This window comes from Vannielia litorea, assembly GCF_019801175.1.
Classification (GTDB): Bacteria; Pseudomonadota; Alphaproteobacteria; order Rhodobacterales; family Rhodobacteraceae; genus Vannielia; species Vannielia litorea_B.
In genome coordinates this window covers 299414-410449 of sequence record NZ_JAHVJR010000003.1, presented here as the reverse complement: position 1 = coordinate 410449, position 111036 = coordinate 299414, and the positions used below count along the sequence as shown (strand labels likewise).

General features: G+C 66.6%; 111 protein-coding genes (2 of these 111 only partly in view). 53 read left to right on the top strand and 58 right to left on the bottom strand.

Annotated elements, in window-relative coordinates; genetic code table 11:
* Positions 1-2051, top strand: partial view of a 3-hydroxyacyl-CoA dehydrogenase NAD-binding domain-containing protein gene (locus KUV38_RS20435; RefSeq protein ID WP_222472057.1) — the 3' portion only. It extends 151 nt beyond the left edge of the window; 2051 of the gene's 2202 nt are visible here — the last part of the coding sequence; its start codon lies off the left edge, out of view; its stop codon occupies positions 2049-2051.
* 220 nt (positions 2052-2271) lie between these two features.
* On the opposite strand, the gene KUV38_RS20430 is transcribed toward KUV38_RS20435, so the two are convergent.
* Both KUV38_RS20430 and KUV38_RS20425 read right to left on the bottom strand, forming a co-directional pair.
* On the bottom strand, positions 2272-2967 hold the full coding sequence (locus KUV38_RS20430) for a Hint domain-containing protein (protein ID WP_222472056.1): 696 nt from the start codon (positions 2965-2967) through the stop codon (positions 2272-2274).
* Between the two features lie 200 nt (positions 2968-3167).
* On the bottom strand, positions 3168-3824 hold the full coding sequence (locus tag KUV38_RS20425; RefSeq protein ID WP_222472055.1) for a sulfotransferase family 2 domain-containing protein: 657 nt from the start codon (positions 3822-3824) through the stop codon (positions 3168-3170).
* A gap of 96 nt (positions 3825-3920) precedes the next feature.
* Here KUV38_RS20425 and KUV38_RS20420 point away from each other — a divergent pair, with 96 nt between their 5' ends.
* Positions 3921-5558 carry an AMP-binding protein gene (locus tag KUV38_RS20420; protein ID WP_222472054.1) on the top strand — a complete coding sequence of 546 codons (1638 nt, stop codon included), beginning with the start codon at positions 3921-3923 and terminating at the stop codon, positions 5556-5558.
* A 7-nt stretch (positions 5559-5565) separates the two neighbouring features.
* On the opposite strand, the gene KUV38_RS20415 is transcribed toward KUV38_RS20420, so the two are convergent.
* Genes KUV38_RS20415 through KUV38_RS20405 form a run of 3 tightly spaced genes read right to left on the bottom strand, consistent with a single transcriptional unit; the run spans position 5566 to position 8241 of the window.
* Positions 5566-6588, bottom strand: a complete 1023-nt coding sequence (locus KUV38_RS20415) for a YaaC family protein (protein ID WP_222472053.1) — start codon at positions 6586-6588, stop codon at positions 5566-5568.
* A gap of 32 nt (positions 6589-6620) precedes the next feature.
* Entirely contained in the window at positions 6621-7328 is a 708-nt protein-coding gene (locus KUV38_RS20410; protein ID WP_222472052.1) for an NYN domain-containing protein, read from the bottom strand.
* 10 nt (positions 7329-7338) lie between these two features.
* Positions 7339-8241: a LysR family transcriptional regulator gene (locus KUV38_RS20405; RefSeq protein WP_222472051.1), complete on the bottom strand. Its 903-nt coding sequence runs from the start codon at positions 8239-8241 to the stop codon at positions 7339-7341.
* A 109-nt stretch (positions 8242-8350) separates the two neighbouring features.
* On the opposite strand from KUV38_RS20405, the gene KUV38_RS20400 reads away from it, so the two are divergent.
* A complete protein-coding gene (locus tag KUV38_RS20400; protein WP_222472050.1) occupies positions 8351-8962 on the top strand; it encodes a class I SAM-dependent methyltransferase in 612 nt (203 codons plus the stop codon).
* Here KUV38_RS20400 and KUV38_RS20395 read toward each other — a convergent pair.
* The 3 genes from KUV38_RS20395 to KUV38_RS20385 form a co-directional block, all read right to left on the bottom strand.
* Positions 8959-9288 carry a hypothetical protein gene (locus KUV38_RS20395; protein ID WP_222472049.1) on the bottom strand — a complete coding sequence of 110 codons (330 nt, stop codon included), beginning with the start codon at positions 9286-9288 and terminating at the stop codon, positions 8959-8961. The two genes, KUV38_RS20400 and KUV38_RS20395, sit on opposite strands and share 4 nt — an antisense overlap.
* Positions 9289-9389: 101 nt before the next feature.
* Positions 9390-9764, bottom strand: a complete 375-nt coding sequence (locus KUV38_RS20390) for a hypothetical protein (protein WP_222472048.1) — start codon at positions 9762-9764, stop codon at positions 9390-9392.
* Positions 9761-10888: an S-(hydroxymethyl)glutathione dehydrogenase/class III alcohol dehydrogenase gene (locus KUV38_RS20385; protein ID WP_222472047.1), complete on the bottom strand. Its 1128-nt coding sequence runs from the start codon at positions 10886-10888 to the stop codon at positions 9761-9763. The genes KUV38_RS20390 and KUV38_RS20385 overlap by 4 nt, the downstream gene beginning before the upstream one ends.
* Before the next feature lie 84 nt (positions 10889-10972).
* On the opposite strand from KUV38_RS20385, the gene KUV38_RS20380 reads away from it, so the two are divergent.
* From KUV38_RS20380 to KUV38_RS20365, 4 genes are all read left to right on the top strand, one after another.
* The gene (locus tag KUV38_RS20380) at positions 10973-11293 is read left to right on the top strand and encodes an I78 family peptidase inhibitor (RefSeq protein ID WP_222472046.1); all 321 of its coding nucleotides are present in this window, start codon (positions 10973-10975) and stop codon (positions 11291-11293) included.
* 83 nt (positions 11294-11376) lie between these two features.
* Entirely contained in the window at positions 11377-13050 is a 1674-nt protein-coding gene (locus tag KUV38_RS20375; protein WP_222472045.1) for a Y-family DNA polymerase, read from the top strand.
* A gap of 244 nt (positions 13051-13294) precedes the next feature.
* The gene (locus KUV38_RS20370) at positions 13295-13639 is read left to right on the top strand and encodes a DUF2794 domain-containing protein (protein ID WP_222472044.1); all 345 of its coding nucleotides are present in this window, start codon (positions 13295-13297) and stop codon (positions 13637-13639) included.
* 11 nt (positions 13640-13650) lie between these two features.
* Positions 13651-14466, top strand: coding sequence for a zinc-dependent peptidase (locus KUV38_RS20365; RefSeq protein ID WP_222472043.1), 816 nt, complete (start codon positions 13651-13653; stop codon positions 14464-14466).
* A gap of 45 nt (positions 14467-14511) precedes the next feature.
* Here the strand turns inward: KUV38_RS20365 and KUV38_RS20360 are convergent, their stop codons facing one another.
* From KUV38_RS20360 to KUV38_RS20350, 3 genes are all read right to left on the bottom strand, one after another.
* A complete protein-coding gene (locus tag KUV38_RS20360) occupies positions 14512-15330 on the bottom strand; it encodes a C40 family peptidase (protein ID WP_222472147.1) in 819 nt (272 codons plus the stop codon).
* Positions 15331-15332: 2 nt separating this feature from the next.
* On the bottom strand, positions 15333-16715 hold the full coding sequence (locus tag KUV38_RS20355) for a leucyl aminopeptidase family protein (protein WP_222472042.1): 1383 nt from the start codon (positions 16713-16715) through the stop codon (positions 15333-15335).
* Positions 16716-16823: 108 nt separating this feature from the next.
* Positions 16824-17204 (bottom strand): hypothetical protein, encoded by a 381-nt coding sequence (locus tag KUV38_RS20350; protein ID WP_222472041.1) that lies wholly within the window; start codon positions 17202-17204, stop codon positions 16824-16826.
* 204 nt (positions 17205-17408) lie between these two features.
* Between KUV38_RS20350 and KUV38_RS20345 the strand changes: the two genes are divergently transcribed.
* Together KUV38_RS20345 and KUV38_RS20340 are read left to right on the top strand one after the other, a co-directional pair.
* Positions 17409-18062 (top strand): carbonic anhydrase, encoded by a 654-nt coding sequence (locus KUV38_RS20345; protein ID WP_222472040.1) that lies wholly within the window; start codon positions 17409-17411, stop codon positions 18060-18062.
* A gap of 101 nt (positions 18063-18163) precedes the next feature.
* A complete protein-coding gene (locus tag KUV38_RS20340; RefSeq protein WP_222472039.1) occupies positions 18164-18607 on the top strand; it encodes a hypothetical protein in 444 nt (147 codons plus the stop codon).
* A 108-nt stretch (positions 18608-18715) separates the two neighbouring features.
* Here KUV38_RS20340 and KUV38_RS20335 read toward each other — a convergent pair whose 3' ends face one another.
* Together KUV38_RS20335 and KUV38_RS20330 are read right to left on the bottom strand one after the other, a co-directional pair.
* Positions 18716-19450, bottom strand: a complete 735-nt coding sequence (locus tag KUV38_RS20335; RefSeq protein WP_222472038.1) for an SDR family oxidoreductase — start codon at positions 19448-19450, stop codon at positions 18716-18718.
* A gap of 44 nt (positions 19451-19494) precedes the next feature.
* Positions 19495-21276, bottom strand: a complete 1782-nt coding sequence (locus KUV38_RS20330) for an IlvD/Edd family dehydratase (RefSeq protein WP_222472037.1) — start codon at positions 21274-21276, stop codon at positions 19495-19497.
* A 111-nt stretch (positions 21277-21387) separates the two neighbouring features.
* On the opposite strand from KUV38_RS20330, the gene KUV38_RS20325 reads away from it, so the two are divergent.
* Genes KUV38_RS20325 through KUV38_RS20310 form a run of 4 tightly spaced genes read left to right on the top strand, consistent with a single transcriptional unit; the run spans position 21388 to position 23588 of the window.
* The gene (locus tag KUV38_RS20325; RefSeq protein ID WP_222472036.1) at positions 21388-21873 is read left to right on the top strand and encodes a hypothetical protein; all 486 of its coding nucleotides are present in this window, start codon (positions 21388-21390) and stop codon (positions 21871-21873) included.
* Complete coding sequence (locus KUV38_RS20320) at positions 21870-22574, top strand: AzlC family ABC transporter permease (RefSeq protein ID WP_222472035.1); 705 nt, start codon at positions 21870-21872, stop codon at positions 22572-22574. Before KUV38_RS20325 ends, KUV38_RS20320 begins: the two co-directional genes overlap by 4 nt.
* Complete coding sequence (locus KUV38_RS20315; protein WP_222472034.1) at positions 22571-22897, top strand: AzlD domain-containing protein; 327 nt, start codon at positions 22571-22573, stop codon at positions 22895-22897. Before KUV38_RS20320 ends, KUV38_RS20315 begins: the two co-directional genes overlap by 4 nt.
* Before the next feature lies 1 nt (position 22898).
* Positions 22899-23588, top strand: a complete 690-nt coding sequence (locus tag KUV38_RS20310; protein WP_222472033.1) for an RraA family protein — start codon at positions 22899-22901, stop codon at positions 23586-23588.
* 259 nt (positions 23589-23847) lie between these two features.
* Here KUV38_RS20310 and KUV38_RS20305 read toward each other — a convergent pair whose 3' ends face one another.
* From KUV38_RS20305 to fghA, 3 genes are all read right to left on the bottom strand, one after another.
* The gene (locus tag KUV38_RS20305) at positions 23848-26898 is read right to left on the bottom strand and encodes an error-prone DNA polymerase (RefSeq protein WP_222472032.1); all 3051 of its coding nucleotides are present in this window, start codon (positions 26896-26898) and stop codon (positions 23848-23850) included.
* Positions 26899-27084: 186 nt separating this feature from the next.
* On the bottom strand, positions 27085-27531 hold the full coding sequence (locus KUV38_RS20300) for a YaiI/YqxD family protein (protein ID WP_222472031.1): 447 nt from the start codon (positions 27529-27531) through the stop codon (positions 27085-27087).
* Between the two features lie 7 nt (positions 27532-27538).
* Positions 27539-28372, bottom strand: coding sequence for an S-formylglutathione hydrolase (gene fghA / locus KUV38_RS20295; RefSeq protein ID WP_222472030.1), 834 nt, complete (start codon positions 28370-28372; stop codon positions 27539-27541).
* Between the two features lie 194 nt (positions 28373-28566).
* Between fghA and KUV38_RS20290 the strand changes: the two genes are divergently transcribed.
* Together KUV38_RS20290 and KUV38_RS20285 are read left to right on the top strand one after the other, a co-directional pair.
* Positions 28567-28767 carry a hypothetical protein gene (locus tag KUV38_RS20290; protein WP_222472029.1) on the top strand — a complete coding sequence of 67 codons (201 nt, stop codon included), beginning with the start codon at positions 28567-28569 and terminating at the stop codon, positions 28765-28767.
* Between the two features lie 103 nt (positions 28768-28870).
* A complete protein-coding gene (locus tag KUV38_RS20285) occupies positions 28871-29491 on the top strand; it encodes a TetR/AcrR family transcriptional regulator (RefSeq protein ID WP_222472028.1) in 621 nt (206 codons plus the stop codon).
* 292 nt (positions 29492-29783) lie between these two features.
* Here the strand turns inward: KUV38_RS20285 and idi are convergent, their stop codons facing one another.
* Positions 29784-30329, bottom strand: coding sequence for an isopentenyl-diphosphate Delta-isomerase (gene idi / locus KUV38_RS20280; RefSeq protein WP_261385476.1), 546 nt, complete (start codon positions 30327-30329; stop codon positions 29784-29786).
* A gap of 111 nt (positions 30330-30440) precedes the next feature.
* Between idi and KUV38_RS20275 the strand changes: the two genes are divergently transcribed.
* Both KUV38_RS20275 and KUV38_RS20270 read left to right on the top strand, forming a co-directional pair.
* Positions 30441-30932 carry a c-type cytochrome gene (locus tag KUV38_RS20275; RefSeq protein WP_222472027.1) on the top strand — a complete coding sequence of 164 codons (492 nt, stop codon included), beginning with the start codon at positions 30441-30443 and terminating at the stop codon, positions 30930-30932.
* Between the two features lie 122 nt (positions 30933-31054).
* Entirely contained in the window at positions 31055-32071 is a 1017-nt protein-coding gene (locus KUV38_RS20270) for a hypothetical protein (protein WP_222472026.1), read from the top strand.
* Between the two features lie 15 nt (positions 32072-32086).
* Here KUV38_RS20270 and KUV38_RS20265 read toward each other — a convergent pair whose 3' ends face one another.
* The 7 genes from KUV38_RS20265 to KUV38_RS20235 all read right to left on the bottom strand — a co-directional run bounded on the left by KUV38_RS20265 (position 32087) and on the right by KUV38_RS20235 (position 39612).
* Positions 32087-33508: an amidohydrolase gene (locus KUV38_RS20265; protein WP_222472025.1), complete on the bottom strand. Its 1422-nt coding sequence runs from the start codon at positions 33506-33508 to the stop codon at positions 32087-32089.
* Between the two features lie 207 nt (positions 33509-33715).
* Entirely contained in the window at positions 33716-34828 is a 1113-nt protein-coding gene (locus tag KUV38_RS20260) for an SPOR domain-containing protein (protein ID WP_222472024.1), read from the bottom strand.
* A 260-nt stretch (positions 34829-35088) separates the two neighbouring features.
* On the bottom strand, positions 35089-35721 hold the full coding sequence (upp, locus tag KUV38_RS20255) for a uracil phosphoribosyltransferase (protein ID WP_222472023.1): 633 nt from the start codon (positions 35719-35721) through the stop codon (positions 35089-35091).
* Positions 35718-36704, bottom strand: a complete 987-nt coding sequence (locus tag KUV38_RS20250; RefSeq protein WP_315898564.1) for an adenosine deaminase — start codon at positions 36702-36704, stop codon at positions 35718-35720. The genes upp and KUV38_RS20250 overlap by 4 nt, the downstream gene beginning before the upstream one ends.
* Positions 36701-37894, bottom strand: coding sequence for a phosphopentomutase (locus KUV38_RS20245; protein ID WP_222472022.1), 1194 nt, complete (start codon positions 37892-37894; stop codon positions 36701-36703). Before KUV38_RS20245 ends, KUV38_RS20250 begins: the two co-directional genes overlap by 4 nt.
* Positions 37895-39202, bottom strand: a complete 1308-nt coding sequence (locus KUV38_RS20240; protein ID WP_222472021.1) for a thymidine phosphorylase — start codon at positions 39200-39202, stop codon at positions 37895-37897.
* A 2-nt stretch (positions 39203-39204) separates the two neighbouring features.
* Entirely contained in the window at positions 39205-39612 is a 408-nt protein-coding gene (locus KUV38_RS20235; RefSeq protein ID WP_222472020.1) for a cytidine deaminase, read from the bottom strand.
* 378 nt (positions 39613-39990) lie between these two features.
* Here KUV38_RS20235 and KUV38_RS20230 point away from each other — a divergent pair, with 378 nt between their 5' ends.
* The gene (locus KUV38_RS20230) at positions 39991-42270 is read left to right on the top strand and encodes an NADP-dependent malic enzyme (RefSeq protein ID WP_222472019.1); all 2280 of its coding nucleotides are present in this window, start codon (positions 39991-39993) and stop codon (positions 42268-42270) included.
* A gap of 338 nt (positions 42271-42608) precedes the next feature.
* Here KUV38_RS20230 and KUV38_RS20225 read toward each other — a convergent pair whose 3' ends face one another.
* Positions 42609-43565, bottom strand: a complete 957-nt coding sequence (locus KUV38_RS20225) for a Hint domain-containing protein (protein WP_222472018.1) — start codon at positions 43563-43565, stop codon at positions 42609-42611.
* 822 nt (positions 43566-44387) lie between these two features.
* Here KUV38_RS20225 and prpE point away from each other — a divergent pair.
* The 3 genes from prpE (at position 44388) to KUV38_RS20210 (ending at position 49463) form a co-directional block, all read left to right on the top strand.
* Complete coding sequence (gene prpE / locus KUV38_RS20220) at positions 44388-46286, top strand: propionyl-CoA synthetase (RefSeq protein WP_222472017.1); 1899 nt, start codon at positions 44388-44390, stop codon at positions 46284-46286.
* A 247-nt stretch (positions 46287-46533) separates the two neighbouring features.
* On the top strand, positions 46534-48033 hold the full coding sequence (locus KUV38_RS20215) for an ATP-binding protein (RefSeq protein WP_222472016.1): 1500 nt from the start codon (positions 46534-46536) through the stop codon (positions 48031-48033).
* Positions 48030-49463 carry a sigma-54-dependent transcriptional regulator gene (locus tag KUV38_RS20210; protein WP_222472015.1) on the top strand — a complete coding sequence of 478 codons (1434 nt, stop codon included), beginning with the start codon at positions 48030-48032 and terminating at the stop codon, positions 49461-49463. Before KUV38_RS20215 ends, KUV38_RS20210 begins: the two co-directional genes overlap by 4 nt.
* 94 nt (positions 49464-49557) lie before the next feature.
* Here the strand turns inward: KUV38_RS20210 and KUV38_RS20205 are convergent, their stop codons facing one another.
* Entirely contained in the window at positions 49558-50322 is a 765-nt protein-coding gene (locus KUV38_RS20205) for an NAD kinase (RefSeq protein ID WP_222472014.1), read from the bottom strand.
* Between the two features lie 174 nt (positions 50323-50496).
* Between KUV38_RS20205 and glyA the strand changes: the two genes are divergently transcribed.
* The gene (gene glyA, locus KUV38_RS20200) at positions 50497-51786 is read left to right on the top strand and encodes a serine hydroxymethyltransferase (RefSeq protein WP_222472013.1); all 1290 of its coding nucleotides are present in this window, start codon (positions 50497-50499) and stop codon (positions 51784-51786) included.
* Positions 51787-51992: 206 nt separating this feature from the next.
* On the opposite strand, the gene zapE is transcribed toward glyA, so the two are convergent.
* The gene (zapE, locus tag KUV38_RS20195; RefSeq protein WP_222472012.1) at positions 51993-53084 is read right to left on the bottom strand and encodes a cell division protein ZapE; all 1092 of its coding nucleotides are present in this window, start codon (positions 53082-53084) and stop codon (positions 51993-51995) included.
* Between the two features lie 133 nt (positions 53085-53217).
* Here zapE and KUV38_RS20190 point away from each other — a divergent pair, with 133 nt between their 5' ends.
* Together KUV38_RS20190 and KUV38_RS20185 are read left to right on the top strand one after the other, a co-directional pair.
* Complete coding sequence (locus KUV38_RS20190) at positions 53218-54462, top strand: MFS transporter (protein WP_222472011.1); 1245 nt, start codon at positions 53218-53220, stop codon at positions 54460-54462.
* Positions 54459-55100 carry a hypothetical protein gene (locus tag KUV38_RS20185; protein ID WP_222472010.1) on the top strand — a complete coding sequence of 214 codons (642 nt, stop codon included), beginning with the start codon at positions 54459-54461 and terminating at the stop codon, positions 55098-55100. Before KUV38_RS20190 ends, KUV38_RS20185 begins: the two co-directional genes overlap by 4 nt.
* Here KUV38_RS20185 and KUV38_RS20180 read toward each other — a convergent pair.
* The 3 genes from KUV38_RS20180 to KUV38_RS20170 are packed head-to-tail and all read right to left on the bottom strand — an operon-like array spanning position 55097 to position 57554.
* On the bottom strand, positions 55097-56032 hold the full coding sequence (locus KUV38_RS20180; protein ID WP_222472009.1) for an alpha/beta fold hydrolase: 936 nt from the start codon (positions 56030-56032) through the stop codon (positions 55097-55099). The two genes, KUV38_RS20185 and KUV38_RS20180, sit on opposite strands and share 4 nt — an antisense overlap.
* A complete protein-coding gene (locus KUV38_RS20175; RefSeq protein ID WP_222472008.1) occupies positions 56029-56937 on the bottom strand; it encodes an ornithine cyclodeaminase family protein in 909 nt (302 codons plus the stop codon). Before KUV38_RS20175 ends, KUV38_RS20180 begins: the two co-directional genes overlap by 4 nt.
* The gene (locus KUV38_RS20170; RefSeq protein WP_222472007.1) at positions 56934-57554 is read right to left on the bottom strand and encodes an HAD family hydrolase; all 621 of its coding nucleotides are present in this window, start codon (positions 57552-57554) and stop codon (positions 56934-56936) included. Before KUV38_RS20170 ends, KUV38_RS20175 begins: the two co-directional genes overlap by 4 nt.
* 135 nt (positions 57555-57689) lie before the next feature.
* Here KUV38_RS20170 and KUV38_RS20165 point away from each other — a divergent pair, with 135 nt between their 5' ends.
* Positions 57690-58865 (top strand): acetyl-CoA C-acyltransferase family protein, encoded by a 1176-nt coding sequence (locus KUV38_RS20165; RefSeq protein ID WP_222472006.1) that lies wholly within the window; start codon positions 57690-57692, stop codon positions 58863-58865.
* A 13-nt stretch (positions 58866-58878) separates the two neighbouring features.
* Here KUV38_RS20165 and KUV38_RS20160 read toward each other — a convergent pair whose 3' ends face one another.
* Positions 58879-59535: a hypothetical protein gene (locus KUV38_RS20160; protein WP_222472005.1), complete on the bottom strand. Its 657-nt coding sequence runs from the start codon at positions 59533-59535 to the stop codon at positions 58879-58881.
* A gap of 115 nt (positions 59536-59650) precedes the next feature.
* Positions 59651-60376, bottom strand: a complete 726-nt coding sequence (locus tag KUV38_RS20155; RefSeq protein WP_222472004.1) for a hypothetical protein — start codon at positions 60374-60376, stop codon at positions 59651-59653.
* Between the two features lie 114 nt (positions 60377-60490).
* Here KUV38_RS20155 and KUV38_RS20150 point away from each other — a divergent pair, with 114 nt between their 5' ends.
* The 5 genes from KUV38_RS20150 (at position 60491) to arfB (ending at position 65019) form a co-directional block, all read left to right on the top strand.
* Positions 60491-61828, top strand: coding sequence for an MFS transporter (locus KUV38_RS20150; RefSeq protein ID WP_222472003.1), 1338 nt, complete (start codon positions 60491-60493; stop codon positions 61826-61828).
* Complete coding sequence (mepA, locus tag KUV38_RS20145; protein ID WP_222472144.1) at positions 61828-62745, top strand: penicillin-insensitive murein endopeptidase; 918 nt, start codon at positions 61828-61830, stop codon at positions 62743-62745. Before KUV38_RS20150 ends, mepA begins: the two co-directional genes overlap by 1 nt.
* Positions 62718-63620 carry an esterase-like activity of phytase family protein gene (locus KUV38_RS20140; protein WP_222472002.1) on the top strand — a complete coding sequence of 301 codons (903 nt, stop codon included), beginning with the start codon at positions 62718-62720 and terminating at the stop codon, positions 63618-63620. Before mepA ends, KUV38_RS20140 begins: the two co-directional genes overlap by 28 nt.
* Before the next feature lie 93 nt (positions 63621-63713).
* Positions 63714-64331 carry a queuosine precursor transporter gene (locus tag KUV38_RS20135; RefSeq protein WP_222472001.1) on the top strand — a complete coding sequence of 206 codons (618 nt, stop codon included), beginning with the start codon at positions 63714-63716 and terminating at the stop codon, positions 64329-64331.
* 265 nt (positions 64332-64596) lie between these two features.
* Positions 64597-65019, top strand: coding sequence for an alternative ribosome rescue aminoacyl-tRNA hydrolase ArfB (gene arfB / locus KUV38_RS20130; RefSeq protein WP_222472000.1), 423 nt, complete (start codon positions 64597-64599; stop codon positions 65017-65019).
* Between the two features lie 22 nt (positions 65020-65041).
* Here arfB and KUV38_RS20125 read toward each other — a convergent pair whose 3' ends face one another.
* The 4 genes from KUV38_RS20125 to pncA form a co-directional block, all read right to left on the bottom strand.
* The gene (locus KUV38_RS20125) at positions 65042-65872 is read right to left on the bottom strand and encodes a sulfite exporter TauE/SafE family protein (protein ID WP_222471999.1); all 831 of its coding nucleotides are present in this window, start codon (positions 65870-65872) and stop codon (positions 65042-65044) included.
* A complete protein-coding gene (gene pncB / locus KUV38_RS20120; RefSeq protein ID WP_222471998.1) occupies positions 65869-67161 on the bottom strand; it encodes a nicotinate phosphoribosyltransferase in 1293 nt (430 codons plus the stop codon). The genes KUV38_RS20125 and pncB overlap by 4 nt, the downstream gene beginning before the upstream one ends.
* 62 nt (positions 67162-67223) lie before the next feature.
* Positions 67224-67937, bottom strand: a complete 714-nt coding sequence (gene arsH / locus KUV38_RS20115; RefSeq protein ID WP_222471997.1) for an arsenical resistance protein ArsH — start codon at positions 67935-67937, stop codon at positions 67224-67226.
* A gap of 55 nt (positions 67938-67992) precedes the next feature.
* Positions 67993-68592, bottom strand: a complete 600-nt coding sequence (gene pncA, locus KUV38_RS20110; protein WP_222471996.1) for a bifunctional nicotinamidase/pyrazinamidase — start codon at positions 68590-68592, stop codon at positions 67993-67995.
* Positions 68593-68716: 124 nt separating this feature from the next.
* Here pncA and KUV38_RS20105 point away from each other — a divergent pair, with 124 nt between their 5' ends.
* Genes KUV38_RS20105 through KUV38_RS20095 form a run of 3 tightly spaced genes read left to right on the top strand, consistent with a single transcriptional unit; the run spans position 68717 to position 70758 of the window.
* Positions 68717-69259, top strand: coding sequence for an NADPH-dependent FMN reductase (locus tag KUV38_RS20105; protein ID WP_222471995.1), 543 nt, complete (start codon positions 68717-68719; stop codon positions 69257-69259).
* Between the two features lie 39 nt (positions 69260-69298).
* A complete protein-coding gene (locus KUV38_RS20100; protein WP_222472143.1) occupies positions 69299-70195 on the top strand; it encodes a rhodanese-related sulfurtransferase in 897 nt (298 codons plus the stop codon).
* Entirely contained in the window at positions 70192-70758 is a 567-nt protein-coding gene (locus tag KUV38_RS20095; RefSeq protein WP_222471994.1) for a hemerythrin domain-containing protein, read from the top strand. The genes KUV38_RS20100 and KUV38_RS20095 overlap by 4 nt, the downstream gene beginning before the upstream one ends.
* A 60-nt stretch (positions 70759-70818) precedes the next feature.
* Here the strand turns inward: KUV38_RS20095 and KUV38_RS20090 are convergent, their stop codons facing one another.
* Positions 70819-71583, bottom strand: coding sequence for an HpcH/HpaI aldolase family protein (locus KUV38_RS20090; RefSeq protein ID WP_222471993.1), 765 nt, complete (start codon positions 71581-71583; stop codon positions 70819-70821).
* Between the two features lie 170 nt (positions 71584-71753).
* Here KUV38_RS20090 and KUV38_RS20085 point away from each other — a divergent pair, with 170 nt between their 5' ends.
* The gene (locus tag KUV38_RS20085; protein WP_222471992.1) at positions 71754-72707 is read left to right on the top strand and encodes a hypothetical protein; all 954 of its coding nucleotides are present in this window, start codon (positions 71754-71756) and stop codon (positions 72705-72707) included.
* On the opposite strand, the gene KUV38_RS20080 is transcribed toward KUV38_RS20085, so the two are convergent.
* Positions 72704-73762, bottom strand: a complete 1059-nt coding sequence (locus tag KUV38_RS20080; protein ID WP_222471991.1) for a bifunctional transcriptional activator/DNA repair enzyme AdaA — start codon at positions 73760-73762, stop codon at positions 72704-72706. The genes KUV38_RS20085 and KUV38_RS20080 overlap by 4 nt on opposite strands.
* Before the next feature lie 145 nt (positions 73763-73907).
* On the opposite strand from KUV38_RS20080, the gene KUV38_RS20075 reads away from it, so the two are divergent.
* The 3 genes from KUV38_RS20075 to KUV38_RS20065 all read left to right on the top strand — a co-directional run bounded on the left by KUV38_RS20075 (position 73908) and on the right by KUV38_RS20065 (position 76899).
* On the top strand, positions 73908-75332 hold the full coding sequence (locus tag KUV38_RS20075; RefSeq protein ID WP_222471990.1) for a cytochrome ubiquinol oxidase subunit I: 1425 nt from the start codon (positions 73908-73910) through the stop codon (positions 75330-75332).
* A gap of 3 nt (positions 75333-75335) precedes the next feature.
* Positions 75336-76367, top strand: a complete 1032-nt coding sequence (gene cydB, locus KUV38_RS20070) for a cytochrome d ubiquinol oxidase subunit II (RefSeq protein ID WP_261385475.1) — start codon at positions 75336-75338, stop codon at positions 76365-76367.
* A 103-nt stretch (positions 76368-76470) separates the two neighbouring features.
* Positions 76471-76899: an acyl-CoA thioesterase gene (locus KUV38_RS20065; protein ID WP_222471989.1), complete on the top strand. Its 429-nt coding sequence runs from the start codon at positions 76471-76473 to the stop codon at positions 76897-76899.
* Between the two features lie 20 nt (positions 76900-76919).
* Here KUV38_RS20065 and KUV38_RS20060 read toward each other — a convergent pair whose 3' ends face one another.
* Positions 76920-77507, bottom strand: a complete 588-nt coding sequence (locus tag KUV38_RS20060) for a YdeI/OmpD-associated family protein (protein ID WP_222471988.1) — start codon at positions 77505-77507, stop codon at positions 76920-76922.
* A 97-nt stretch (positions 77508-77604) separates the two neighbouring features.
* Here KUV38_RS20060 and KUV38_RS20055 point away from each other — a divergent pair, with 97 nt between their 5' ends.
* Entirely contained in the window at positions 77605-78780 is a 1176-nt protein-coding gene (locus KUV38_RS20055; RefSeq protein WP_222471987.1) for a winged helix-turn-helix domain-containing protein, read from the top strand.
* Here the strand turns inward: KUV38_RS20055 and KUV38_RS20050 are convergent.
* From KUV38_RS20050 to KUV38_RS19995, 12 genes are all read right to left on the bottom strand, one after another.
* On the bottom strand, positions 78761-79099 hold the full coding sequence (locus KUV38_RS20050) for a hypothetical protein (RefSeq protein WP_222471986.1): 339 nt from the start codon (positions 79097-79099) through the stop codon (positions 78761-78763). The genes KUV38_RS20055 and KUV38_RS20050 overlap by 20 nt on opposite strands.
* 50 nt (positions 79100-79149) lie before the next feature.
* Positions 79150-81567: a DNA topoisomerase (ATP-hydrolyzing) subunit B gene (gyrB, locus tag KUV38_RS20045; protein WP_222471985.1), complete on the bottom strand. Its 2418-nt coding sequence runs from the start codon at positions 81565-81567 to the stop codon at positions 79150-79152.
* A 73-nt stretch (positions 81568-81640) separates the two neighbouring features.
* Positions 81641-84844, bottom strand: a complete 3204-nt coding sequence (locus KUV38_RS20040; RefSeq protein ID WP_222471984.1) for a caspase family protein — start codon at positions 84842-84844, stop codon at positions 81641-81643.
* 48 nt (positions 84845-84892) lie between these two features.
* Positions 84893-85513, bottom strand: coding sequence for a LysE family translocator (locus KUV38_RS20035; protein WP_222471983.1), 621 nt, complete (start codon positions 85511-85513; stop codon positions 84893-84895).
* Complete coding sequence (locus KUV38_RS20030; protein WP_222471982.1) at positions 85510-86019, bottom strand: DUF1697 domain-containing protein; 510 nt, start codon at positions 86017-86019, stop codon at positions 85510-85512. Before KUV38_RS20030 ends, KUV38_RS20035 begins: the two co-directional genes overlap by 4 nt.
* A 5-nt stretch (positions 86020-86024) precedes the next feature.
* Positions 86025-87143 carry a DNA replication/repair protein RecF gene (gene recF / locus KUV38_RS20025; protein ID WP_222471981.1) on the bottom strand — a complete coding sequence of 373 codons (1119 nt, stop codon included), beginning with the start codon at positions 87141-87143 and terminating at the stop codon, positions 86025-86027.
* Positions 87144-87174: 31 nt separating this feature from the next.
* The gene (gene dnaN / locus KUV38_RS20020; RefSeq protein WP_222471980.1) at positions 87175-88293 is read right to left on the bottom strand and encodes a DNA polymerase III subunit beta; all 1119 of its coding nucleotides are present in this window, start codon (positions 88291-88293) and stop codon (positions 87175-87177) included.
* Between the two features lie 183 nt (positions 88294-88476).
* Positions 88477-89892, bottom strand: coding sequence for a chromosomal replication initiator protein DnaA (gene dnaA, locus KUV38_RS20015; protein WP_222471979.1), 1416 nt, complete (start codon positions 89890-89892; stop codon positions 88477-88479).
* A gap of 571 nt (positions 89893-90463) precedes the next feature.
* A complete protein-coding gene (rpsT, locus tag KUV38_RS20010; RefSeq protein WP_222471978.1) occupies positions 90464-90730 on the bottom strand; it encodes a 30S ribosomal protein S20 in 267 nt (88 codons plus the stop codon).
* 219 nt (positions 90731-90949) lie between these two features.
* The gene (locus KUV38_RS20005) at positions 90950-91726 is read right to left on the bottom strand and encodes an enoyl-CoA hydratase (protein ID WP_222471977.1); all 777 of its coding nucleotides are present in this window, start codon (positions 91724-91726) and stop codon (positions 90950-90952) included.
* Positions 91727-91790: 64 nt separating this feature from the next.
* Positions 91791-92654 (bottom strand): bifunctional DNA-formamidopyrimidine glycosylase/DNA-(apurinic or apyrimidinic site) lyase, encoded by an 864-nt coding sequence (gene mutM, locus KUV38_RS20000; protein ID WP_222471976.1) that lies wholly within the window; start codon positions 92652-92654, stop codon positions 91791-91793.
* 61 nt (positions 92655-92715) lie between these two features.
* The gene (locus tag KUV38_RS19995; protein WP_222471975.1) at positions 92716-93417 is read right to left on the bottom strand and encodes a hypothetical protein; all 702 of its coding nucleotides are present in this window, start codon (positions 93415-93417) and stop codon (positions 92716-92718) included.
* An 85-nt stretch (positions 93418-93502) separates the two neighbouring features.
* On the opposite strand from KUV38_RS19995, the gene ubiE reads away from it, so the two are divergent.
* The gene (gene ubiE / locus KUV38_RS19990; RefSeq protein ID WP_222471974.1) at positions 93503-94255 is read left to right on the top strand and encodes a bifunctional demethylmenaquinone methyltransferase/2-methoxy-6-polyprenyl-1,4-benzoquinol methylase UbiE; all 753 of its coding nucleotides are present in this window, start codon (positions 93503-93505) and stop codon (positions 94253-94255) included.
* Between the two features lie 6 nt (positions 94256-94261).
* The gene (gene ubiB / locus KUV38_RS19985) at positions 94262-95794 is read left to right on the top strand and encodes a 2-polyprenylphenol 6-hydroxylase (protein ID WP_222471973.1); all 1533 of its coding nucleotides are present in this window, start codon (positions 94262-94264) and stop codon (positions 95792-95794) included.
* Between the two features lie 249 nt (positions 95795-96043).
* Here ubiB and KUV38_RS19980 read toward each other — a convergent pair whose 3' ends face one another.
* Positions 96044-96790, bottom strand: coding sequence for a flagellar hook capping FlgD N-terminal domain-containing protein (locus KUV38_RS19980; RefSeq protein WP_222471972.1), 747 nt, complete (start codon positions 96788-96790; stop codon positions 96044-96046).
* A 12-nt stretch (positions 96791-96802) separates the two neighbouring features.
* Entirely contained in the window at positions 96803-98380 is a 1578-nt protein-coding gene (locus tag KUV38_RS19975) for a flagellar hook-length control protein FliK (protein ID WP_222471971.1), read from the bottom strand.
* A 118-nt stretch (positions 98381-98498) separates the two neighbouring features.
* On the opposite strand from KUV38_RS19975, the gene KUV38_RS19970 reads away from it, so the two are divergent.
* From KUV38_RS19970 to KUV38_RS19945, 6 genes are all read left to right on the top strand, one after another.
* Positions 98499-98738, top strand: a complete 240-nt coding sequence (locus KUV38_RS19970) for a rod-binding protein (RefSeq protein WP_410000904.1) — start codon at positions 98499-98501, stop codon at positions 98736-98738.
* Complete coding sequence (locus KUV38_RS19965; RefSeq protein ID WP_222471970.1) at positions 98731-99084, top strand: hypothetical protein; 354 nt, start codon at positions 98731-98733, stop codon at positions 99082-99084. The genes KUV38_RS19970 and KUV38_RS19965 overlap by 8 nt, the downstream gene beginning before the upstream one ends.
* A gap of 287 nt (positions 99085-99371) precedes the next feature.
* Positions 99372-100964, top strand: coding sequence for a flagellin (locus KUV38_RS21135; protein ID WP_222471969.1), 1593 nt, complete (start codon positions 99372-99374; stop codon positions 100962-100964).
* Between the two features lie 103 nt (positions 100965-101067).
* Positions 101068-101493, top strand: coding sequence for a flagellar biosynthesis regulator FlaF (gene flaF / locus KUV38_RS19955; RefSeq protein WP_222471968.1), 426 nt, complete (start codon positions 101068-101070; stop codon positions 101491-101493).
* Complete coding sequence (gene flbT / locus KUV38_RS19950; RefSeq protein ID WP_222471967.1) at positions 101490-101942, top strand: flagellar biosynthesis repressor FlbT; 453 nt, start codon at positions 101490-101492, stop codon at positions 101940-101942. Before flaF ends, flbT begins: the two co-directional genes overlap by 4 nt.
* Positions 101942-103105 carry a DUF1217 domain-containing protein gene (locus tag KUV38_RS19945; protein WP_222471966.1) on the top strand — a complete coding sequence of 388 codons (1164 nt, stop codon included), beginning with the start codon at positions 101942-101944 and terminating at the stop codon, positions 103103-103105. Before flbT ends, KUV38_RS19945 begins: the two co-directional genes overlap by 1 nt.
* A gap of 33 nt (positions 103106-103138) precedes the next feature.
* On the opposite strand, the gene KUV38_RS19940 is transcribed toward KUV38_RS19945, so the two are convergent.
* The gene (locus KUV38_RS19940) at positions 103139-103381 is read right to left on the bottom strand and encodes a hypothetical protein (RefSeq protein ID WP_222471965.1); all 243 of its coding nucleotides are present in this window, start codon (positions 103379-103381) and stop codon (positions 103139-103141) included.
* Positions 103382-103531: 150 nt separating this feature from the next.
* Here KUV38_RS19940 and KUV38_RS19935 point away from each other — a divergent pair, with 150 nt between their 5' ends.
* The 5 genes from KUV38_RS19935 to alaE all read left to right on the top strand — a co-directional run bounded on the left by KUV38_RS19935 (position 103532) and on the right by alaE (position 106155).
* Positions 103532-104245, top strand: coding sequence for a M48 family metallopeptidase (locus tag KUV38_RS19935; protein WP_222471964.1), 714 nt, complete (start codon positions 103532-103534; stop codon positions 104243-104245).
* 111 nt (positions 104246-104356) lie between these two features.
* Positions 104357-104719, top strand: coding sequence for a diacylglycerol kinase (locus tag KUV38_RS19930; protein ID WP_222471963.1), 363 nt, complete (start codon positions 104357-104359; stop codon positions 104717-104719).
* A gap of 54 nt (positions 104720-104773) precedes the next feature.
* Positions 104774-105115, top strand: a complete 342-nt coding sequence (locus KUV38_RS19925) for a hypothetical protein (protein ID WP_222471962.1) — start codon at positions 104774-104776, stop codon at positions 105113-105115.
* Positions 105116-105193: 78 nt separating this feature from the next.
* Positions 105194-105556, top strand: coding sequence for a DUF6455 family protein (locus tag KUV38_RS19920; protein ID WP_222471961.1), 363 nt, complete (start codon positions 105194-105196; stop codon positions 105554-105556).
* A gap of 191 nt (positions 105557-105747) precedes the next feature.
* Positions 105748-106155, top strand: a complete 408-nt coding sequence (gene alaE / locus KUV38_RS19915; protein WP_222471960.1) for an L-alanine exporter AlaE — start codon at positions 105748-105750, stop codon at positions 106153-106155.
* Here the strand turns inward: alaE and rimO are convergent.
* Entirely contained in the window at positions 106152-107528 is a 1377-nt protein-coding gene (rimO, locus tag KUV38_RS19910; RefSeq protein ID WP_222471959.1) for a 30S ribosomal protein S12 methylthiotransferase RimO, read from the bottom strand. The two genes, alaE and rimO, sit on opposite strands and share 4 nt — an antisense overlap.
* Before the next feature lie 7 nt (positions 107529-107535).
* The gene (locus tag KUV38_RS19905) at positions 107536-108048 is read right to left on the bottom strand and encodes a GNAT family N-acetyltransferase (RefSeq protein WP_315898669.1); all 513 of its coding nucleotides are present in this window, start codon (positions 108046-108048) and stop codon (positions 107536-107538) included.
* A gap of 109 nt (positions 108049-108157) precedes the next feature.
* On the opposite strand from KUV38_RS19905, the gene KUV38_RS19900 reads away from it, so the two are divergent.
* Both KUV38_RS19900 and KUV38_RS19895 read left to right on the top strand, forming a co-directional pair.
* Entirely contained in the window at positions 108158-108715 is a 558-nt protein-coding gene (locus KUV38_RS19900; protein WP_222471958.1) for a hypothetical protein, read from the top strand.
* 26 nt (positions 108716-108741) lie between these two features.
* Positions 108742-109326 (top strand): hypothetical protein, encoded by a 585-nt coding sequence (locus KUV38_RS19895; protein WP_222471957.1) that lies wholly within the window; start codon positions 108742-108744, stop codon positions 109324-109326.
* 61 nt (positions 109327-109387) lie between these two features.
* Here the strand turns inward: KUV38_RS19895 and KUV38_RS19890 are convergent, their stop codons facing one another.
* Both KUV38_RS19890 and KUV38_RS19885 read right to left on the bottom strand, forming a co-directional pair.
* Positions 109388-110149 (bottom strand): ABC transporter permease, encoded by a 762-nt coding sequence (locus tag KUV38_RS19890; RefSeq protein ID WP_222471956.1) that lies wholly within the window; start codon positions 110147-110149, stop codon positions 109388-109390.
* Positions 110146-111036, bottom strand: partial view of an ABC transporter ATP-binding protein gene (locus KUV38_RS19885; protein WP_222471955.1) — the 3' portion only. The gene runs 48 nt beyond the window's last position; the window shows 891 of its 939 coding nt (coding positions 49-939); its start codon lies beyond the right edge, outside the window; it ends in the stop codon at positions 110146-110148. Before KUV38_RS19885 ends, KUV38_RS19890 begins: the two co-directional genes overlap by 4 nt.

Sequence of the window (111036 nt, the reverse complement as noted above, 5' to 3'; positions counted from 1 at the left end):
GCGTGATCCTCACCTCCGGCAAAGAGGGCAGCTTTGCCGGCGGCATGGACCTGAACATCATCGCCAAGATGAAGGAGAGCGCCGGCGACAACCCTGCCAAGGGCCTCTTCGACGGCATCATGGCCACCCACAAGATCCTGCGCAAACTCGAGCGCGGCGGGATGGACGACAAGAACAAGGGCGGCAAGCCCATCGTCGCCGCCCTCCCCGGCACCGCGCTCGGCATCGGCCTCGAGATCCCGCTCGCCTGCCACTACATCATCGCCGCCGACAACCCGAAGGCCAAGATCGGCCTGCCCGAGATCATGGTCGGCATCTTCCCCGGTATGGGCGGCACCACCCGCCTGTCGTGGAAGCTGGGCGCGATGGGCGCCTCGCCCCTGCTGCTGGAGGGAAAGCTGAACGATCCGAAGAAGGCCAAATCGGCCGGCGTAGTCGATGAGGTCGTCGCCCCCGAAGAGCTTCTGACCCGCGCCAAGGAGTGGGTGCTCTCCGAGCCCAAGATCGTGAAGCCTTGGGACGAAAAGGGCTACAAGATCCCCGGCGGCACCCCCTACCACCCCGCAGGCTTCATGACCTTCGTCGGCGCCTCCGCCATGGTCAACGGCAACACCAAGGGCGTCTACCCGGCTGCCAAGGCGCTGCTGTCGTCGGTCTATGAAGGCATGCAGGTGCCCTTCGACACCGCCCTCAAGATCGAGGCCCGCTGGTTCACCAATGTCCTGATGAACCCCTCCTCCTCCGCCATGATCCGCTCGCTCTTCATCAACAAGGAAGCCTTGGAGAAAGGCGCCAACCGGCCCGACGTGGCCGATGAGAAGGTCAGCAAGGTCGGCGTCATCGGCGCGGGAATGATGGGCGCGGGCATCGCGCTGGTCTCGGCGCAGGCAGGCATCGAGGTGGTCCTGATCGACCAGAAGCAGGAGGCCGCCGACAAGGGCAAGGCCTACTCCGAGAGCTATCTCGACAAGGGCATCGCCCGCAAAAAGACCACGCTCGAGAAGAAGGAAGAGGTGCTGGCCCGGATCACCGCCACCACCGACTACGCCGCGCTCAAAGGCTGTGACCTGATCGTCGAGGCGGTGTTCGAAGACGTGGGCATCAAAGCCGCCGTCACCAAGGAGGTGCTCGCGGCCGTCGGCCCCGATTGCATCTTCGCCACAAACACCTCCACCCTGCCGATCACCGAGCTGGCCAAAGCCTCGGACAACCCCGAGCAGTTCATCGGCATTCACTTCTTCTCGCCGGTCGAAAAGATGATGCTGGTGGAGATCATCAAGGGCCAGCAAACCGGCAGCCGCGCCGTCGCCAAGGCGCTCGACTACGTCCGCCAGATCCGCAAAACGCCGATCGTCGTGAACGATGCCCGCTTCTTCTACGCCAACCGCTGCATCATCCCCTACATCAACGAGGGCATCCGCATGGTGAAGGAGGGCGTGGAACCTGCGCTGGTGGAGAACGCTGCCAAGCTGGTCGGCATGCCGCTCGGCCCGCTCCAACTGGTCGATGAAACCTCCATCGACCTCGGGGTAAAGATCGCCAAGGCCACCAAGGCCGCGATGGGCGATGCCTACCCTGATGGCGCGGTCGACGAGGTGCTGTTCTGGATGGCCGACGAGAGCCGCCTCGGCCGCAAGTCGAACGCGGGCTTCTACAGCTACGACGACAAGCGCAAGCGCGGCCTGCTCTGGGAGGGGCTTGAAGCCAAGTACCCTGTCGCAGACGAGCAGCCAGACCTCAGCGAGGTGCAGCACCGCCTGCTCTTCGCCCAAGTGCTCGAGGCCGTCCGCGCGCTGGAAGAGGGCGTGCTGGAAGACATCCGCGAGGGCGACGTGGGCGCCATTCTCGGCTGGGGCTTCGCCCCGTGGTCCGGCGGCCCGTTCAGCTGGCTCGATATCCTCGGCGCCGAACGTGCCGTGGAACTCACCGAGGCCCTCACCGCCGCCCACGGCGACCGCTTCGCCACCCCGGCCCTGCTGCGCGAGATCGCAGCCTCCGGCGGCACCTTCTACGACCGTTTCGGCACCGGTGCAGACGCAAAGGCCGCCTAAGATCTGGTGGGGGCCAACCCACCGAACCGAACCATAAAAAAAACCCCGGCGGACTTCTGTCTCGCCGGGGTTTTCCGTTCAGAGGCCCATACCCTGGAGGTGGGATGGAAACGCCAGTCGGGGCGGGCCTTGTCTGTCGCGTTCTGTCGGGAGCAAGGCGCGCCCCCGACGTGGCGTGGTCAGTGGCGCGCCGCTTCCGGCCCGCCGTTGTCTCAATCCGTCAGGCGGCCAGCCGCCCGGCCCGTGCCGCCGCGGCGGGCACACCGCGGGCAGCCTGCTCGGCCACCATGCAGCTCGCCAGCAAACGGGCGTCATCGAGTGACAGCACCTGATAGGCGCTGCTCGCCGTGCCGTTGAACTCTTCGCTCAGCAGGGCCGCCATGCCAATCGGCTCGCCGGCCGCGCCGGTCGGGCAGAAGATCAGCGCCGAGCCTTCCACGAAGATCACTTGATCCTCGTCGAAGCTGATCGAGACCACCTCGATCTCGGTCGCCGGGCAAACGCGCTCCACGCCGGGCATGTCGATGAGGGCCATCGCCGGGATGAGGGCGAAGGGGTCGTCATACATGTCTTCGGCGGCATCACTCTCGATCACCACGGTCTCTTCGGGCATCAGCACCAGATCGCGGCGGTTGCCAACCAGCCCCGCGGGCACCCGGATCGGCCACATCGCACGCGGGCACTCGGCCTCGCCGTTCCACAGGCGTGCGCGGCTCAGCCCGGTGATCCGCTGCATGCCGCCATCGAAAGTCATCACCTCGTCGCCCAGCATCAGGGCCTCGACCGGGCGCCAGCCCATTGAGGTCGCCACCAGCGTGCCCGCCACGATCCCGTGGCCCGCGCCGCGCGCATCGCGGCGTCGGTCGCCTGCGGGCCGCACGCCAGCGATACTCAGATCATTCGTTTTCCATCCCATGAACATTTTGCACCATCCCCTCATTGCGGAACCAAATCGGCAGCTGCGGCTCCGGTAGCAGCAAAGACAGTCAGAGTGATTCCCTAGCCCTCATTCAGTCCGTAAACGGGCCAGAATGCGGCAGTGTTTCGGCACGGGCGACAATTCGGCAGGCGTCTAAAAATTGAATCGGATGCACGAGGCAATTTACCAAAACCCGGTCAATCGCCCTCGAACCGGTAGCCGAAACGGGCAATGTCGCGGGCGGCGATGCGGGCCACATCGGCCTTGCTTTGTTTACTAAAAACGCCGCGCCAGTCCGCCTCGCGGGCGCTCCGGTTCACATGCGGCAGCGGCGTGAGAGCAAGCCCAAGATGCGCCTCAAGCGGGGCGATATCCTGCTCCAGATGTTCCAGCCGGATGAACAATTGGCAGTGCTCCGCGCCGGAAGGCAGGCGCACATAGCTGCCATAATCTGCCGCGCTCAGGCTGGCCTGCGTGTGCCGGTGCGCCACGAATTCGTTAAATCCCAGTTGCTGCGCGAGGGTCACGGCGGGGTGGTCAAAGCTTTGCGCCCGGAGCCAGTAATAATAGCTCACCATCCGGGCCCAAGGGTTGCGGACGAGGGTGAACACGAAGAGCCGTTGCATCTCCTCTTCTTCCACAAGCCCCGGCAAATCTACGAGCCGCGAGTGCTTCCAAAGCCGCCCTGCCGTCTGCACATCTTTCACACGCCGCCGCCGCTTCAGCGCCTTCGGCGTGTCGCCCAGCATCACATCATCCGCCATTGCCCGCGCCTCCAGCGCCAGCGCCATCGAGGTGCCCCCGGTCTTGGGAATGTGGATGAAGAGGTAGCCGCGCCCGCGTGAGAGGATCATGGCGCGACACTATCTCCGCCCCCCGGCCCCGGCAATTTCTTGATCCCTGCCGCGCGGCGATTATTCTGGGCCGACGCGACAGGGAGGGAGCGCACGATGGGCTGGATGAGAGATGAGAGCGGCTTGCAGAAACGCCGCGCCAACCACGCGCCGCTAACCCCACTCAGCCATCTTGCCCGCGCGGTCAAACTCTTCCCCGAGCGGGAGGCGGTGGTCTACGGCTCGACCCGCCACACCTACGCCCAGTATCACGCCCGCGTCTCCCGCCTCGCCTCCGCGCTGGAGGCGCGCGGCATCCGCCCTGGCGAGGTCGTATCCTCCCTCCTGCTCAACACCCTGCCCCATGTCGAGGCCCACTTCGGCGTGCCCGCCTGCGGCGCCGTGCTCAACGCCATCAACGTCCGGCTCGATGTGGGCACAGTCGCCTATATCTTCGAGCACGCCGAAACCCGGCTGATCCTCTGCGATACAGCCTTCGTGCCCCTAGCCGAAGAGGCGCTGGGCGTCATGGAAGGCGAGCGCCCCGTGCTCATCGAGGTGCCCGACGCCGAGGCCGGGCTGGAGGCCACCGGCCGCCACACCACCTATGAGGAGCTTCTGGCCGAGGGCCGCGAAGATTACCCCTGGATCATGCCAGAGGACGAGTGGGAGAGCCTGACGCTCAACTACACCTCCGGCACCACCGGCCGCCCCAAGGGAGTGGTCTACCACCATCGCGGCGCCTACCTCAGCACGCTGGGCCAAGTGATCTCGTGGCGCATGGTGATGGAGCCGCGCTACCTCGTGATCGTCCCGCTCTTTCACTGCAACAACTGGTGCCACACCTGGATGATCCCTGCGCTCGGCGGCACGGTCGTCTGCTGCCGCGATGTCACCGCCAAGAACATCTACAACGCCATCGCCGACGAGGGCGTCACCCACTTCGGCGGCGCCCCCATCGTGCTCGGCCTGCTGGTGAACGCGCCCGAGTCCGAGCGCCGCAGCTTCGACCACACCGTCGAGGTCTTCACCGCCGGCGCCCCGCCCCCCGCCGCCATTCTCGCCGCCGTCGAGCCGCTGGGCTTCAACGTGACCCAGGTCTACGGATTGACAGAAACCTACGGCCCCATAACCGAATGCCTCTGGGATGGGGGTAAGTGGGACGCGCTGGAGCAAAAGGACCGCGCCGCCATCAAGGCCCGCACCGGCGTCGCCATGCCCACCGCCGAGGAGGTGACGGTGATGGACGAGTTCATCAGCCAGACCCCGATGGATGCCGAAACGCCCGGCGAGATCGTGATGCGCGGCAACATGGTGATGAAGGGCTATTACAAGAACCCCGAAGCCAGCGAAGAGGCCTTCCGCGGCGGCTACTTCCACAGCGAAGACATCGCCATCCAGCACCCCGACGGCTACATCCAGATCACCGACCGCGCGAAAGACATAATCATCTCCGGCGGCGAGAACGTGAGTTCGGTCGAGGTCGAGGGCGTGCTGATGCACCACCCGGCGGTGAACCTCTGCGCCGTTGTCGCCAAACCCGACGAGAAATGGGGCGAAGTCCCCTGCGCCTACGTCGAGCTGAAGCCGGGGTCGGAGGCGACCGAGGAAGAGCTGATCGCCCACTGCCGGGAGTCGCTGGCGGGGTTCAAGACGCCCAAGCATGTGGTGTTCCACGAACTGCCGAAGACACCGACGGGGAAGATTCAGAAGTTTGAGTTGCGGAAGCACGCGAAAGAGTGGTCGGAGGGTTGAGCTAGCATTAGCCCTTTTCTACCATAGTTTCATTGTAACGAATCAATTCTTCGATGAGGAACGGGAACGTCACTTCCACTACGCGCTGACATTTAATAATAATGGATCGGTGCCTGTCGCCTTTTGCACCGTTAATCAGATTCATCCAATGTGTCGGGAAGTATCGAGCCAACATACCTAAGATAAACGAAATCTTGAAGGTAAAACAAATTTGCGAGACTCCCCCCCAAAGTGGCTCAACGAGAAATAGGTTCGGAACTGGAAAAGGCAAATCTACCAGAGAATTTAGAAGCTGGACCGGTGATTTCGCAAAAATATCTGAGGAACATGATAGCTTCTCTGAGCCGACATCCGAGTTTCGAGTATATCCTAGCTCTTCATATGCCAGAAAAACTGAACTGGACTTCTTATTGCCCTTCTTAATGAGCAATCCACTATCTTGGCTGTACGAAATATTATTCACCATCTCAAATCGCGACTCAATCCCCGAAGTGGTTAGCTCTTCCTTTAAATCTGGCATCCTCGACACGAGGCTCTCGAGACTCACGCACTGTCCACTTTGTGGCACTTCATAAGAAACAGACCAATCGACAGCGCTTGAATTTGTGTGAAGGCAGTTTTGATTATTAGTATGCTTGGCCAAATCCAAATAAAGACCATCACACGTCTCCACCGAAAGTGCATTCAGCCCTTCAAGTGCAGTCGCTAGGTTTCCATTGAGCTTGTTCCGCCAACCAACCTGCCTGAGCCCATGCCCCGTTTGCAGTGAACTCTCGCCCTCGTGCTTTCCAATCAAAAGAACGCACGCGCGGGAAAGACTGGACACGCCGTAGAAAGTCAAAAGCGGCCGCACCGATAGGTCGGATCGACTTGCTTGCACAAAATACTCTCTGGCCTGTTTTGCAGCTGCGGTGATCTCTAGACGACGACGTGTATTGAGCGAACGTTTGTGAAGTCGCTCATACGAAGTTCCCACTGCATCTTGGCTTTCTAGCCACGACAGCTTGCTCCAAACCGAAGCATCCAGCATTTCGATGCGTCCTCGGTCAGCCTAATTGCATTTCAATCCACCCGCCGCACCTGCAACTGGTTCCCCGACCCACGCCGGGTTTCCAGTACCGGGATCTTGCCCACAAGGTCGGAGAACTTGCGGAATCCATAGGTTCGCACGTCAAAATCGGGGTTGGCCGTCGTCACCTGCTGGCCCAGCGGCCCCAGCGCGTACCAGTCGTCCTCGGTCTCCAGCGCGTCCATCGCGCGGAAGATCATGTCGCGGGCCTCGTTCAGCTTGTCGCCGCCCTTGGCCGATTGCTTTTGCTGCGGCGCGCCTTCGAGGTTTTCCAGAAAGATGAACCGCTTGCAGGCCTTCCGGAAGGCTTCGGGCGTCTTCTGCGCCCCGATGCCGAACACGTCGTAGCCCTGTTCGCGGATACGCGAGGCCAACCGGGTAAAGTCGCTATCGGACGAGACCAGAATGAACCCATCAAACCGGCCCGTATGCAGCAGGTCCATCGCGTCGATCACCAGCGCGATATCGCTCGCGTTCTTGCCCACGGTATTCGCCGGCTGGTGATGCGGCACGAGACCGAATTCAGCCTGCACCTTTGCCCAGCCGTTCATCTGGTTGGAAGAAAAGTCGCCATAGACCCTGCGCACCGAGGCCTCGCCCATGCCCGCAATCTCGTCAAAGATCGCCTTGGCCCATTTGGGAGAGGTGTTGTCGGCGTCGATCAGGACGGCGAGGAGAGGTGTGTTGTTCTTGTTATCCATGGGCCAATACCTAGGGCTTCGCCGCCCGCTTTGAAAGCGCCTCCGCGAGATAGTCCCAAACCACCCGGATGCGGCGCGAGGAGTGCAACTCGGAATGCGCCACCAGCCAGACCGGGATGGTCATGAAGGTGTAATCGGGCAACACCGGCTCAATCCCCTCGCCCAATTGCACCTCCTCGCGCGCCATGATGCCGATCCCCATGCCCTGCCGCACCAGCTCCCAATAAGCGAGCCCGTTGTCAGCCACCACGCGTACCCTTTCGCGCGGCACCTCAATACCCTTGCCCGCAAGATACTCCAGCATCGTCTCCGCACTCGCGTGCCCCACCCAATCGTGCTTTCCAAGCGCCGCAACGCTCTCCGGGCGCCCGGCCCGCTCAAGGTAGGCAGTGGCCGCATAGAACTTCGCCGCCTGCTCCGCGACAAGCCGGGCCACCAGTTCCGGCTCGGTGGGGCGCACATGGCGCAGGGCGATATCGGCCTCGCGCCGGGTCAGGTCCGACAGGCTGTTGGAAGAGATCAACTCGATCTCCAGCTCCGGCGCAGTACGCGCCAACCTGGCGATGATCGGCGGCAGGGTGCGCGCCGCCACCATATCGGAGGCCGAGATCACCACGCGCCCCTTCAGCCCCTGCGCCTGCCCGGCGGCCACCATCGCCACGTGGCCCGCGCTTTCCTCCATGCTGCGCAGATGCGGCAGCAGTTCCCGCCCCGCCTGCGTGAGCTGCAAGCTGCGCCCCGCCCGCTCGAATAGCGTGACCCCAAGCGCCTCCTCCAGCCCGCTCACCTGCCGCCCCAGCGTCGGCTGGGTCTGCCCCAGCTTGCGCGCGGCGGCCGAGAGCGAGCCCTCCTCGGCAGCCGCCAGAAAGGCGCGCGCCTGGTTCCAGTCGAAGGAGGCAGCAGGGGGTTTCATGCACATATGCATAGAACAAATGCGAAATCAGGCAATTCTTATGTGATCCGCGTTTGGCTACATCTGCGCCAACAGATCAAACCCGCAGATCAATTCCACGGAGCCCGCCATGACCGACGCAAAATTCTGGAACAAGGTCGCCCCCCGTTACGCCGCCCGCCCGATCTCGGACGAGGCCGCCTATGCCACCACGCTGGAGCGCACCGCCAGCTACCTCGCCGCCGATGCGTCTGTGCTGGAGGCTGGCGCAGGCACCGGCACCACCGCCCGCCGCCTCGCGCCCCACGCGGGCCGGATCGTAGCCACCGACATCGCCGATGCTCTGCTGGAGATCGCCCGCAGCCGGATCGACGCCGATGGCCTGACCAACATCACGCTGGAGCAAACCGGGGTCGACACCCTGCCCAAAGGCCCGTTCGACGCCGCCATCGCCTTCAATCTCCTGCATCTGGTGCCCGATCCCGCCGCCGCCGTCGCCGCCCTCGCCGCCCGCGTCAAACCGGGCGGCTACGTGATCACCAAGACCACCGCGCTCAGCCGCATGTGGTATCTGCGCCCGCTGATCGGCGCGATGCGGCTGTTCCGGCAGGCGCCCAAGGTTCGCTTCTTCAAGGTTGCGGAAATCGACGCGCTGCACGAGGCCGCCGGGCTGACGATCGTCGAAACCGGCAACTACCCGGCCAATCCGCCAGCGCGTTTCGTGGTGGCGCGAAAGGGTTAGTCTTCGCCCGCCAGCTCATCGAGCAGCCGCGTCAGCAGCAGCGCCCCGCCCGCGATCACCAGCGAGCGCCCCAGCGACACCGAGATGTTGCCGGGCGCGATCTTGTGCACCCCGTCGCGCGAGCGGCGGGCCATCCGGCGGAACAGGCTCTTCGACGGTTTCGCGCCCAGCGGCACCGGGTCGGGGATTTCCAGCGCGCGCGGCTTGGCCCGCCACAGCAGCGCGCCCCCCGCCACCAGCCCGCAGGCCACGGCCACCGGCACAAGGCGGCTCTGGGCTTCTTCGCTGGGCAAAAGATCGGTCGGGAAGCTGGGTTTGGTGTTCATCGGCAGGCCCTCCTATGCAGGATGAACCGCGCAAATGCCGCGCCGGTTCCCTCGGGCCGTGGCCTTGATCGTACCCGCAGGGCGCTTCGGCCCTGCGCCGCTCACTCCTCCGGGCAAGGCTCCCGCCCGGTGAGCCACAGCAGGTAGGGCTGCGCCTTCTCGGGTGGAATCGGCATCAGCCGCATCCCGGTGCCCAAAATCGGCTCCATGATCCGGGGCCGCATCACCACCTCGCCGCAGATCGAGAGCCGCAGCTCCTCGCCCACGTGAGCCGCCGTAAGCTTGCCCACCGCCTCGCTGAACCGCTCCGAGATGGTAATGTCGAAGCCCGGCTGCGCATCGAGCACCGGGGCAACGCTCACGATGTCTCTCGCCTCGGCCTCGGCCGCCACCGGGCCGACGCGGAGTTCGAGCAGCGGAGCGGCCAGCGCGGGGCTGGCCGCCAGTGCCGCCACGAGGGCAGCAGCGCGGATCAATACTCCACCACGGCGCGGATGGATTTGCCGGCGTGCATCAGCTCGAACCCTTCGTTGATGTCATCGAGCTTCAGCTTGTGGGTGATCATCGGGTCGATCTCGATCTTTCCGTCCATGTACCAGTCCACGAACTTCGGCACATCCGTCCGGCCCTTGGCGCCGCCGAAGGCCGTGCCCTTCCAGACCCGGCCCGTCACCAGCTGGAACGGGCGGGTGCTGATCTCGGCCCCTGCCGGCGCCACGCCGATGATCACGCTCACGCCCCAGCCGCGGTGCGAGCATTCCAGCGCGTCGCGCATCACCTTCACGTTGCCGGTGGCGTCGAACGAGTAGTCCACGCCGCCGATCTGGTCGAGCTCGGTCTTCGTCAGGTCCACAATGGCCTGCACCGTGTTCTCTACCTTCGAAGGGTTAACGAAGTGTGTCATGCCGAATTTCTTCGCCATCTCCGCCTTGTCGTCGTTCAGATCGACCCCGATGATCTTGTCGCAGCCCGCCATCCGCAGGCCCTGGATCACGTTCAGCCCGATGCCGCCGAGGCCAAAAACGGCGGCCGTTGACCCAATCTCAACACCTGCCGTGTTAATGACGGCCCCGATGCCGGTGGTCACGCCGCAGCCGATGTAGCAGATCTTGTCGAAGGGCGCGTCCTCGCGCACCTTGGCCAGCGCGATCTCGGGCATCACCGTGTGGTTCGCAAAGGTGGAACAGCCCATGTAGTGATAGATCGGCGTGCCATCGAGCATCGAGAACCGGGTCGTGCCGTCAGGCATCAGGCCCTGGCCTTGCGTATTGCGGATCGCGGTGCACAGGTTGGTCTTGCCGCTCAGGCAAGAGGCGCACTCCCGGCATTCCGGGGTGTAGAGCGGGATCACGTGGTCGCCCGGCTTCAGCGTGGTCACGCCCTCGCCCACCTCCAGCACAACCCCCGCGCCCTCATGGCCAAGGATGGACGGAAACAGCCCCTCCGGGTCATCGCCCGAGCGGGTGAACTCATCGGTGTGGCAAATCCCCGTCGCCTTGATCTCCACCAGAACCTCGCCCGCCTTCGGGCCCTCAAGGTTCACCTCCATGATCTCAAGCGGTTTGCCAGCCTCAAGGGCCACCGCGGCGCGCGTTTTCATTTGTCGAAACTCCCGTTAATCTGTCGCGCGGAACCGTGGGGGAATCTCTGCGTTTATTCAACCGGATATGGGAAGAAACCCGCGATGAAATCTCTCAAGGCCCTGATTCTCCTGACGGCACTCGCCGCCTGTCAGCCCCCGGTTGAAGACCTCCCCCCGAGCGACGATCCGCTGCAGGACAATGCCGACAGCGGCCTCGTGGAGCGCGAGCCTGACATTTGCGGCGCCTCCACCTATCGCACCGCCGCCATCGGCCAACCCTCCAGCGTGATCCCCACGCTCGGCGTCACCCGCCAGATCCGGGTCATCCCCCACGGCGGCATCGTGACCCAGGAGTACAATCCCTACCGGATGAACTTCTACCTCGACCCCGCCGGCCTGATTACCCGCGTCACCTGCGGCTGATCCACCCCGGAACAGGCGGACTCGACTCCCGCATGGTGCAGGGCTAAAATAGAACAAATCACGAACACACCTGCTGCCGCCTCATGCCCAACCGCCGAATCCTCTCGCTGTGGTTCCCCCGGCTTGCCGCCGAGCGGCTGATCCGTGCCGAGCCCGCGCTTGCCGAGGTGCCGCTGGCCGTGGTGCGCGAAAGCGGCAACGTGGTCAGCCTCGCTTCGCTGTCGCGCACCGCCTCCGCCGCCGGGCTGCGCCCCGGCCAACCGCTGCGCGATGCGCAGGCGGTCTGCCCCGATCTCGTCACCCGGCTGGAGCGGCCCGCCATCGAGGCCGGGTTTCTCACCGTTCTGCGCCGCTGGGCCGGCAAGTTCTCTCCCTGGATCAGCGAGGCCCCGCCCGAGGGGCTGGTGGTGGATATCACTGGCTGCGCCCATCTCTTCGGCGGCGAGGCCGGGCTGATGGGCGAGGCCGAGGCCGATTGCGCCCAGCTCGGGCTGACGGTCTGCTCCGGGGTGGCCGATACCGTCGGCGCGGCCTGGGCGCTGGCGCGGTTCGCGGGCCAGGGGCCGGGGGCGCTGCGCTCGGGCGATGCGATCGACCAAGAGGCCTATGCCACCCGCGCCCGCGCGGTGAAACGGCGGCACTGGGAGCGTGGCGGCCCGCCCCCGCTGGTCGCCGATACGCCTTCGCCAGAGGCCCGCATCGCCGCGCCCGGCATGGCCCGCGAGGCTCTGGCACCGCTGCCGCTGGCCGCGCTGCGCCTGCCGCCCAAGACCACCCAGCAGCTTGCCCGCCTCGGGCTGCGCCGGGTCGAGGAGCTGGCCGCCCAGCCCCGCGCCGCCCTGGCCCGCCGCTTCGGCGCCGATCTGGTGCTGCGGCTCGACCAGGCCTTCGGCACCGCCCCCGAGCCGGTCTCTCCCGCCCGCCCCGAGCCGCGCTATGCCGTGCGGCTGACCCTGCCCGAGCCGATCGGGCTGGAGCCCGACCTCGCCGCCGGGATCGACCGGCTGCTGCCCGCGCTGGAGGCCCGGCTGCGCGCGCGCGGCATGGGCGCCCGGCGGCTCCGGCTGCACCTGCTGCGCTGCGATCACAGCGCCCAGGTGCTCGAGTTGGGCCTCGCCCGCCCCTCCGCCGACCCCGAGCGCCTGCGCCCCCTGCTGCGGATGAAGCTGGCCGAGGTCGATGCCGGTGACGGGATCGACGTGATCCGGCTGGTGGCCACCGTCACCGAGCCGGTCCACGCGGTGCAGCACCGCGGCCACGCCGGGGCCAGCGCCGATGCCGCCGCCCGGCTGCAAAACGACACCGCGCTCGATGACCTGATCGGGCGGCTGGGCGCGCGGGTCGGGCTGGAGCAGATCCACCGGCTCCACCCCGGCGACAGCCACGTGCCCGAAAAGGCCACCCAGCTCCGCGCCGCCGCATGGTCCGCGCCCGCCACCGACTGGCCCCCCCGCCCCACAGAGCCGCGCCCGCTGACCCTGTTTGCGCCCGAGTTCGTCACCCCCTCCGGCCCGCCCGGCGACCGGCCCGCCGCCCTGCCGCTGGCCTTCCGCTGGCGCCGCCGCCAGTTTGCCACCGCCTCGGCCACCGGGCCCGAGCGGATCGCCCCCGAATGGTGGCTCGACGAGCCGGCATGGCGGAGCGGGCAGCGCGATTACTGGCAGGTCGAAACCGCCTGCGGCGCGCGGCTCTGGCTGTTCTACGCCCACGGCGGGGCGGTCTCGGGCGGCTGGTTCTGCCACGGGCGGTTCGCCTGACCCCGAACAGAAAAAGGCCCGCCGGACAAAGCCGACGGGCACTGTAGTCTGGCACCCCGGTGGGGCGACTGGGTGGGGGCTATGATGCCACCCCACCGGGGTCGAGCCTGGGGCTCGTTGCGTGCCGAGGTGTATCGCAACCGATCGCGGCGCGGTCAGGATCGGCGGGCGACCCTGCGGGGGCCATTTTGCGACATTTTCGAGACGCTTGATTTTGCCCCCGCTTGCCCCCACTCTCATAGGCATGAACGTGCAGTCGCCCACGCCCTTTCCCGGCAATCGCGCGAACGAGCCGGTCGCCTTCCAGCGCCCCGAACTTTCGCTCATTCTTGGTCTCTACGGGCGCTTCGTCGCCGCTGGCGAGTGGCGTGACTACGGCATATCGAGCCTGCGTGACGTTGCCGTCTTCTCGATCTTCCGCCGCACCGCCGAGCACCCGCTCTACCGGATCGAGAAGCGCCCCAAGATGCGGGCCAAGCAGGGCATGTATGCCGTGATCGGGATGGACGGGCAGGTGCTCAAGCGCGGCCATGATCTGCGCACCGTGCTCCGCGTGCTCGAACGCAAGCTGATCCGCGCCGTCGAGTAACCGGCCACCCCATGCCCACCCTCATCGTCCTCGGCCTCATGGCGCTCGCCGCCCTCGCATGGGGTGTCGCCAAGCTGTTGCGCCGCCGTTCCCGTGCCGCCCTTCTGACTATGCGGCTGACCGAGGCCCAGCGCGCGGTGATCTCTGCCAAGGTGCCCATCACGCGCCGCCTGCCGCCCGATCTGGCCCGTGCCCTGGAAGGCCGGGTGAACCTCTTTCTCGATCAGGTCGAGTTTTTGGGGCGCGGCGGGCTGGAGGTGACCGACGAGATGCGCCTCTCCATCGCCGCGCAGGCCTGTCTTCTGGTGGTGAACACCGACACATGGTTCGTGAACCTGCGCACCATCCTGATCTACCCCGGCGCCTTCCGCTCGCGCCGCGCCAGCCACAACGGCTTCGTCGTGACCGAGCAGGACACCGTCCGCACCGGCGAGAGCTGGGCGCGCGGCCCGGTGATCCTGAGCTGGGCCCATTCCGAGGCAGGCGCCGCCGATGAGCACGATGGCCACAACGTGGTGCTCCACGAATTCGCCCATCAGGTCGATGATCTCTCCGGCGCGGCCGATGGCGCCCCCGTCATGGCCCGTGGCCAGAGCTTCGCCGAATGGGCGCGGGTCTTCACCGGCGCCTACGAGCGACTGTGCGAGAAGGTGGAGCGCGGCGAACGCGGCGTGATCGACCCCTACGGCTGCGAGGGCCACGAGGAGTTCTTCGCGGTGGCCGTCGAGGTCTTCTTCGAGCAACCTGCCGCCCTGATGGAGGAGGAGCCCGAGGTCTACGCCCAACTTTCAACCCTGTTCAAACTCGACCCGGTGGCGTGGCAGTAACATCCACCTAACCGCATGGGTCGGGACCTGTCCCGACTCCCCGCTCTAGCCCACCCGCCGCCGCGACCGCAGCGCATAGCCCGCTGCCTCGATCCGCGCCAGCGCCTCGGGCAGCGGCTCGATCACCGTGCTCATGAAATGCCCTGTTGCGTGAATGAGCCGCTCCGCATCCAGCGCCATCGCCACATGCCCCGGCCAGAAGAACAGGTCGCCCGGCTCAACCGTCGCATCCAGCGCCACGCTCTCGCCCACGGCCTCCTCCTGCATGTCGCTGTCGCCCGGGCAGTCATGCCCTTCGGCCCGGAGCGCCGCCTGCACCAACCCCGAGCAGTCGATCCCCGCGCCCGAGTTGCCACCCCAAAGGTAAGGCGTGCCCAGAAAGAGCTGCGCCACCTCCAGCCGGTCCATCCGCGTGCCGATCTCCGTCAGATGCTGCACCGGCACAAACCCGCCCGGCGTTTCGCACAGGTCACCCTCCTGCCCGGTCACCACGACCTGCGCGCCGAACGAAAGCACCGCCTTCTCCCGCACCTTGATGCTCGGCTCCGGGTAAAGGTGGCTCTGCCGGGCACTCACCCGGTGGGTCGGGGCCACCACCTCGCCCAGCGCCGCCTCGGCCACATAGCCCACGTAGCCATCGGAGGCCGCCTGCACAAAGGCCCAGCCCGCCACCCGCTCATACACCACCACCCGCGCGCCCATCAGCAGCTGCCGCTCGCGGTCGCCCGCCGGATCGCGGCAGATGTCGGCCAGCGGGGCGCAAACGCAGGCCGCTTCGCCCTCCACATAGGCCTCCGCCTCGACCAGCCCCTTCAACGCGGCGGCAGCCACGCGGGCATTGGCGGGGGTAAGGCGGCGGTCCAGCTTCATCCCAGCACCTTCGGCAAAGCCGCCAGCAGCGCCCGCGCGCCCATTCCAACGCCCCCCTTGGGCCGCCCCGGCGCCGGGTTCGGCTGCCAGCCGTAAATGTCAAAATGGGTATAATCCGCACCCTCCGGCACGAAGCGCCGCAAAAAGAGCGCCGCCGTGATCGCCCCGGCCATGCCGCCCTTCGGCGCATTGTCGAGGTCCGCGATGCCCGGCTCGATACGCGGCTCGTAAGGCGCATGGAACGGCATCCGCCAGACCGGGTCCGCCACCTCTGCCGCCGCTTCCGTGAGCGCACCCGCCAGTGCTTCGTTCCCGGTGAAAAAGGGCGAAAGGTCATCGCCCACCGCCACCCGCGCCGCGCCGGTTAGCGTGGCGAAGCTCACGATCATGTCGGGGTTTTCCTCCCCCGCCAGCGTCAGCGCATCTGCCAGCACCAGACGCCCCTCGGCGTCGGTGTTGTTGATCTCCACCGTCAGCCCCTTGCGGCTCGTCAAAATATCTTGCGGCCGGAAGCTGTTGGACGACACCGAGTTCTCCACCGCAGGCACCAGCACCCGCAGCCGCAGCTTCAGCCCCAGCGCCATGATCATCCGCGCGAGGCCCAGCACCGTGGCCGAGCCGCCCATGTCCTTCTTCATCAGACCCATCGAGGCGCCCGGCTTCAGGTTCAGCCCGCCGGTGTCAAAGCACACGCCCTTGCCCACGAGGGTCAGCGCAGGCCCTTCTTCGCCCCAGCGCATGTCCAGCAGCCGCGGCGCCTCGGCGCTGGCCCGGCCTACCGCGTGGATCATCGGAAAGTTCTGCGTCATCAGGTCGTCACCCCGGATGGCACTGGCCTTTGCGCCTTGCTCTTTCGCCAGCGCAAAGAAGGCATCCTCAAGCGCTTCAGGCCCCATGTCGGAGGTCGGGGTGTTGATGAGATCGCGGGTCAGGAACTCGCCCGCCGCAATCGCCTCCAGCTTCGCGGCATCAACCCCCTCGGGGCACACCAGCTGCGCCTTCTCGCTCGCGCTGCTCGCGTAACGGGTGAACTGGTAGCTGCCGAAGAGCCAGCCCAGAGCCGCCTCCTCGGCCTCCCGCGCCCCCCAAGCGCCCGCCAGCGCGTAGGTGCCTTCGGGCAATGCTGCCGGCAACCCGCCGGTGGCAAAGCGGCGCCGGTCGCGGCTGCCTTCGCTGCCAAGCCCGAGCAACACGGCGCCCAACGCCCCGCCCTCGCCCGGCACAAGGCAGGTCTCGCCCGCACCGGCCTTGAAGCCGGTGGACGCAGCCCACCGGGCGGCCTCTTCCGGCAGGCTCTCAAGCCCCTCGGGGCCGACGGCCCAAACCGGGCATGCGGCACCATTGGCGGGGGCGAATTTGGGCAAGGGGGTGGAATACATGGGGGCTCCATCTGGCAATTTGGCGCCAGAGTAGATCATGCCCGCCCCAGCCGAAAGCCCGGCTGAGAGCGCCCCCAATTCGATGGCCAAGGGCCACCCGGCCAGCTGTCAGACCGAGAGATCCTGCGTATCCCACACCTCGGTGAGCGAGCGGTCGGCAATGCGCCCGAGCCGGGCCAGCGTGGCCGAAATCGCCGGAAAATCCAGCGCCCGCGCCGAGCGCGCCACGTCACCCGCCACCCGGGCCAGCCCGACCATGCCGATCTGCTCGGCAATGGCGATCAGCCCGCGCGCGAGCCGCGCCACGCCGTCCCAATCCTGCGCCCGAAAATGCGCATCCACATCCGCCAGCCGCACCGCCAGCTCTTCCATCGCGCGGCAGACCACGTCCTCCGCGCCCTGATCGCCCAACTGGTAGTAGAGCGAACCCAACCGATCCGGATCTAGCCGGACTTCATCTTCAACCTGCAATACGGAAACCTGCGCCATCTGTCGCACCTCGCTAGACACCCCCGATATACCCAAGGCGCAAAATGCCCCGAAGGGCTGAACATTCCGTTAGCCTGCGCCGGGCCAAAGCCCCCGATTTGAACCAAAGGCGAGCCGATCGGTCGCAAGGTTCTGCACCGCAGCACTCTTCCCACCGCGCCGAGATCTGGGTAAGACCTGTGAAACGACAGGAAGGGCATACCCATGGAAAGGCTCGTCAAACCTCTGCCGGACTACCTCGTCAGCCGCTATCAGGGCTGGAAGGCAACAAGTTACGAACAGAACAAGAGCTGGTTCCGCCGGCTCGCGGACGAGGGCCAGCGCCCTCCGATGATGGTCATCGCCTGCTGTGACAGCCGGGTGAACGTGAACGAGATGTTCGGCGCCCAGACCGGCGACATCTTCCTGCACCGCAACATCGCCAACCTCGTGCCGCCTTTCGAGCCCGATGGCGACCCGCACGGCACCTCTGCGGCAATCGAATATGCCGTGACCGTGCTGAAGGTCTCGCACCTGATCGTCGTCGGCCACTCCAACTGCGGCGGCGTTGCCGGTTGCCTCGACATGTGCTCGGGCAAGATGCCGGAGCTGGAAGAGAAGAGCAGCTTCATCGGCCGCTGGCTCGACATCCTGCGGCCCGGTTACGAGCGGGTGAAGGATATCGAGGAGCCGGAGGCGCGGATCCGTGCGCTGGAGCGGGAGGCGGTGGTCGAATCGCTCTCCAACCTCATCGGCTTCCCTTTCGTGCAATCGGCCATCGAGGCCGAAGAACTCAGCCTGCATGGGCTCTGGTTCGACATCCGCGAGGGCGTGCTGGAGGGCTACAGCCCCACCGCAAAGAGCTTCGAGCCGGTCTGACGGCCCTTCGGAGCCTCGTTTCGGGCGCGCAACACACTCGCGCCCGAATTTCCGGCGGCCATAAACCGGGCATTAACTGAACTGGGGGCAAGGTGCCGGGCATGAAACAGCCCGCCATGAACCTCACCCTCCGGATGCCCCTGAAGCTCCTCAACAAGGCCAATCGCGCAGCACGCGCGGCGGACCAGACGCTTGCCGAGTTCCTCCGGCAGGCCATTCTCTCGCAATTGGGCGAGGCGCCAAAGGTGCCGCCCGCGGTGGTCGACAAACGCCGGGCACTGGCCCAGGCCATCGAGGACTCGGTCACATGGCCAGGCCTGCAGGCCCGGCTCCGCAAGCTCGGCTACGTGCTCCGCGCCCCCGGCGAAAACGGCCGCACCGGCCAGCCCCCGCTGAGCCTCTGCACCTGGCCGGAGGAAAAGCCCCTCGTCCCCCTCACCCGCCTCGGCGTGAGCCGGGAGGATCTGACGATCAAGTTCGCCAGCCACTTCCCCGGTAAACCGCTGGAACGGCGCGACGCCCCGGCGGAGAAAAAGGCCGCCTGACGGCAGAGAGACCGGCTCTGGGTGGCCCAGCTGCGCCGGGCAAAGAAAAAGGCCACACCCCTGTGGGTGCGGCCCTTCATGTCTCACTAAGACGTAACGCCTGCGCGGTCAGCCGCGCCCGATGTAGGGCATGTTGGTCGCCATCACCGTCATGAACTGCACGTTGGCCTCCAGCGGCAGATCGGCCATGTAGAGCACCGAGCTCCCCACGTGGCTCACGTCCATCACCGGCTCCACCGCGATCGAGCCATCGGCCTGCGGCACGCCCTTCTGCATCTTCGCGGCCATCGGCGTCAGCGCGTTGCCGATGTCGATCTGCCCGCAGGCGATGTTGAAGGGCCGCCCGTCGAGCGAAATGCTCCGCGTCAGCCCCGTCACCGCATGTTTGCTCGCCGTGTAGGGCGCCGAACCCCAGCGCGGCACATAGGCGCTGACCGAGCCGTTGTTGATGATCCGCCCGCCCTGCGGCTCCTGCCGCCGCATCACGCCAAAGGCGGCGCGGGCGACGATGAAGCTGCCGGTCACATTGATGTCGATCAGGTTGCGCCAGTCGGCCACGTCGATCTCGTCGATCGGGGCGCCACCCAGCGAAACGCCGGCGTTGTTGAACACCGCATCCACCCGGCCCCAGGCCTTCGCCGCCTCGGCAAAGGCGCCCTCCACGGCGGCCTCGTCGGTCACGTCGCAGGGCAGCACCAGCGCCTCGCGCCCGTTCGCCGTTTCTTCCAGCGCCTCGCGCCGCCGCCCGATCAGGCCAACCTTCCAGCCTGCCTCAAAGAAGGCCTCCGCCGTCGACCGGCCCACACCCGAGCCGCCGCCGGTGATGATAATGCTCTTCGCCATGATATCCTCCCGTAGAGCGGGCAATCTGCCCGCCGTCACTTTCTCTAATGGTTGTCGCGCGGCAATTGCTCCCGCACCCGCTGATAGGCCGTCGCCAGCTCAAGGCAGCCGCCCTGCGCCAACTGGCCCACATGGGTCCGGTAAATCTCTTGCCACGGTGTCTGATGCTCCAGCTTCGGCGGGCTCCACGCTTCGCGCCGGGCCGCCCATTCGGCGTCATCCACCAGCGCATCCATGCGCGATGCGTTCAGATCGAGCCGCACCCTGTCGCCGGTCTCCAGCAGCGCAAGGCCCCCGCCCACCACCGCCTCGGGCGAGGCGTTCAGGATCGACGGGCTCTCGGACGTACCGCTCTGCCGCCCGTCCCCCACCGTCGGCAGGTGGTTGATCCCCTGCTTGATGAGCGCATCCGGCGGCTGCATGTTCACCACTTCCGCCGAGCCGGGGTAGCCCACGCAGCCCACGCCGCGGATGAACAGGATCGAATGTTCGTCGATCCCGAGGCTCTCGTCGTTGATCCGGTCGTGGTAATCTTCCGGTCCCTCGAACACGACAGCCCGGGCCTCATGCACGCCCTCGGCCCCCGGCTCGCTGAGGAACCGCTTCTTGAAGTCCGCCGAGATCACCGAGGTCTTCATCAGCGCCGAGTCGAAGAGGTTGCCGCTCAGCACCTTGAAGCCCGCATGCTCCCGCATCGGCGCCGCGCAGGTCTTGATCACATCGGTATCGACGCTTTCGACCCCCGCAAGGTTCACCCCCATGGTGTTGCCCGTCGCAGTCATAGCCCCCTCGTGGATGCGCCCGGCCTTCATCAGCTCGCCCATCACCGCAGGCACCCCGCCCGCGCGGAAGAAGCTCTCGCCAAGGTATTCCCCGGCAGGCTGCATGTTCACGAGCAGCGGCGCGTCAAAGCCGACCGTCTCCCAATCCTTCACGTCCAGTTCCACACCGGCATGCCGGGCCACGGCCTGCAGATGCGGCGGCGCATTGGTGGAGCCGCCAATCGCGGTGCAGACCACGATGGCATTCTCAAAGGCCTCGCGGGTCAGAATGTCGGAGGGCTTCAGATCGTCCAGCACCATCTGCACGATGCGCTTGCCGGTCTCGTAGGCCATGTTCATCCGCTCGCGGAATGGCGCGGGGATGGCGCTGTTGCCGGTCAGGCTCATGCCCAGCGCCTCGGCCATCGCGTTCATCGTGCTGGCCGTGCCCATCGTGTTGCAGTGGCCCAGCGAGGGCGCAGAGGCACAGACCCGGCCCATGAACTCGTCATAGTCGATCTTGCCCTCGGCCAGCAGGCGGCGCGATTCCCAGATGATCGTGCCCGAGCCTGCGCGCTCGCCCTTCCACCAGCCATCCAGCATCGGCCCGCCGTTGAGGGCGATGGCCGGAATGTCCATCGTCGCCGCGCCCATCAGCATCGCGGGCGTGGTCTTGTCGCAGCCGGTGGTCAGCACCACCCCGTCGATCGGGTAGCCGTGCAGCACCTCGACAAGGCCGAGGTAAGTCAGGTTCCGGTCCAGCGCGGCGGTGGGCCGTTTGCCTGTTTCCTGAATCGGGTGGACGGGAAATTCCATCGGAATGCCGCCACCATCGCGGATGCCCGCCTTGATCCGGTCCATCAGGAACACGTGGATCTTGTTGCAAGGCGCCAGATCGGAGCCGCTCTGGGCAATCCCGATCACCGGGCGCCCGCCCTGAATCTCTTCCCGCGTGAACGCCTGATTCTGGTAGCGCTCCACGTAAAGCGCGGTCATCCCCGGGTTGTTGGGGTTGTCGAACCATTCCTGGCTGCGGAATCGCTTGTTGGCTCGCGTATCGCTCATGGCTGGCCTCCCTTTGCCGCGCGGGGGCCTCCCCGGCCCCGCGACCTGCTTGCGGCAACTTCTGCGTTTGGTATACCAAATGCAAGGGCCAATCGGCCCGGGGAGGAACTCATGACCATTCGCACCGCCGTGCTCGCGGCCGCATCCCTGTGCCTGTGCGCGGTCCCGCAGGCCCGCGCCGCCACGGCGGATATTTCGCCAGATGAGCTGATTTCATGCGCCCAAGGCCCCGCCGCCTCAGGTGCGCTCTGCATATCCCAGGCGCTGGAGCCCTGCGACGCCGTGGTGCCAGAAACCCCTGCCGTCGCCGCCCTGTGCTACGCGCAGGCACGCGAGGTCTTCGAGGCCGATTTCCCCGCCGCGCTCGAGGCCGTGACCGCCAAGGAAGGCGAGGCCACCGGCGCCGAGGCCCGTATCGTGGTGAAATACGAGGTGCTGACCCGCGCGCTTCTCTGCGAACGCGACATGGAGTTGCTCGCGCTCGAAGGCGCCCCGGAAGATGAGATCACCCGGCGGCAGGCCCGCTGCATGGCGCTGGTCACCGGCGACATCTGGCTGCGCCTGCGCCTCACCACCGCGCCCCGCCCCAAGCCATGAGCCCAACCCGAGCCTTCTGGCGCGGCTACCTCGACTGCGCCCCCTTCATCCTCATCGTGGTGCCTTACTCGATGATGTTCGGGGTGGTCGCCCGCGATGCCGGGCTGGACGTGCTGCAAACCTTTGCCATGTCCGCCATCGTCATCGCCGGGGCCTCCCAGTTCACCGCGCTGGCGCTGTTGCAGGATCAAGCCCCGGTGTTCATCGCCCTGCTGGCGGCCCTCGCGGTCAACCTGCGCATGGCGATGTATTCCGCCGCCCTCGTCCCCCACATCGGCCACGCACCCCTCGGGCTGCGCGCGCTGGCGGCCTACCTGATGGTCGACCAAGCCTTCGCCGTGGCGGTGCGCACCTATGAGGAACGACCAGACATGCCGAAGCCCGCCAAACTGGCCTATTACTTCGGCTGCATGGCCCTGATCTGCCCCTTCTGGTACGGCTCCACGCTGGCTGGCGCCCTGCTGCGGGAGGCGATCCCGGCAAGCTGGTCGCTCGATTTCGCCGTGCCGGTCTGCTTCATCGCCCTCGTCGCGCCGCTGCTGCGCTCCGCGCCCCACCTCGTCGCCGCCTTCGCCGCCTGCGCAGGCTCCATCGCCTTCGCAGGCCTGCCGTGGTCCCTCGGCATCTTCACCGCAGCGCTGCTCGGCATTGTCGCAGGCGCGCAAACCGAACTGGCGCTGAAACGGAGGCAAACCGCATGATCTCCGATGCTGCCTTCTGGACCCTCACCGCCGCCCTCGGCGTGGGCACTTTCCTGATCCGCTTCTCCTTCCTCGGCCTCCTCGGCGGGCGGCAACTCCCCGACTGGGCGCTGCTGCACCTCAAATACGTCGGCGCCGCCGTCTTTCCTGCCCTCATCACCCCCTTGCTGCTCTGGCCCGATGCCACCGGCGGCCAGACCGACCCCATCCGCCTTCTCGCCGCCGCCGCCGCCTTCGCCGCAGGCATCCGCTTCGGCGTGGTGCCCGCCATCGTGGCCGGGATGGGCAGCCTCTACCTTCTGCAATTCATCACCGGAGCCTGACATGATCGAAGAACCCCCCATCCTGCGCATCCGCCGCAAGTTCCCGCGCCCGACCGCCACACAACTCGCGGCCTTCAAGGGCATGCCCACCGGCTTCATCTGCGACGCGATGAACGGCAAAGGCTCCATGGCCACGCCGATCGCGCCCCTCGACCTCGGCCAGCCCGCCATCTGCGGCCCGGCGCTGGTGGCGCAGAACGGGCCGGAGGAAATTCTGGCCACCATCGCCGCGCTGAACCTGATCGAAGCGGGCGACGTGGTCATCTCCTCGGTCGACGGCTGGCAGGGCGGCTCCTGCGCCGGCGATCAGATCTCGGGGATGATGAAAAACGCGGGCGCCGCAGGCTTCGTCACCGACGGCCCGATGCGCGACCGTGAGGGCGTGCTCGCCACCGGCCTGCCCTGCTGGTGCACCGGCCTCAACCCCAACTCGCCCTACGGCAAAGGCCCGGGCGCGGTTGGCTACGGTGCCGTGGTCGGCGGCGTGCAGGTGGAAAGCGGTGACATCATCGTGGCCGACGAGAACGGCGTGGTGGTGGTGCCTTTCGCCCGGATCGACGAGGTCGCCGGCAAGCTGGCCGAGGTGAAAGCCGCCGAGGATGCGTTGGAGGCCGAGGTGAAAGCCGGCAAGAAGACAATCCTCGACCTTGAGGAGATGGCCGCCGAGGGCAAAGTCGTCTTCGACGATTGACTTGTCGGTGGCGCCTGCGGCGGGCTGCGCCTCGTAGCCTCGCTGCGCTCGGTGTCTCGGTGGCCTCGCTGCGCTCGGCTCGGGTGCAGTCAGGCCGTCCCCTCCGGGGTCGGTCTGCTGGCGTGATTTATGTCGCCGGGCGCGTGGACTCTCTGCGGAGTGCCAGAAGAGATTCAGGCCTCCGGCGGGGATATTTTCAGCAAAGAAATGACTCAGGCGCGGCGGGCTGACAGCGCGCGCGCCCACGCACGATCCGGCCTCACACCACGGCGGTTCGGCATTTCATCTCGCCGGTCTCGGGATCGGCCTGCCACCCCTCTTCGCGCACCCAGACAAAGCCGCGCCCGCCCTGGCCCTGGTCGTCCACTGGCGGGGACAGATAGGTAGCGGTGCGGGCACTGCCTGCCGTGGCGGCCCCGATGCCTGCCACCGGCGTGCCCTCGTCCGGGGTGAGCCGTGGCCGCAGCAGCGCCATCGGATGCGCCCTGAGGCTCAGGCGCATCGCCACGTAATCCTCCACCATTTCCTCCCCGAGGCTCATCTGCGGCAGCACCGCCGCCGCCTCGGCAATCCCCTCGCCCTCCAGCGCACCCGCGAACAGCGGCAGCGGCGCGTCGCCCCGCAGCGCCTTGGCCTCCCAGAGCGCCTCGCGCCGGTTCAGCCCCAGCGCGGCGAACACATCCGCCTCCGCCAGCGCCTCCATCAGATGCGGCGCCACCCCCGCCCGCCGCCAGACCGCCGCCACGTCGCGGTAGCCGTTGCCCCGCGCCGCGCAGATCCACCGCGCCTCTTCCTCGCGCATCGCCCTGATCTGCCGGAACCCCAGCCGCAGCGCCAAGCCGCCCTCGCCATCGGGCTCCATCGTGTTGTCCCAGAAGCTCTCGTTGATATCGGGTGGCCGCACCTCGACCCCGTGCTCGCGCGCATCCCGCACGATCTGCGCAGGGGCGTAAAACCCCATCGGCTGGCTGTTGAGCAGGGCGCAGGCAAACACCCCGGGGTGGTGCCGCTTCAGCCATGCGCTGGCATAGACCAGCAGCGCAAAGCTCGCCGCGTGGCTCTCGGGAAAGCCATAGGAGCCGAAGCCCTCGATCTGGCTGAAGCAGCGGGCGGCGAAATCGGCGTCATAGCCGTTCTTCAGCATCCCCTTCATGAACCGCCCCTCGAAGTCGCTCACCCGCCCAAGCTTCTTGAAGGTCGCCAGCGCCCGGCGCAGTTGGTCGGCCTCATCAGGCGAAAACCCCGCGCCGATGATCGCGATCTGCATTGCCTGTTCCTGAAACAGCGGCACCCCCAGCGTCTTGGCCAGCACCTCGCCCAGCGCGTCGGAGGGAAACTCCACCTTCTCCTCCCCGTTTCGCCGCCGCAGGAACGGGTGCACCATATCGCCCTGAATCGGCCCGGGCCGGATGATCGCCACCTCGATCACGAGGTCATAAAAGCACCGGGGCCGCATCCGGGGCAGAAAGTTCATCTGCGCCCGGCTCTCCACCTGAAACACGCCAAGGCTGTCCGCCTTGCAGAGCATGTCATACACCCTCGGGTCCTCCGGCGGCAGCGTGGCAAGGTCGAACCGCTGGCCATGATGCTCCGCCAGCAGGTCAAACGCCTTGCGAATACACGAGAGCATCCCCAGCGCCAGCACATCCACCTTCAGGATCCCCAGCGTGTCGATATCGTCCTTGTCCCACGGGATCACCGTGCGGTCTTCCATCGTCGCGTTCTCCACCGGCACCAGCTCATCCAGCCGCCCTTCGGTGATGATGAACCCGCCCACATGCTGGCTCAGATGCCGCGGAAAGCCCTGTATCTCCTCGATCAGGCTCAGCGTCAGCGCCAGCCGCTTGTCGGCGGGGTCCAGCCCGATCTCGCGCAGCCGCGAGTCCATCATCTGCCCAGAGACGGAGCCCCAGCCCCAGATCTGCGAAGACATCGCCGAGAGCGTATCGTCCGAGAGCCCCATCGCCCGGCCCACCTCCCGCGTGGCCCGCTTGCCGCGATAGTGGATCACCGTGGCGCACAGCCCGGCGCGGTGCCGCCCGTAGCGCTCGTAAATATGCTGGATCACCTCCTCGCGCCGCTCATGCTCGAAATCCACGTCGATATCCGGCGGCTCGTCCCGCGCCTCGCTGACGAACCGCTCAAACACCATCGTCCCGATCTCGGGGCTGACGGAAGTCACCCCGAGGCAGAAGCACACCACCGAGTTGGCCGCCGAGCCGCGCCCCTGGCAGAGGATCCCGCGCGAGCGGGCAAAATCCACCACGTCATGCACGGTCAGAAAGTAGGGCTCGTAGCCCAGCTTGCCGATTAGCTCCAACTCATGCTCCAGCATGGCCCGCACTTTGCCCGGCGCGCCCGAGGGGTAGCGCCAGCGCAGCCCTGCCCGCGCCAGCCGGGCCAGCCGCTCGCCCGCCGTCTCGCCGCCGGTCACCTCCGAGGGGTATTCATAGCGCAGTTCGTCGAGCGAGAATGTGCAGCGCTCCGCCACCTCGCCCGCCCGCGCCACCGCCGCCTCATGGCCGGCAAAGAGCCGTAGCATCTCCGCCTCGCTCCTGAGCCGCTGCTCGCCGTTGGCCAGCGCGGCGCGGCCCAGCTCGTCCACCCGGCAGCCCTGCCGGATCGCGGTGAGCACATCCGCCATCCGCCGCCGCCCGCCGTGGTGCATGAGGGGGCGGGCCGAGGCCACCAGCGGCACCCCCAGCCGCTCCGCAAACTCCGCCAGCCGCGCAATCCGCCCCGCATCGCGCCCGTCATAACGGGGCGCGGCACAAAGGCTCACCGCCGCGCCGAACCGCTTCAGCAAGCGCCGCGTCACCGCCTGCCAGTCACCTACCGGGTGCACCAGCATCTCCAGCCCCGCGCCCCACTCCACGAGGTCACCAACATGGAGCACGCAGGCCCCCTTCTCCGCCCTGAGCCGCCCCAGCGAGAGCAGCCTGCACAGCCGCCCCCACCCCGCCCGGTCGCGCGGCAGAACCGTCACCTGAAACCCGCAGCTCAGCACGATCCGCGCGCCGGGCAAAAGCCGCGGCACACAGTCCACATCCAGCGAGGGCGCGCGCGCAAACCCCTCCGGGCACAGCGGGCCAATCGGCCCATCGGCCTCCAAAGCCGCCCGCCGCGCCGCCACCGCGCGGGCAATCTCCCGCCCCCGCTGATGCGCCCGCACGATGCCCGCCACCGAGTTCTCATCGGCAATCGCCAGCGCGCCCACGCCCATCAGCCCGGCACGCTCCATCAACTCCTCGGGGTGCGACGCCCCGGTGAGAAAGGTGAAGTTCGATGTGGCAGACAGTTCGGCAAACACGGGCGATTCCTTCGCCCCATATTTTCACGTTTTGTTCTCACGCTCAACGTCCGCCACACAAAGCCACAAAGCCACATTTTCTTGCTGAAAATATCCAACCCCGCCCCATCAACCCGCGCCACCGCCCGCGACAGCAGGCGCGCGCGGGGCGAACCGGGTGGGTGGGCGGGCGCCCGGCCCGTGCGCCTATCCAGCCGCCCTCAGCGCCCGCTCCAACCCATCCATAAACCGCGAGCGATCCGCCTTCGAAAACGGCTTCGCCCCGCCGCCCTGGTTCAGCGGGTTGGCCTCACGCAGCCCGGTCATCAGGTCGCGCGTCGCCAGCACCGAGCCGATGTTGCGCGCCGTCAGCCGCTCGCCATCGGGCTTCACCACCAGCGCCCCGGCCTCCACGCAGCGGGCCGCGAGCGGGATGTCGGCGGTCACCACCACATCCCCCGCCCCGGCGTTCTCGGCGATGAAGTCATCGGCCACGTCCAGCCCTTCGGACACATAGACAACCTCAACCAGCGGGTTGGCCGAGGGCCGCAGCCCGCCGTTGCAGACGATTTTCACCGTCGCCCCGGCGCGCGTGGCCACCCGCTCCACCTCGGCCTTCACCGGGCAGGCGTCTCCATCCACCCAGATCGTCATGCCCGCCTCATCGGGCCCACAGCGCCTCGGCATGGAAGCTCACATGCTCCTCCATGAAGCTGGAGACAAGGAAGTACGAATGGTCATACCCCTTCTGCATTCTCAGCGCGCCCTCCTGCCGGCGCTCGGCCATCGCAAGCGCAAGGGTGTCTGTCTTCAGCAGGTCGCCAAACTGATCATCGGTGCCGGTGTCCACCAGCACCGGCCCGTCAAAGCCCTTGTGCTTCATCAGCGGTGCGGCGTCATGCGGTGCCCAGGTGCTCTCGTCCGAGCCAAGATAGGCACCAAGCTGCTTGCGGCCCCAGTCGCTCTGGCTCGGGTGGCAAATCGGGGCAAAGGCCGACACGCTCGCAAACCGCCCCGGCAGCCCCATGGCCAGCGTCAGCGCACCATGCCCGCCCATCGAGTGCCCGGTGATCGACTGCCGCGCCATGTCCACCGCAAAATTCTCTCCGATCAGCGCGGGCAGTTCCTCGGCCACGTAGTCCCACATCCTGAAGTGCTTCGCCCAAGGGTCCTGCGTGGCGTTCACGTAAAACCCCGCGCCCTTGCCAAGATCATAGGCCTCATCATCCGCCACGTCGTCACCGCGCGGCGAGGTGTCGGGGAAAACCAGCGCAATCCCCTGCTCGGCGGCCCAGCCCTGCGCGCCCGCCTTGGTCATCGCGTTCTCATGGGTGCAGGTCAGCCCGCTGAGATACCACAGCACCGGCACCGGCCCGTCCTTCGCCTCTTCGGGCAGGAACAGCCCGAAGGTCATATCACAGGCGCAGGCCTCCGACGCATGGGTATAAACCCCCTGAACCCCGCCAAATGCCCTGTTTTCCGCAACCGTTTCCATCGCTCTGCCTCCTGAAATCCAAACTCGCGGCGACTATCCAGAGGCAGAGGCTGAATGTCCACCGTGCGCTGCTGCACAGGCCGCTCCGCAGAAAAATGAACCGAACGGTTCAGAAATTCCTTGCAAAGCGAACTGAACAGTTTAGATATCTTTCTGAACCGAGTGGTTCAGTTCAGATTCGAAAGGATAGACCGATGCTCCGCATCTCCGCCCTCACCGTCCTCATCGCTCTCGGCGCCTCCGTTCACGCCGCCAATGCAGGCTCCTTCGGGATCGACATGCCGCATGTGACCTTCACCTCGGCCACCTCCAGCCCGACCACGCCCGACCTCCCAAATCGGGCCTGCACCTCCCCGGCGACCCTCACCTCCGACGCCTGCGCCTCACACCAGTGACCACCACCACCGCTCACCCGGCAGAAAGTTCCGGCAGGGAGTGCATCTCCTTGCCGGAACTAAACTGTCTGGTTTATAGTTGGTCAGGGGAACGGAGCACGACATGAACGCACCCATGGGTGAAATCAAACGTGGCCGAAAGTTCGATCAGGTGCTCGAAGGCGCCCGCAAGATCTTTCTGGCCGATGGGTTCGAAGGCGCGAGCGTCGACCTGATCGCCAAAGAAGCTGGCGTATCCAAGGCCACGCTCTACAGCTACTTCCCCGACAAGGGCCTCCTCTTCATGGAGGTCGCCACCTGCGAATGTCAGCGTCAAGCCGAAGCCGCGGTCACCGAGATCGACCCGAGCCGCCCGGTTCGCGACGTGCTGCGCCTCGTGGCCGAGCGGATGCAGGGCTTCATGCTCTCCGATCTCGGCAAGGGCATGTTCCGCATCTGCGTCGCCGAAAGCGGCCGCTTCCCGGAGCTGGGCCAGGAGTTCTACAAATACGGTCCCCGCTTCGTCCGCGACAGCATCGTGCCATTCCTGCAAAATGCGCAGGAGCGTGGTGAACTGGCCGGGATCGAGGATTTCGAACTGTCCGCCTACCAGTTCATGGAGCTGTGCAAGGCCGAGGTCTGGGTCAAATGCCTGATGGGCCTTGAGGACGAGTTCACCGAAGAGAAGCGCAAGAAGGTGATCGACAGCGCCATTGACATGTTCATGGCCCGTTACGGCGCCTGAAGTTTCTTTCCTTCAAAATCAGTGACTTGACTGAGCGGCAGTGATTTTCTGCGCCTTGCCGGCAAAGAATCCACCGCCCTGATGCGTTTCACCTGCAACGGGCCCGCCAGCGGCCCGGTGCAACCGCATCTGAAGGACAGTCCAATGGCCCGTATCGCCGCCCTCACCCTGCTCATCGCCCTCGGCGCCTCGATCCGTGAGGGCGCCATGGCAGAGCCCGCCCCCTGCGCCCCCACAGCCTGCGCGATCCAGCTTTACTGAGTCTCAAGTGCGATGAGGCGACGAACCGACCCTAGCGGTCGAACATGCCGCGATGCTCGGCCATGTAGATCCGCAGCCACGGCGTAAACCGCTCCGGCGCCTCGGTAATCTCCCCCGCTAGGTCGGCTAGCGTCACCCAGCGCGTGGCCTGCACCTCATCCGGGGCGGGGGCCAGCTCCGGCGCAGAGGCCTCGCCGCGAAACATCGCCACCACCTCGTGCTCCACCATGCCGCCGCCCACATCGGCGCGGTATTCCACCTCGCCCACCGGCTCCAGCGCCACGCCACTCAGGCCCAGCTCCTCGCCCAGCCGCCGCACGGCGCAGGCCTCATCGGCCTCGCCCCAATGCGGATGGGTGCAACAGGTGTTCGCCCAGAGCCCCGCCGTGTGATATTTGCCCGCCGCCCGCTGCTGGATCAGCAGCTTCGGCCCTTCGAATACAAAGACCGAAACCGCCCGGTGCCGTAGCCCGTCACGATGCGCGGCCAGCTTCTCCACCGGCAGCAGCCGCCCATCGACCCAGGCCGGGATCATCCCGCTTTCTACCTTGGTCGTGTGGTCGGCCCCGTTGCGCATTTCTATATTCCCCTGTGCCACAGCGTCGCGTGTCTATCGGCCTGTGGCTTGGCTAACAAGGCCACACAAACGCGCGGGTTTCGCAAAGCACGACCCCTCAAGGAGGAAGCCATGAGAACACCCATCACAGCCCTCGCCCTCGCCGCCCTGCTGGCTGGCCCGGCGCTGGCCGAGAGCCATGAAGCCGAGGCCGGGGCCGAAACCGAAGCCATGGCCGAAATGGCCGCCCCCACCGGCGATGCCGCCGCGGGCGAAGAGACCTTTGCCAAGCGCTGCGTCACCTGCCACGTGGTGCAGGATGCCGACGGCAACACCCTTGCCGGCAAGGCCTCCAAGACCGGGCCGAACCTCTACAACGTCGCTGGCCACACCGCCGGCGCGGTCGAGGGCTTCCGTTACTCCAAGGATCTCGAGGCCGCCGGCGCCGAGAGCGGGCTGGTCTGGACCGAGGAGCACTTCGTCGCCTACGTGCAGGACCCGCGCGGCTTCCTGCGGGAGTTCACCGGCGACAGCAAGGCGAAGTCCAAAATGTCCTTCCGCCTGAAGGGCGAGGAAGACGCCGCCAACGTCTATGCCTACCTCGTCAGCCTGAACAGCATGTAACCCCCGGCCCCGCCCCGCGAATTTCGTCGGGGCGGGCCGCTTGCCGATTCCCATACCGGCGAAAAGCCGCTACTCTTGCCGCAACGACAAAAACGGCAACCACGAGCAGGCACCCCCCGCGCATGACCGCGCTCAAGCAATATCAACGGCTGGAGAGCGCCGGCCTCTGGCAACCCGCCCCCGAGGCCCAGCGCCAGAACGTCGTCGTCAGTTTCGGCGATGCCTCTCTGGCCATCTCCGACAGCGCCGGGCGGGCGCTTTCGCATTGGTCGCTGGCCGCCGTCGAGCGGGTGAACCCCGGCGAGCGCCCCGCCATCTATGCCCCTTCCGCCGAGGCGGTCGAACTGCTCGAAATCGAAGATGAAACCATGATCGAGGCGGTCGAGCGCGTGCGTCAGGTCATCGCCAAGAGCCGCCCGCGCGAGGGCTGGCTGCGGCGGATCATCCTCTGGGGCGGCTCGCTGGCGCTGGCCGTGGCCGCCGTGGTCTGGCTGCCCGGCGCGCTCACCTCCCACACCGTCCGCGTGGTGCCCGAACCCACCCGCGCCGCGCTCGGCGGGCAGGTGTTCAAAGCTATCGGCCGGGTCTCGGGCGCGCCCTGCCGCACCTCGCGCGGCGACCGGGCCCTCGCCCGGCTCCACACCCGGCTGCTTGCGCCCGAAAAGGGCGGCCTGCTGGTGCTGCGTGGCGGCATCCGCGATACCGTGGCCCTGCCCGGCGGGCTGATCCTGCTGAACCGCGCGCTGGTGGAAGACTTCGAAAGCCCCGATGTCGCCGCTGGTTACATTCTGGCCGAGGCCACCCGCTCCGGCGCCAAGGACCCGCTCCAGCGCCTGCTGGAGCACGCCGGGCTGATCTCCACCATCCGCCTGCTGACCACCGGCGCGCTGCCCGAGTCCACGCTTGACGCTTATGCCGAAGATCTCGTCGCAGCCGCCCCCGCGCCGGTGCCCGAGGAGCCGCTGCTGGACCGTTTCGCCGAGGCCCGTTTGTCGGCCACGCCCTATGCCTATGCGGTCGATGTCTCCGGCGAGAGCACCCTGCCCCTGATCGAGGCCGACCCGATGCGCGGCGGCGGTGCCGAGCCGGTGCTGGAAGACGCCGACTGGATCGCCCTCCAAGGCATCTGCGGCGAGTAACCCCGGCCCTAAGCCTCAGTCCTGCCCCATCGCCGCAATCGGCGGCTCCGCGCTCTCCGGCAGCGGGCAGATGTAGCCCTTGGGGCCAACCCGCCGGGCGAGGTCTTCCTTCGCCCGCGCCCGCAGGTCCGCATCGCACATCGCATCGGCGCCGGTCGCGGCCATCACGGCGGCAGCATGGACCATGCCTGTAAAGGCGGGCTGGCTCTTGCCCTGCGCCACCGCCTGCCAGCTGTGCAGCTGAGTGCCAATCGCATGGGTCGCGCCCCAAAGCTGCACCGTAGGCACCACCCAACTCACATCCGCCACATCGGTCGAGCCACCCAGCGGCATCTCCGGCGCGGTGCCCGGCACCACGAAGTCCGCCAGCGCCTTGCGACTCTCCTCGCTGATGCCAACCGAGCGGTAGGCCGATTGTATCTCCGCCTCGCCCAGCGTCGCCTGCACCCGCGCCGCATAGGCCCGGTCCATCTCCGAAAAGGCCGGAGCGCCGAGCCGGTCGAGGTTGCGCTGCATCGCCTCGCCCAGCGGCGCGTTGTAGATGAGGTTCGAAACCGCCGCGAGCACCACGTCACTCACCTCCGTCTCGGTCATCAGCGCCGCGCCCTGCGCCACCTTTCGCACCCGCTCCAGCAGCTCCAACATCTCCGGCGCGGTGCCGGACCGTACCACGTAGCGAGCCATCGCATGGGCCTGCACCACGTTGGGAGAGATCCCGCCCCCGTCGATCACCGCATGATGAATCCGCGCCTCGTCGGGCATGTGCTCGCGCAGGTAGTTCACGCCCACGCTCATCAGCTCCATCGCATCCAGCGCGCTGCGGCCAAGGTGCGGTGCGGCAGCGGCATGAGAGGCCCGGCCGGTGAAGGTAAAATCCACCCGCGCGTTGGCCAGCGAGCTGCCCTTCAGCACCGCCGGGATCGCGCCGGGGTGCCACGTCACCGCGATGTCCACATCGTCAAACGCCCCGGCCCGTACCATGAAGGCCTTGGCCGCGCCGCCCTCCTCCGCCGGGCAGCCATAGTAGCGCACCCGCCCCGGCGTGCCGGTCTCTTCGAGCCAATTCTTCACCGCCGTCGCCGCCAGCATAGAGGCCGCGCCCAGCAGGTTGTGGCCGCAGCCGTGGCCATTGGCCCCCGCCTCCAGAGCCACGGGCTCAAACACATCCGCCTTCTGGCTCATCCCCGCCAGCGCGTCGAACTCGCCCAGAAAGGCAATCACAGGCCCGCCGCTGCCCGCCTCTCCCTTTACCGCGGTCGGAATGCCCGCCACCGCGCGGCTCACCTCGAAGCCCTGCGCCTCCAATTCCTCGGCATGGGCGGCGGCCGATTGCGCCTCGGCATAACAGGTCTCGGGCGTGGCCCAGACCTTGTCGCTCAGCACCTTGAACCGCGTCTTTGCGGCTTCGACATGGGTCCACAGCGGGTGCTCGTTCATTTCAGCGGCCTTTCGTTCGGAGGAGTGGCGCGTTCACCCGCGCCCGGTTGCCCGCAGGGTAGAAACGCCCCGCCCCCTTTGCAACGCCCCCACCACTCACCTCAGCCTTCAACGACCCCGCCAAAACGCGCCGCGCCCCGCGGGATCTCTCCGGCGGGGCGCGTTTGCCTGTATGGTTCTGCCTGAACTCGTTCTTGCTTCTTGGTCTTACCTCACGAAGGCGTCGCCAAAGCCCATGGCCCGCGCCTTCCTAACTCCTGCATTGAGTGCATCGCCCGCCAGCGGCCCGGCCAGAACGATGGTCATCGCCTTGCCGCCCCGGGTGATCGACTGCGTCCGAACCGGCAGCCCGGCACCACGCAGCTTTGCCGCCGTGCTTTTGGCGTTGGCAGCGGCCCCGAAGGTGCCGACCTGAATGTAACGCCCGCCCGCCGCCTTGGCGGCCTGCTTCGGCGCGGGGGTTGCCTTGGCCTTCCGCACCACCTTTTTGGTCGCCTGCTTCGGTGCACTCTTGCTGGATACGCTGATGATCTCGCCGGTGCTCTTCTTGCGAATGATCTTCTTCACCACCCGCCGGGTCTTGGTCGCGGGCTCGGCCACGGCCTTGGTGCTGGCACGGGTCCGGGTCACCGTCTTCGGCCCGAGGTGGCGCTGCTGCTCGGCGTAGTCAGTGTAGGGGTACACCATCTCAGAGCGCAGCGCGGTCACGTCGCGCCCGGTGCGAATGTCGATCAGCCGGTGCGGTACTTCCTGCGTCCAGACCAGCGCCATCTGCTCCCGGCCCGCCTGCGTGCGCTCGCCCCGGTCGGGGTTCAGCCGCCCGTCGGTCCAGACGCGCTTGTAGCCGCGCGGCGTGCGCACCTGCGCCGCCTTGGGCGAAGCAGCGGCCTGCTCGCGCGAGACCACGTAATAGGTCTTGCCGTCCTTCACCACCTTGCGCGCGCCGCGCGCCCGCTTGGCACCGGGGTCGGCCTTCACCACCCGGTAGGTCACCTTGGGGCCCTTCGGCGCCGCGCTGCCCGCCACCGTCGCAACCGGCTTCTTGCCCGCCGCGCTGCGCTTCTGCGCGCTGCGAGAAACCTCGCGGGTCACCGTCTTCGGCTTCGATGTACTGCTGGCCACCTTGCGCGGGGTCGTCGTGGGCTGCGGCTTGGCGCTCGGGGTCGCGGCCTGCTTGCGCACCACCCGCGTGGTCGTCCGTGGGGCCGCAGCGGGCGTTGCCGCCTCTTCCGGCGCATCGGCCACCACCGGCAGGTCCGGCTCCGGCACCTTGGCGAAGGTCGGGGTCACACCGCAGACCTGCTTGCGGGCTCGCGTCATCCGCGGCACCCATGTCACCGCGCCATCAAAGCCCGCGCGCACAAAAACGCAGCCCTTGCTGTCCACGTATTGCGCCCCCGTGTAGGAGGCGGGCGGAAACTCCGCCGGTGTCCCTGCTGATTGCGCCCATGCCGAGGATGATGCCAAGAGAGACACAACCACGGCTGCTGTCGACACTGCTCTTGCCAACATCATCCAAGCCCCCACTATATTTTGGGGAAAGATGCCGGAACGGAAACAATCCGTAAAGGGGCAATCGCCTATTTAGTGCCGAACATGCGGTCTCCCGCATCCCCTAGACCGGGCATGATGTAACCCACCTCATTGAGCCTCTCATCGAGCGCCGCGGTGACGATCGGCACATCCGGGTGCGCCTCCTTCATCCGCTCCACTCCCTCGGGTGCGGCCAAAAGGCAGAGGAAACGGATGTTTACCGCCCCGGCCTCCTTCAACTTGGTGATCGCGGCGGCGCTGGAGTTGCCGGTGGCCAGCATCGGGTCGACGGCAATCACCATCCGGTCGCCCAGCTCCGCAGGAACCTTGAAATAGTACTCGACCGGCTGAAGCGTCTGCTCGTCGCGATAGAGGCCGACAAAACCCACACGGGCGCTTGGGATCAGCTCCAGCACGCCGTCGAGCAGCCCGTTGCCCGCCCGCAGGATCGAGATCAGCGCCAGCTTCTTGCCGTCCAGCACCGGAGCATCCATCTCCGTCAGCGGCGTCTCGATCCGCTTGGTGGTCATCGGCAACTCGCGCGTCACCTCATAGGCCAGCAGTTGGCTGATCTCGCGCAAGAGCTGCCGAAACACCGCCGTCGGCGTGTCTTTCTCGCGCATCAGGCTCAGCTTGTGCTGCACCAGCGGATGGTCAACGACGGTCAGATGCTTGGTCATGCTTTCAGCCTCTTCAAAATGTCTTCGCGGGTCTTCTCATCGCAGAAGGCCGCGGCAATCGCGTCTTCGTTCAGGGCGAGAAAATCACCCTCGTCCCAGCCGAACACCTCGTTCAGCTTCTCGTATTCCCGCGTCATCGTGGTGTGAAAGAACGGCGGATCATCGGTGCTCACCGTCACCGCAATGCCGTTCTCCCGCAACTTCTCGATCGGGTGGTCGTGCCACTGCTTGAACACACCCAGCGCGATATTGGAGCCGGGGCAAACCTCCAGCGTGATCCCGTCCTCGGCCAGTCGCTCCATTAGCGCGCCGTCATGGTAGGCGCCCACCCCGTGCCCGATCCGCTCGATGCCCGTGAGCTGGTCGAGTGTGTCCCGCACCATCTGCGGCCCGCCCCACTCGCCCGCATGGCAGGTCAGCCGCAGCCCGGCTTCCCGCGCGCAATCGAAGGCCCAGGCATAGTCGCCCGGCTTGCCCACCGTCTCCGCGCCCGCCATCCCGAACCCGGTGATGAAGTCGCCCGCCGTTTCGGCGGCGCATTCCGCCGGGGCGCGCGCCTTCTCGGGGCCGAAATGCCGGATGCAGGTGATGATCCCCTTCAGCGTGATCCCAAGGTCCTTCTCCGCGCCCTCGGCCACCTCGGCCATCGCCGCGCAATATTCCCACCACGCCTTCACATCGCCGCCACCGCAAAAGTCGGGGGAGAGGAAGGTCTCGGCATAGATCACCCCGTGCTCGGCGCATTCCTCCAGCACCACGCGGGTCAGCCGCGCGTAATCCTCCGGCGTAGTCAGCACCGAGGTCGCCGCCTCATAGACCTTCAGGAACTCGTCGAAATCAGCGTATTTGTAGTTGCCCCGCTCGTCGAAGATCCCGCCGATGTCGGTCTTCTTCTCCTTCGCCAGCGTCCGGATGAACGCAGGCGGCGCGGCGCCTTCGAGATGCAGGTGCAGCTCGACCTTCGGCATGGCCTTCAAACTCACAAAAAGCTCCTTCCCGGCCCCTGCGCCGGCACGCCCAGATGGGCCGCCACGCTCGCGGCAACATCCACGAACCCGCGCGCGCCAATCTCTCCGGCGCCGCACCCGGCCACCAGCACCGGCACCCGCTCGCGGGTATGATCGGTGCCGCGCCACGTGGGGTCATTGCCGTGATCGGCGGTGAACAGCATCATGTCGCCCTCGCGCAAGTTGGCGAGGACCGGCGGCAGGCAACTGTCAAACCACTCCAGCGCGCGCGCATAGCCCGACACATCGCGGCGGTGGCCATAAAGGCTGTCGAACTCGACGAAATTGGCAAAGGTCAGCGAGCCGTCCTCGGCCTCCTCCACCAGCCGCGCCAGCTCGCCCATCAGCGTGGCGTCATCGCCCTTCACCACGTCGGTGATGCCCTGCCCGGCAAAGATATCCTTGATCTTGCCCACCGCATGCACCTTGCGCCCCGCATCCTGCACCCAGTTGTTGAGCACGGGCTCCGGCGGGGTCATCGCGTAGTCGCGGCGGTTGGTGGTGCGGGTGAAACCCTTCTCCTTCGACCCCACGAAGGGCCGGGCAATCACGCGCCCCACCCGCATCGCATGCATCGTCGGCGCAATCTCTTCGCAAAGCGCCAGCAGCCGATCGAGGCCAAAGGTCTCCTCATGCGCCGCGATCTGCAGCACGGAATCCGCCGAGGTATAAACAATCGGCCAGCCCGTCGCCATGTGGCGCGCGCCCTCCTCCTCGAGGATCACCGTGCCGCTGGAATGCCGGTTGCCCAGCGTCCCGCCTGCCCCGGCCATCGAGGCCAGCGCATCGAGGATATGCTGCGGAAAGGCCGGCTCCTCATCGGGGAAGTAGTGCCAATCCCACGGCACCGGCACGCCCGCCAGCTCCCAATGGCCCGAGGGCGTGTCCTTGCCGGGCGACACCTCGGTTGCACAGCCCCAGCGCCCCTCCGGCGCGGCGACGACCTCGCCCTTGAACCCGCTCGCAAGCTCCACCGCGTTCCACAGCCCGAGGCCTGCCAGCACGGGCAGCTTCAACGCCCCGCTTCGGCCCTCCTCGGCCCGACCTGCCGCGCAGGCCTCGGCAATATGCCCAAGCGTGTTGGAGCCCTCATCGCCAAAGGCCGCCGCATCCGGCGCGCCTCCGCATCCCACACTGTCCATGACCACCAGAAAGGCCCGCGGCATCTACTCCACCCGTCCAAGCACCAGCTTTGGAGGGTTTACCGGGGTCTCGCTCAATTGGAAAGCCGCGCGCACCCAAGGCTCGAAGCCCTCGGCCTCGGCCCGCCGTGCGGCGTGGATCTTCGCCAAGGGTCGCGCCGCATCCACCTTCTCGCCGATCTGGGCAATCTGGCTCAGGCCCACCGCCGGGTTGATCCGGTCACGCGCGCGCTTGCGCCCGCCGCCCATCGCCACCACCGCAAGGCCCAGCGCCTCGGTGTCGATGGCCTTTACATAGCCCTCGCCTTCGGGCCGCACCTGCAACGTCGCCGGGGCTGCAGGCAGCCGGTCGCGCCAGCGGCTCAAAAAGTCGCTCGGCCCGCCCATCGCCGCCACCATCCGGCCCATGCGCTCGGCGGCATGGCCAGAGCGGATCTTGTCGAGGATCATGTCCGCGCCATCAAAGGCGTTGCGCGTGACCCCCACCATCGCCAGCAGCTCACCGCCCAGCTTGGCCGAAAGGTGGCTGAGCGGGCCGGAGGCGCCGGAGCCGGTGAGCGTGTCCATCGCCTCGGTCACCTCCACCGCATTGCCCGCCGAACGGACCAGCGGCTGGCTCATGTCGGTGATCAGCGCCCGCGTCTTGCAGCCCGCGCCATTGGCCGTCTCCACCAGCGAGCCGGCAAGCTCCCGCGCGGCTTCAGGCGTTTTCATGAACGCCCCTGCCCCGCATTTCACGTCGAGCACGAGGCCTTCCAGCCCGGCGGCCAGCTTCTTGGAAAGGATCGAGGCGGTGATCAGATCGAGGCTCTCCACCGTGCCGGTCACATCCCGCACAGCGTAGAGCCGCTTGTCGGCAGGGGCCACATCGACCGAGGCCGAGGCGATCGCGCAGCCCACCTCGCGGGTGATCTGCTGCAACCGGTCCACGCTGATCTCGGGGTTGAACCCAGGGATCGCCTCCAGCTTATCGAGCGTGCCCCCGGTGTGGCCAAGGCCGCGGCCCGAGATCATCGGCACATACACACCGCAGGCCGCCAGCGCCGGTGCGAGCACGAGGCTCACGCAGTCGCCCACGCCGCCGGTGGAGTGTTTGTCGACCACCGGGCCGGGCAGGCCCCACTCCAGCACCTCGCCGCTGTCGCGCATCGCCAGCGTCAGGGCCACGCGGCCCTCTGCGCTCAGCGGCGCATGGCAGACACCCATCGCAAAGGCCCCCACCTGCGCATCGCTCACACCTTCGTCGGCCAGCGCCCGGGCGAACCAGTCCACCGCCTCCGCACTCAAGCTCTCGCCTCTCCGCAGGGCATTCAGAACGGTTCGCGCATCCATGGTCACAGCCCGTCGTCTGAGGGGCTGGTCATGTGGCCGGAGCCGAAGGCACCGGGCAGCAACGCGCCCACGGTCGTCTCCAGCACCTCGCCGCGCGTGGTGGCCAGCGTCACCTTCACATCGTGTCCGGCAAATTCCGCAAGTTTCTGGCGGCAGCCACCGCAGGGCGGCACCGGCGCGGGGCTGTCGGCGATCACCGCCACCTCCGCGATCTCGGTCTCGCCGCCCAGCACCATCGCCGCGATCGCCCCGGCCTCGGCGCAGGTGCCCTCGGGGTAGGCCACGTTCTCCACGTTGACCCCCCGGTAAACGGCGCCCGACGCCGTCCGCACTGCCGCTCCGACCTTGAACTGCGAATACGGGGCATAGGCCTTCTCCCGGGCCTCCCGCGCCGCTTCCACCAAACTCATCATGGTCTCCATACTGCACGGCGGTCACCCGGGGATTTCACCCTACCGCCTCTCTTGCGCCAAATAAAACAACGCCCGACACTTCGTAAAATCATCGGGCCTCTGGGAGCGATCCTCGCTCATTCATCGCAAGCCCGCCACCAGTCGCACCTGCGCACCGGCAGCCTGCCACCACCGAACATCACGTTCCAGCGCCAACAGCAATACTGTGTGGCAGCCTAGCCCGAAAAATGTCTGCCCGAAACATTAAATCGCAATTTGCAAAAGTCTGATGACATACCGACAGCCCCATGCGGGGCAGGCTTGAACGGAAGGGCGTTTCGTGCGATGTGGCCGAAGACAAGATGGTTTAACATTAAACCACTTCCGGGAGGCCCCATGACCGACACGCCAGATAGCCCGGTGGAAACCGCCGCGCTGCTCTATCACGCCAACCCCAAGCCGGGAAAACTCGAGATCCGGGCCACCAAGCCGCTGGCCAACGGGCGCGACCTCTCGCTCGCCTATTCCCCCGGCGTCGCCGAGGCCTGCACCGCGATCGCCGAGAACAACGCGCTCGCCACCCGCTACACCGCCCGGGGCAACCTCGTGGCCGTGGTGTCCAACGGCACCGCCGTGCTCGGGCTGGGCAATATTGGCGCGCTGGCCTCCAAGCCGGTGATGGAGGGCAAGGCCGTCCTCTTCAAGAAATTCGCCAACATCGACTGCTTCGATATCGAGGTCAACGAGACCGACCCCGAGAGGCTGGCCGACATCGTCTGCGCACTCGAGCCCACCTTCGGCGCCATCAACCTTGAAGACATCAAGGCCCCCGATTGCTTCATCGTCGAAAAGCTCTGCCGCGAGCGGATGAACATCCCCGTCTTCCATGACGACCAGCACGGCACCGCCATCGTCGTCGGCGCGGCAGCCACCAACGCCCTGCGGTTGGCGGGCAAGGACTGGGCCGATATCAAGGTGGTCTCTACCGGCGGCGGCGCGGCGGGCATCGCCTGCCTGAACATGCTGCTCAAACTCGGCGTCAAGCGCGAGAACGTCTGGCTGTGCGACATCGCCGGTCTGGTCTATGAGGGCCGCACCGAGGAGATGACCCCGCAAAAAGCCGCCTACGCCCAAGGCACCGAACCGGCCACCCTGGCCGATGTGATCGACGGCGCCGACCTCTTCCTCGGTCTCTCCGGCCCCGGCGTGCTGAAGCCCGAGATGGTCGCGAAGATGGCGACCAAACCGATCATTTTCGCGCTCGCCAACCCCACGCCCGAGATCCTGCCCGATGCCGCCCGCGAGGTCGCGCCCGATGCGATCATCGCCACCGGGCGCTCGGACTACCCGAACCAGGTGAACAACGTCCTCTGCTTCCCGTTCATCTTCCGCGGCGCGCTCGATTGCGGCGCAACCGAGATCAACGACGCCATGCAACTGGGCTGTATCGAGGGCATCGCCGCCCTCGCCCGCGCCACCACCTCCGCCGAGGCCGCGGCCGCCTACAAGGGCGAGCAGCTCACCTTCGGCACCGATTACCTGATCCCCAAGCCCTTCGACCCCCGCCTGATGGGCGTGGTCGCCTCCTCCGTCGCCAAGGCCGCCTGCGAAAGCGGCGTTGCCGCCCGCCCGATCGAGGATTTCACCGCCTACAAGGCCCAGCTCGACCGCTCGGTGTTCAAATCTGCCCTGCTGATGCGCCCGGTCTTCGAGGCCGCCGCTCAGGCCGAGCGCAAGATCGTCTTTGCCGAGGGCGAGGACGAGCGCGTGCTCCGCGCCGCCGATGCCATGCTCGAACAGACCACCGATCTGCCCATCCTCATCGGCCGCCCCGAGGTGGTCGAGGCCCGCTGCGAGCGGGCCGGCCTAAAGATCCGCCCGGGCCGCGACTTCGAGCTGGTGAACCCCGAGAACGACCCGCGCTACCGCGAGTATTGGGAGACCTATCACACCATCATGGCCCGGCGCGGTGTCACCCCCGATCTCGCCCGCGCGGTGATGCGTACCAACACCACCGCCATCGGCGCGGTGATGGTGCATCGCGGCGAGGCCGACAGTCTCATCTGCGGCACCTTCGGCCAGTTCCTCTGGCACCTCAACTATGTCCGCCAGATCTTGGCCGACCGCACCCTGCACCCGGTCGCAGCCCTCTCGCTGATGATCCTCGAAGATGGCCCGCTCTTCATCGCCGACACCCAGGTGCATCAGTTCCCCAAACCGCATGAGATCTGCGAAACCGTGATCGGCGCGGCCCGCCACGTGCGCCGCTTTGGCCTCACGCCCAAGATCGCGCTCTGCTCGCACAGCCAGTTCGGCAACCTCGACAGCGAAGGCGGCCGCCGGATGCGCGAGGCGCTGGAGATGCTCGATGACCGGCAGGTCGACTTCGCTTACGAGGGCGAAATGCACGTCGACTCCGCGCTCGACCCCGAGCTGCGCCGCCGCCACCTGCCCGAGAGCCGGTTTGACGGCGCCGCCAATGTGCTGGTCTTCTCCTCCGCCGATGCCGCCTCCGGCGTGCGGAACATCCTGAAAATGAAGGCCGGCGGGCTGGAGGTTGGCCCGATCCTCATGGGCATGGGCAATAAGGCCCATATCGTGACCCCCTCCATCACCGCTCGCGGGCTGCTCAACATGTCGGCGCTCGCCGGCACCCCGGTGCAGCACTACAGCTGAGGCCCCACAGGCACCGCGCCGGCCCTCGCAGACCGGCGCGGCCCCTTACATCACTTCTTGGTTTCCGGCTTGCTGCCGGGCTTGGCGGGCTTCTGTTTCTTGTCGCCCATGTCGGGTGTCCTCGATGAAAAAGTGACCGGCACCGCGCCGGTCACACCATCCAATGCGCGGCCCCGCGATTGGTTCAATCGGCATCTGCACTGACACATCAAATGTGATCGGCGCCCCGCCCGGGCGCGCATAAAAAACCACCCGCGTCGCAGGGGAGCAACGCGGGTGGGGTCCGGCCCATACCTGGGGGGCAAAGGCCGGTCATCCAGGGCTTATCTGCAATCGCCCTAGAGATACGAGGCCAGTACGGCCGCCTCACGGCGGGTCGCGACCGGCGCATTCAGTTTCATCGTCAGTTCAGGGAACAGGCTCGCCGCTTCCTGCGAGCCCGCATCCAGCCGGAACTCCGGCGTCTCGGGGTTGAGGTAGAGGCTCTCGGCGTGCATCCCGTTGGCCACCAGCGCCACATGCGCTTCGCAGACGAGGTGGTGATAGGTGATCGACCGCGCCTCGCGGTCCACCCGCACGCCCTTGTCGTTCACCAGCCCCTTCGCCGCCACGAGGCAGCTCTCGGTGCCCACGACCATCTCGGTCGCGGCGCCGCGCAACTCCACCCGGTGCTGTGGCGACAGGTAGGTGTCGCGATAGGGCACACCCTCGCCAAAGCTGTTGCGCGCGATGCGGATGGGCCGCCACTTGTCGAAAGCCGGATGGGAGGGGATGTCCACCTTCCGCGACGAGGCCCAAAGCACCTCGTGGGCCTGCCCATCCGCATCACGCACCCAATCCCCCGCCTTGATCTCGCCCACCGGGCAATAGCCGTTCGGCGTCAGGATCATCGTGTCGGGGCCAAAACAGATCGGCGTGAACACCTCATAGGGTGTCGCGTCGATGTCCACGATCAGCGCAACCGTGCCGATCACGCTGGGCTGGCCGTCCGGGTAGTGGAAGTAGGTGTTGCCTCCCGCCTCGAACACGACCACGTCGTATTCCGGCCCCAGCGGCACGACCACGATGCCCCCATCCACACCCGCCTGCACCGTGCCGCTGCCGATGTAGTTGATCGGGTCGCCGTTGAACGTGGCGGTGCCATCGTCCATGTCGCCCAGAAATCCGTCGTCATCCTCCAACGTACCGGTCTGGCTGCTGCCGAACCCGTTGAGCAGAATGGTCTGCCCGCCGAACAGATCGGTGCCGACCAGTGAACCGATGTATTCTGTAACCGTGATGTCTTCCGTAGCCATTTGGCAGTCCTCGCTCGGAAATCGCCCCCAACCTCCTTTCCCGCGACCGCTCGAAACCACCCATGCGAGCACCGACGACCGCCAATCGCGGAAAAGTTGTGTCCAGAATATGGTGATTAAGGAGTGTGAACATGCTCAACCCAAAGATGAGCGACTCTCCACCGATGCGATCCCTGCAAAAGCAGGTTTGCACGCCGTGGTACGCTTCCGGGTTGACGGGTTTTTCCGAGTCGCAGGTCGCGCGTTGGGCATCAATCCCATGCGCGACTCACATATATGCGCTAGTCCGGAAACGCTGAGACCCAATGCAATAGGCGTTATGGTCGTAGACCCGGCAAAAAACGTGCCCGCAGCGCCACATCAGCAGACCTCCGCTCATAGGCGCCAACCTGCTCACACGGGGCCCGCCGTCCGCCCCGATTCCCGTTCGATTGGGGCAAAAGGTTAACAAAAGGTTAACAACCTGAGGGCGAATCACCCTCATTTTCCGCGCCTAGTTTGGGCAAAATGTGGCAGCCAAAATCCGCCCTCGCGCACGGACCTTGTCGCGCTTTTTCGGCCACGGATCCCGCACCAAGCCGCCCGCCCCGCGCCGCTCGCCGATTCCATCACCGGGTTAGCAAGTTTCCCCGAACGACTTTGCAAACACACAACCAGTTTGCACCCAAGCCCCTCCAAGGCCGCTCCTTTGCAAAAATTTGCACCCCTGTTAGCGCCCAAACTGCAAATTTTTCGCGTCCTTCTGCCGCGCCCTTCGCCAGAATGCTTGCCAGACGGCCCCGCCGCTCCCTAAACCACTGCAAACGAGGAGGAGGCTCGATCATGGGATTCAAGGATATCTACGCCGCCTGGCAGGCGGACCCGGAGAAATTCTGGATGGATGCGGCCCAGCCGATCGCATGGCACAAGCCCCCCTCCAAGGCGCTCTTCGACAAGGGCGAGCACATGTTCGAGTGGTACGCCGATGGCATGGTGAACACCTGTTACAACGCCGTCGACCGCCACGTGGAGGCCGGGCGCGGCGACCAGACCGCCATCATCTACGACAGCCCGATCACCCACACCAAGCGCGAGATCAGCTTCTTCGAGCTGCGCAACCGCGTCGCCTCCCTCGCCGGGGCGCTGCGCGCCAAGGGGGTCGAAAAGGGCGACCGCGTGATCATCTACATGCCGATGGTCCCCGAAGCGCTGGAGGCCATGCTCGCCTGCGCCCGCATCGGCGCGATCCACTCGGTCGTCTTCGGCGGCTTCGCCTCCAGCGAGCTGGCCGTGCGGATCGACGATGCCAAACCCAAGGCCATCATCGCCGCCTCCTGCGGCCTCGAGCCGGGCCGCGTCGTCCACTACAAGCCGCTGCTCGACGGCGCGATCGACCAGGCCGAGCACAAGCCCGAGTTCTGCGTGATCTTCCAGCGCGAGCAGGAGGTCGCCCAGCTGGTGGAGGGCCGCGATGTCAACTGGCACGGCTTCCAGTATGGCGTCGAACCGGCCGACTGCGTGCCGGTCGAGGGCAACCACCCAGCTTATATCCTCTACACCTCCGGCACCACCGGCCAGCCCAAGGGCGTGGTCCGCCACACCGCCGGGCACCTCGTGGCGCTGAACTGGTCGATGAAGAACATCTACAACGTCGATCCGGGCGATGTGTTCTGGGCCGCTTCCGATGTCGGCTGGGTCGTCGGCCACAGCTACATCTGCTACGGGCCCCTGATCCACGGCAACACCACCATCGTCTTCGAGGGCAAGCCCGTGGGCACCCCCGATGCCGGCACATTCTGGCGGGTCATCTCCGAGCACAAGGTTCGCAGCTTCTTCACCGCCCCCACCGCCTTCCGCGCAGTGAAGCGCGAAGACCCCAAGGGCGAACTGGTCGGCAAGTATGACCTCAGCTGCCTGAATGCCATCTACCTCGCCGGCGAGCGCGCCGACCCCGACACCATCGAATGGACCCAGCGCACCACCGGCAAACCGGTCTACGATCACTGGTGGCAAACCGAGACCGGCTGGACCATCGCGGGCAACCCTGTCGGGATCGAGCCGCTGCCGGTCAAGCTCGGCTCCCCCACCGTCGCCATGCCCGGCTACGACGTGCAAATCCTCGACGAGGGCGGCAACCCGATGCCCAAGGGCGAGCTCGGCGCCATCGCCATCAAGCTCCCCCTGCCCCCCGGCACCCTGCCCACCCTGTGGAACGCCGAGCCCCGCTATCGCAAGAGCTACCTCGAGCACTTCCCCGGCTACTACGAAACCGGCGATGCCGGCATGATCGACGAAGACGGCTACCTCTACATCATGGCCCGCACCGATGATGTGATTAACGTCGCTGGCCACCGCCTCTCCACCGGCGCGATGGAGGAGGTGCTCGCCTCCCACACCGACGTGGCCGAATGCGCGGTGATCGGCGTGGGCGACACGCTGAAGGGCCAGCTGCCGATGGGCTTCCTCTGCCTGAATGCGGGCACCAACAAACCGCATGACGAAGTTGTGAAAGAGTGCGTCGGCCTCGTGCGCGAGAAGATCGGCCCCGTCGCCGCCTTCAAACTCGCCTGCGTGGTGGACCGTCTGCCCAAAACCCGCTCCGGCAAGATCCTGCGGGCCACGATGGTCTCCATCGCTGATGGCAAGGCCTACAAGATGCCCGCCACCATCGACGACCCGGCCATTCTGGACGAGATCACCGAGGCGCTGGCCGCCCTCGGCTACCCGCAAAACGCCGCGTGAGCGCCACATTAGGGTCTGGAATACCTGCCGTTTTATTCAGGTGGCCGGTCAGATAGGATTTGTTTAATCCTAGGGATCATGCAACCCTTGCGGGAATTAACGATCTCCGGCTTTGCGCCACTCACGGCGGAGTCACTTAATGGCTGAAGACTGGCTGCCAGGCTCGCCCCCCTCTTCGAGCGGGTCCGAGACTGACGGCAACATAGAACTCTTCTCGCATGACATCAGGTCTGCGGTCTCTGACGTCGTGAGCGGCCTCCGCCTTGTTGATTTCTCCCAGCTCGATCCCGCCACCGCCGCCCAGCTCGAGCGCGTCGCGACCGCTGGAGAGACCCTTGCCCGCCTGCTCGATACCGCGCTGAAGCAACTCAGCCCCGCCTCGGCCTTGCCCGGCAACGAGCCGGTGCCGCTGCTGGCGGTGCTGCGCAATCTCGAGCGGCGCTGGTCCGGCCACGCCCGCGAGCGCAGCATGTCGCTCCGGCTCGATATTGCCGCCGACCTGCCCACCGTGCTCCACCTCGACGCCGGGGCGCTCGACAGGTTGCTCGCGAACCTGCTCTCCAACGCCTTCAAATATGCCGACTGGGGCGAGGTGGTGCTCACGGTCGATATGCGCTCCGGCGAAGAGCTGCGCTTCCGGGTCCGCGATCAGGGGCCGGGCTTCTCCGATTCCGCCCTCGCCCGGCTGTTCGAGCGTGGTGGCCGCCCCGGCGGGCAGACCCAGCCCGGCAGCGGCCTCGGCCTGCACATCGCCAAAGAGGTCGCCACCCGTCTCGGCGGGCAGTTGCAGGTCTCCAATGCCCGCGAGGGCGGCGCCGAGGTGTCGCTGCTGCTGCCCCGCCCCGCCTGGGCCTGGCAGCCCAGCTCCGAGGCCGATCTCGCCAGCCCCTCCGCGCCGCCGCCGCTGCCCGATCTCTCCGGCCTGCGGGCGCTCGTGGCCGAGGACAACCCGACCAACCAGTTGCTGTTCACCCAGATGCTCGACCACCTCGGCGCGTCGTGGAAACTGGCGCCCGATGGGGCCGAGGCCCTGCGCCTGCTCTCCGGCGGCGGCTTCGACTTTGCCCTTGTCGACATCGATATGCCCGAGCTGACCGGCACCGAGGTCATCGCCCGCACCCGCGCGCTCAAGGGCGAAACCCGGCTCATTCCCATCCTCGCCGTAACCGCCTTCGTGCTTCAGGAACACCGCGAGGGGATCTACGCCGCCGGGGCCGATGGCATCCTCGCCAAACCCGTCGGCTCGCTGGCCGCTTTCGGGCAGGCCATCGCCACGCTGATGCTGCGCACCCGCGGCACCGCGCCAGAGCAGATGGAGCCCGAGCCGGAGCGCCCCGGTCACGGCCACGGCGCCGATGGCGAAGCGGTCGATTACTGCCCCGAACGGCTCGAAAAACTTCTCGCCATATCCGGCAATGACGGCGGGCATGAGTTTCTGACCCGGCTCCACGCCGACCTCTGCCGCTGCCGCATCTCGCTGGCCAGCGCCTCCGTGGTCGGCAATGCCGACGAGATCCGCGCCCAGACCCACGTCATCATTTCGCTCTCCGGCGCGGTCGGCGCCCTGCCGCTGCAAGACCTCGCCAACCTCGCCAATGCCGCCGCCCACCGGTCCGAGGCCCCCGAGAGCCAAGCCCGCACCCTCGCCGAGATCGACAAGCGCCTCGGCAGCCTGATCGCCGCCATCGCCGCCGAAAAAGCCAACCGCTTTTCCGAGGGGGCAGCCCCGCAGGAGCCGGCAGAATGACCGCCGTGCTCCTGATCGAAGACGTGCCATCGATGCAGCTCGTCTATGAAAGCGTGCTGAAGTCGGCCGGCCACGAGGTTGCTGCCGCCTCCACCGCTGCCGACGGCCTGCGCCTCTTCCGCACCCACCGCCCCGGCGTGGTGCTGGTCGATCTCATGCTGCCCGACCGCGACGGTCTGGAACTGATCGAAGAGTTCATCGCCGCCGATCCCTTCACCCATGTCATCGTGATCACCGCCAACGGCTCGATCAATCGCGCGGTCGAGGCCATGCGCGCCGGGGCATGGGAGTTTCTGGTCAAACCCTTCGACGAGGCCCGTCTGATCGACGCCGTCTCTGGCGCCGTGGCCGACCACGCCCGCGCTTCCGGCCGCCCGCTCTCCCCCGGCGGCCCCATGCCCGATCCTTCGCCGCCCCTCCCAGAGCCAGAGAAAACCGGCCTCATTGGCACCTCCCCCGCGATGCGCGAGGTGATGCACAAGATCGGCTCGGTCTCCCGCTCGATGGCGACCGTGTTCATCTCCGGCGAGAGCGGCACCGGCAAGGAACTCTGCGCCAAAGCCCTGCACGACATGTCCTCCCGCGCCAACGGCCCCTTCATCGCGCTCAACTGCGGCGCCATCCCCGGCGACCTGCTGGAGAGCGAGGTCTTCGGCCACCTCAAGGGCAGCTTCACCGGCGCGCTGGCCGACAAGCCCGGCGCTGCGGCGGCAGCCGATGGCGGCACGCTGTTTCTCGACGAGATCTGCGAGATGGACCTCGGTCTGCAAACCAAGCTCCTGCGCTTTCTGCAAACCTCCACCATCCAGCCCGTCGGCTCGACCAAGCCGCGCAAGGTCAGTGTGCGCATTCTCTGCGCCACCAACCGCGACCCGCTGGCCGAGGTGAAGGCCGGGCGCTTCCGCGAAGACCTCTATTACCGCCTCCACGTGGTGCCGCTGCACCTGCCTCCCCTGCGCGAGCGCGGCCGCGACGTGGTCGAAATCGCCCGCCATGCGCTGGCCGAGTTCTCCGCCGAGGAGGGCAAGAGCTTCACCCACCTGAGCCCAGAGGTCGAAGACCTGTTCTGCGCCCTCAACTGGCCCGGCAACGTGCGGCAACTGCTGAACGTGCTCCGCAACGTGGCGGTGCTGCACGATGGCCCCGAGGTCACCCTGCCGATGCTGCCGATGGAGCTGCACCACGAGGTCGAGGCCCGCGCCGAGGCCGCCCGCGCACAGCCGCCCGCGCCTTCGACTACAAGCACGCCCTCCGACGCCTCCGGAAATTCCCTCGGCCCACTGCTGGGCCTCAGCATGGCCGAGATCGAACGGCTGGTGATCGAAGAGACTATCGCCCACCACGGCGGCTCCGTCCCCAAGGCCGCCCGCAGCCTCCAGCTCTCCCCCTCAACGATCTACCGCAAACGCGAAACCTGGGAGCGGGACTGAACCACACCCACCTGGCGCTGCCCCGTAGGCTGGGCAATCTGCCCACCGACCGGCAAAGGCCGCATCGCTCCGCATGGCGGGCACATTCCCCACCCTAGGCGAACTGCTCGCGGATCAGCCGCTCCTCCAGCCCGTGGCCGGGGTCAAACAGGATACGATGGCGGATGCTCTCATCGGAGCGCACGATCACCGTCACCACATCTTCCACCGCCCGGCTGTCGGCCTCGGCGCGCACCGGGCGCTTCTTGGGTTGCAGCACGTCAAACCGCACCTCGGCGGCCATCGGCAACAGGGCGCCCCGCCAGCGGCGCGGGCGGAAGGCAGCAATCGGCGTCAGCGCCAGAACCTCGGCGCCGATCGGCAGGATCGGCCCGTGAGCGGAGTAGTTGTAAGCGGTCGATCCGGCGGGCGTGCAGAGCAACGCCCCGTCGCACACCAACTCATCCATCCGCACCCGGCCATCCACCTGAATCCGCAGCTTCGCCGCCTGCGGCCCCTGCCGCAGCAGGCTCACCTCGTTGATCGCCAGCACCTCCTCGGTGCCGCCGTCCGCGGTGAAGGCCCGCATCTTCAGCGGGTGCAGCACCTCTTCCTCCGCCGCCTCCAGCCGCTCGATCAGCGCCGGCTCGGCATATTCGTTCATCAAGAACCCGATGGTCCCGCAGTTCATCCCGTAAACCGGCGTATCCAGATGCTGGGTGTCCCGCAGCGTCTGCAGCATGTGCCCGTCACCGCCCAGCGCCACGATCACCTCGGCCTCTTCCACCGGCACATCGCCATGCTGCCCGGCCAGATGGCGGCGCGCCTCCTCGGCAATCTGGGTCTCTGCGGCCAGAAAGGCGATCTTCTCCACCGGCACCTCCTCGGGGGCATCCTCCAGGTTTCCCCACAGACTTCGCCCGCGCCGATCCGAAACACAAGTCCGCCAATATGCCGCCAAAACTCCACACTGCGCCGGTTTGAGCCCTTTTGCCCCGCCCCCGCATCGGCTACACCCCGCGCAACCGTTCCCATATCCAAAGAGGCCTGCCCCATGAACGCGCCCCACCGAGACAGCGGATTTTTCACCGAAGAGCTCGCCAGCCGCGATCCCGAGATCGCCAAGGCCATCGGCCAGGAGCTGGGCCGCCAGCGCGACGAGATCGAGCTGATCGCATCGGAGAACATCGTGAGCAAGGCCGTGCTCGAGGCGCAGGGTTCGGTCCTGACCAACAAATACGCCGAGGGTTACCCGGGCAAGCGCTACTACGGCGGCTGCCAATATGTCGACATCGCCGAAAACCTCGCCATCGAGCGCGCCAAGGAGCTGTTCGGCTGCGAGTTCGCCAACGTCCAGCCCAACTCCGGCTCCCAGATGAACCAGGCCGTCTTCCTCGCGCTGCTCAAGCCGGGCGACACCTTCATGGGGCTCGACCTCAACTCCGGCGGTCACCTCACCCACGGCTCGCCGGTGAACATGTCGGGCAAGTGGTTCAACGTGGTCAGCTACGGCGTGCGCCAGCAGGACCAGCTGCTCGACATGGAAGACATCCGCGCCAAGGCGCTGGAGCACAAGCCCAAGCTCATCCTCGCCGGCGGCACCGCCTATTCCCGCACCTGGGATTGGGCCGCCTTCCGCGAGATCGCCGATGAGGTCGGCGCCTATCTCCACGTCGACATGGCCCACATCGCCGGCCTCGTCGCGGGCGGCGTGCATCCCTCGCCGATCCCCCATGCCCACGTCTGCACCACGACGACCCACAAGTCGCTCCGTGGCCCGCGCGGCGGCATGATCCTGACCAACGATGCCGACATCGCCAAGAAGGTGAACTCCGCCGTCTTCCCCGGCCTTCAGGGCGGCCCGCTGATGCATGTCATCGCCGCCAAGGCCGTGGCCTTTGCCGAGGCTCTGCGCCCCGAGTTCAAGAGCTACGCTGCCCAGGTGGTGAAGAACGCCCAAGCCATGGCCGACCAGCTCCAGAAGGGTGGGATCGACGTGGTCTCCGGCGGCACCGACAACCACCTCCTGCTGGCCGACCTGCGGCCCAAAGGCGTGACCGGCAAGGCCGCCGAGGCCGCCCTCGGCCGCGCCCACATCACCTGCAACAAGAACGGCGTGCCGTTTGACCCCGAAAAGCCCTTCGTGACCTCCGGCATCCGCCTCGGCGCGCCGGCCGGCACCACGCGCGGTTTCGGCGAGCCCGAGTTCCGCCAGATCGCCGACTGGATCGTACAGGTGGTCGATGGTCTCGCCGCGAATGGCGAAGACGGCAACAGCGAGATCGAGGAAACGGTGAAGGCCGAGGTCTCCGCCCTCTGCGCCCGCTTCCCGCTCTACGAGTGAGCCGACATCGCATGCGCCTGTAGGGCGGGCACTTTGCCCACCTCCCGTGCCCCACAGCCCCGCCCCTCCGGCGGGGTTTTTCTTTGCCGACCCCACCGCACGCTGCATTGATTAATGCACCCCTATGTCATCTGACATGCGCATCGGATGTGCATGGAATGTGCATCAGTTGTGCATCAATAAAATATGGGGTTAACGGGGGTTTCTTACCCCTCCGTACGCCCCCACGCGGCATCCTGCATCTCGCGCAAACGGCTCGCCGTGCGCTCGAATTCAAAGGTGCCCTCGCCCTCCAGATAAAGGCTTTCCGGTATATCCGCCGCCGAGCAAATCAGCCTTACCCGCGCCTCGTAGAGCGCATCCACCAGCGTCACGAAGCGCTTCGCTTCGTTGAAGTTCGACCGGCTCAGGCAGGGGATGTCATCCACCATCAACACCCGCACCGCCTCGGCAATTGCAAGGTAATCCGCCGGGCCGAGCGGCTTGCCGCAGAGCTCGTAAAAACTGGCCCGCGCCACCCCGTTGCTGAACCGTGGCAGTTCCACCTCGCGGCTCTTCACCACCAGCTTCAGCGGCGCCGCATCGGGGCCCGAGAGATCGGCCCAAACGGCATCCATCTTCTCCCGCGCCGCGCCGCCAAGTGGAGAAAAATACACCGGATTTCCGGCCAGACGGTCCTGCCGGTAGTCCACATCCGCCGCCAGTTCCCGCACCTCCATCCGCTGCTCCAGCAGCTCGATGAAGGGCACAAAGAGCTGCCGGTTCAGCCCGTTCTTGTACAGGTCCTTCGGCGGGCGGTTCGAGGTGGTCACAATCGCCACGCCCGCCGCAAAAAGCTTTTCGAAGAGCCGCCCCACGATCATCGCATCGGTGATGTCGGTGATCTGCATCTCGTCGAAGCACAGCAGTTCCACCGTCGCCGCCACATCCTCGGCCACCGGGCGGATCGCATCGTCCACGCCCGTCTTGCGCGCCTCATGCATCGCGCCGTGAATTTCCTGCATGAAAGCATGGAAGTGGACGCGCCGCTTGCGCGGGCTGTTAACGCTTTCGAAGAACAGATCCATCAACATGGATTTGCCCCGGCCCACACCACCCCACAGGTAAAGCCCCGTCACCGGCTCGGGCGTGCTCTTTCCGCCGAAGAGGCTGCGCAAGCCGCTCTTCGGCTCCGGTCGCGCCTCCAGCGCGGCCCGCACCCGCTCGAAAGCGGGCAAGGCGGCCCTCTGCGCGGGGTCGTCTTTCAGCGTGCCTGACGCAACGCGGGCATCGTAAAGCTCTGGCAAGGTCTGGCTCATGCCCCCTGCTAGCGCGGGCGCGGCCCGATTTGAAGCCCAAGCCGCCGCCACCGGCGCAATGCATCACCATGCTTGACGCCCGCCATCACGAAATGACATTTGACCTGATCGTGAACAGGTTCAACTTACCGCCATGGAAACCCGCACCCCCCTCCTCACCCCGGTCCTGATCGGCGGCTGCCTCGTCATCCTCGTCGGTTTCGCCATCCGGGCGAGCTTCGGGGTGTTCCAGATTCCCATCGCCGAAGAGTTCAACTGGCCCCGCGCCGAGTTCTCCCTCGCCATCGCAATCCAGAACCTCGCCTGGGGCATCGGCCAGCCCATCTTCGGCGCGATTGCCGAAAAGATCGGCGACCGGAAGGCGATCATCATGGGCGCGGTGCTCTACGCAGTGGGCCTCGTGCTGAGTTCCGTCGCCGTGTCACCGCTCCAGCACCAATTGCTTGAAATCCTTGTGGGTTTCGGCGTCGCGGGCACAGGTTTCGGGGTGATCCTCGCAGTGGTGGGCCGCGCCTCATCGGACGACAACCGCTCCATGTCCCTCGCCATTGCCACCGCGGCTGGCTCGGCAGGGCAGGTCTTTGGCGCGCCGCTTGCCGAGTGGATGCTGGGTTACATGAGCTGGCAGGAGGTCTTCCTCGTCTTCGCCGCCGCCATCCTCGCCGTGCTCGCGGTGCTGCCGATGATGCGCTCGCCCCAAGCCGCCACCAAGGCGGAGCTCGAAGAGACCATCGGCCAGGTTCTCGTCCGCGCGGCGAAAGACCCGTCCTTCACCCTGATCTTCCTCGGCTTCTTCTCCTGCGGCTACCAGCTCGCTTTCGTCACCGCCCACTTCCCGGCGCTGGTGGCCGAGATGTGCTCGCCGATCCAAGCGGGCGGCATGCTCGCAGGCCTGGGCATCTCCACCACCTCCGCCCTCGGCGCCGTGGCGATCTCGCTCATCGGGCTGGCCAATATCGCAGGCACCCTCGCGGCCGGCTGGGCCGGCAAGCGCTACACCAAGAAATACCTGCTCGCAGGCATCTACACGGCCCGCACGATCATCGCAGGGGCATTCATCCTCTTCCCGATCACGCCCGCCACGGTGCTGATCTTCTCGGTCCTCATGGGCTCGCTCTGGCTGGCAACCGTGCCGCTCACCTCGGGCCTCGTCGCCCACATCTACGGGCTGCGCTACATGGGCACGCTCTACGGCATCGTGTTCTTCTCGCACCAGCTCGGCAGCTTCATCGGCGTTTGGCTCGGCGGGCGGATGTATGACATCTATGGCGACTATACGATGGTCTGGTGGATCGGTGTCGGCGTCGGCGCCTTCTCGGCGCTCGTGCACCTGCCGATCCGCGAAAACCGCACGCCGCCACAAGGACTTGCCGCTTGATCCGCACGCTTCTCGCCGCCGCTCTCCTGCTCCTCAGCCCCCTCCCCGCCCGCACGGATGATACCCTCTCTTGGGCCCGCGCCCAGCCCCAGCCGATGCGCACCGTGCTGCTGCGCATTGCCAAGGACCCGGCCTTCGTGCAGACCCTCGACCAATGCCCCGGTGCGCTCTACCGCGCCTCCACCACCCGCTACCGGAGCGACAAGAGCTGCGCCCGCAAGCCCAACGCCTGCCTGAACAAATGCCTGAAAGGCGACCAGTCCTCCTGCTTCAACCTCGCCAACGCAATGCAAACCGCCGCGCCGATCGAGGAAGAGAGCCAGTTCGCCTACCCGCTCTACGCCCGCGCCTGCGCGCTCGGCAACGCCAACGCCTGCGTCAACGCAGCTGCCACCGCCCGAAATGGCGACTGGCGCCCGGGCACCCGCCCGTCCCGCGCCACCGCCCCTGCCTGCCAGCTGAAAACCTACACCGATGCCTGCGCCAATGGCGCGGCCTGGGGCTGCTTCATGGAGGGCAATATCTACCGCGATGGCGCCCCCGGCACCCGCCCCAGCAAGGCCCGCGCCGATGCGCTCTACACCCGCGCCTGCGCCCTTGCGCCCCGCTCCGGGGCCTGCAAATCCGCCTACCGCTAAAGCCCGGCAGCAAAGCCGGTCAGCGCCTTGAGCACCTCGCGCGGATGCGTGTGGGGCAACCCGTGGCCTGCCGCCTCCACCGTGGTCTGCACGGCCCCCGGCGCCACGCGGGCGAGCTTTTTCGCGGGGCGCGGCCCAATCAGCCCGTCCTCCCCGCCCCAAACCACCAGCATCGGCAGGCCGCGCTCATCAAGCGCCTTCAGCGTCGGCGCCATGTCTTCAGCCAGCATGTGCCGCAGCGATGAAAGCACCGCCCGCCGGTAGCCCCGCGTGCGGGTTTCCAGCGCCATCCGGGCCTGCATGTTCTCGGTCGAAGACGGGCCCTGCCGCGCCGCCGCCTGCCGCGACTGCCGGCGCATCCCGATCCCCGAGAATGTCGCCCAGAGCCAGTCTCCAACCAGCGGGGTGGCGGCGCAGAACCTTGTGAACCTGTCGAGCCGGTGGCCCAGCCCGGCGGGGGTGAGCAGCGCAAGCCCCCGCACCCGGCCCGGGTAAGCCTCTGCATAGGCGGCCGAAATCGCCGCGCCCATCGAGTAGCCCACCAGAAGCACGGGCCCCTCGCCCGCCTCGGCCTCGATCACCTCGGCGAGCTGCCGCACAAACAGCGCCCGGTCCTGCGGCTTGCCCGGCATCGCCGAGCCGCCCCGGCCCCAGAGGTCGTGCCGCACCACGCGCCAGCCCTGCACCACCAGCCCTGCCGCGATGGCGTCGAACACCCATGAGGGCGTGGTCAGCCCGTGGACCAGCGCCGCCACCGGGCGGCCCTCCAGCCCGTCCACCGTCACATGGGTCAGCCCGTCGGTGAGCCGCAGCCCCTTGCCGCTCAGCCCCTCCCGCGCGGCGCGGCGCGAGCGGCACATGAGCCACGCAATGAGCGGTGGCGCGATGAGGCCAAGGCAGGCCCCGGCAAGGACCCAGAGCCAGAGGCTCACGCCCCCACCCGGCTCAGAATGTGCCGCGCCGTCATCAGGTCCAGATGTGCGCCGCCGCCGTTCTTGGTCACCGTGATCTCCTCGTCGCTCTCCCGCCTGAAGGCGTCGAGCTCGTAGTAATCGGCCACGATATCGGCTTCCGAGATCACCCCCCGCGCAATCGGGTCCTTCAACTCGCCAATGTGGCCAACCGTTGTGTCGCGGCTGTCCACAAAGAGCCGGGCGCGCTTGAGCACCTCGCCATCGGCCTCCCGCATGTCGGGCCGGTAGGCGCCGATCAGGTCCACATGCTGTCCCGGCTGCAACCACGCGCCCTTCAGCACCGGCTCTGTGCTCATGGTCGCCGTGGCGATGATATCGGCCTCGCCCACCGCCGCCTCCAGATCCTGCGCCACCCGCGCGCCGGTCTCCTCCGCCAGCTGCGCCGCCCGCCCCGCCGTGCGGTTCCACAGCGTGAATTCCGCACCGGGAAAGCCCGCCGAATAGGCCTCGATCAGCGAAGCCGAAACCGCGCCCGCACCCAAGATCAGGATCTTCCGGCTCTCTGGCCGTGCCAGCCGCCGGGCGGCCAGCAGGCTGTCTCCGGCGGTCTTCCACTTGGTCACGAGATGGAAGTCCACGAAGGCTTCCGCCTCGCCCGTGGTGTCAGAATAGAGCGTGACCGAGCCGTTCACCGCCGGTCGCTCGGGCGCATTGCCAGGGAAGATCGTCGCCGTCTTCACCAGAGAGCCCAGCCCGTCGATCCACGCTGCCCGGCTCAGCAGCGTGTCATCGCCCCGGTAAAGGAAGATATCTTCGATTTCCGCCTTGGGCAGCCTGTGCCCCTCGGCCAGCGCATCGGTCAGGCCCAGCCAGTTCAGCGCCGCCTCGCCCTGTTCATAAGTTATAAACTTCGGTGTGGTCATCTTGCCGCCTCCCCGGAGAGCAAGCCCTCGGCCACCAGCCGTTCGGCAAACCCCTCCGGCCCCTCGAAGAGGTGGGTCTGCCAGCCGCGCGATTTGGCCATCGCAATGTTGTCGGCCCGGTCATCGGCAAACAGCAGCGCCTCGGGCGCCACGCCGCAATCGGCCTCAACGGCGGCGTAAATCTCGGGGTCCGGCTTGGCCATCTTCATATGGCCGGAAATATAGCGCCGGTCGAACTCGGCTAGAAACGGGTAGTGGCTCTCGCCTAGCTCGAAACTCTGGATGCCGAAGTTCGACAATGCGAACACGGGCACACCGCCCGCCCGGAGCGCGCGCAGCAGGCGCACCGAATGGTCGATGGCTGGCTGCGCCATCTCGATCCAGCGGTCATGCCAAAGGGTGATCTCGGGCGTCCAGTCCGGGTTCGCCTCCGCGCATTCCATCACCATGTCCCTGAAGGTCTCACCCCGGTCCACCCGGTCGTTCATCCCGTGCAGGTCCACCTCGGCAAAGAGCCGCTCCCGCCGCTCCCGCCCGATCTCGGCGTCATAGAACCGCTCGGGGTTCCACTCGATGAGCACGTTGCCGATGTCGAAGATGACGGCGCTGACAGGCATGGGGATTCCTTTCCGGGGGGTGTCGGGCCGAACTCAACCATCTGACGTTGCGGCCCTCAACCCCCGGCGCACGCTCCCCCGGTTGCCCGTTGGCCCGAGGGGGCTACACTTCCGGCAACGGCAGAGGAGGCCCCCATGGACGATATCGTGATTCTCGACGGTGCCCGCACCGCGATCGGCACCTTCGGCGGGGCGCTCGCCGCCACCGCTCCCAGCGCGCTCGGCGCCACCGTGGCGCGCGAGGCGATGGCCCGTTCCGGCGTGGAGCCGGGGCAGATCGGCCATGTGGTCTACGGCCACGTGATCAACACCGAGCCGCGCGACATGTATCTGAGCCGCATCGCCGCGATGGATGCCGGCATCCCCGAGAGCACCCCGGCGATGAACGTCAACCGCCTCTGCGGCTCCGGCGCGCAGGCCATCGTCTCGGCCACGCAGGCGCTGGCGCTTGGCGATGCCGACTTCGCCATCGCCGGCGGCGCCGAGAGCATGAGCCGCTCGCCCTACATCATGCCAGAGGCCCGCTGGGGCCAGAAGATGGGCGATATCAAGAGCCTCGACATGATGCTCGGCGCGCTCAACTGCCCCTTCGGCACTGGCCACATGGGTGTGACGGCAGAGAACGTCGCCGCCGAACATCAGGTCAGCCGCGCCGATCAGGACAATTTCGCGCTCGAAAGCCAGACCCGCGCAGCGGCGGCCATCGCCGAGGGCCGCTTCGCAAGCCAGATCGTGCCCGTGGAGATCAAGGTGAAGCGCGAGATGGTCCCCTTCGCCACCGACGAGCACCCCAAGGCCACCTCCGCCGAGAAACTCGCCGCCCTGCGCCCCGCCTTCCAGAAGGACGGCACGGTCACGGCGGGCAACGCCTCCGGCATCAACGACGGTGCAGCAGCCATCGTGCTGGCCCGCGCCGAGGCCGCCGAGAAGGCCGGCCTCAAGCCCCGCGCCCGCGTCATCGGCTATGCCCACGCGGGCGTCAGCCCCCATGTCATGGGCATCGGCCCCGTGCCCGCCGTGCAGGCCCTCTGCGCCCGCACCGGCCTCAGCGTGGATGATTTCGACGTGATCGAAAGTAACGAGGCCTTCGCCGCACAGGCCATCGCCGTCAACCGCGGCCTCGGGCTCGACGGGGCGAAGGTCAACCCAAACGGCGGCGCCATCGCCCTTGGCCACCCGGTCGGCGCAACCGGCGCGATCATCACCGTGAAGGCCCTCTACGAGCTTGAAAGAACAGGTGGAAAGCGCGCGCTGGTGACCATGTGCATCGGCGGCGGCCAAGGCATCGCGCTGGCCCTCGAAGCGCTCTGAAGCACTCCGGGCGTCACTCGAAGCTGAAGCTCTCCAGCAGCCGCCCGCTCAGCGAGGCTGGAAAATCATCGGGGGAGGTGATCGGAACCGCCTCCTCCGCGATCTGCGCCAGCGCCACCACACCCGCCTCCGCCTCGGCGTTTGGCAGGCCCAGCAGGCGCCAGTGGATCTTGCCGTAATCCGCATCGGTGTAGGTGCCGAAGATCTCGACCGCCGTCTTGCCGCCGATCTCGACCTTGCGCGTATTCGTCCGGCTCGCGTCCGCCTTGCCTTCCACGAGGCCCGGCACCACAAGCGCGCTCATGATCTCCATCAGGTAATTCAGGCGCGGCTCCTCATCGTCCGCCATCGGCAGCGAAAGCTCCGAGAAGGTGACCGCCTCGATCAGCCCGCCGCCCTCGGTCGAAAACACGAACTTCACCAGCCCGGTCTGCGGGGTCTGCACGATCCGGCTCTGGTAGCTGCCATCACCGGCGAGCGGCACCACCACCACGAAGGGCGCGGCGTCAGGCTTGCCGTGCTTGCCCAGATACTCCGCATCGGCCTTGAAGGTCTCTCCCGCCACCACCTCCTGCGGTGCCCCTAGATCGAGCTGGAAGCCGCCAAGCGCCTCGCCCTGCGCCCCGGCTTGGGACTGTGCGGCAAGCGGGCTGGCGAGTGTAAGAGCCATGAGGAGAGCGGAAAAGCGCGGCATGTGCAAAGGCATCCGTGTTTGAAATCGAATGCGCCCACCTTACGCGGGCATCTGCCGTGAGGGAAAGCCCCTTGCTCGCCCGTGCCCGGGGCTATTCGGTGGCCGCGCTGTCCTGTGCCTGCGGCTCTACGGGCGGCGCGGTGAGGCGCAGGGTGGAGAGCGCCTTGCCGGTCAGGCTGACCGAGAAGTCGCCGCCCGCAATATCGAGATGCGCCTTGTTCACATGGCTCACCGCATAGAGGCTCTCGGCGCGCTCCGGGTCCGGCATGGCGATGAACCGGTAGGTGTAGCGGGCCTCGTCACGCGGATCGAGATAGGTGCCAACGAGTTCAACCGCCAGGTAGCCCTCGCCCGGCCCCACGCGCACCTCGCGCACCGGCTCGGCAGTGACCTCCTCGAACTTCTGCTGCAACAGCGCCGGCCCCTGTTCGGCCAGCTTGGGGCCGATCGCGGCAAGCCGCTCATTCATATCGGCCATCGGAATGCGGATCGGCGCCAGAAAGAGGCTCTCCATGAAGCTCTCGTCCTCGGCCCGGAAGTTGAACTGCACCACGCCGCCCTCGGGCAGTTCCTCGACGCTGATGGCATGGGTCTGCTCGGGCCGCTTGGGCAGGATGATCTGGAAGGCCACCTCCGGCACCTTGCCGGTGCGCTGCACAAAGCCGCCATCCACCCGGTAGGTGCGCCCGATGACAACCTGCTCGGCGACCGCGACGGCATCCTCGCCGCCACTGCCCCGGCGCATGGTCTCCCGCGCCACAAGCGCGACACCCGCCACGAGGACGGCCAGAATTATCAGGTTGATCGGACGAAACATCGGCCACTCTGCTCGGTTTTTCGCCACATTATTCAAGCGCCGCCCGCCCCGCAATGCACAGTTGCGCCATGCCCCGCTTCAATGCTCTATGAGGCCGGACGAGGGGGCGTGAGCATGGCAGAGATTTCGGCGAAAAAACGCATATGGGGGTGGTTCTTCTTCGACTGGGCCAGCCAGCCCTACAACACTCTCCTGCTCACCTTCATCTTCGCGCCCTACGTGAACTCGGTGTTGGGTGATGGCAGCCGGGCGCAGGCGGCATGGGGCTTCGGCGTGGGGGCCGCGGGCATCGTCATCGCGCTCCTCGCACCCATCCTCGGTGCAATGGCCGACACCTCCGGCAAGCGGGTGCGCTGGGTCTGGCTGTTCTCTGTGCTCTACGTCGTCGGGGCCTGGGGCATCTGGTTCGCCTCGCCGCAAGATTTTGACCTCACCCGCACCCTCGTGCTCTTCGCCATCGGTCTGATCGGGATGGAGTTCGCAACGATCTTCACCAACTCCATGCTGCCCGACCTCGGCACGCGGGAGGAGATCGGCCGCATCTCCGGCAACGGCTGGGCCTTCGGCTACGTGGGCGGGCTCTTCGCGCTGGTGATCATGCTGGTGTTTCTGGCCGAAAGCCCGACCACCGGCAAAACCATGGCGGGCCTTTCGCCACTCTTCGGACTCGATCCGGAGACCCGCGAAGGCACCCGCGCCGTGGGGCCGCTCACCGCGATCTGGTACATTGTCTTCATGGTGCCCTTCTTCCTCTGGGTCCGTGACCCGCGCCGCGACCGGCCCTCCAAGGGCGCGGTGAAAGCGGCGCTGAAAGGCCTCGGCGGCACCATCCGCAACCTGCCCCGCACGCCCTCGCTGCTGGCTTACCTGACCTCCTCGATGTTCTACCGCGACGCGCTCAACGGCATGTACACATTTGGCGGCATCTATGCTGCGGGCGTGCTCGGCTGGTCCGTGGTTCAAACCGGCATCTTCGGCATCCTCGCCATCATCACAGGCGCGGTCTTCGCCTGGATCGGTGGGCGGGCTGATACCGCCTTCGGCCCCAAGCCGGTGATCGTCACCTGCGTTCTGGTGCTCACGGCGGTTGCGGTCTCGGTCGTCATGGTCAGCCGCGAAAGCGTGTTCTTCATGCCCGTGGGACCCGAGAGCCAGCTGCCCGACCTCGCCTTCTACTTCCTCGGCGCGGTAATCGGCGCGGCGGGCGGGGTGCTTCAGGCCGCGTCGCGCACCATGATGGTGCGGCAGGCCAACCCGGCGCGAATGACCGAGGCCTTCGGTCTCTACGCGCTGGCGGGCAAGGCCACCTCCTTCATCGCGCCCCTCTCCATCGGGGTCGCCACGGCCCTCACCGGATCACAGCAACTTGGGGTCTCGCCGCTGATCGCCCTCTTCATTATCGGCCTCGTTCTGCTAGTCTGGGTCAAACCGGACGGAGCAGAAACGCAATGATGATCCGAGCAGCAATCACCACTCTTTCCCTCGCCCTCGCAACGGCTCTTTTGCCCGCGCTGGCGCCTGCGCCCGCCGAGGCGCAGCAAAAGGCCAACAGGCTCTTCGGGTCGCATCCCGATGGCTCCCGGCAAAAGCCCTCTTCGATCGGCTTCTACTCCAAAGGCTGCGCGGCAGGCCTTGTCGAACTGCCCGAAACCGGGCCGACTTGGCAGGCCATGCGCCTCTCGCGCAACCGCAACTGGGGCCACCCCGAAACCATCGCCTTTATCGAGCGGCTCTCCGCCGGCGTGCGCAAGTTCGGCTGGCCCGGCCTCTACATCGGCGACATCTCGCAACCCCGCGGCGGCCCGATGACCTCCGGCCACTCAAGCCACCAGATCGGGCTGGATATCGACATCTGGATGAACAAGCCCAAGAGCCTCGGCCTGTCGCGCAATGCGCGCGAGAACATCTCGGCCATCTCGGTGCGCTCGAACGATCAGCGCTCGGTCAACGGCAACTGGACAGGCGCCCACGCCGCCATGCTCGAACTCGCCGCCCGCGACCCGGCGGTCGACCGCATCTTTGTCACGCCCCCGGTCAAGATCTTCCTCTGCGAGCGGGCCAAGCGGCGTGACAAGAAATGGCTGCAAAAGATCCGCCCGCTCTACGGGCACCATTATCACTTCCACGTTCGGCTGAAGTGCCCGCGCGGCTCGCGCGAGTGCGTCACCCAGCAGCCCACCGTCGATGAACTTTCCAAGGGCGGAGACGGCTGCGATGAAACCCTCCAGTGGTGGGTGACCGACTATCTGAACCCGCCAAAGGTAAAGGCTGGCACCCCCAAGAAGGCCGCACCGCGCAAGAAGCACCCGCGCGATTTCACCATGGCTGACCTGCCCCGCTCATGCGTCGGCGTTCTAAACTCGGACTGAGCCTCACCGCCCTCGCGCTCTGCACCGGCCTCGCCCTCGCGGCGGGCCAGAGCGGGCGCGTGGTGTCGGTGAGCCTCGGCGCCTCCGATGAGGCCGCCCGCTTTGGCGGGTTTTCCGGCATCGAGGTGTCCGACGATGGCACCCGCTTCTGGGCGCTCTCCGACCGCGCCGCTTTGGCCGAAGGCCGCCTCATCCGCAACGAAAGCGGCAAGCTGACCGGGCTGGAGGTCGAGCGGCACGCCCGCCTGATCGACCCCGATGGCCACCTCGTCGATGGTTATGAGAGCGATGCCGAAGGGCTGGCACGTCGGGCCAATGGCCGTTTCTACATTTCCTTCGAGGGCTACCACCGGGTCTGGACCTACCGGGGCGACGACATCATGGAGGGCGGCGAGGCGGCATGGCTCCCCCGCCACCCCGACTTCAAGAACATGCAGAGAAACTCCGCGCTCGAGGCCCTCGCGATCGACGCCGAAGGCGCGCTCTACACCCTGCCCGAACGCTCCGGCAGCTACTCAAGGCCCTTCCCTGTCTATCGCTACGCCGATGGCGCATGGGCGAAGGCCGGCGCGGTAGAGCGGCAGGGCGAGTGGCTCCCCGTTGGCGCGGATTTCGATGACAAGGGCCGCCTCACCCTGCTCTGGCGTCACTTCACCGGCTACGGGTTTTCCAGCCGCATCACCCGCCATGAGATGATCGGCAAGATCTGGCCCTCAGAGGTGCTCTACGAGACCAACCCGCTGACCCACGGCAACCTTGAAGGCCTCTCGCTTTGGCGCGATGCGGGCGGCCAACTTCGGGCGGTCATGGTCTCCGACGACAACTTCAAGGGCTACCAGCGCAGCGAGATCGTCGAAGTCCTGCTGCCCGACTGAAGGCTTGCCAAGCCCTCGGGCCAGCGTTAGAAGCCGCCGTCCCGCACGGTGCGGGGCCAAGTCCCCGACCACCTTGCTAAAACGGGCCATACAATGAAAACCAACCTCATCATTGGCGTTCTCGCCATGGCCGCCGTCGTGGTGGCTTCCAACATTCTCGTCCAGCACCTTCTGGGTGAATGGCTGACCTGGGGCGCGCTGACCTACCCCGTCGCCTTCCTCGTGACCGACACGATGAACCGCCTCTACGGCGCCCCCACCGCCCGCAAGGTGGTGATCGCGGGCTTCATCGTCGGCGTCGCCTGCTCCTTCGTCGGCTCGCAGATCCAGGGCGAGTTCGGCCCGCTGGTCACGCTGCGGGTGGCGCTCGGTTCCGGCCTCGCTTTTCTTTCTGCCCAATTGTTGGACGTTGCGGTGTTTGACCGGATGCGTGCGCGGGCATGGTGGCAAGCGCCGCTCGGGTCCACGCTGGTCGGAAGCACCGTCGACACGGTGATTTTCTTCTCCATCGCCTTCGCCGCCACCTTCAACGGCCTCGAGCCCGCAGCCGTGCCTGACTGGGCGCAAGGCGCCGTTCCCCTTCTGGGCAAGGGCCCCGAGGCCCCGCTCTGGGTCTCGCTCGCGGTGGCCGACTGGGGCGTGAAGCTGGCGCTGGCCGCCCTCGCCCTCATCCCCTTCCGCCTGATCACCGCAAATCTGGCCCGCGCATAAAAAGTTTGACAGGTGCACACTTCCGATTCACGCTGAACTTGCGTTTTTGAAACAGCTGAAAGGAGGTGATCCAGTGTCGAGAGCTACATTGGAGAGAGGTGTCGGGACAACGGCGGAGGTTCACGCGTAGGGCAACCCCTGCGACGTGAAAGTCGCCTTTGGCCGAGGGTCTAACCGGACCTCGCCTCCAAAACAGTTCGACAGGGCCGCTCCGTCATCCGGGGCGGCCCTTTTGATTGCCCCGCCGCGGCGGTAGGAAAGAGCCATGCCGATCCGGATCAACGATCAGATCACCATAGAAGACTGGGAGCTTGCCGAGGTGTTCACCACCGCGCAGGGCCCGGGCGGGCAAAACGTGAACAAGGTGAGCACCGCCGTCGAGCTGCGTTTTGCCGCCGCCAATTCCCCCAACTTGCCGCCGCCGGTCAAGACCCGCCTGCGGCGCGTCGCCGGGCGCAGGTGGACGGACGCGGGCGAGGTGCTGCTACTGGTGCAGGACACCCGCTCACAGGCCCGCAACCGCGAACTGGCCCGCGAACGGCTGGCTGAGTTGATCCGCAAGGCGCTGGAAAAGCCGAAAAAGCGCATCCCCACGCGGCCCACACTCGGCTCCAAGAAGCGCCGCCTGAAAGCCAAGAAGGTGCGGGGCGAGGTCAAAGCCCTGCGCGGCAAGGTCGACCCCGACTAGGGTCTCTGCCTTCCGCTAAACTTTACCCCAGCGCCGACCAGAGCATCTTGATCGCCGACAGAAACAGAAACGCCGCAAAGGCCAGCTTCAGCCGCGCCGGATTGAGCCTGTGCGCGATGTTCGACCCCACTGGCGCGGTAAAGACCGAGGCCGAAAAGATCAGCACAGCCGCCGGGATCGAGACATAGCCCAGCGAATAGGGCGGCCGCAGCGGTACGCCCCAGCCCGACAGAATGAAACCAAAGACAGCCGGCACCGCGATCACGAGGCCAAAGGCCGCCGCCGTCCCCACCGCCCGGTGTACCGGGAAGGAGAAAGCCGTCAGCGTCGGCACCGAGAGCGTGCCGCCCCCGATCCCCATCAGCGCCGAGAAGACCCCGATAAAGCCGGGCACCAGCCCCCGCGCCACCGGCCCCTTCGGCAGATCACCGGCCAGCACGATCTTCTTGGGGAGCGCCATGTTGATCGCCACCAGCAGCGCGATGACGCCAAAGATCAGCGTCAGCCCGGTCGAGGCAATCACCTTCGAGAGCAGCCCGCCCGCCAGCGCGCCCAGAAAGATCAGCGGCGCCCAACTCTTGAGCAGCGCCGCGTCGATCGCGCCCTTCTTGTGGTGCGACCGGGCCGAGCTGATCGAGGTCGGGATGATCGTGGCCAGCGAGGTGGCAACGGCCACATGCATCGCCACCGCATCAGGCACGCCCAGCCAGTCGAACAGCCAGAACAGCACCGGCACGATCACGATGCCGCCGCCCACGCCCAGAAGCCCGGCCAGCACCCCGGCCACGGCGCCCGTGACAACAAGCCCCACGGCCAGCGAAATCAGCAGGCCCAGCGAATAGGTATCGGTCAAACCACGACCTCCATGGCGTCCTGCGCGCCCACGTCAAAGACCCGCTTGTAACGCGCGATCTCCTCTTTCGGCCCCATCGCCTTGCGCGGGTTGTCTGAGAGCTTCACCGTCGGTCGCCCGTTGGCCTCCACCGCCTTGCACACAAGGCTGAACGGCGCCAGCGCATCGCCCGGCGTCAGGCCCCGGAAGTCATTGGTCAGAAGCGTGCCCCACCCGAAGGAAACCCGCACGCGGCCCCGGAACTGTGCCGCCAGCTCCTCGATCTTTTCCACGTCGAGCCCGTCGGAGAAAATCACCAGCTTCTTCGTCGGGTCTTCGCCGCGCGACTTCCACCAGTTGATCGCCACCTCGGCGCCCTCCGCCGGGTCGCCCGAGTCGATCCTGATGCCGGTCCAGCCCGCCAGCCAGTCCGGCGCGCGCTCCAAGAATCCCTCGGTGCCATAGGTGTCGGGCAAGATGATCCGCAGGTTGCCGTCATGCTCCTCGTGCCAGTCGCTCAGCACGTCATAGGGCGCGCGGGCCAGCGCGGCATCATCCTCGGCCAAGGCGGCATAGACCATCGGCAGCTCATGGGCGTTGGTACCGATGGCTTCGAGGTCGCGGTTCTTGGCGATCAGGCAGTTGGAGGTGCCGGTGAACTTGTCGCCCAGCCCTTCCACCATCGCCCGCACGCACCAGTCCTGCCACAAGAAGGAGTGCCGTCGCCGCGTGCCGAAGTCCGCCAGCCGCAGGCCTTCAACCTCGCGCAGCCGCTCGATCTTTTCCCACAGCTTGGTCATCGCGCGGGCATACAGCACCTGAAGCTCGAAGCGGGCCATCTCGTTGAGCACGGCGCGGCCCCGCAACTCCATCAGCACCGCCAGCGCCGGAATCTCCCAGAGCATCACCTCGGGCCACGAGCCTTCAAAAGTCAGCTCATATTGGTCGCCCACCCGCTCAAGGTGATAGGCGGGCAGCCGCAACCCCTCGAACCATTCCATGAAGTCCGGCCGGAACATCTGGCGCTTGCCGTAAAACGTGTTGCCCCGCAGCCATGTGCTCTCGCCCCGCGTCAGCGATAGCGAGCGGATATGGTCGAGCTGCTCGCGCAGTTCCCCCTCGTCGATCAGCTTGGCCAGCGGCACCGATTTGGTCCGGTTGATCAGGCTGAACGTCACCTGCGTGTCGGGCCGGTTGCGAAACACCGACTGGCACATCAGCAGTTTGTAGAAATCCGTGTCGATGAGCGACCGCACGATAGGGTCGATCTTCCACTTGTGATTGTAGACGCGGCTGGCGATGTCGACCATCTGGTCCTCCGGGGTGGTGCCGGGTGGTTAAAGCAAGGGGGGCGGGTGAAGTCCAGCGGCGCTCAGGTCGCGTCCTTCAGGTTCACCCGGGCTGAAAGCTCCTCGCGGGTCTCCACCCGTTCCGAGTAGCGGTCCACAAGGTGATCCTTGATGTCGCGGGTCAACAGGGTAAAGCGCACCAGTTCCTCCAACACATCGACCATCCGGTTGTAGAACGGCGACTTTTTCATCCGCCCGTTCTCGAACTCGGTCCAGGCGCGCGGTACGGAGCTTTGGTTGGGGATGGTCAGCAAGCGCATCCAGCGGCCCAGAATCCGCATCTGGTTCACCGAGTTGAAGCTCTGGCTCCCGCCCGAAACCTGCATCAGCGCCAGCGTCTTGCCCTGCGTGGGGCGCACCCCGCCGATCGGCGAGAGCGGGATCCAATCCACCTGGTTCTTCAGGATGCCGGTCATGGTGCCGTGCCGCTCGGGCGACGACCAGACCATGCCTTCGCACCACATCACCAGATCGCGCAGCTCGGCCACTTTGGGGTGATCCACCGGCGCATCGTCGGGCAGCGGCAGGCCGGAGGGGTCGTAGATGCGGGCCTCGCAGCCCAGCTTCTCCAGCACCCGAGCCGCCTCTTCCACCATCAGCCGCGAATAGGCGGTTTCGCGCAGCGACCCGTAAAGCAGCAAGATCCGCGCCGGATGGCTGCTGTGCTGCGTCGGAAAGAGCTGGCCCGGATCGGGCGCACGAAAGCTGGCCTCGTCAAGCTGGGGTGTATCGGTCATGGGGCCTCTTCGGCGGTTCTACAGACTGGGTGCAGCCCTACCTAGCACGCGCGGCTCAGTCCACCACCACACCGGCCCCGCGCATCCCCTCCATCGCCGCCGTGAGCGAGCCGTCGAGGTCGATGGCACGGCTCAGATCGGTGCGGACGGTCACGGTGAAACCGAGCTTGGCGGCATCCACGGCGGAAAAGTTGACGCAGTAGTCCGTGGCCAGCCCCACCATGGTGAGCTTCTCGATCCCGCGCGTGCGCAGATAGCCTTCCAGCCCGGTCGGGGTGGTGTGGTCATTCTCGAAGAAGGCCGAGTAGCTGTCGATCCGCGGGTTGTACCCCTTGCGCACGATCAGGTCGGCGCGGGTCGTGTCCAGGCCCTCGTGAAATGCCGCGCCCTCGCTGCCCTGAATGCAATGGTCGGGCCACAGCACCTGCGGGCCATAGGGCATGTCGATCATGCTGAACGGCTCCTTGCCGGGGTGGCTGGTGGCAAAGCTCGAATGCCCCTCCGGGTGCCAGTCCTGCGTCAGCACAACGGCCGGAAACTCTCTCATCAGATCGTTGATGCCCTGCACGATCTGGTCGCCGCCCTCCACGGCCAGCGCGCCTCCGGGGCAAAAGTCGTTCTGCACGTCGATCACGATGAGGGCGCTGTCGGGCATGGGCGGTCTCCTTTGGGTTGGAGCGAAAGGTAGCAGCGGGGCGCGGAGGGTCAATCACCGGGTTGACCTCGCAACTCCACGGGCCAAGTGCGCGGGCGGGAGGATAAAGCAGAAGGAAAGACCCATGAAGAAAATCGGCGTGATCGTCGGCAGCCTCCGGACAGGCTCGCTCAACCGCAAACTGGCCGAGGCCGTGGCCGGAATGGCCTCCGACTTGATGGAGTTTGTCCCCATCGAGATCGGCAGCCTGCCCCACTACAACGACGATCTCTGGGCCGAGCCGCCCGCCGAGGTCACCGCCTTCAAGGACGCGATCGACAGTGTCGACGCCTTCCTTTTCGTCGTGCCCGAATACAACCGCGATGTGCCCGGTTTCGTCGCCAATGCGCTCGACTGGGGCTCGCGGCCCTGGGGCAAGGCCACTTGGCCCGGCAATCCCTGCGCCGTGATCTCCGCCTCCCCCGGCGCGATCAGCGGCGCGGTGGCCGCCCAGCACATGCGCACCCGCTGCGTGGCCGTGGGCATGCATGTGATGGGCCACCCGGAGGTCTACATGCGCACCGATGGCGCGTTCTTCTCCGAGGCCGGTGAGATCACGCGGGAAGAGACCCGCAGCTTCCTGCGCGGCTGGGCCGAGAGCTTCGCGAGCTTCGCCTCGAAGTTCTGAGCGTTGCACGGGGCGGCGGCGGGCGCTATGCCCCGCCGCATGTTCACCGTCGCCGCCCTCTACAAGTTCGCCCCCTTCCCCGACCCCGCCGCGCTGCGCGGGCCGCTCAAGGCGCTCTGCGACGCCGAAGACCTCTGCGGCTCGCTCTTGCTGGCACCCGAGGGGATCAACGGCACCGTGGCAGGCTCCCGCACGGGCATCGACCGGCTTATTGAACACATCAAAGCGCTGCCCGGCTGCGCCGATCTCGAGTGGAAGGAGAGCACGGCCCCCGAGCGGCCCTTCCGCCGGATGAAGGTGCGCCTGAAACGCGAGATCGTCACCTTGGGCGTTGAGGGCGTGGACCCGACCGCCTCGGTCGGCACCTATGTCGCCCCCGCCGAGTGGAATGCGCTCATCGAGGCCCCAGATGTGGCGGTGATAGACACACGGAATGATTACGAAGTCGCCATCGGCACCTTCGAGGGCGCGGTGAACCCCGAAACCGCAAGCTTCGGCGAGTTCCCCGCGTGGTGGGAGGCCAACAAGGATCGCTTCACGGGCAAGCGCGTGGCCATGTTCTGCACCGGCGGCATCCGCTGCGAGAAATCCACCAACTACCTGAAATCGCAGGGTGTCGAAGAGGTGTTTCACCTTCAAGGCGGCATCCTGAAGTATCTCGCAGAGGTGCCGGAGGCCGAGAGCACATGGCAGGGCGAATGCTACGTCTTTGACCAGCGCGTCTCGGTCGGCCACGGGCTTAAGCCGGGCGACTACCAGCTCTGCCACGCCTGCGGGCGGCCCGTTTCTGCGGCGGATCGCACCGCGCCGGCGTATGAAGAGGGCGTCCAATGCCCGGCCTGCGTCGGCGAATATTCCGAGGCCGACCGCGCCCGCTTTCGCGAACGTCAGCACCAGCTTGCACTCGCCCGCGCACGGGCTAGCTCCGCCGAATGAACGACCTCACCCTCGGCACCCGCGACCACCTGCCCGACGCCCTGCGCGTCCTCCTCGCCGACTACCCGCGCGAGACATGGGAGGCGCACCCGCATTTCGCCGGGCTGGTGGAGTTCTGGCTCGACCGCCACCTGATGTTCCGCCGCCTGCTGGAGGCGCTGAACACCGAGACCCAAACCATGCTGGATGGTGGAGACCCCGCCCGCTTTGGCACCGCCCTGCCCCGTTTCGGCGGCATGTTGCTGCAACAGCTCCACGGTCACCACCAGATCGAGGATGCGCATTACTTCCCGCTACTCGAAAAAGCTGCCCCCGAGATCGCCCGCGGCTTTCAACTGATGGAGGCCGACCACGTGCAGCTCGACCCGGCGCTTTCAGGCTTTGCCGATGCCGCCAACCTGTCCCTCGGCAAACTCTCCGAGGGCGCCAACGCCAAGGACAGCGTGGCCCCTTTCGCCAAATCTCTGGAAAGCCTCGGCAATCTGCTCGACCGTCACCTGACCGACGAGGAGGAGCTGGTGGTGCCGGTGGTCCTCAAACTCGGGCCTGACACCATCGGTTAACAACGGGCGAAGACGCCTCGAAGGGCGGATGAGCCGCCCGTTCGAGTTCACCGCCAGAGTTCAGCCCGCAAACCGTTCCCGCGCCGCGATCACGCCAGCCCGCAGCACCGAGGAGTCCAGCGTGACGGCGACGAACACCGCACCCGCTTCCCGCGCCTCGTCCTGAAAGGTCGGGTCCAGCGTCAGGATGCCGGGCGCCTTGCCCGCCGCCTTGATCCGCCGGATGCCATCGAGAATGGCCGCCTTCACCTCCGGGTGCGTCGGCTGCCCTGCGTAGCCCATCGAGGCCGCAAAGTCGGCCGGGCCGATGAAAATGCCATCCACCCCGTCGACGGCCGCGATCTCCTCGGCCTGCGCCATCGCCTCCACGGTCTCGATCTGCACAAGCAGGCAGATCTCCTTCTCGGCGTTCTGGATGTAATCCTTCACCGCACCGTAGCGGCTGGCCCGCGTGGTGCCGCCCACGCCGCGCACGCCCTTGGGCGGGTAGCGCACGTGGCGCACGGCCAGCTCGGCCTCTTCCACGCTTTGCACATAGGGGATCAGCAGGGTCTGCGCGCCCTGATCGAGCAGGCGCTTGATTTCGATCATGTCATTCCAACCGGGCCGCGCAATGGCGCTCACCGGGTAGGGAGCGGCGGCCTGCATCAGCGGCATCATCCCCGGAATCGTCACCGGCGTATGCTCGCTGTCGATCAGCACCCAGTCGAACCCCGCGCCCGAAAGCAGCTCCACCACGCTCGGATCGGGGATCGTGTTCCACACGCCCACCTGCAATTCGCCCTTCGCAATCGCGGCCTTGAAGGTGTTCTTCGGCATGTCCATTGGCGTCCTCCCTGATGCTTCGGCGCGACTATCCGCCATCCGCCCGGCAATGCCAAGCCGATGAGGTTGCCGGCACCCGGGGGGACAAAATTGCCAAGCCGCCGCCATATTGCCGCCCCCGCTGTCCGCCATCTTGAAGCCCCGAAACGAAAGGCCTCGCGATGTCCGAGATGTCCGATCAGAGCTTCTGGTCCTATCACGCGCCCTACCGGCTGATGCGCCTGCGCCGTCGCATTGCGCTTTTCTCGGCCCTGCCGCTCCTAGGCGCGGGCCTCTCCGCCGCGCTCGCGCCCGGCATCGCCCCGTTGGCCGACCCGGCCACTCTGCTTGTGGTCATGACACTCTGGACGGGTTTCGTGGTCTGGCACCACGTCACCTTTCCCGCCGGGTGGACAGAGGCGCTGCCGATGGCCCTCATGTTCACCGGCCTGCTGGCCACCACAGGCGAGATGACGCTTTATGCCGATGCCCCGGCGCTGGCCGACCGGCATGTGCAATGGCAGATCATCCGCCTGTTCATGACCTTCCTCGCGGGCACGTTCCTTCTGGTCTGGCTCCTGCCCACCGCGCTCATGGCCCTGCCCACCCGCACATTGCGTACCGCCCACAGCACATGGGTGCCGGTCGCGCCCGAAGCGCTGGAGGGCGCGATGATCCTGAAGCCGGGCGAAACGAAAGGCCACCACCGCTGCGGCCAGCCTGATGATGAGGGTTTCTTTCCGATCTGGTTCACCGCCAACATCCCCGATGAAACCACCTTCGAGCCCTGCGCGCGCGAGATGGGCTACAAACAGCGGGTGATCGAGAGCGCGGAGGGCGAGATCATCACCCATTCCGTCGTGCCCGACAGCGGCGTCAGCTCGATGGCCCGCCAGAGCTTTCGGCCCGAGAACGGCGGCACCCGCTACGAGATCGAAGAGATCCACGACAACTTCAATGCCTTCACCCGCCTGCTCTTCTGGCTCGACGACGCGCAGGAAGATTACGTGACCGCCTTCGTCGACGAGATCGAGGGCCGCAGCCCCCGCGCGATTAAGCAGCAGGATCAGGGAACGATGATGACCCGGCTCGCGGGCTGGATGGTCAAGAACGATCTGGCCGGGCCCAACGCCGGCAACAACTAGGCCGCGCGGGCCGCAAACCCACGCTCCAGCGCAATGAGCCGCTCCTTGCGCCACAGCCCGCCGCCGTAACCTGTCAGGTTGCCATCGGCACCGATCACCCGGTGACAGGGGATCACCAGCGCAATCTGGTTCGCCCCGTTCGCGCGCGCCACGGCCCGCACCGCATCGGGCCGCCCTATCGCCCGCGCCACCTCGCCATAGCTCCGCGTCTGCCCTGCCGGGATATCGCGCAGCGCGGCCCAGACCTCCCGGGTGAACTCCGAGCCATGCAGCGCCAACGGCACCCCGAACTGCGCGCTTTCGGCCCGAAAGAACCGCCCCAGCTCCGCCGCCACCTGGCTCGTCGGCGCAGGGCGGCCAAAGCCCAGCGCGCCTTTCACCCCGGCATGGAGCCGCTGCAACTCGCGCGGCAGCGCCTTGCGCCCGACGAACTCGAGCAGGTGCAAGGCCCGCGCATCGCTCACCGCCACCATCGGCCCAAGCGGCGTGTCGATCCAGTCGGCCATCAGCAGCGGCTTTCGGTCAAAGCTGCCGGGCGCCACGCCGAGCATCTTCGCAAAGGCCGCCCGAAAGGCCGAGGCGCTCTCGAACCCCGCATCATGCTGCGCCTCGATCACCTTGCCGCCCTCGCCCAGCACCTGAAGCCCCGCCAGCAAGCGCCGCTGCCGTGCCATCTCCAGAAAGGTCGTGCCGAAGGCCCGCTTGAAGGCCCGCCGCACCGTGGAGGGGTCATAACCCTCCGACGCCACATCGGCCTCGGTCCATCGGCGGGCCGGATCAGCGGCCAGTGCCTCCACCAGCGCCGTCACCGTCAGGTCATCGGTCAGCGCCTCCAGCGGTCTGCACCGCTTGCACGCCCGGTAGCCCGCCTCGATGCAGGCCTGCGCCGTCTCCCTGAACTCGCAGTTCTCACGCAACGGCTTGCGCGCCGGGCAGGTAAGCCGACAGAAAATCCCGGTCGAGCGCACGCAGACCAGCGCCCGCCCCTCATAGCTCGCATCCCGCGCCATCAGCGCGGCATAGAGCGTGTCATCATCTGGCAACCTGAACAGCATGACCCCAGCCTAGACCGCCTCCCAAAGCGGCGCAGCCGGAAATCGGGCGCCGATTTTCGCCCTGCGGCAAACCGGCACTCCGCATCGACAGCCGGTGCCGTTAACCTACCTCCAACGCGAACCGAAACAGACATGACGATCAGAGATGTTCGAAACCTTCGACGCCGTCTTCCTCGCCCGCCTGCAATTCGCCTTCACGGTCTCGTTCCACTTCCTGTTCCCGGCCTTCACCATCGGCCTGGCCTCCTACCTCGCCGTGCTCAACGCACTCTGGCTCTGGACCAAGCAGGAACGTTTCCTCAACCTCTTCCGCTACTGGGTGAAGATCTTCGCCCTCGCCTTCGCCATGGGCGTCGTCTCGGGCATCGTCATGTCTTATCAGTTCGGCACCAATTGGTCGGTGTTCTCCGACAAGGCCGGCCCCGTGATCGGCGCGCCCATGGCCTACGAGGTGCTCTCCGCCTTCTTCCTCGAGGCGGGTTTCCTCGGCATCATGCTCTTCGGGCGCGACCGCGTCGGCCCCGGCCTGCACATGGCCGCCACCGCCATGGTCGCGGTCGGCACTTTCATCTCGGCCTTCTGGATCCTCTCGGTGAACTCATGGATGCACACGCCCGCCGGCTTCAGCATCGACCCGGAGACAGGCCAATTTCTGCCCGAGGATTTCTGGCAGATCATCTTCAACCCCTCCTTCCCCTACCGGCTCGCGCACACCGTCACCGCGGCCTACCTCACCACCGCCTTCATCGTCGGCGGCGTGGGGGCCTGGCACCTGCTGCGCCACCGCCGCCGGGGCGAGATCGCCACCGGCGAAAGCCGCACCATGTTCTCCATGGCGATGTGGATGGCCGCCATCGTCGCCCCGATCCAGATCTTCCTCGGTGATGCCCACGGCCTGAACACGCTGGAGCATCAGCCGGTCAAGGTCATGGCGATGGAGGGCCACTATGAGAGCCACCCAGAGGGCGCACCCCTCTACCTCTTCGGCTGGCCCAATGACGAAACCCAAACGCTCGATTACGCGGTGGGCATCCCCAAGCTGTCGTCGCTGATCCTCAAGCACAGCCTGAACGCCCCACTCGACGGGCTGGATACTGTGCCGGACGAGGACCAGCCCCCTGTGTTCATCGTCTTCTGGGCCTTCCGCATCATGGTGATGATCGGCTTCGCCATGCTCGGCCTCGGCCTCTGGTCTCTGCTCGCCCGCGCACGCGGTCGGCTCTACGACTGGCCCATGCTCCACCGCGCCGCCATGCTCATGGGCCCCTCCGGCCTCGTCGCCGTGCTCGCCGGCTGGATCACCACGGAGGTCGGCCGCCAGCCCTTCACCGTCTATGGCCTCCTGCGCACTGCCGACAGCGCCGCGCCGCTGGATGCCCCCGCCGTCGGCGCCTCGCTCATGGCTTTCATCGTGGTCTATTTCGCCGTCTTCGGCGCCGGCACATGGTATATCCTGCGCCTCATGGGCCACGAGCCCAGCCCCGCCGAACCACGCCTGAAAGACGTGACCACAGGCCCAACCCGCGCCGCTGGCCGCTCGCCGGTGCCCGACGCCCCCAAGGAGGAATGACCCATGCCCCTCGCTGAAGGCATCTCCTTCGACCTCACCGTGATCTGGGCCTTCGTCATTGCCTTCGCGGTGCTGGTCTACGTCGTGCTCGACGGGTTCGACCTTGGCCTCGGCATGCTCTTCGCCCTCGAGCCACGCCGCAAAGACCGTGACGTGATGATGAACTCCGTCGCGCCGGTCTGGGACGGCAACGAAACATGGCTCGTCCTCGGCGGCGGCGGCCTCTTCGCTGCCTTCCCGCTCGCCTACGCGCTGATCCTCCCGGCAGTCTATGCCCCCGTCATCGCCATGCTTCTGGCGCTCATCTTCCGCGGCGTCGCCTTCGAGTTCCGCTGGCGCACCGAACGCTGGAAGCCGCTCTGGGATGTCGCCTTCATCTCCGGCTCCGCCCTCGCCGCCCTGTCTCAAGGCATCATCCTCGGCGCCCTCCTCCAAGGCATCGAGATCGACGAGGCCGCCCGCCAATACGCAGGCGGCTGGTGGGATTGGCTTACCCCCTTTACCCTCGCCGTGGGCCTCGGCGTGATGGCCGGCTACATGCTCCTCGGCGCCTGCTGGCTCGTGCTCAAGACCACCGGCGAGTTGCAAAACCGCATGCGCCGCTGGGCCACCCTCTTCGCCCCGCTCACCGTAGGCTTCATCGCCGTGGTCTCGCTCTGGACCCCGTTCCTGCAGGAGGGCTACTACAGCCGCTGGTTCACCGGCTGGGGCTGGGGCCTCGCCGTGGTCGTCGCCGCGCTCACCGCTGCTGCCTTCTTCGGCCTGCTCACCCGCCTGCGCATGGCCTCTGCCGAGCTCTCGCCCTTCTTGCTGGCGCTCGTGCTCTTCATCCTCTGCTTCGGCGGCCTCGGCGTTTCGATGTTCCCCTACATCGTGCCCACCGAAGTCACGATCTGGGAGGCCGCCGCGCCGGAGAAATCCCAACTCTTCATGCTGGTCGGCGCAGGCATCCTGATCCCGATCATCCTCGCCTACACCGCCTTTGCCTACTGGGTCTTCCGCGGCAAGATCGACGCGGACTCGGGCTACCACTGATGCGCCGGGCGCTCTGGTTCATCGGTCTCTATGCCGGATCGGTACTGGCATTGGGCCTCGTCGCCCTTGCCATCCGCACCTGGCTCGGGCTCTGATCGGCGGCATGAAAACGCCGCCCGCCACCCGCGCCCAGTATCGCGCGCTCACCACCCATGACACCCGCTGGAAAGACATGGACCCCTACGGCCACCTCAACAACGTGGCCTATTACGAGCTGTTCGACACCGCTGTGAACACATGGCTCATCAACGAGGGTCTGCTCGACATCCTGCACGGCGACCAGATCGGCGTGATGGTCGAAAGCGGCTGCCGCTTCCTGTCTGAAATCCGTTTCCCCGCGCCGGTCACCTCCGGCATCCGCATCGCGAAGATCGGCACCAGTTCCGTTCGCTGGGAGATCGCGCTTTTCGCCGGTGAGAGCGACGAAGCCGCCGCCGAGGGCTTCTTCACCCACGTCTACGTCGATGCCGAGACCCGCCGCCCCAAGCCGCTGAACGACAGGCTGCGCGCGGGCTTAGAGACACTGGCCTAGGTCGGCCTTACCCCGCTTCCCTACCGGTCGTGCATCCCCTTGCCGTCCAAGATCGCATCCCGCGCCTTCTCGATCCGCGAAACCCGGGTCTCCGCCTTCTTCGCCCCGCCAAAGTGCAGCGCCCACCCGCGCCGCCGCCCGGGCGTCAGCGCCTCCCAAGCCTCCCGCAACGCATCATCGCTCGCCAAGGCTTCCTCCAACTCCTCCGGCAACTCAAAGTCATCCGGCGGCAAGTCCACCGTTCGCCCCTCCTCCACGAGCTTCACGGCCTGCTCCACGAACCCCTCGATCGCCCCTCGCGCTGCCTCCACTTTCTCCACCGAGTGAAACTCCATCACCCGCGCCGCCCGGCTGTTCGGCCCCGGCGGCACCAACAGCCCCTCCGGATCGTCCAGCAGTACCCCGCGAAAGAATGAGAGCCTGCACCGCCCGCCATAGCCGCCCGGCATGCACACATTCGTCCCGTTCCACACGTAACAGGGCTGCCGCCATTTGAAGGTCTCCTCCAGCGGCCCGGCAAGCAGCACAGCACGCACCGCCTCCATCTCCGCCTTCCACTCCCCGAGCTTCTCGTAGAAAACCCCGGCCCGCCGATCCTCACTGCCCATTGCACGCTCCTCCGTTCGCCCGGAGCAAACCCTAACCCCCTGCCAAATGTCAGCAACCGGATTGCAACTCCCCCGCCCCCGGCCCAATCCTGCCGCCATGACCGCGCTCACCATCACCAACGCCCAGGCCCGCGCCCTCTGGCTCACCACCCACGGCCTCGCCACCCCGCCCACTGGCAAGCTCGACGCGCCGCAGATCATCCACGATCTCGGCTTCGTCCAGCTCGACTCCATCCAAGTCGTCTCCCGCGCCCACCACCACATCATGTGGTCGCGCAACGCCAACTACCGCGAGCCGGTGATGGACCGCCTGCTCGGCAAACACCGCGCCGTCTTCGAGCACTTCACCCACGATGCCTCCGTCCTGCCGATGGAGTTCCTTCCCATGTGGCAACGCCAGTTCCGCCGCATGCGCGAGAAGATCTCGCGCTCCGCATGGTGGGGCAAGCTCGACCCCGACCTGCTCGCCTCGGTGAAGGCCCGCGTGGCCGACGAGGGCCCGCTCTGCACCCGCGACTTCGAGCACGTCCATGAAGGCCCAAAGGAGATGTGGCACCGCCCGCCGCATAAGAAAGCCCTTGATTTCCTGTGGTTTTCCGGCGTACTCGCCACCTGCCACCGCGACGGCTTCACCAAGCACTACGACCTCGCCGAGCGCATCTTCCCCGCCCACCTCCGCGAGCAGAAACTCCCCGATGAGGCTCAAATCGACTGGCTCTGCCACGCCGCCCTGCACCGCCTCGGCTTCGGCACCCCCGGCGAGATCCGAAAGTTCTGGGACGCCACAACCGTGACCGAAACCGCCGCCTGGGCAGATCAGGCCGCAGACCTGACCTCGGTCGACGTCCAAACCGCCCACGGCGGCAAGCTCAAAGCCCTCGCCTGCCCCGACATCGAGGCCCGTATCGCCGCCCTGCAAGCCCCCACTTCCCGCCTGCGCATCCTCAACCCCTTCGACCCGGCCATCCGGGACCGCATCCGCCTCAAACGCCTCTTCGGCTTCGATTACACGGTCGAAATGTTCGTCCCCGCCGAAAGGCGCCAATGGGGCTACTACGTCTTCCCCCTGCTCGAAGGCGACCGTTTCGTTGGACGTATTGAGGCCAAGGCCGACCGCAAGTCCGGCACCCTGACGGTGATCAACCGTTGGTCCGAGCCGGGCGTGCGCCCCTCGAAGGCCCGCGACGAGAAGCTCAACGCCGAGCTCACCCGCCTCTGTCGCCTCGCCGGGCTAGACACCGTCACATGGGCGCTCAGCCCCGGTGCACCATGAAGGCAACGGTCGCCCGTTCGGCAAAATCCGCGTAACCCGCGGCCTCCTTCAGATCGGCCCGCACCTGCGCCCGCGCGCCTTGCGGCAGCTCCGCCAGCAAGGCCCCCGTCACCGGCCCGTCGAACCGCTCCGCCCGCATCGCCGCCTCATGCTTCGTGATCCAAGCCTTCACCGCCGCCCGCCGCTTGCCATAAGTGGCGTTCTCCAGCCCGGCGGCCACGCCCCGGACGGGCAGCAACAGCGGATTGCCCAGATGATTCGCCTCGGTGCAGGCACCCAAGCCCGCGACCACAAACCCAAGGATGCCCCAACGCAACATGGCCGAAATCCAACTGGACTCCGGCCATGCGGTCAACCGTCATAACATCCTCAGAAGTCGAGGTTCTCCACGCTCAGCGCGTTCTGCTGGATGAACTCGCGGCGGGGTTCCACCACATCGCCCATCAGCTTGGTGAAGAGATCGTCAGCCTCGGCCAGATCCTCCACCTTCACCTGCAACAGCGTGCGCGCCTCCGGGTCCAGCGTGGTCTCCCAGAGCTGGTCGGGGTTCATCTCGCCCAGACCTTTATAACGCTGCAGCGTCAGCCCGCGCTCGCCCTCGTCGAGGATCGCCTCCAGCAGGTCGAGCGGGCCGTGGATGGCGGTTTCACGATCGCGGCGCGAGAGCATGCCGGTCTGCTTGTAGGTGTCGCCGCTCTCGCGGGCCACCTGCGCCAGACGCCGCGCCTCGCCCGAGCGCAACACCGCGCCGTCAAGCGTGCGGATCTCTTCGACCCCGCGCAGGATGCGCGCCAGCCGGATGCCATGATCCTGCGTGATCCGCCCCTGCCAGCCGCGCTCGTATTCCACTGCCACCTGGTCCAGTCGGGCGGCAATGGCATCGGCCACGGCCTGAAGGTCGCTGTCCGCCGCGCCGGGCTCGAAGGCCCCGGCCAGCGCCGCCTGCTCCAGAATGCGGGTGGGGTAATGGGTCGGGAAGGCCTGCAGGATGCGGCGGAAGCTCCGCGCCGCCTCGGCCACGCGGGCCAGATCCTGCCCGGCGATCTCCTCGCCGGAGGGCAGCCGCAGCACCGCGCCCTCCACGCCCTGCGCGATCAGGTAATCCTCCAGCGCCGGAACGTCCTTGAGGTAAACCTCTGATCTCCCACGCGAAACCTTGTAGAGCGGCGGCTGCGCGATATAGAGATAGCCGCCCTCGATGATCTCCGGCATCTGCCGGTAGAAGAAGGTCAGCAGCAGGGTCCGGATGTGCGCACCGTCCACATCCGCATCGGTCATGATGATGATCTTGTGGTAGCGCAGCTTCTCGATGTTGAACTCGTCGCGCCCGATCCCGGTGCCCAGCGCGGTGATCAGCGTGCCCACCGTCTCCGACGAGAGCATCCGGTCAAACCGCGCCCGCTCGACGTTGAGGATCTTGCCCCTGAGCGGCAGCACCGCCTGATTGCCCCGCGCCCGGCCCTGCTTGGCCGAGCCACCGGCGGAGTCACCCTCCACGATGAAGAGTTCCGACTTGCTCGGATCTTTCTCCTGGCAGTCCGCCAGCTTGCCCGGCAGGCTCGCCACATCCATCGCCGTCTTGCGGCGGGTCAGCTCACGCGCCTTGCGGGCAGCCTCACGGGCCAGCGCAGCCTCGATGATCTTGCCCACGATCTGCCGCGCCTCTGTCGGGTGCTCCTCGAACCACTCCGCGAGCTTCTCGTTCACGAGGCTCTCCACGGCAGGCCGCACCTCGGAGGAGACCAGCTTGTCCTTGGTCTGGCTGGAGAATTTCGGGTCCGGCACCTTCACGCTCAGCACGCAGGTCAGCCCCTCGCGGGCATCATCGCCTGAAAAGCTCACCTTCTCCTTCTTCGCGATCCCGGAGGACTGCGCATAAAGGTTGATCGTGCGGGTCAGCGCGCCACGGAAGCCCGCCATATGGGTGCCGCCATCGCGCTGCGGGATGTTGTTGGTGAAGGGCAGCACCGTTTCGTGGTAGCTGTCGTTCCACCACATCGCCACTTCCACGCCGATGCCGTCCTTCTCGCCTTCCATGAAGATCGGGCTCTCGATCATCGCGGTTTTGTGCCGGTCGAGATACTTCACGAACTCGCGCACACCGCCTTCATAGAACAACTCGGTCTCCAGCGGCTCGGCCGGGCGCTCATCACGCAGCACGATGCGGACACCGGAGTTGAGGAAGGCCAGTTCCCGCAGCCGGGTTTCCAGCGTCTTGAAGCTGTAATCGAGGTTCGAGAACGTGTCGGTCGAGGCCAGAAACCGCACCTCGGTGCCCTTCTTGCCCTCGGCCTCGCCCACCACCTTCAGGTGCTCGGCGGTCTCGCCCCGCTCGAACCGCGCGGTGTGCTCCTTGCCGTTCCGCCAGATGCGCAGCTCCAGCCAGTCGGAGAGCGCGTTCACAACCGAAACGCCCACACCGTGCAACCCGCCCGACACCTTGTAGGAGTTGCTGTCAAACTTACCGCCCGCGTGCAGCTGGGTCATGATGACCTCGGCCGCGCTGACACCCTCTTCGGGGTGCATATCCACCGGAATCCCGCGTCCGTTGTCGCTCACAGAAACCGAATTATCGGCGTGCAAAGTCACCGTCACCCGGTCGGCATGTCCGGCCAGCGCCTCGTCGATCCCGTTGTCGACGACCTCATACACCATGTGGTGCAGGCCCGAGCCATCGTCGGTATCGCCGATATACATGCCGGGGCGTTTGCGGACCGCCTCCAAGCCTTTGAGAACCTTGATGGAATCTGCGCCGTATTCTTCGGGTGCCTGTGCGTTTTCGGCCATGCCGCCTGTCCGTTGTTGTTGTGCCGGATTTATAAGCGTTCAGGCCGGGGATGTCACGCAAAGGCAGGCGTTTTCAGGGCTGTTTTTCGGGGTTTTTTTCGGCCTCCAGCGCGGCGATCCGGGTGCGGATATCATCCCGCCATCCAGCATCTTCCTCGCTCAGCGCGCCGCGCGCCTCCATACGGTCCAGCACCTCCACCGCGGCGCGGTAATTCTGCACCGGAGCATCGCCCAGTTCGGCCAGCAGGAAGTGGCTGACAAAGAGCGTGCGGGTGATCCCCATGTCCTGCGGAATCTCCAACAGCAGGGCCTTGCGGATCTCCATCGCCCGCCGGTGCGCGGCGATGGCCTCCTCCTTGCGGCCCAGCTCGGCCAGTACCGTGCCGATCTGCTCGTGGCTGAGGCCCACGAGGTGGCCGATGTGCCAGCGGTTGTCGCGCTTCTCCAGCAGCCCCTCCCGCCGCCGCAGCGCCTCGCGGTGGTGGGCCAGCGCTTCCTCGCCCCGGCCATAGCGCCGCTCCATCTCGGCCCAGACCTCCTCGGTCTTCGCCGCCCAGTACCACGCGTTGTAGTCGTAGCGCTCGGCCAGCACGGCATCGAAGCCCTCCAGCGCGGCGGCAAACCCCTCTGCGGCGGCAGCATCCTGCCCCAGCCAGCCCTGTGCATCGCCAAGCCGCAGCTGCGCCATCGCCAGCTCGCCCACCCGCATGATGTTGCCCGGCTCCTCCACCGCGATCCGCTCCAGCAGCGCCACCAGCTCGCTCTGGGTGGCCGCCGCCTGCTCCCACTGGCCAAGGGTGATCTGCATGTTGCCGAGGTAAAAGAGGTTTTGCGCGTGCCGCGTGCGCCCCTGCGGACTGTCGGCCTGAAACTCCGACATGATGCCCGAGTAGCGCGCCGCCACCGCGTAATCCTCCATCGCCACGGCAAACCGCTCGCGCTGTTCGGCCAGCCGCCCCCGGCGCTGGTGCATATCGGCATACTCCCAGAGCCAGATCGCGTTGGAGCTGTTGATTTCGAACAGGTCGTCCATCGCCCCGATGGCGGCGGCGAGGTATTCCAGCGCGCTGTCCCACTGCTGGTCCACCACCTGCTGCTCGCCATAGAGCGACCATGCCAGCGCCAGCTCGTAGCGGTAATTCGCATTGCCCGGGTCGAGCGCGATGAGCGGCTCCAGCAGGGCAATCGCCTGCGTCAGGCTCTTCGAAGCCGCCGCATGGTCCGAATGGCGCATCTGCGCGTCGCCAAGGCTCGCCAGCGCGGCGGCATAGCGCTGCTGCATTTCCACCTGCTGCGGGTCTTCCTCGTAGGCCGTGCGGAGGAATTCGACCATCCGCTCCAGATAGGCCAGCGCGGTGGCAAACTCCTTGTTCACCAGCGCCGCGCGGCCCGCCTTGGTGCCGATCTGCCCGATCCGAAGCATCATCCGGCTGCGCAATGCCGGATCGCCCTTGGTGACCGTGCCCCAATTGCCGACGCTGTCGAACCCCTTCCAGTAGGTGTCAAACGCCTCCTCGGAGAGGCCCAGCGCCATCTGGGCATCGCCCAGCCGCTCGTAGCTGGTGGCCAGCTTCAGCCGCTCCTCGGCGTCCTCCGGCATCTCCGGCAGCGCCTTCGTGATCCGCTCGTTGGCCGTGGTGTAGCTGCGCAGGGCCGAGCGGTAGCTGCCCAGCGCCATCGCCGTATCGCCCACAGCAACCTCGGCGGCCCACATGTTCAGCTCATGCAGCTTGCCCGTCTGATCGGTGGCCCGCAGCGCGTCGATCGCGGTGGCGAAACTGTCGATCGCGCCGCCAAAATCCGCCGCCGCCATCTGGGCATAGCCGATCTCCATTTGCGCCTGAAACACCAGCAGCGCGGCCTCTTCGGAGGGGGCAATCACCAGCAGCACCTTGGCCGCCGTCAGCATCTCGTCAAAGGCCGCCCGCGCGCCCGGACCGTCCCCGGTGATCCGGCGCAGCTCGCCGAGCTCGCGGGCCACCTCCACGCGGGCGCGGCGGTGGGCCACGTCCGTGACCAGCCCGGCCAGTTCGACGTGCAGCGCCGAGGCCCGCGCCAGCGCCTCGATGGCCTGCGCATAGTCCAGCCGGGTTCGGGCAAACCCCGCCTTCAGCACCAGCGTGTCCGCCTCCGAGAGCCGCCGTGCCACGAGGTTCTCGGCCAGCGCATCGCCCGAGGCCCTGTCGCGCGCAATCGCCTCATCCAGCGTGTCCAGCGCGCCGGTGAAATCCCCGAGCGAAAGCTGACTGTCCGCGACATCCCGCAGCTCCGCCACCTCGCCATCAGAGGCCGAAAGGGCACGGAGTTGCGCCTGCGTGTCGTTGAAGGCCCGCGCCGCCTCGGCCAGCTTCTCGGCCCGCTCGGTGGGCGAGGCCTCGGTCAGTTCCGCCGCCAGCAGCGCGCCGTAGATCGGCGCCAGCGGAACCTGCGCATCCGTCGCAACCCGCTCCACCTCGGCCCGCAGGTCCGGCGTGAGGTCGGCCATCGCCAAGAGCAGCCGCTCGCGCTCGGGCAAGGCATCACTCTGCCCGGCGGCAAAGAACAGCCTCGGCAGCGCACTCTCCACGTAGGGCAACTGCGCGCCCCGCGTCCGGTCGTAAACCTCCTGCTGAACCAGCGTCAGCACCGAGCGCACCTCCAGCCCCGGCGTCTCCAGATGCCTTGCCAGCGCGGCGGCGAAGGGTGAGTTGCTGCCCTCCCCGTCCAGCGCCACCGCCCCCGGCGCGGTGGAAAAGCCAATCAGCGTGCCCTCCGCCCTCGCTACGGCGGCAAAGCCCGGCGTCTCGCCCGCCTTCAGCGCAATCGCCGCCCGGCCATCCGTGGCGCCCTCGAACGGGTCCACCCGGCAGGCATCCACCAGCACCACCGCCACAGGCGCGATCTTTGCCACCCGGGCGCGGATCTCGCCAAGGCTCAGCGAGGTCTCCATCAGGCTTTCGAGGCTCTCGCCGTCGCCATCCACCGGCAGCAGCCGGTTGTCGCCCCCCACCTCAAACCCGTGACCGGCGAAATAGACCACCGCCACATCGGCGCCCTCGCCGTCATACTCAAGGTCTTCCAGCGCCCGCTCCATGCGCCGCTTGTCGCGGTCGCGCTCATAGGCGACCTCGAAACCCAGCGCCTCAAGCGCGGCGCCCACCGTGTCGGCATCATTCGCCGCATTCCTGAGCGGGCGCATCGCCTCGTACCGGTCATTCCCGATCACCAGCGCCACCCGCTTCTCAGCGAGGGCAGGCAGGGCCGTGATGCAGAGGATGACAAGAACGAGCAGGCGCATTTGCGGCAGGATACCGGGCAAGCCCCTGAACGCCAGTGACGTTTTCCGTCAGGTGAACGGAATGATCAGCCCCACCACAATCAGCAGGCTCCCCGCCACAATGTTCGTCCGCCGCAGCGCCCGCGGCGAGGCCAAGAGCCGTCGCGCCCGGTCGATCATCAGCGCGAAAAAGAGGTTGCCGACGAGCGGCACCACGGCGGAGATCGCGGTGATGGTGGCGATGTCACCCCATGTCACCTGGGTCAGATCAAAGAACCCCGGCAACACCCCCATGTAGAACAGGATCGCCTTTGGGTTGGCCAGAATCACCGCCACGCCCGCCGCGAACCCGGCCCACATGCCGGGGCGGGTCAGGCGGCTGTCGGTGGCAATCGACTTGCCCGCATTCCGCAAGATCAGCGCCCCCATCACGAGGAAGATCGCAGCGGCGACGAACTTCAGCGCGGTCATGAACCCGGCAAAGACGGTCGTCACCCATGTGATCCCGTAGATCGCAAGAAACGGCCAGAGCACATCGCCGATGACCACGCCCAGCGCCAGCGGCCATGCCGCATGAAAGCCCCCCGAAAGCGCCCGCGCAGTGAGCGCCATCCACACCGGGCCGGGAGTCAGAAACAGGATCAGGAGCGCAAAGGCATAAAGCCCCAGCTCGGCAGGAGTGATCGTCATGGCGTGTCCAGCATCTCCGCGAGCTTGGCGACGGTCGCAAAGTTGCGCGCCGTGGCGGGTGTGCCCAGCAGCCGCTCCACCTTTGCCGGAAACTTCGATTTGCCCATGCCGTTCGGTGCATGAAAGTAGAGAACCCGGCCCAGCAGCTCGGCCCGTTCTCCATTCTCCAGCGCCTTTTCAACCGCCAGTATGTCAGCCGCAGGTTGGCGCGCGCAGAAGAAGCAATGCAGCAGCTTCGGCGTCTCCCGCGCCTCCTTGAACGGGTCCGCCTCCATTGCCGCCCGCCAGTCATCCGCCCCGATCAAGAGGCAAGCCGGCCGAAAGCCGAACCCCGCCTCGATCGCCGCTTCAATCTGCTCCACCGCGGGCGCATCGCTCAGCACCACGTTGCCCGACTGGATGTAGCTCTGCACCCCCGTGGCCCCGAGGCCCTCCAACAGAGCCCGCAGCTCCGCCATCGGCAGCTTGCCGTGGCCGCCCACGTTGATGCCCCTCAGCAGCAGCACCTGCCTCACACCGTCACCTCGCTGACGGTCGAAACCCCGCCTTCTTCCGTCACCTCGAAGTGCTGCGCCTTGCCACCCAACTCCTCGAACAGCTCCGCCCCGGTGCCGGTCATGAAGGCCTGCGCGCCCAGCCGCTCGATCTCGGCATACAGCGCCGCCCGGCGGCCAGCGTCCAAGTGGGCGGCCACCTCGTCGAGCAGCAATAGCGGCGGCGCGCCGAAATCCTCCGCCAGCGCCCGCGCATTGGCGAGGATTAGAGACAGCAACAGCGCCTTCTGCTCCCCTGTCGAGCACAGCCGGGCGGGCGTGCCCTTGGCGATATAGGTCGCATCGAGGTCTGCACGGTGCGGCCCGGTGAGCGTGCGGGTCGCGGTCAGATCGCGCGCCCGCCCCTCCGCCAGCGCCGCCGTCAGCGCCTCCGCCTCGCCCGGTGCATCGCAGGCCGGCTCAGGGTGGGTCAGCACCAGCTCGGCGGCTGGAAAGGCTCCATCCGCCTCGCCCTGCGCCTCGGCCAACCGCGTGAGCGCCTCTTCCCGGTTCCGGTGAATCCGCGCGCCCTCTCCGCCCATCCGAGCTTCAAGCGCGGCATACCAATGGGCGTCGCGCACCATGTCCTTCAGCAGCCGGTTGCGCTCGCGCATTGCCTTCTCATAGGCCAGCACCGCCTCGCCATGCGCCGGCTCGAAGCTCAGCACGATCCGGTCCAGAAAGCGCCGCCGCCCCTCCGCCCCCTCGATCCACAGCCTGTCCATCGACGGCACCAGCCAGACGACCCGCGCCAGCCGCCCCAGCGCCACCTGCGCGGCAGCCTTGCCGTCGATCTTCACCGCCCGGCCCGTTGCCCCTGCGTCGGCCCATGTCTCCAGCTCGTGCATATGCCCCAGCGAGGCCAGCTCCGCCTTCACCTTCCAGCCCAGCGCCTCGGGCGCGCGTGCCATCTCCTCTGCAGAAGCCCGCCGCAACCCGCGCCCCGGAGAGAGCATCGACACCGCCTCCAGCACATTGGTCTTGCCCGCCCCGTTCGGCCCCCAAAGGGCCACCGGGCGGCCATCCAGCACCAGTTCCGCCCGGCGATGCGAGCGGAAGTGGGAGAGGGTCAGGGATGTGAGGGCGAGGCGGGGCATCAGCGTTGCGCGGGCAAAGACCCGCGCGACCTCAAACCCGCATCGGCATCACGACATAAAGCGCCGAGGTGTCGGAGCCTTCGCGCATCAGGGTCGGGTCGCCCGCGGAGTTGAACATGAACACCGCGTTCTCCCGATCCACCTGGCTGGCGATCTCGGTGAGGTACTTGGCGTTGAAGCCGATCTCCAGATGCTCGTCGCCATAGGCCACTGCCAGCTCGGCCGAGCCCGCGCCGCTGTCAGGCGAGTTAACCGAAAGCACCAGCCGGTCTTCGTCGAGCGAGAGCTTCACCGCGCGGCTGCGCTCGCTGCTGACAGTCGACACCAGATCGACCGCCTTGGCGAACTCGGCGGCATCCACCTCGAGCTTCTTGGTGTTCCCGGTCGGGATGACGCGGGTGTAATCGGGGAAGGTCCCGTCAATCACCTTGCTCGTCAGGGTGATCTCGGGCGTGGCAAAGCGCACCTTGGTCTCGCTGACCGACACGGCAATCTGTGCCTCGTCGTCATCCAGCAGCTTGCGCAGCTCGCCCACCGTCTTGCGCGGCACGATCACACCAGGCATCGTCTCGGCGCCCTCGGGCAGCGGGGCATCCACACGGGCCAGTCGGTGACCATCGGTCGCCACGCAGCGCAGCGCCTGCCCGTCCTCGCCGGTGGCCACATGCATGTAAACACCGTTCAGGTAGTACCGCGTTTCCTCGGTCGAAATCGCAAACTTGCTCTTGTCGAACAGCCGCCGCAGCGTGGCCGCACCGGCGCTGAAATTGGCGCCGTATTCGCTCGACGCCATGACCGGAAAGTCCTCTTTCGGCAGGGTAGCGAGCGAGAAGTTGGAGCGCCCCGCCTCCACCGTCAGCCGACCGGCGGCGGAGTCGTCGGAGAGTTGCACCTGCGCGCCATCGGGCAGCTTGCGGACAATCTCGTGCAGCGTCACCGCGCTCACCGTCGTCGCGCCCGCCTTCTCGACCATCGCGGGGGCCTTGTCGACCACCTCGATATCAAGGTCCGTCGCGCGGAACTGCACGCCATCGCCCTCGGCCTCGATCAGCACATTGGCCAAAATCGGAATGGTGTTGCGTCGCTCCACAACCGATTGCGCCTGCGCGATGGCCTTCAGCAGAACGGCCCGCTCGATCGAGAATTTCATTGCTCAGTCCCCCATGGTGCCGGGAGGCGCAGACTATGCAAATCCCCCCCGCAGGCAAGTTGTTTCTCGCAGTTTCGTGAGTTTTGCAGGGGCGTCAAGGGCGCCTCCTGCAACAGCTCCGGCGGGGCTTCGTACCACCGCCGGATTTGCGCCTTGAGGTGGGCAATCCGCCCACCGCCCGGCTCAGGCTTCCAGCATCCGCTTCAGCATCTCGATATCATCCGCGAGCGTGCTGTCGGTCTGGATCATCTCTTCGATCTTGCGCACGGCATAGAGCACCGTGGTGTGATCGCGGTTGCCAAAGCGGCGACCAATCTCGGGCAGCGAGCGCGAGGTCAGGCCCTTGGCGAGGAACATCGCAACCTGCCGCGGCCGTGCAATGGTGCGGTGCCGCTTGGGGCCGTTCATGTCGGAGATGCGCACGTTGTAATGCTCGCACACCCGGCGCTGGATCTCTTCGATGGTCAGCTTGCGCTCGGAGGCGCGGAGCAGGTCGGCGAGGCACTCCTGCACCATGTCCAGCGTCACTTCGCGGCCCACGAGGTTGCCGAAGGCGAAGATCCGGGTCAGCGCGCCTTCCAGCGTGCGGACGTTGCCGGTGATCCGGTGCGCGAGGAATTCCAGCACATGCTTGCCGATTTCGAGGTTGCCATAGTGGCTCCGGTAGAAATCGGCCTTCTGCTGAAGGATGCCGAGGCGCAGCTCGTAATCGGTCGGGTGCAGGTCCACGACGAGGCCAGAGGCCAAGCGGCTGGCGATGCGGTCTTCGATCTTCTTGATGTCATGCGGCGCACGGTCGGCGCTGATGACGATCTGCTTGCCCTGATCGGAGAGCGCGTTGAACGTATGAAAGAACTCTTCCTGCGTGCTGTTCTTGCCCGCGAAGAATTGCACGTCATCTACCATCAGCACGTCGACCGAGCGGAAGGCTTCTTTGAACTCGTGCATCCCGTCTTCGCGCAGCGCGCGGACAAAGCGATACATGAACTGGTCGGACGAGAGGTAAACCACCTTCTTCTCCGGGCAGTTCTCCTTCAGCGCCCATGCGATGGCATGCATCAGGTGGGTCTTGCCGAGACCGGAGCCGCCATAGAGGAACAGCGGGTTGAAGGTCAGCGGCCCGCCTTCGGACACACGGCGCGCGGCGGTATAGGCGAGCTGGTTCGGCTTGCCGACAACGAAGCTGTCGAAGGTGAAGCGCTCGTCGAGCGTGGCACCGGGCTGGTCATCGTCATGTGAGCCATTGGAGGTGTCGGAGCCAGCGCCCGCGGCGGCGGCGGGACGGCCCGCACCCTGAGAGGCAGCTTCCTTGGCGGGCGCATCGGCAGCAGCGGGGGCGGCAGCGGCCCCACTCCGGGCGGACGGCACCCGAAACTCCAGCCGGCGCACCTCGAGCCCGTCGCGGCTCATGTGCTTCACGATGGTGTCCGAGAAGTTCCGGCTCACCCAGTTGCCAAAGAAGTTCGTCGGAACCTCGAAATGCGCAACGCCGTCTTCAAGGCTGTTCAGCTTGAGTGGCTCGATCCAGGTCTTGAAGTTGTTCTGCCCCACCGTCGACTTCAGCGACTGACTGACCTGGCCCCATCTGCTTTGTGGCATCCGAATTTCCCGTCCCTTTTTATGTTTGTTTCACACCCAAACAAACCGCCCCTGCCAAATCACGGCGGCCCGCACACATGCGGCCCACGTCATAAGGGGTAAAAAAGGCAATGCCGTGCCATGACCCGGCACACAGATGTGCGGGTCGCTCGTGCGAGCATTCAAAAGGCAGACCTCCCGGGCGCAAGCCTTGCCCGGCGGCCAGTGACATCATCTTCGGACATGTTGCGTCAGCAGCAGCGTCACCAGCAGAACGGCGTTACCCCATTCCTCTGGCGTCAATTTGACAGCAACCCGTCTCCGTCCGTTTGTCTCGGTGCAGCGCTTCCCCAGAAGCTCCGAAACTGGCCGGAAACGACCATGTCCCCCCTAGGCGACGTGAATCGCAGGACCGGTGATAGCAAGCGCCCGCGCGGCCCGGCAACTGACCTTTTGACTTGACTCACTCTTTTCCGGAGCGAATCTCGCCACCTCTCTGAAAGCCCTAGTTTTTAGGGCTCTCGCGCTTTGTGAGAACAAAAAAGGGCGCCAGCCCGAAGGTGGCGCCCCATGGCATTTATGTCGCAGCGACTCAGGCGCCGATGGCCTTCACGCGGGAGGTGAGGCGCGACATTTTCCGCGCAGCGGTGTTCTTGTGGTAGACGCCTTTGGTCACGCCACGCATCAGCTCGGGCTGGGCGGCACGAAGGGCAGCGGTGGCCGCGTCCTTGTCACCGGAGGCGATCGCTTCCTCGACCTTGCGCAGGTAGGTCCGAATCCGCGAACGGCGGGCCTTGTTCACGGCAAAGCGGGCTTCGTTCTGGCGGGCGCGTTTCTTGGACTGGGGCGAGTTGGCCATGTGTGTGTCTCTCTTTCGTCGGGTCTTGCCTTGGTGCGGCGTTCAAAACTGAATTGCGCGGGAAGAGCCCGACCCCGGGTTCGCTACCGGGCGATTCTGGCCAGAGCGGGCCTCACACGCATGTATCGGCGGGCATTTACACGCTTGGGCGGCCGTTGCCAACCCCGTTGTGGATCGCGCTAGCCGCCGGCTCCGCATCCACTGCGGGCCAAACGGCCGCTACTTGTCGCGGAACTGCGGCTCGCGCTTTTCGAGGAAGGCCTTCATGCCTTCCTTCTGATCCTCGGTGGCAAACAGCCCGTGGAACAGCCGCCGCTCAAAGAGCAGCCCCTCGCGGAGCGGCATCTCGTAGGCGCGGTTCACCGCCTCCTTGGCCGCCTTCACCGACACCGCCGATTTCTCGGCGATCTTCTGGGCCGCCGCATTGGCCTCGTCCATCAGCTTCTTGGCGGGCACCACGCGGCTGACCAGCCCCGAGCGCTCGGCCTCCTCGGCATCCATGAACCGCCCCGTCAGGTGCATGTCCATCGCCTTGGCCTTGCCAACAAAATGGGTGAGCCGCTGGGTGCCGCCGATCCCGGCAATGACGCCAAGGTTGATCTCGGGCTGGCCGAACTTGGCGGTATCGGCGGCGATGATGAAATCGCACATCATCGCCAGCTCGCAGCCGCCGCCCAGCGCATAGCCCGAGACGGCCGCGATGATCGGCTTGCGGCAGGCCAGGATCCGGTCGATCTGGGCGCCGAACATGTCGCCCATGAAAACATCGACAAAATCCTTGTCGGCCATCTCCGAAATATCCGCCCCGGCGGCAAAGGCCTTCTCCGAGCCGGTCACGATGAGGCAGCGCACCCCCTTGTCGGCATCGGCCTCTGCCACCGCATCGGCCAGCTCGCCAATGAGCTGCGCATTCAGCGCATTCAGCGCGTCAGGCCGGTTGAGGCGGATGGTGCAAACATGATCGGAGGTTTCGACGGCGATCGTTTCATAAGCCATGGATGGCTGTCCTTTCGGTCGTGCCAAGCCTCCCTTTGTTAGCAGGGTCAGGCTGCTCTGCAAGTTATCTTTGACACGACCCGCAGTAGAAAGTTGAGCGCCCCGATTGCACGATCCGGCGGATCGTACCGCTGCAACCGGGGGTGGAACACGCCGCGCCTTCACGGTCATAGGCGGCAAAGCGGTGCTGAAAATATCCAAGCTCTCCAGAGGCTTGCCGATGGTCGCGCAGGCTGGAGCCGCCCGCCTCTATGGCCTCGCCCAGAACCTCCCGGATCGCGGGCACAAGGCTGGCCACGCGCGCAGGGCCGATCTTGCCCGCCTTGCGCACCGGCGAGATCCCGGTGCGGTGCAGCACCTCGCACACGTAGATATTGCCCAGCCCGGCGACGATCTTCTGATCGAGCAGCGCGGCCTTCACAGGCGTGTTCTTGCCTCGGAACGCAGCCACCAGATGATCTTCGTTGAAGCTGTTGCCCAGCGGCTCCGGCCCCAGCCCAGCGAGCAGCCGGTGCGCCTCGGCCTCTGCCGTGGCGACCATGTCCATCACTCCGAAACGGCGCGCATCGTTGAAGGTCACGCGAGCGCCGTTCGCCATTTCCAGCACCACATGGTCGTGCTTCTCCGGCGCCGGGTGGGCGTGATGAAACACCCCCGGATTCAAGTTTGCCCCCTCGCCGCTCACCCGCATCCGCCCGCTCATCCCGAGGTGAATCAGCAGCGTCTCCCCGCTGTCGAGATCGGCCAGAATATACTTGCTCCGCCGCCGCAGCCCCAGCACCCGGCGGCCGGTTAGCCGCTCGGCCATGCCGGGCGGAAACGGCCAGCGCAGCCCCTCCCGGTTCACCCGGGCCTCGGCAATCACGGTGTTCTCCATGGCAGGCAACAGACCGCGGCGCACGGTCTCCACCTCGGGCAGTTCAGGCATATCGGCTCCGGCTCAGGCGTCTGGCGCCAAACCTAGCCACCCCGCCGCGCCCCGCAAGCCCTCAGGCAAAAGCGCCGCGCCCGTCGATCACGCCATGGGCACGGGTCAGGAAATCACTCATGCCGGTGAGATACTTCTGCACCCGCATCTTTTTGCCATCCGCGCCCGTCAGGCGAAACACGCCATTCCCCTCGTCCCGGATATCCACGAGGTCGCGCCAGGCGATCTCGCGGCGAAACTGGATCAGGCTCTGCGAGATGATCACATCCCGGTCATAGCGCATCTCAAAGCTGAACACATGGGCAAGGCCAAGCAGGCCAAAGCCCACCACCGCAGGCTTCACGAACAGCGCCACCTGCGGGTCCAGCCCCATATCCATTAAGAGCAGCGCCGCCAAAGCCGCGCCGCCAAGCACCACCGTCGACAGGCGCATGCCCCATGTGGTGCGCATGACCGTGGTGCCAAGCGACTCTTCTGCCGCCCGCGCCATCCCGCGCGAGGCCAGCGGCGCAATATCGCCCCGCCCCATGAACCGCGCGCCCATCGTCTGCCGGACCCGGCGGCCAGAGGCATCCTTCGGCGCGGTCACATCCTCCAGCTTCCGCACCCCGGCGCGGATGAGCATGCCGGGGATCACGTAGAAAACCAGAATGTAGCCGAGGATCAGCGTCAGGATCAGCACAACGGCCAGCGCCACGGCGATCAGCGGATACTCGAGCGCCAGCAACAGCAGCTGCATCGCAAATTGGTCCCGCTCGTCCATTCCTCGCCCTCCTGCGCGCATCTGGCGCGTTTGTATCCGGTGGAAATTGCCTATATCCGGTTTGCGAACAAAGTTGGGCAAGCCCATGGCAGACGACGGAAAAACCACGCATTTCGGCTTCACCGAGGTGCCCGAGGCCGAGAAGGCCGGCAAGGTGCACGGGGTCTTCTCCTCCGTGGCCAGCAAGTATGACATCATGAACGACCTGATGAGCGGCGGCATCCACCGGCTTTGGAAGGACGCGATGATGGATTGGCTGGCCCCTCGCCCCGGCACGCGCCTGCTCGATGTGGCCGGCGGCACCGGCGACGTCGCCTTTCGCTATCTCGGGCGCGCGGGCGAGGGGGCAACCGCCACCGTCTGCGACATGACCGAGGCCATGCTGGTCGAGGGCCGCAAACGCGCCGAAGCCGCCGATCTGGCCGAGAAACTCGACTGGGTGGTGGGCGATGCGATGGCCCTGCCCTTCGAGAGCAACAGCTTCGACACCTACACCATCTCCTTCGGCATCCGGAACGTGACCCGCATCCCCGATGCACTCTCCGAGGCATTCCGTGTGCTCCGCCCCGGCGGGCGGCTCATGGTGCTGGAGTTCTCGCAACTCCCCAACCCGTTGATGCAAAAGGCCTATGACGCCTATTCCTTCAACGTCATCCCTGGCATGGGCAAGCTGGTAACGGGCGACCGCGACAGCTACCAGTATCTCGTGGAGTCGATCCGCAAGTTCCCGCCGCAGGAGGAGTTCGCCTCGATGATCCGCACCGCCGGCTTCGAGCAGGTGAAGTATCGCAACCTGACGATGGGCGTCGCCGCCCTGCACTCCGGCTGGAAGCTCTGAGGGGCGATGCGCGGGCCGCATAACATCTGGCGCCTCATCCGCACCGGCGCGACCTTCGAGCGCACTGGCGCCATGGGCGTGGCGCTCGAGGCGATGGATGCGCCCCGGCCCCTCCGCGTGGCCGCCCGCGTGCTGGGCTGGCCGTTCAAATGGCTCGGCCACAAGGGCGACCCGGCCCAGCCGCCGGTGACCCGCGCGCTCACCGCCCTCGGCCCGGCCTACATCAAGTTCGGCCAGATCCTCTCGACCCGGCCCGATGTGGTCGGCCCCGAGCTGGCCCAACAGCTCATGGTCCTGCAAGACAAGCTGCCCCCCTTCCCCCGTGCCGACGCCATGCGCGTGGTCGAGGCCGAGTTGGGCCAGCCGGTCGAGGCGATGTTCTCCGACTTCTCCGAGCCGGTCGCCGCCGCCTCCATCGCGCAGGTGCACAAGGCCAAGCGGGTCGAGGATGGCCGCGAGGTTGCCGTCAAGGTGCTGCGCCCCGGCATCGAGCGCGCCTTCTCCCGCGACATCGACGCCTTCTATTTCGCCGCCTCTATGATCGAAGCCCTCTCCCCCGCCTCCCGCCGCCTCCGGCCGCGCGACGTGATCGCGCATTTCGAGGGCGTCGTGGCGGGCGAGCTCGACATGCGGCTCGAGACCTCCGCCGCCTCCGAATTTGCCGAGAACACCGAGGGCGACGAGGGCTTCATCGTGCCCCGTCCGTTCTGGCCGCTCTCCGCCCGCCACGTCATGACGCTGGAATGGGCCGAGGGCATCCCGCTGAACGACCTCGCCGCGATCGACGCGGCGGGGCATGACCGCGTGGCCTTGGGCGAGCGCGTGCTCTCGCTCTTCCTGCGCCACGCCCTGCGCGACGGCCTGTTTCACGCCGACATGCATCAGGGCAACCTCAAGGTCGCGCCCGGCGGCGAGATTATCGCGCTCGATTTCGGCATCATGGGCCGGATCGACGAGTATACCCGCCGGGTCTATGCCGAGATCCTGATGGGTTTCATCCGCAAGGACTACAAACGCGTGGCCGAGGTGCATTTCGAGGCAGGCTACGTGCCAGCCGACCGCGATGTGGACGAGTTCGCGCGGGCGCTGCGGGCCGTGGGCGAGCCGATCTTCGGCATGGATGCGACCCATATCTCGATGGCCCGGCTGCTCTCCTATCTCTTCGAGGTGACCGAGCGCTTCGGGATGGAAACCCGCACCGAGCTGATCCTGCTCCAGCGGACGATGGTGGTGGTCGAGGGCGTGGCCCGTTCGCTGCACCCAAACATCAACATCTGGCAGGCCGCCCGCCCGGTGGTGGAAGATTACGTCAAGCGCAATGTTGGCCCCGCCGCGCTGCTGCACGATCTGAAGGAAACCGCCCGCGTGGCCATCCGCTTCGGCCCACGCCTGCCTGCCCTGCTGGAGCGCGCCCTGATCGGCCAGGCCACGCCCCCTCCGCCGCGCCCCGCGGGCAACCCGCTCTGGCGCCGCCTCACATGGGCCGCCCTTGGCGCCGCCACCGCCCTCGCCGTCGTCGCCCTGCTCGACGGGTTCTGACCCCGCCAACCCGGGCTTCCGCCGGTCTGGCGCTTAACAGGCCTCGCTCCGCTCGGTTTCTGCTTCAATGCCTCGCTGCGCTCGGCTTGCTGGTTCAATGCCTCGCTGCGCTCGGCGGGCGCCCGGTGGCCTCGCTCCGCTCGGTCTTTCTCGGTGCCTCGCTTCGCTCGGTCATCCGTGCAGCCTCACTATGTTCGAATGGGTGGAGCTCAGGCTCGCGCCGCTCGCCGTAACCCCACGCCGAAGCCTCTACCAGATCGTCCCGCTGGAATACTGCCGCCGTGCCATTGCCGCCGCGGCCCCCTCCTCTCCGCCAGCATCGGAACTCTGCTCGTAAACCACCGGAAACCGCAGCGCCGTTACGCTGGAGGCAGGCACCGTCGCGCCGCTGTTCAGCAGCAGGACCGTCTCGCCATTTTCCAGTCGCGCCTCCTCGACCCGCGCATAGACCTGCGCCTCCGACGCGCCGATCAGCTCGCCGTTCTGATAGCTCTCGACCGTGAAGCTGTAGATCCCATCGGCAAAGGGTGCGCCGCTGTCATCCGTCCCCTGCCACACATGGTAGGGGGCCGTGGTGTCGATCATCAGGCGCTGCCGTTCGATGCCGAACTCGTCCCGCACCACTAGCACGCCCGTGTCGGTGCCTTTCGCGACATCCAGCGTCATTTCAACCGGCTGGCCGGTGAAGAGCGCAGGCGCTGCGACCCGGGTTTCCATCCCCACGAAATTCGCAAGGTCCGACATGCCGGTCAGGCCCATCTGCGCGCCGAGCTGTTCCAGAAGAACGTTCGTGCGGACCTGCTGTTCGACGTTCGAGAAGGTCGCCAGTTGCACCGCAAAATCCGCGCTGTCGAGCGGGTTCAGCGGGTCCTGATTTTGCAACTGGGTCGTCATCATCTTCAGGAAAGTCTCGAAATCCGAGTTGATGTAGGTCTGGCTGGCCTGAGCGCTGCTGCCCGAGCTCAGGGTCGGTGTTGTGGCGGATGTGGTTTCCATCTATCTGTCCTCTCAAAGCCGCAGGTCGAGGCCGGCCTGGCCGAGGCCGAGCGCCTGCGCCGCAGGTGTCGTGGTAGGGGCGGCGGGGCGAGCCATGTCATCGGCCCAGCCGACCCGCTCGCCCGATTGGCTCTCGCCCTGCATCTGCTGGCCAAAGCTGCCCTCGCCACCGGCAAAGCTGAACTGCGCGCCCTCATGGCCGAGCCTCCGCATTTCCTGCGCCAGAAGGTCGATATGGCGGCGCATCATCTCCAGCGTTTCGGGGCGCTCGGCAGCGACAACAACATGCAGCCCCGCCTCGCCCCCGCTGAACGAGAGCTTCAGCCGACCCAACTCCTCCGGCTGGAGGCTCAGCTCAATCGACCCATCGGGCAGCGGGCGGGAAATCTCGGCAATCTGCATCGCGACCGCCTGCGCGGTGGCGGCAGCGGGCTGTGGCACCGGCGCGGCAGGCATCCCGGTTGGCGCAGCTGAGGCCCGCACATCCTGCACCAGCGGTAGCGCATCCACCGCAACAGGCTGCACCGTTACAGGGATTGGCTCAACGACCGCCACTGGCGCTGCGGGCGCAACTGTTGCGCGCGCCACGTCCGCCCGACGGACCTCCAGCTTGGGAGGCAACTCACTTCGCCGGAGCGCCTCCGGGACCGGCCCGGATTGCGCCGCCTGTTCTGGCAACACACGCGCTTCCCTGGCCCCTCCGGGCGAAATGATCGGCGGCACCATAGCTCTGTGCGCCGGTTCAGCAGCCGACACGGGAGCCAGCATCGACGCCGCCCCTGTGACAATCTTTCGATCCTCGACCGAAACCACCTCGTCTCCAGAAGGCGCTTCAAGGACTCGCTGCGGGTCCACGGCGGTGCGCCTCGCCACCTCCGGCGAAACCTTTGCCACATCAACCGCCGGCCCGCTCATCTCCACCGACCTGCCGGCAACTGGCGAAGCCGACGCAGCTGCAGGCGCCTCCGCGCGACCGACCCCCGTAAGCAAATCGCCCCGCGCTGGTGTCACCCAATGCTCTCCCGGTGCGCGTATCACTTCTGACCGTCCGATCACCGTCCCCTGCGGCGGGCGCGGGGCCGAGGTCTCCACAGCCTTGCGGCCCTCGACCGCCCCAATGATCCGCTCGATCAGTGAAGAGGGAGCCTCACTCGCGCGCGCCTGCGCGGGTCCATCAGCCTCCGCACGGCCAGCCACGACTTCAGCCTCCGAATCGACCGCGGCAATATCGCTCACCTCGCCAGCCGCGACTCGCCCCTCCGTGTCCTCCGCGGCGAGTTCCACGTCCTCCGCCAGAACTCCCCCTTCGCCCGCATGCTCTTGCGCATCGCCAACCGCCGCCACGATCCCGGCAACCGCGTCGGCGGCCTCCTCCCCTACGCCCTCGGCCTCCAGTGTCGTCAGCACCGCCGCCCAGTCAGGCCCGGCGTCTACCGCCTTGCCGCCCTGCCCCGCGGGCACCGCACCGCGCCCGGCCATTGCGCCGGGGGTCACCGCAAAGATCGCCAATTCCGACAACATCGCATTCTGCATTTCCAACCGATCCTTCTGGTCAACCTGATCCTTCTGGAAGTCCGGTGCAGATTGCATGGCTTTGGTTACCGATCCTTTACCGCTTTCTGTCCTAATGCCTCAAAATCGCCGTAATTCGAAAAGGGCCACCATGCCGCCGATTCCACCGATTGCCCCGCCTGCCCCGAGTCCCGCCTTGGCGGAACGCGAGGCGCAGCTGCGCAGGTTGTCGGTTGAACTGGAGGCCAGCTTTCTTTCGGAGATGCTGGCGCAGGCCGGTCTCGGCGAGTCCCGCGAGTCGTTCGGCGGCGGTGTCGGGGAGGATGGGTTTGCCTCGTTTCTGAGGCAGGAGCAGGCGAAGTCGATGGCCCGGCAGGGCGGAATCGGTCTCGCCGAACATATCTTTGAAAGTCTGAAGGCGCGAAACAATGTCTGAAAACACTGAACTTTTCGAGCGGGCGCAGGCCCTTATGGCGGCCGAACGCGAGGCGCTGAAGGCGGGCGACTTCACCCGACTGGAGGCGCTTTATGAAGAGAAGCACAGCCTCCTGAAGGAGATCGAAGCCCAGGCCGACACGCTGACCCGTACCCAGCTCGAGGCCCTCTCGGTCAGCTCGCGCGGCAATGATCGGCTGCTTGATGCCGCCCAGCGCGGGCTGGGGGCCGTTGCCCGGCGGCTCAGCGAGACTCGGCGCGCCGCCGAGCATCTCGATACTTATACTGACAAGGGCAAGCGGCAGGATCTGGGGCCGGCGAAATCCAGCTTCGAGCGGCGCGCCTGAGCCCGACGCGCCATTCACGATATTCCGCTGCCACATCCCTATTGGCAGACGTTAATTCCACCGGCGGGCAATGCGACAATTCAAAACAAACTGTTCTGAAATTCGGCCGATGGAATGGGGAGGTATTAGCAATCCATTAAGCTCACTGAGGCAGGTTCGCCCACGCACCTTCGTGGGTGGCGCGGCCCGGCCAATGGTCCGCAACACGGTGAAACCGGATCCGGTTGCCCCTCGGGGCGACTTTCCGAAATGGCGCAAAGCGCCCATCTGAAAGGACCAAGTGAACCATGTCCAGTATTCTGACCAACACCAGCTCGATGGTGGCCCTGCAAACGCTCCGCGGTATCAACATGAACCTCGAGCAGGTGCAGGCCGAGATTTCGACCGGAAAATCGGTCGGCTCCGCCCGAGACAACTCTGCCATCTGGGCGATCTCGAAGGTGATGGAATCCGACGTGCGCGGCTTCAAGGCCATCTCCGAGAGCCTGTCTCTCGGTGAAAGCACCGTCGCGGTGGCCCGCAACGGCGCCGAAACCGTCACCGATCTGCTCGTGCAGATGAAAGAAAAGATCGTCGGCGCGCAGGAAGAGAACGTCGATCGCGAAAAGCTTCAGGCCGACATCACCGCGCTGAGCGACCAGATCGCCTCGGTCGTGGGGGCGGCCCAGTTCAACGGGCTGAACCTGCTGTCGGGTACCGAAGACGTCAACGTGCTGTCCTCGCTGGACCGCAGCTCTGACGGCTCCGTTGTGGCCTCCGACATCACCGTTGCCCGCCAGGACCTCAGCTATGAGGCCGGCGTCATGGGCACCGGTGCCTCGCTCGTTGGTGGCGCGGCCCTGACCGCCGCCGATGCCGCCGCCTCCGGTGGCAACGTCACGGTGCAGGCCGGCGCCGGGCAGAACGCCGATGACAGCTCGACCCGCGATTTCTCGAACACCGGGAACGAGATGGAAATCACCATCAGCACCGCTCAGTCGATCGGTGATGTCTTCAACCTGCAGATCAATGGAACCACGGTGTCCTACACTGCGGATTCGACCACGTTGAACGATGTGTCCGCCGGTCTGACCGCGGCCATCAACGCTGCTGGCATCGATGACATCTCGGCCGAGGTGACCGGCGCGGTGATCACCATCACCTCGACTTCCGCTTTCGACGACATCGAGATCAACGGCGATACCACCTCCGCCACCACGCAGTTCTCTGCAGATGTGGAAGGGGTCGCAGCCACGGCCGCCGCTGCCAGCTTCTCCGGGGCCAACCTGCAGGCCCGCGCCTCCGAGGTGACCTTTTCGGCGACCTCCGGCGTCAGCGAGGGCGATGGCTACCGCGTCTCGATCGGCGGCACCAACTACGATTACATCGCCGGCAAGGGTGAAACCTTCGAGGATGTGGTCAAGGGGCTGAAGATCCAGATCGACGGCTCGGGCCTGTCCGATATCTCGACCAACGTATACCAAGATGACGCCACCGGCTCGTGGGTCCTCCAGGTGGACAATGACGGTGCCGCAATGGCCCTTCAGGTCAACGGTCTGGCCGATGGTGAGGCCACCGGTGGCCTGGCCGGTGTCGACAACATCGACGTGACCACCGATGAGGGTGTCGAGGCCGCTCTGGCCAACATCGAAACCTACATCGACAGCGCCATCGAGGCGGCTGCCAACTTCGGTTCCGTCGAAGGCCGGATCGAGACACAGTCGGAGTTCATCTCCAACCTGACCGATAGCCTGACAGCCGGGATCGGCAGCCTCGTGGACGCCGATATGGAGGCCGCCTCGGCCCGCCTTCAGGCGCTTCAGGTGCAGCAGCAGCTGGGTGTCCAGTCGCTCTCCATCGCCAACCAGGCGCCGCAGTCGATCCTGTCGCTGTTCCGGTAACATGACCACGGGCGGGGCGCCCAATGGAACGGGCCAAAACGGCCCGGGGCGCCCCGCCCACGCTCTCCTCACCTAAGTTTCCCTCGCGTGGAAGGACAGAGCCTTGAACTCCGCACAACTGGCGCAAAGCGCCTACTCCTCCGGCCAGCAGGCCCCGCTGCGCACCCATCGCGGCACCGAATACGCAGCCTTCAGCCGGGTCACCGCCCGCCTCAAAGGCTCCAGAACCTTCAATGCGCTGGCCAATGCCGTGCATGAAAACCGCCAGCTCTGGACGGCGCTCGCCGCCGACGTGGCCGACAATGACAATGGCCTCACCCCCGATCTGCGCGCCCGCATCTTCTACCTCGCCCGCTTCACCGCCCAGCACTCCTCCAAGGTGCTGCGCCGCAAGGCCAACGTGGTGCCGCTGATCGAGATCAACATGGCCGTCATGCGCGGCCTCGGCAGCGCACCCGCCCCCGCCGCGCCCAAGGCCTCCGCCCCCCCCGTGGCCAGTGCCGCCGCCGCGGGCGGAGCGGTCAAATGAGCGGCCTCGTCCTCAAGCTCAGCCCCAAGGAGCGGGTGCTGATCAACGGCGCGGTGATCGAAAACGGCGACCGCCGCTCGCGGCTCTCCATTGTCACCCCCGGCGCCAACATCCTGCGGCTGCGCGATGCGATCCACCCCGAGGAGGCCAAGACCCCGGTGAAACGGGTGGCTTACATCGCCCAGCTTGTGCTCTCGGGCGATACCGCGCCCGCCGATGCCGATATCCAGCTGATGCGCGGGATCGAGCAACTGAGCCAGGTCTTTACCGACCATGACAGCCGCAGCCAGCTCGACGCTGCCACCATGGCGGTGCGCGAGGGCCAGCATTATCAGGCGCTCAAGGCCCTGCGCACCCTCATCCCCCGCGAAGAAAGGCTTATCGCGGCACAGGCACCGGCCACCGGCCCATCCCCCAGCGCCATGCCCCCCAGCGTCAAGCCCTCCTGATGTTCACCCCCATCGTCCCCCTTGGCGGCTACCTCGGCTGGCAGTTTCTCCAGCGCACCCAAGAGAACCAGCAAGAGGCGCTCGCCAATTCGGCCACCGTCCAGCGCGACATGGCCGAGTTCGAGGAGCGCATCGCCAAGGTGAAGACCCCCGAGGATCTGGTGAGCGACTTCCGCCTGCTCCGCGTTGCCCTCGGCGCCTTCGGCCTCTCGGACGACATCGACAACAAGTATTTCATTCGCAAGGTGCTGGAGGAGGGCACGACCGACGAGCGCGCGCTCGCCAACCGCCTCTCCGACACCCGCTACCACGATCTCGCCAAGGCCTTCGGCTTTGGCGAATACCAGACCCCAAACAACGGCTTCAGCGCCATCGAAGACCAGATCCGCGCCGGCACCGATACCCTGCCGCCCCGCGCGCGGCAGGCGGCGGGCGATAAGGCTATGGAGCTGGTCTACACGCTCGATGACCTGACCACCCTCATGGCCGCCGAAGAGCGCGACCCCGCGGGCGAGGCCGCCCTCCGCAAGGAGATCGATGGCCTCTGGTCCGATGTCATGGGCAACCCGCGCCTGCGCGCCTCGGTCCTCTCCGCCTTCAACGTGGCCGAGGGCTTCGATGCCCTGCCGGGCGCCACTCAGGTCGAGGTGCTGCGCCAGCGCATCGTTGGCCTTTTCGAAGGGCGCCCGGCCGAGCAGATGACCGGCTTCATCGACACCATCAAATCCGCCTACACCACCCGCCAGTTCGAGCTGGGGGTGGGCGAGCAGGCGCAGGAGCTGCGCGTTGCCCTCAACTTCGAGCGTGAGATGCCCGGCCTCGCCGCCGACCCGGACGATGCCAATGATACCATGTGGTTCAAGGTCATGGGCACCTCCGCCCTGCGCGAGGTGTTCGACACCGCCTTCGGCCTCCCCGATGCCTTCCCCGCACTTGATCTCGACCGGCAGCTCGAAGTTTACAAGCAGCGGGCGCAGGCGCTTTTCGGCAGCGATGATGTCTCCCAATTTACCGACCCGGAAGCGCGCGAAGAGCTGATCCGCCTCTACCTCGTGCGCACCGAGCTGAACGGCGGCGCCTCCACCGGTGGCGGCACCAGCGCGGCACTGCAAATCCTCAGCGGCGTCAGCTCCGGCAGCCTCTTTACCACGCTCCTGCGCTGAGCCGCCCGGCAAAACCTGCGGCTCTGGCCCCGCTCAGCTCTGCGATGCGGGCCGCAGCTGATACACCCCTTCGGGCAGGTCCAGCGCCGCCGCCAGATCGCGGATCTGGGTGAGCGAAAGCGTGATCTTCTGCACCTCGTCCAGCCGCGTGTCGAGCTGCTCGACGGTCACGCAGTCCTCGAAGGCCTGAATGGTCACATCCTCCTGAAGATGTGAGCCGCCTTCATCGACCAGTGTAATGACCGTCGCGTCGAATTCGTGTTCGATGGTAAACATATCCGCAGCCTAGCCCGGCCACCCGGGGCTGTCAGCCGCGAAACGCGCGGCCCCGGCAATGCGCCGCCGGGGGGCCTCTTGGGGCTACTGCACCCGCCCGCGGCCTGCTAGGCTCCCGTGCAACACCGAGCAGCCGAAACGAGGCCCCGCATGAAATTCCCCGCAATCGCGCTAGCCGCTGCCGCGCTTCTCGCCGGCTGCACCGAGATCACGGTGCCCGAGCAGCCCCCGGCCCAGCCCGGCCCCGCCACCGACACGCCCTCCCGCTTCGATGCCAACACCGCCGCCCGCAACTTCGTGACGGTGGTCAACCGGGTCGAGCCGGTGGCCGAGCGCGAGTGCCGCGCCCGCCTGCCCCGTGCCAATTGCGACTTTCTCATCATCGTCGATGACCGCCGCGGCCAGCCCGCCAACGCCTACCAGACCGAAGACAAGAACGGCCGCCCGGTGATCGCCTTCACGCTGGCGCTGATCGCCGATGCCCGCAATCAGGATGAGCTCGCCTTCATCCTCGGCCATGAGGCCGCCCACCACATCAAGGAGCACATCCCCCGAACCCGCGAGAGCGCCACCTTCGGCGCGCTGGTGCTGGGCACGCTCGTGGGCGTGGGCGGCGGCGGCGATGCGGCGGTCGAGGCCGCCACCCGCGTCGGCGCGGGCATCGGGGCGCGGCGTTTCTCCAAGGAGTTCGAGCTGGAGGCCGATGCCGTGGGCACCATCATCGCCAAGCGCGCTGGCTACGATCCGGTGCGCGGCGCGCAGTTTTTTACCCGTATCCCCGACCCCGGCGATGTGTTCCTCGGCTCGCACCCGCCCAACGCCTCGCGGATCGAAACCGTCCGCCGCACCGCCGCCAACATGTAGCGCCTCCGCGCCACCCCCGGTGCAAATCCGTCCGCGCCGGGGGCTGCGGCTTCAAAACCCGCGCCCACGCGGCTATGTAAAATAGCAGGGGAACGGCGCGAGGCAGTCAGGATGTTGAAACAGCAGATCAGGCGCATCTGGCTCCGCACCCGCTGGAGCTGGGAGGGTCTGGCCCACGTCTGGCACACCGAGCACTCGCTCAAACAGTGGATCATCGCCTACGCCATCTCCGCCATCGTCGCCCTGCTGCTGCCCATCACCGCCGGTGAAACCGCCCTGCTGCTGATGGGCGGCGTACTGGTCTTTGCCTTCGAATGCCTCAACACCGCCATCGAGCGCACGGTCGACCACATCTCGATGGAGCGCCACCCGCTCGCCAAACAGGCCAAGGATACCGCCTCCGCCGCAGTAGCGCTCTCGGCTGTGGCCCTCGCAATCGCATGGGTGGTGATCCTCGTGGGGCTTGCTCTCTGAGCCTCGGTGCGGGCACACTCGGCCCATTCAAAGCACCCATTCAGGACCAAGCCCATGTTGACCCGCCGCGCCCTCGCCGCCTTCGCCACCGCCACGCTCTGCGCCCTGCCCGCATGGGCCGAGGGCCTCTCCGGCAGCTACGCCGTCGAGGGGATGAACCCCGATGGCTCCAAGTACACCGGCACCGTCTCGCTGGTCGAAAACGGCGCATCCGTCAGCATGACATGGACAGTCGGCAGCAGCAGCTACGCCGGCGCGGGCCTTGTCGACGGCAAGGTCATCACCGTGCAATGGGGCGACCCGAACCCGGTTTACTACTTCATCACTCCCTCCGGCGAGCTGCACGGCACATGGGCGGGCGGCAAGGCGCTGGAGCGGCTCGTGCCCGCCAACTAGGCGGCTTGACCTGAGTCAAGGACCGCCCTCCCGACTGGGGGCAAAATGACGGCGCGAACCGGAAAAGGATGTGCCGCCATGAAACCCCTCGGAGACGAACGCACCCACTACCTGCTGGCCATGGGTATGGCCAAGGCCACCCGCACCGACCTCGCCGGGGCGATGGAGGAGGGCGCGCTCAGCCCCGCGGGCTGGGCCGGGATCGTCACGCGCTGCCGCGGCTGTGACTGGGCCGACGGCTGCGCCGACTGGCTTGATGCCAACCTTGATGCCGCCCCGCCCCAAGGCGCCGCCTGCCCACCCCGCTGCCTCAACCAACGCCGCTTCGCCGAGTTGCGCCGCCGCTCGGCAGAGGCCCGCGCCGCCGCCGATGAGGCCGTCGAGGCCTCCACCCGCGCCATGGCCCGGGCAGACCGGCTGCTGATAAAGGCGGCCAGCTGAACGCGGATCGAACAACCAGACGTGCCGGCAGAGGGCGAGGGATGGAGCCAGCAAGGCCGCCCCGCTGGCACCCAAGGGGTCGGTGACTGGGGAGCCACCGACCCCTGTATGTTCTCGGCCCCAGCATGTTTCCGGTCCGCCACCGCGCGCCAAGGCTTGGCAGCCCCCGGCCCAGCCGATAGAGCCAACCCATGCGCCTGTTTCTGGTCGATACCCTGACGGCGGTGCTGTTCTTCACCACCGTCGCCGCCCTCTCCGAGCTTCTCATCGCCGGAATGGCGCCCGCCGCTGTGCTCTTCACCCGCCTGGTGATGATCCCGGTGATGGTCGCCACGGGCCGCCCCTACGGCTGGTGGCGCGACACGCTCTTCCGCCGCTTCGCGCCCCGCCGCGCCGCCGCCCGCACCGCGCTCGACATCGCCGCCTTCATCAGCTTCCAGGCCCCGGTCTATGCCCTCACCCTGCTCGCCGCAGGGGCAACTGCAGCGCAGATCAGCGCCGCCGTCGGCTCCGCCCTCGTTCTGATGGTGCTGCTGAGCCGCCCTTACGGCCTGCTGCTCGATTGGGCCCGCCGCGCCGCCGGAGTCACGCCGGCCTAGCCGACCCGCTGCCCCCAGAGGTCATATTCGCTGGCCTCATCCACATCGACGGTGACGATATCGCCGGGGCTCAGACCCTCGGTGCCTTCGTCGATAAAGAGGTTGCCGTCGATCTCCGGCGCATCGGCCTTGGTACGGCACGTGGCCACGCCATCGGCGTCCACCTCGTCCACGATCACCTCCATCCGCTGGCCGACCTTCGCCGACAGCTTGGCCTCGCTGATCGCCTGCGCCTTCTCCATGAACCGCGCCCAGCGCTCCTGCTTCACCTCATCCGGCACATGGTCCGGCAGGTCGTTGGACCGCGCCCCGGCCACGTTCTCGTATTGAAAGCACCCCACCCGATCCAGCTGCGCCTCGTCGAGCCAGTCCAGCAGGTGCTCGAACTCCTCCTCGGTCTCACCGGGGTAGCCGACAATGAAGGTCGAGCGCAGGGTGATCTCCGGGCAGATATCCCGCCACTCAGCGATCCGCTCCAGCGTCTTCTCGCCATGTGCGGGCCGCGCCATGCGCTTCAGCGTTTCAGGGTGCGAATGCTGGAAGGGGATGTCGAGGTAAGGCAGCACCAGGCCTTCCGCCATCAGCGGAATGACCTGCCGAACATGCGGATAGGGATACACATAATGCAACCGCACCCAGGCCCCGAGGCCGCCAAGGTCGCGCGCCAGATCGGTGATATGCGCCCGGTGCCCCCGCTCCTCCGCGTGCTTAATATCCACGCCATAGGCCGAAGTGTCCTGGCTGATGACCAGTAACTCCTTCACCCCCGCGTCCACCAGCCGCTCCGCCTCGCGCACCACCGCATGGGCGGGGCGAGACACCAGCCGCCCGCGCATGTCGGGGATGATGCAGAACTTGCACTTGTGGTTACAGCCCTCCGAGATCTTCAGGTAGCTGTAGTGGCGCGGCGTCAGGCTCACGCCGGAGGCCGGAAGCAGGTCGATGAACGGATCGGGCGCAGGCGGCACTGCGGCATGCACCGCGTCCAGCACCTGCTCGTATTGGTGCGGCCCGGTCACCGCCAGCACCTTGGGGTGCGCGCCCGTAATATACTCCGGCTCTGCCCCGAGGCACCCGGTCACGATCACCCGCCCATTGGCCGCCATCGCCTCGCCGATCGCATCCAGGCTCTCCGCCTTGGCCGAGTCCAGAAACCCGCAGGTGTTCACGATCACCGCATCGGCACCGGAATAATCGGGCGAAATCCCGTACCCCTCGGCCCTGAGCCGGGTCAGAATACGTTCGCTGTCCACCAGCGCCTTCGGGCACCCGAGCGACACCATCCCAATGCGCGGCTGCCCCTCGCGGGGGGCATCGCCAAACTTCGGGGCGGGGGCGAGATCGGGGCGCAGGTCGGGCGGATTGCTGGACATGGCCGCGCTATACAGCCGCTTGCCCCACGGCGGAAGGGGGCACGCTGCGGCGAAAGGTGATCGAAGTCGGCCGCTCGAACCCCTCATGCGCCGTCCGCCCGGCCTCCACGAAGCCCAGCGCGGCAAAGGCGGCGTGGTTCTCCACCAGTTCCACCCGGCTCTGCAACTCCAGCGCCTCAAAGCCGCCGTCCCGCGCCATCTGCTCCGCAAGGTCCACCATCTGCCGCATCAGCCCCTGCCCGCGCAGGGCCTCGGTGACGGCCAGCTTGCCAAGATACATCACCGGCCGCTTCGGCGCCGCGTAGCCGCAGGCCACTATCCGCGACCCGTAGCGCACCAGCATCAGCACCTCGCGCTCCGCCTTCGCCTCCAGCCTCTCCGGGGTCAGCGCAGCGAGCGACGAGGGCGGGTCGATCCGCCCTTCCATGTAGGCAAAACTCTCCACCAAGAGCCGGTGCAACCCGCGCCAATCGGCAAAATCCGGCCCAGCCACCTCGGCCTGCATCTTAAAATCGCGCATCCCCGCCCCCATATAGAGCCTTACGCTGCGGAAATTTCAGCCGCACCGGCGCAACAATTCATATCAGCCGCCCGGTAACGGGCGCAAAACCAATTGAAAGGGATGACCCATGTCTCTGATTCAGGAGATCAACCGCACGATATCCACCGTGCACATGCAGCAGCTCAACTTCACCGTCGAGGGCCGCAACGTGACGCCCTCCATCTACCAGCCCGTCCGCGACAAGATCAGCGATGGCACAATCACCGCCCGCCGTCACGGCCCCGCCGGGGTGCGCGGCGCATGGGTCTACACGCCCAACCGGTTCGACATGGGCTTCGAGGAGGTCTCGGGCGATACCTTCAAGGCCGCGCTGGTGGTGCATGAAAGCACCCACGCCGCCTTCGACTACATCAACCAGCCGATGACTGTGAAGGTCTCCGAGGCGCTGGCCTATATCGCGCAGGCGCTCTGGTTCTACCACGACAACAAGGCCCATTTCGACGACAATGGCACCGTCGAACTCGACGAGCCCTTCTCCACCGCCTTCACCGTCTCCGTGCCCGCCCGTGGCGGCGCGCATACCTTCACCGGTGAAGAGCTGGCCCCGCTCTACGCGGCGCTCGAAAGCGATAGCCTCTATCAGGGCCGGGGCGACGACGACGCCGGCAATGACGGCATCGCCTGAGCCGCACGGCAGGAGGAGGTAGCCCGATGGCCGACGAGACCCAGCAGCTCAGCGACATGATCATCGCCGTGCTCTCAACCAATGCCGCCCAGCGCATCCACTTTTCCTACGCCACCGGCCACGTCACCGGGCAGGGCTTCGGCAAGGTGGTGGGGGCGCTGGTGGAGGGCAAGATCACCCCTGTCTATGCCCCGCAGCTCGGCACCGAAAAGGCCTTCTACGACCCCGGCGGCAATGCCTTCTATCTCGGGTTCAAAAGCCTTGGCGCCCGCAGCGGCCTGCTTGAGGGGTTGATACTGCACGAGAGCGTACACGCGCTCTTCGATATCGAGCGGCTGCACATGTATGTCGAGCAATCCGAAGCCGCGGCCTATGTCGCGCAGGCGCTCTACGTCCACGGGCTGAACGCGGCGGCCTATGACGCCGGTGCGCCCTGCCCCTTCACCGAAGGCCCGCCCATTGCGGCGTGGGAGGTGATCCGGGGCCGCGCGGGCAAATGCTTCGAGCTGACCGATGCCGATTGTTCCGGCCTCGTGCAGGCCATGAAGGACGAGCCGAAGATGGACTACAAGCACCGCTTCGGCACGGTCGAGAGTTACGACGGGGTCTGAAAAACGTCCCCGTCGGGGCGCGCGCCGGGTTGACCTCCCCCGCCCGGCGCGCGCCAAAATGTCAGGGCTTGATCCGCCAGCCGGTGCGGAAGATCGCGTAGATCGCCGCGAGGCAGATCACGAAAAAGCCCGCAACCGCCACCAGAGAGATGCCCACCGGCACATCCGAGATGCCGAAAAAGCTCCAGCGGAACCCGCTGACGAGGTAGAGTACCGGGTTGAAGTGGCTCACCGTCGCCCAGGCCGGCGGCAGCATCGAGATCGAGTAGAACGACCCGCCAAGGAACACGAGCGGCGTCACCACCAGCAGCGGAATGAGCTGCAACTGCTCGAAGTTCTTCGCCCAGATCCCGATGATGAAGCCCAGCAGCGCAAAGCTGACAGCGGTCATCACCAGAAAGGCCAGCATCCAGACCGGGTGCAGGATGTTCAGCTCCACGAAAAAGCTCGCCGTGATCATGATGATCCCCGCGATGAACAGCGCCTTCGTCGCCGCCGCCCCCACGTAGCCGATGACGATCTCGATGAACGACATCGGGGCGCTGAGCAGCTCGAAGATCGTGCCGATAAACTTCGGAAAGTAGATCCCGAAGCTGGCGTTGCTGATCGATTGCTGCAGCAGCGTCAGCATTACGAGGCCCGGCACGATGAAGGCGCCGTAGCTCACCCCCTCCACGCTCTCGATCCGCCCGCCGATGGCCGAGCCGAAGACCACGAAGTAAAGCACCGTCGACAGCACGGGCGAGATGATGCTCTGCGTCACCGTGCGGAAGAACCGCGACATCTCGAAACGGTAGATCGCGCCAATCGCCAGCCAGTTCATTGCGCCGCCTCCTTCTGCTGCCCCTCGTCGACAAGCGAGAGGAACACGTCCTCAAGGCTCGATTGCCGGGTCGAGAGGTCGGTAAATTTCAGCCCTGCCGAGGCCAGATCGGCCATAAGCCGGGTCACGCCCGTGCTCTCGGCGGTGGTATCGAAGGTGTAGGTCAGCCGGTTGCCCTCCAGCTCCAGCTCGTAGCCCGCAAGGCTCGCCGGGATGGCTTCGGGCACCTTGGCCAGCTCCAGCACCAGCTGCTTGCGGCCCAGCGACTTCATCAGCTTGTCCTTCTCCTCGACCAGCAGCAGCCGCCCCTTGTCGATCACCCCAATCCGGTCGGCCATCTCCTCGGCCTCCTCGATGTAGTGGGTGGTGAGGATAATGGTCACACCGTCGGCCCTGAGTTCGCGGACAAGCTGCCACATGTCCTTGCGCAGGTTCACGTCCACGCCCGCGGTGGGCTCGTCGAGGAAGAGCACGCGCGGCTCGTGGCTCAGCGCCTTGGCAATCAGCACCCGCCGTTTCATCCCGCCCGAAAGCTCGTTGTTCCTGCTGTCGCGCTTGTCCCACAGGCTGAGGCTCCGCAGCACCTTTTCCAGATAGGCGTCATCCCGCTTCTTGCCGAAGAGCCCGCGCGAAAACCGCACCGTGTTCATCACCTTCTCGAACGGCTCGATCGAGATCTCCTGCGGCACAAGGCCGATCATCGAACGCGCGGCGCGGTAGTCGGTGGCAATGTCATGCCCGCCCACTGTGACGGTGCCGCCGGTGGGCGTGACCAACCCACACACCGCCGAGATCGTGGTGGTCTTGCCCGCGCCGTTAGGCCCGAGCAGGGCAAGGATCTCGCCTTCTTCGATATCCAGATCGACCCCGTGCAGCGCCGTGTGGCC

Excerpts from the sequence above, each read along its gene's own strand:
- KUV38_RS20080 (WP_222471991.1), bottom strand. The coding sequence starts at position 73,762 with ATGCTGTTCAGGTTGCCAGATGATGACACGCTCTATGCCGCGCTGATG.
- KUV38_RS20420 (WP_222472054.1), top strand. The coding sequence starts at position 3,921 with ATGGGCTGGATGAGAGATGAGAGCGGCTTGCAGAAACGCCGCGCCAAC.
- KUV38_RS19945 (WP_222471966.1), top strand. The coding sequence starts at position 101,942 with ATGTTCACCCCCATCGTCCCCCTTGGCGGCTACCTCGGCTGGCAGTTT.
- KUV38_RS20285 (WP_222472028.1), top strand. The coding sequence starts at position 28,871 with ATGAACGCACCCATGGGTGAAATCAAACGTGGCCGAAAGTTCGATCAG.
- KUV38_RS20405 (WP_222472051.1), bottom strand. The coding sequence starts at position 8,241 with ATGAAACCCCCTGCTGCCTCCTTCGACTGGAACCAGGCGCGCGCCTTT.
- upp (WP_222472023.1), bottom strand. The coding sequence starts at position 35,721 with ATGACCAAGCATCTGACCGTCGTTGACCATCCGCTGGTGCAGCACAAG.
- KUV38_RS20335 (WP_222472038.1), bottom strand. The coding sequence starts at position 19,450 with ATGGCGAAGAGCATTATCATCACCGGCGGCGGCTCGGGTGTGGGCCGG.
- KUV38_RS20425 (WP_222472055.1), bottom strand. The coding sequence starts at position 3,824 with ATGATCCTCTCACGCGGGCGCGGCTACCTCTTCATCCACATTCCCAAG.
- KUV38_RS20135 (WP_222472001.1), top strand. The coding sequence starts at position 63,714 with ATGAAAACCAACCTCATCATTGGCGTTCTCGCCATGGCCGCCGTCGTG.
- KUV38_RS19940 (WP_222471965.1), bottom strand. The coding sequence starts at position 103,381 with ATGTTTACCATCGAACACGAATTCGACGCGACGGTCATTACACTGGTC.
- KUV38_RS20310 (WP_222472033.1), top strand. The coding sequence starts at position 22,899 with ATGATCGAAGAACCCCCCATCCTGCGCATCCGCCGCAAGTTCCCGCGC.
- alaE (WP_222471960.1), top strand. The coding sequence starts at position 105,748 with ATGCGCCTGTTTCTGGTCGATACCCTGACGGCGGTGCTGTTCTTCACC.
- KUV38_RS20340 (WP_222472039.1), top strand. The coding sequence starts at position 18,164 with ATGAAACAGCCCGCCATGAACCTCACCCTCCGGATGCCCCTGAAGCTC.
- KUV38_RS20035 (WP_222471983.1), bottom strand. The coding sequence starts at position 85,513 with ATGACGATCACTCCTGCCGAGCTGGGGCTTTATGCCTTTGCGCTCCTG.
- glyA (WP_222472013.1), top strand. The coding sequence starts at position 50,497 with ATGAACGCGCCCCACCGAGACAGCGGATTTTTCACCGAAGAGCTCGCC.
- KUV38_RS20410 (WP_222472052.1), bottom strand. The coding sequence starts at position 7,328 with ATGGATAACAAGAACAACACACCTCTCCTCGCCGTCCTGATCGACGCC.
- pncA (WP_222471996.1), bottom strand. The coding sequence starts at position 68,592 with ATGCCCGACAGCGCCCTCATCGTGATCGACGTGCAGAACGACTTTTGC.
- KUV38_RS20270 (WP_222472026.1), top strand. The coding sequence starts at position 31,055 with ATGACCGCGCTCAAGCAATATCAACGGCTGGAGAGCGCCGGCCTCTGG.
- KUV38_RS19975 (WP_222471971.1), bottom strand. The coding sequence starts at position 98,380 with ATGCAATCTGCACCGGACTTCCAGAAGGATCAGGTTGACCAGAAGGAT.
- arfB (WP_222472000.1), top strand. The coding sequence starts at position 64,597 with ATGCCGATCCGGATCAACGATCAGATCACCATAGAAGACTGGGAGCTT.
- KUV38_RS20290 (WP_222472029.1), top strand. The coding sequence starts at position 28,567 with ATGCTCCGCATCTCCGCCCTCACCGTCCTCATCGCTCTCGGCGCCTCC.
- KUV38_RS20375 (WP_222472045.1), top strand. The coding sequence starts at position 11,377 with ATGCCCAACCGCCGAATCCTCTCGCTGTGGTTCCCCCGGCTTGCCGCC.
- ubiB (WP_222471973.1), top strand. The coding sequence starts at position 94,262 with ATGCGCGGGCCGCATAACATCTGGCGCCTCATCCGCACCGGCGCGACC.
- rpsT (WP_222471978.1), bottom strand. The coding sequence starts at position 90,730 with ATGGCCAACTCGCCCCAGTCCAAGAAACGCGCCCGCCAGAACGAAGCC.
- KUV38_RS20050 (WP_222471986.1), bottom strand. The coding sequence starts at position 79,099 with ATGTTGCGTTGGGGCATCCTTGGGTTTGTGGTCGCGGGCTTGGGTGCC.
- KUV38_RS20315 (WP_222472034.1), top strand. The coding sequence starts at position 22,571 with ATGATCTCCGATGCTGCCTTCTGGACCCTCACCGCCGCCCTCGGCGTG.
- KUV38_RS20380 (WP_222472046.1), top strand. The coding sequence starts at position 10,973 with ATGAAATCTCTCAAGGCCCTGATTCTCCTGACGGCACTCGCCGCCTGT.
- fghA (WP_222472030.1), bottom strand. The coding sequence starts at position 28,372 with ATGGAAACGGTTGCGGAAAACAGGGCATTTGGCGGGGTTCAGGGGGTT.
- KUV38_RS20150 (WP_222472003.1), top strand. The coding sequence starts at position 60,491 with ATGGCAGAGATTTCGGCGAAAAAACGCATATGGGGGTGGTTCTTCTTC.
- KUV38_RS20275 (WP_222472027.1), top strand. The coding sequence starts at position 30,441 with ATGAGAACACCCATCACAGCCCTCGCCCTCGCCGCCCTGCTGGCTGGC.
- KUV38_RS19930 (WP_222471963.1), top strand. The coding sequence starts at position 104,357 with ATGTTGAAACAGCAGATCAGGCGCATCTGGCTCCGCACCCGCTGGAGC.
- KUV38_RS20175 (WP_222472008.1), bottom strand. The coding sequence starts at position 56,937 with ATGACCACACCGAAGTTTATAACTTATGAACAGGGCGAGGCGGCGCTG.
- mutM (WP_222471976.1), bottom strand. The coding sequence starts at position 92,654 with ATGCCTGAACTGCCCGAGGTGGAGACCGTGCGCCGCGGTCTGTTGCCT.
- KUV38_RS20265 (WP_222472025.1), bottom strand. The coding sequence starts at position 33,508 with ATGAACGAGCACCCGCTGTGGACCCATGTCGAAGCCGCAAAGACGCGG.
- KUV38_RS20170 (WP_222472007.1), bottom strand. The coding sequence starts at position 57,554 with ATGCCTGTCAGCGCCGTCATCTTCGACATCGGCAACGTGCTCATCGAG.
- KUV38_RS20140 (WP_222472002.1), top strand. The coding sequence starts at position 62,718 with ATGCGTCGGCGTTCTAAACTCGGACTGAGCCTCACCGCCCTCGCGCTC.
- KUV38_RS19935 (WP_222471964.1), top strand. The coding sequence starts at position 103,532 with ATGAAATTCCCCGCAATCGCGCTAGCCGCTGCCGCGCTTCTCGCCGGC.
- KUV38_RS19905 (WP_315898669.1), bottom strand. The coding sequence starts at position 108,048 with ATGCGCGATTTTAAGATGCAGGCCGAGGTGGCTGGGCCGGATTTTGCC.
- pncB (WP_222471998.1), bottom strand. The coding sequence starts at position 67,161 with ATGGTCGACATCGCCAGCCGCGTCTACAATCACAAGTGGAAGATCGAC.
- cydB (WP_261385475.1), top strand. The coding sequence starts at position 75,336 with ATGCCCCTCGCTGAAGGCATCTCCTTCGACCTCACCGTGATCTGGGCC.
- KUV38_RS20350 (WP_222472041.1), bottom strand. The coding sequence starts at position 17,204 with ATGGCGCAGGTTTCCGTATTGCAGGTTGAAGATGAAGTCCGGCTAGAT.
- zapE (WP_222472012.1), bottom strand. The coding sequence starts at position 53,084 with ATGAGCCAGACCTTGCCAGAGCTTTACGATGCCCGCGTTGCGTCAGGC.
- KUV38_RS20395 (WP_222472049.1), bottom strand. The coding sequence starts at position 9,288 with ATGAACACCAAACCCAGCTTCCCGACCGATCTTTTGCCCAGCGAAGAA.
- KUV38_RS20330 (WP_222472037.1), bottom strand. The coding sequence starts at position 21,276 with ATGAGCGATACGCGAGCCAACAAGCGATTCCGCAGCCAGGAATGGTTC.
- KUV38_RS20075 (WP_222471990.1), top strand. The coding sequence starts at position 73,908 with ATGTTCGAAACCTTCGACGCCGTCTTCCTCGCCCGCCTGCAATTCGCC.
- KUV38_RS19995 (WP_222471975.1), bottom strand. The coding sequence starts at position 93,417 with ATGGACGAGCGGGACCAATTTGCGATGCAGCTGCTGTTGCTGGCGCTC.
- KUV38_RS20040 (WP_222471984.1), bottom strand. The coding sequence starts at position 84,844 with ATGCGCCTGCTCGTTCTTGTCATCCTCTGCATCACGGCCCTGCCTGCC.
- ubiE (WP_222471974.1), top strand. The coding sequence starts at position 93,503 with ATGGCAGACGACGGAAAAACCACGCATTTCGGCTTCACCGAGGTGCCC.
- KUV38_RS20400 (WP_222472050.1), top strand. The coding sequence starts at position 8,351 with ATGACCGACGCAAAATTCTGGAACAAGGTCGCCCCCCGTTACGCCGCC.
- mepA (WP_222472144.1), top strand. The coding sequence starts at position 61,828 with ATGATCCGAGCAGCAATCACCACTCTTTCCCTCGCCCTCGCAACGGCT.
- prpE (WP_222472017.1), top strand. The coding sequence starts at position 44,388 with ATGGGATTCAAGGATATCTACGCCGCCTGGCAGGCGGACCCGGAGAAA.
- KUV38_RS19900 (WP_222471958.1), top strand. The coding sequence starts at position 108,158 with ATGTCTCTGATTCAGGAGATCAACCGCACGATATCCACCGTGCACATG.
- KUV38_RS20095 (WP_222471994.1), top strand. The coding sequence starts at position 70,192 with ATGAACGACCTCACCCTCGGCACCCGCGACCACCTGCCCGACGCCCTG.
- KUV38_RS20055 (WP_222471987.1), top strand. The coding sequence starts at position 77,605 with ATGACCGCGCTCACCATCACCAACGCCCAGGCCCGCGCCCTCTGGCTC.
- KUV38_RS19895 (WP_222471957.1), top strand. The coding sequence starts at position 108,742 with ATGGCCGACGAGACCCAGCAGCTCAGCGACATGATCATCGCCGTGCTC.
- rimO (WP_222471959.1), bottom strand. The coding sequence starts at position 107,528 with ATGTCCAGCAATCCGCCCGACCTGCGCCCCGATCTCGCCCCCGCCCCG.
- KUV38_RS20090 (WP_222471993.1), bottom strand. The coding sequence starts at position 71,583 with ATGGACATGCCGAAGAACACCTTCAAGGCCGCGATTGCGAAGGGCGAA.
- KUV38_RS20100 (WP_222472143.1), top strand. The coding sequence starts at position 69,299 with ATGTTCACCGTCGCCGCCCTCTACAAGTTCGCCCCCTTCCCCGACCCC.
- KUV38_RS20345 (WP_222472040.1), top strand. The coding sequence starts at position 17,409 with ATGGAAAGGCTCGTCAAACCTCTGCCGGACTACCTCGTCAGCCGCTAT.
- KUV38_RS20260 (WP_222472024.1), bottom strand. The coding sequence starts at position 34,828 with ATGACGCGAGCCCGCAAGCAGGTCTGCGGTGTGACCCCGACCTTCGCC.
- arsH (WP_222471997.1), bottom strand. The coding sequence starts at position 67,937 with ATGACCGATACACCCCAGCTTGACGAGGCCAGCTTTCGTGCGCCCGAT.
- idi (WP_261385476.1), bottom strand. The coding sequence starts at position 30,329 with ATGCGCAACGGGGCCGACCACACGACCAAGGTAGAAAGCGGGATGATC.
- KUV38_RS20085 (WP_222471992.1), top strand. The coding sequence starts at position 71,754 with ATGTCCGATCAGAGCTTCTGGTCCTATCACGCGCCCTACCGGCTGATG.
- KUV38_RS20385 (WP_222472047.1), bottom strand. The coding sequence starts at position 10,888 with ATGAAAACGCGCGCCGCGGTGGCCCTTGAGGCTGGCAAACCGCTTGAG.
- flbT (WP_222471967.1), top strand. The coding sequence starts at position 101,490 with ATGAGCGGCCTCGTCCTCAAGCTCAGCCCCAAGGAGCGGGTGCTGATC.
- KUV38_RS20155 (WP_222472004.1), bottom strand. The coding sequence starts at position 60,376 with ATGTTTCGTCCGATCAACCTGATAATTCTGGCCGTCCTCGTGGCGGGT.
- KUV38_RS19980 (WP_222471972.1), bottom strand. The coding sequence starts at position 96,790 with ATGGAAACCACATCCGCCACAACACCGACCCTGAGCTCGGGCAGCAGC.
- KUV38_RS19890 (WP_222471956.1), bottom strand. The coding sequence starts at position 110,149 with ATGAACTGGCTGGCGATTGGCGCGATCTACCGTTTCGAGATGTCGCGG.
- KUV38_RS20210 (WP_222472015.1), top strand. The coding sequence starts at position 48,030 with ATGACCGCCGTGCTCCTGATCGAAGACGTGCCATCGATGCAGCTCGTC.
- KUV38_RS20230 (WP_222472019.1), top strand. The coding sequence starts at position 39,991 with ATGACCGACACGCCAGATAGCCCGGTGGAAACCGCCGCGCTGCTCTAT.
- KUV38_RS20005 (WP_222471977.1), bottom strand. The coding sequence starts at position 91,726 with ATGGCTTATGAAACGATCGCCGTCGAAACCTCCGATCATGTTTGCACC.
- KUV38_RS21135 (WP_222471969.1), top strand. The coding sequence starts at position 99,372 with ATGTCCAGTATTCTGACCAACACCAGCTCGATGGTGGCCCTGCAAACG.
- KUV38_RS20415 (WP_222472053.1), bottom strand. The coding sequence starts at position 6,588 with ATGCTGGATGCTTCGGTTTGGAGCAAGCTGTCGTGGCTAGAAAGCCAA.
- KUV38_RS20060 (WP_222471988.1), bottom strand. The coding sequence starts at position 77,507 with ATGGGCAGTGAGGATCGGCGGGCCGGGGTTTTCTACGAGAAGCTCGGG.
- KUV38_RS20240 (WP_222472021.1), bottom strand. The coding sequence starts at position 39,202 with ATGGATGCGCGAACCGTTCTGAATGCCCTGCGGAGAGGCGAGAGCTTG.
- KUV38_RS20370 (WP_222472044.1), top strand. The coding sequence starts at position 13,295 with ATGAACGTGCAGTCGCCCACGCCCTTTCCCGGCAATCGCGCGAACGAG.
- KUV38_RS20065 (WP_222471989.1), top strand. The coding sequence starts at position 76,471 with ATGAAAACGCCGCCCGCCACCCGCGCCCAGTATCGCGCGCTCACCACC.
- KUV38_RS20300 (WP_222472031.1), bottom strand. The coding sequence starts at position 27,531 with ATGACGATCTGGGTGGATGGAGACGCCTGCCCGGTGAAGGCCGAGGTG.
- dnaN (WP_222471980.1), bottom strand. The coding sequence starts at position 88,293 with ATGAAATTCTCGATCGAGCGGGCCGTTCTGCTGAAGGCCATCGCGCAG.
- KUV38_RS20160 (WP_222472005.1), bottom strand. The coding sequence starts at position 59,535 with ATGGCTCTTACACTCGCCAGCCCGCTTGCCGCACAGTCCCAAGCCGGG.
- KUV38_RS20105 (WP_222471995.1), top strand. The coding sequence starts at position 68,717 with ATGAAGAAAATCGGCGTGATCGTCGGCAGCCTCCGGACAGGCTCGCTC.
- recF (WP_222471981.1), bottom strand. The coding sequence starts at position 87,143 with ATGCCCCGCCTCGCCCTCACATCCCTGACCCTCTCCCACTTCCGCTCG.
- KUV38_RS20225 (WP_222472018.1), bottom strand. The coding sequence starts at position 43,565 with ATGGCTACGGAAGACATCACGGTTACAGAATACATCGGTTCACTGGTC.
- KUV38_RS19925 (WP_222471962.1), top strand. The coding sequence starts at position 104,774 with ATGTTGACCCGCCGCGCCCTCGCCGCCTTCGCCACCGCCACGCTCTGC.
- KUV38_RS20355 (WP_222472042.1), bottom strand. The coding sequence starts at position 16,715 with ATGTATTCCACCCCCTTGCCCAAATTCGCCCCCGCCAATGGTGCCGCA.
- KUV38_RS20190 (WP_222472011.1), top strand. The coding sequence starts at position 53,218 with ATGGAAACCCGCACCCCCCTCCTCACCCCGGTCCTGATCGGCGGCTGC.
- KUV38_RS20245 (WP_222472022.1), bottom strand. The coding sequence starts at position 37,894 with ATGCCGCGGGCCTTTCTGGTGGTCATGGACAGTGTGGGATGCGGAGGC.
- KUV38_RS20430 (WP_222472056.1), bottom strand. The coding sequence starts at position 2,967 with ATGGGATGGAAAACGAATGATCTGAGTATCGCTGGCGTGCGGCCCGCA.
- KUV38_RS20320 (WP_222472035.1), top strand. The coding sequence starts at position 21,870 with ATGAGCCCAACCCGAGCCTTCTGGCGCGGCTACCTCGACTGCGCCCCC.
- gyrB (WP_222471985.1), bottom strand. The coding sequence starts at position 81,567 with ATGGCCGAAAACGCACAGGCACCCGAAGAATACGGCGCAGATTCCATC.
- KUV38_RS20165 (WP_222472006.1), top strand. The coding sequence starts at position 57,690 with ATGGACGATATCGTGATTCTCGACGGTGCCCGCACCGCGATCGGCACC.
- dnaA (WP_222471979.1), bottom strand. The coding sequence starts at position 89,892 with ATGCCACAAAGCAGATGGGGCCAGGTCAGTCAGTCGCTGAAGTCGACG.
- KUV38_RS20235 (WP_222472020.1), bottom strand. The coding sequence starts at position 39,612 with ATGAGTTTGGTGGAAGCGGCGCGGGAGGCCCGGGAGAAGGCCTATGCC.
- KUV38_RS20365 (WP_222472043.1), top strand. The coding sequence starts at position 13,651 with ATGCCCACCCTCATCGTCCTCGGCCTCATGGCGCTCGCCGCCCTCGCA.
- KUV38_RS19965 (WP_222471970.1), top strand. The coding sequence starts at position 98,731 with ATGTCTGAAAACACTGAACTTTTCGAGCGGGCGCAGGCCCTTATGGCG.
- KUV38_RS20325 (WP_222472036.1), top strand. The coding sequence starts at position 21,388 with ATGACCATTCGCACCGCCGTGCTCGCGGCCGCATCCCTGTGCCTGTGC.
- KUV38_RS19920 (WP_222471961.1), top strand. The coding sequence starts at position 105,194 with ATGAAACCCCTCGGAGACGAACGCACCCACTACCTGCTGGCCATGGGT.